This is a genomic window from Bacillus tuaregi, assembly GCF_900104575.1.
Taxonomy (GTDB): domain Bacteria; phylum Bacillota; class Bacilli; order Bacillales; family Cytobacillaceae; genus Bacillus_BD; species Bacillus_BD tuaregi.
Window position 1 is genome coordinate 187,548 of sequence record NZ_LT629731.1, and the last position, 115,343, is coordinate 302,890.

General features: G+C 44.2%; 112 protein-coding genes, 1 pseudogene and 1 riboswitch (2 of these 114 cut by a window edge). Of the genes and pseudogenes, 92 read left to right on the top strand and 21 right to left on the bottom strand.

Features of this window, described 5'->3' with window-relative positions; all coding sequences use genetic code 11:
• Positions 1-359, top strand: partial view of a PRK06851 family protein gene (locus BQ5321_RS03260; protein WP_071393196.1) — the 3' portion only. It extends 745 nt beyond the left edge of the window; 359 of the gene's 1,104 nt are visible here — the last part of the coding sequence; its start codon lies off the left edge, out of view; it ends in the stop codon at positions 357-359.
• Positions 360-825: 466 nt separating this feature from the next.
• Positions 826-1,491, top strand: coding sequence for a DNA alkylation repair protein (locus tag BQ5321_RS03265; protein WP_071393197.1), 666 nt, complete (start codon positions 826-828; stop codon positions 1,489-1,491).
• A 52-nt stretch (positions 1,492-1,543) separates the two neighbouring features.
• Here the strand turns inward: BQ5321_RS03265 and shc are convergent, their stop codons facing one another.
• On the bottom strand, positions 1,544-3,409 hold the full coding sequence (gene shc, locus BQ5321_RS03270) for a squalene--hopene cyclase (protein ID WP_390622179.1): 1,866 nt from the start codon (positions 3,407-3,409) through the stop codon (positions 1,544-1,546).
• Positions 3,410-3,573: 164 nt separating this feature from the next.
• On the opposite strand from shc, the gene BQ5321_RS03275 reads away from it, so the two are divergent.
• The 3 genes from BQ5321_RS03275 (at position 3,574) to BQ5321_RS03285 (ending at position 5,451) form a co-directional block, all read left to right on the top strand.
• Positions 3,574-4,692, top strand: a complete 1,119-nt coding sequence (locus tag BQ5321_RS03275; RefSeq protein WP_071393198.1) for a DUF2515 domain-containing protein — start codon at positions 3,574-3,576, stop codon at positions 4,690-4,692.
• Positions 4,625-5,068, top strand: coding sequence for a CBO0543 family protein (locus BQ5321_RS03280; RefSeq protein ID WP_071393199.1), 444 nt, complete (start codon positions 4,625-4,627; stop codon positions 5,066-5,068). Before BQ5321_RS03275 ends, BQ5321_RS03280 begins: the two co-directional genes overlap by 68 nt.
• A gap of 125 nt (positions 5,069-5,193) precedes the next feature.
• Positions 5,194-5,451 (top strand): hypothetical protein, encoded by a 258-nt coding sequence (locus tag BQ5321_RS03285; RefSeq protein WP_071393200.1) that lies wholly within the window; start codon positions 5,194-5,196, stop codon positions 5,449-5,451.
• A 79-nt stretch (positions 5,452-5,530) separates the two neighbouring features.
• Here the strand turns inward: BQ5321_RS03285 and bshB2 are convergent, their stop codons facing one another.
• The 4 genes from bshB2 to pdxK all read right to left on the bottom strand — a co-directional run bounded on the left by bshB2 (position 5,531) and on the right by pdxK (position 8,762).
• Positions 5,531-6,196, bottom strand: coding sequence for a bacillithiol biosynthesis deacetylase BshB2 (gene bshB2 / locus BQ5321_RS03290; protein WP_071396756.1), 666 nt, complete (start codon positions 6,194-6,196; stop codon positions 5,531-5,533).
• Between the two features lie 104 nt (positions 6,197-6,300).
• Complete coding sequence (locus BQ5321_RS03295) at positions 6,301-6,651, bottom strand: YojF family protein (RefSeq protein WP_071393201.1); 351 nt, start codon at positions 6,649-6,651, stop codon at positions 6,301-6,303.
• Positions 6,652-6,822: 171 nt separating this feature from the next.
• Positions 6,823-7,815, bottom strand: coding sequence for an NADPH:quinone oxidoreductase family protein (locus tag BQ5321_RS03300; RefSeq protein ID WP_071393202.1), 993 nt, complete (start codon positions 7,813-7,815; stop codon positions 6,823-6,825).
• A gap of 107 nt (positions 7,816-7,922) precedes the next feature.
• On the bottom strand, positions 7,923-8,762 hold the full coding sequence (gene pdxK, locus BQ5321_RS03305; RefSeq protein ID WP_071393203.1) for a pyridoxine/pyridoxal/pyridoxamine kinase: 840 nt from the start codon (positions 8,760-8,762) through the stop codon (positions 7,923-7,925).
• 494 nt (positions 8,763-9,256) lie between these two features.
• On the opposite strand from pdxK, the gene fdhD reads away from it, so the two are divergent.
• The 15 genes from fdhD to BQ5321_RS03385 all read left to right on the top strand — a co-directional run bounded on the left by fdhD (position 9,257) and on the right by BQ5321_RS03385 (position 26,290).
• On the top strand, positions 9,257-10,033 hold the full coding sequence (gene fdhD / locus BQ5321_RS03310) for a formate dehydrogenase accessory sulfurtransferase FdhD (RefSeq protein ID WP_071393204.1): 777 nt from the start codon (positions 9,257-9,259) through the stop codon (positions 10,031-10,033).
• An 88-nt stretch (positions 10,034-10,121) separates the two neighbouring features.
• Positions 10,122-13,097, top strand: a complete 2,976-nt coding sequence (fdnG, locus tag BQ5321_RS03320) for a formate dehydrogenase-N subunit alpha (RefSeq protein ID WP_139187753.1) — start codon at positions 10,122-10,124, stop codon at positions 13,095-13,097.
• Positions 13,097-13,921: a 4Fe-4S dicluster domain-containing protein gene (locus tag BQ5321_RS03325; RefSeq protein WP_071393207.1), complete on the top strand. Its 825-nt coding sequence runs from the start codon at positions 13,097-13,099 to the stop codon at positions 13,919-13,921. The genes fdnG and BQ5321_RS03325 overlap by 1 nt, the downstream gene beginning before the upstream one ends.
• Entirely contained in the window at positions 13,911-14,654 is a 744-nt protein-coding gene (locus tag BQ5321_RS03330) for a formate dehydrogenase subunit gamma (RefSeq protein ID WP_234978348.1), read from the top strand. The genes BQ5321_RS03325 and BQ5321_RS03330 overlap by 11 nt, the downstream gene beginning before the upstream one ends.
• Before the next feature lie 216 nt (positions 14,655-14,870).
• On the top strand, positions 14,871-15,668 hold the full coding sequence (locus BQ5321_RS03335; RefSeq protein WP_071393208.1) for a formate dehydrogenase accessory protein FdhE: 798 nt from the start codon (positions 14,871-14,873) through the stop codon (positions 15,666-15,668).
• A 13-nt stretch (positions 15,669-15,681) separates the two neighbouring features.
• Positions 15,682-16,302, top strand: coding sequence for a molybdenum cofactor guanylyltransferase (gene mobA / locus BQ5321_RS03340; protein ID WP_071393209.1), 621 nt, complete (start codon positions 15,682-15,684; stop codon positions 16,300-16,302).
• A gap of 163 nt (positions 16,303-16,465) precedes the next feature.
• Positions 16,466-17,695 carry a molybdopterin molybdotransferase MoeA gene (locus tag BQ5321_RS03345; protein ID WP_071393210.1) on the top strand — a complete coding sequence of 410 codons (1,230 nt, stop codon included), beginning with the start codon at positions 16,466-16,468 and terminating at the stop codon, positions 17,693-17,695.
• A 10-nt stretch (positions 17,696-17,705) separates the two neighbouring features.
• Positions 17,706-19,625 carry a molybdopterin biosynthesis protein gene (locus BQ5321_RS03350; RefSeq protein ID WP_071396758.1) on the top strand — a complete coding sequence of 640 codons (1,920 nt, stop codon included), beginning with the start codon at positions 17,706-17,708 and terminating at the stop codon, positions 19,623-19,625.
• Positions 19,626-19,782: 157 nt separating this feature from the next.
• Positions 19,783-20,247 carry a molybdenum cofactor biosynthesis protein MoaE gene (locus BQ5321_RS03355; RefSeq protein WP_071393211.1) on the top strand — a complete coding sequence of 155 codons (465 nt, stop codon included), beginning with the start codon at positions 19,783-19,785 and terminating at the stop codon, positions 20,245-20,247.
• Positions 20,240-20,473, top strand: coding sequence for a molybdopterin converting factor subunit 1 (gene moaD, locus BQ5321_RS03360; protein WP_071393212.1), 234 nt, complete (start codon positions 20,240-20,242; stop codon positions 20,471-20,473). Before BQ5321_RS03355 ends, moaD begins: the two co-directional genes overlap by 8 nt.
• A gap of 5 nt (positions 20,474-20,478) precedes the next feature.
• Positions 20,479-21,498, top strand: a complete 1,020-nt coding sequence (locus BQ5321_RS03365) for a thiazole biosynthesis adenylyltransferase ThiF (RefSeq protein ID WP_071393213.1) — start codon at positions 20,479-20,481, stop codon at positions 21,496-21,498.
• 199 nt (positions 21,499-21,697) lie between these two features.
• Entirely contained in the window at positions 21,698-21,919 is a 222-nt protein-coding gene (locus BQ5321_RS03370) for a heavy-metal-associated domain-containing protein (protein ID WP_071393214.1), read from the top strand.
• 180 nt (positions 21,920-22,099) lie between these two features.
• Complete coding sequence (locus tag BQ5321_RS03375) at positions 22,100-23,998, top strand: heavy metal translocating P-type ATPase (protein WP_071393215.1); 1,899 nt, start codon at positions 22,100-22,102, stop codon at positions 23,996-23,998.
• 33 nt (positions 23,999-24,031) lie between these two features.
• Entirely contained in the window at positions 24,032-24,727 is a 696-nt protein-coding gene (locus BQ5321_RS03380) for a Crp/Fnr family transcriptional regulator (RefSeq protein ID WP_071393216.1), read from the top strand.
• A 258-nt stretch (positions 24,728-24,985) separates the two neighbouring features.
• Positions 24,986-26,290: a TrkH family potassium uptake protein gene (locus BQ5321_RS03385; protein WP_071393217.1), complete on the top strand. Its 1,305-nt coding sequence runs from the start codon at positions 24,986-24,988 to the stop codon at positions 26,288-26,290.
• Between the two features lie 78 nt (positions 26,291-26,368).
• On the opposite strand, the gene tnpB is transcribed toward BQ5321_RS03385, so the two are convergent.
• Positions 26,369-27,541 carry an IS200/IS605 family element RNA-guided endonuclease TnpB gene (gene tnpB / locus BQ5321_RS03390; RefSeq protein ID WP_071393218.1) on the bottom strand — a complete coding sequence of 391 codons (1,173 nt, stop codon included), beginning with the start codon at positions 27,539-27,541 and terminating at the stop codon, positions 26,369-26,371.
• 66 nt (positions 27,542-27,607) lie between these two features.
• Here tnpB and BQ5321_RS24355 point away from each other — a divergent pair, with 66 nt between their 5' ends.
• From BQ5321_RS24355 to BQ5321_RS03405, 4 genes are all read left to right on the top strand, one after another.
• Positions 27,608-27,745 carry a hypothetical protein gene (locus BQ5321_RS24355; RefSeq protein ID WP_187143718.1) on the top strand — a complete coding sequence of 46 codons (138 nt, stop codon included), beginning with the start codon at positions 27,608-27,610 and terminating at the stop codon, positions 27,743-27,745.
• A 92-nt stretch (positions 27,746-27,837) separates the two neighbouring features.
• Positions 27,838-28,491, top strand: coding sequence for a potassium channel family protein (locus BQ5321_RS03395; RefSeq protein ID WP_071393219.1), 654 nt, complete (start codon positions 27,838-27,840; stop codon positions 28,489-28,491).
• A 271-nt stretch (positions 28,492-28,762) separates the two neighbouring features.
• A complete protein-coding gene (locus BQ5321_RS03400) occupies positions 28,763-29,440 on the top strand; it encodes a response regulator transcription factor (RefSeq protein ID WP_071393220.1) in 678 nt (225 codons plus the stop codon).
• Positions 29,433-30,629 (top strand): sensor histidine kinase, encoded by a 1,197-nt coding sequence (locus tag BQ5321_RS03405; RefSeq protein ID WP_071393221.1) that lies wholly within the window; start codon positions 29,433-29,435, stop codon positions 30,627-30,629. The genes BQ5321_RS03400 and BQ5321_RS03405 overlap by 8 nt, the downstream gene beginning before the upstream one ends.
• A 71-nt stretch (positions 30,630-30,700) precedes the next feature.
• On the opposite strand, the gene BQ5321_RS03410 is transcribed toward BQ5321_RS03405, so the two are convergent.
• The 4 genes from BQ5321_RS03410 to BQ5321_RS03425 are packed head-to-tail and all read right to left on the bottom strand — an operon-like array spanning position 30,701 to position 33,086.
• Positions 30,701-31,261: a ferric reductase-like transmembrane domain-containing protein gene (locus tag BQ5321_RS03410; RefSeq protein WP_071393222.1), complete on the bottom strand. Its 561-nt coding sequence runs from the start codon at positions 31,259-31,261 to the stop codon at positions 30,701-30,703.
• A 1-nt stretch (position 31,262) separates the two neighbouring features.
• Positions 31,263-32,195 (bottom strand): FAD:protein FMN transferase, encoded by a 933-nt coding sequence (locus tag BQ5321_RS03415; RefSeq protein ID WP_071393223.1) that lies wholly within the window; start codon positions 32,193-32,195, stop codon positions 31,263-31,265.
• Entirely contained in the window at positions 32,161-32,412 is a 252-nt protein-coding gene (locus BQ5321_RS24190; RefSeq protein ID WP_071393224.1) for a hypothetical protein, read from the bottom strand. Before BQ5321_RS24190 ends, BQ5321_RS03415 begins: the two co-directional genes overlap by 35 nt.
• An 11-nt stretch (positions 32,413-32,423) precedes the next feature.
• A complete protein-coding gene (locus BQ5321_RS03425) occupies positions 32,424-33,086 on the bottom strand; it encodes a copper amine oxidase N-terminal domain-containing protein (RefSeq protein WP_071393225.1) in 663 nt (220 codons plus the stop codon).
• A gap of 271 nt (positions 33,087-33,357) precedes the next feature.
• On the opposite strand from BQ5321_RS03425, the gene BQ5321_RS03430 reads away from it, so the two are divergent.
• The 5 genes from BQ5321_RS03430 (at position 33,358) to BQ5321_RS24790 (ending at position 37,294) form a co-directional block, all read left to right on the top strand.
• Positions 33,358-33,882: a CBO0543 family protein gene (locus tag BQ5321_RS03430; RefSeq protein WP_071393226.1), complete on the top strand. Its 525-nt coding sequence runs from the start codon at positions 33,358-33,360 to the stop codon at positions 33,880-33,882.
• Positions 33,883-34,070: 188 nt separating this feature from the next.
• A complete protein-coding gene (locus BQ5321_RS03435; RefSeq protein ID WP_071393227.1) occupies positions 34,071-34,412 on the top strand; it encodes a metal-sensitive transcriptional regulator in 342 nt (113 codons plus the stop codon).
• Between the two features lie 13 nt (positions 34,413-34,425).
• Positions 34,426-34,632 (top strand): copper chaperone CopZ, encoded by a 207-nt coding sequence (copZ, locus tag BQ5321_RS03440; RefSeq protein WP_071393228.1) that lies wholly within the window; start codon positions 34,426-34,428, stop codon positions 34,630-34,632.
• 98 nt (positions 34,633-34,730) lie between these two features.
• On the top strand, positions 34,731-37,145 hold the full coding sequence (locus tag BQ5321_RS03445) for a heavy metal translocating P-type ATPase (protein WP_071393229.1): 2,415 nt from the start codon (positions 34,731-34,733) through the stop codon (positions 37,143-37,145).
• Between the two features lie 17 nt (positions 37,146-37,162).
• Positions 37,163-37,294 (top strand): hypothetical protein, encoded by a 132-nt coding sequence (locus BQ5321_RS24790; protein WP_261798734.1) that lies wholly within the window; start codon positions 37,163-37,165, stop codon positions 37,292-37,294.
• A gap of 125 nt (positions 37,295-37,419) precedes the next feature.
• Here the strand turns inward: BQ5321_RS24790 and BQ5321_RS03450 are convergent, their stop codons facing one another.
• Positions 37,420-37,689, bottom strand: coding sequence for a hypothetical protein (locus BQ5321_RS03450; protein ID WP_071393230.1), 270 nt, complete (start codon positions 37,687-37,689; stop codon positions 37,420-37,422).
• Between the two features lie 353 nt (positions 37,690-38,042).
• Here BQ5321_RS03450 and BQ5321_RS03455 point away from each other — a divergent pair, with 353 nt between their 5' ends.
• On the top strand, positions 38,043-38,321 hold the full coding sequence (locus BQ5321_RS03455; protein WP_071393231.1) for a YwdI family protein: 279 nt from the start codon (positions 38,043-38,045) through the stop codon (positions 38,319-38,321).
• A 40-nt stretch (positions 38,322-38,361) separates the two neighbouring features.
• On the top strand, positions 38,362-38,733 hold the full coding sequence (locus BQ5321_RS03460; RefSeq protein WP_071393232.1) for a DUF423 domain-containing protein: 372 nt from the start codon (positions 38,362-38,364) through the stop codon (positions 38,731-38,733).
• 115 nt (positions 38,734-38,848) lie between these two features.
• On the opposite strand, the gene gerQ is transcribed toward BQ5321_RS03460, so the two are convergent.
• Both gerQ and hemQ read right to left on the bottom strand, forming a co-directional pair.
• Positions 38,849-39,388 carry a spore coat protein GerQ gene (gene gerQ / locus BQ5321_RS03465; protein WP_071393233.1) on the bottom strand — a complete coding sequence of 180 codons (540 nt, stop codon included), beginning with the start codon at positions 39,386-39,388 and terminating at the stop codon, positions 38,849-38,851.
• Positions 39,389-39,759: 371 nt separating this feature from the next.
• Positions 39,760-40,503: a hydrogen peroxide-dependent heme synthase gene (gene hemQ, locus BQ5321_RS03470; protein ID WP_071393234.1), complete on the bottom strand. Its 744-nt coding sequence runs from the start codon at positions 40,501-40,503 to the stop codon at positions 39,760-39,762.
• 277 nt (positions 40,504-40,780) lie between these two features.
• On the opposite strand from hemQ, the gene pta reads away from it, so the two are divergent.
• Together pta and BQ5321_RS03480 are read left to right on the top strand one after the other, a co-directional pair.
• Entirely contained in the window at positions 40,781-41,758 is a 978-nt protein-coding gene (gene pta / locus BQ5321_RS03475; RefSeq protein ID WP_071393235.1) for a phosphate acetyltransferase, read from the top strand.
• A gap of 188 nt (positions 41,759-41,946) precedes the next feature.
• Entirely contained in the window at positions 41,947-42,786 is an 840-nt protein-coding gene (locus BQ5321_RS03480; RefSeq protein WP_071393236.1) for an octanoyl-[GcvH]:protein N-octanoyltransferase, read from the top strand.
• 97 nt (positions 42,787-42,883) lie between these two features.
• On the opposite strand, the gene BQ5321_RS03485 is transcribed toward BQ5321_RS03480, so the two are convergent.
• Complete coding sequence (locus tag BQ5321_RS03485; protein WP_071393237.1) at positions 42,884-43,618, bottom strand: RsfA family transcriptional regulator; 735 nt, start codon at positions 43,616-43,618, stop codon at positions 42,884-42,886.
• Between the two features lie 431 nt (positions 43,619-44,049).
• On the opposite strand from BQ5321_RS03485, the gene BQ5321_RS03490 reads away from it, so the two are divergent.
• The 5 genes from BQ5321_RS03490 to BQ5321_RS03510 all read left to right on the top strand — a co-directional run bounded on the left by BQ5321_RS03490 (position 44,050) and on the right by BQ5321_RS03510 (position 49,315).
• Positions 44,050-44,274 (top strand): YuzB family protein, encoded by a 225-nt coding sequence (locus BQ5321_RS03490; RefSeq protein ID WP_071393238.1) that lies wholly within the window; start codon positions 44,050-44,052, stop codon positions 44,272-44,274.
• Between the two features lie 204 nt (positions 44,275-44,478).
• Positions 44,479-45,297, top strand: a complete 819-nt coding sequence (locus tag BQ5321_RS03495) for a nitroreductase family protein (RefSeq protein ID WP_071393239.1) — start codon at positions 44,479-44,481, stop codon at positions 45,295-45,297.
• Between the two features lie 504 nt (positions 45,298-45,801).
• A riboswitch (glycine riboswitch) is annotated at positions 45,802-45,878 on the top strand.
• A gap of 156 nt (positions 45,879-46,034) precedes the next feature.
• A complete protein-coding gene (locus tag BQ5321_RS03500; protein WP_071393240.1) occupies positions 46,035-47,213 on the top strand; it encodes a phosphoglycerate dehydrogenase in 1,179 nt (392 codons plus the stop codon).
• Between the two features lie 251 nt (positions 47,214-47,464).
• Positions 47,465-48,787 (top strand): HD domain-containing protein, encoded by a 1,323-nt coding sequence (locus tag BQ5321_RS03505; protein ID WP_071393241.1) that lies wholly within the window; start codon positions 47,465-47,467, stop codon positions 48,785-48,787.
• An 18-nt stretch (positions 48,788-48,805) separates the two neighbouring features.
• Entirely contained in the window at positions 48,806-49,315 is a 510-nt protein-coding gene (locus BQ5321_RS03510) for a YwgA family protein (RefSeq protein ID WP_071393242.1), read from the top strand.
• A 143-nt stretch (positions 49,316-49,458) separates the two neighbouring features.
• Here BQ5321_RS03510 and BQ5321_RS03515 read toward each other — a convergent pair whose 3' ends face one another.
• Positions 49,459-49,755, bottom strand: a complete 297-nt coding sequence (locus BQ5321_RS03515; RefSeq protein WP_071393243.1) for a hypothetical protein — start codon at positions 49,753-49,755, stop codon at positions 49,459-49,461.
• Between the two features lie 175 nt (positions 49,756-49,930).
• Positions 49,931-50,119: a 2-hydroxymuconate tautomerase gene (locus BQ5321_RS03520; protein ID WP_071393244.1), complete on the bottom strand. Its 189-nt coding sequence runs from the start codon at positions 50,117-50,119 to the stop codon at positions 49,931-49,933.
• A gap of 183 nt (positions 50,120-50,302) precedes the next feature.
• On the opposite strand from BQ5321_RS03520, the gene BQ5321_RS03525 reads away from it, so the two are divergent.
• Both BQ5321_RS03525 and BQ5321_RS03530 read left to right on the top strand, forming a co-directional pair.
• Positions 50,303-50,965 carry a site-2 protease family protein gene (locus BQ5321_RS03525; protein WP_071393245.1) on the top strand — a complete coding sequence of 221 codons (663 nt, stop codon included), beginning with the start codon at positions 50,303-50,305 and terminating at the stop codon, positions 50,963-50,965.
• A gap of 222 nt (positions 50,966-51,187) precedes the next feature.
• Complete coding sequence (locus BQ5321_RS03530) at positions 51,188-51,697, top strand: YwhD family protein (protein ID WP_071393246.1); 510 nt, start codon at positions 51,188-51,190, stop codon at positions 51,695-51,697.
• A gap of 184 nt (positions 51,698-51,881) precedes the next feature.
• Here the strand turns inward: BQ5321_RS03530 and BQ5321_RS03535 are convergent, their stop codons facing one another.
• Entirely contained in the window at positions 51,882-53,969 is a 2,088-nt protein-coding gene (locus tag BQ5321_RS03535; RefSeq protein ID WP_071393247.1) for a transglycosylase domain-containing protein, read from the bottom strand.
• Between the two features lie 288 nt (positions 53,970-54,257).
• On the opposite strand from BQ5321_RS03535, the gene speE reads away from it, so the two are divergent.
• The 4 genes from speE (at position 54,258) to argS (ending at position 58,407) form a co-directional block, all read left to right on the top strand.
• On the top strand, positions 54,258-55,085 hold the full coding sequence (gene speE, locus BQ5321_RS03540) for a spermidine synthase (protein ID WP_071393248.1): 828 nt from the start codon (positions 54,258-54,260) through the stop codon (positions 55,083-55,085).
• 82 nt (positions 55,086-55,167) lie between these two features.
• Positions 55,168-56,040 carry an agmatinase gene (gene speB / locus BQ5321_RS03545; protein WP_071393249.1) on the top strand — a complete coding sequence of 291 codons (873 nt, stop codon included), beginning with the start codon at positions 55,168-55,170 and terminating at the stop codon, positions 56,038-56,040.
• A gap of 251 nt (positions 56,041-56,291) precedes the next feature.
• Complete coding sequence (locus tag BQ5321_RS03550; RefSeq protein WP_071393250.1) at positions 56,292-56,765, top strand: YwiB family protein; 474 nt, start codon at positions 56,292-56,294, stop codon at positions 56,763-56,765.
• On the top strand, positions 56,737-58,407 hold the full coding sequence (gene argS, locus BQ5321_RS03555; protein ID WP_071393251.1) for an arginine--tRNA ligase: 1,671 nt from the start codon (positions 56,737-56,739) through the stop codon (positions 58,405-58,407). Before BQ5321_RS03550 ends, argS begins: the two co-directional genes overlap by 29 nt.
• A gap of 1,240 nt (positions 58,408-59,647) precedes the next feature.
• Here the strand turns inward: argS and uvsE are convergent.
• On the bottom strand, positions 59,648-60,604 hold the full coding sequence (gene uvsE / locus BQ5321_RS03560) for a UV DNA damage repair endonuclease UvsE (RefSeq protein WP_071393252.1): 957 nt from the start codon (positions 60,602-60,604) through the stop codon (positions 59,648-59,650).
• A gap of 164 nt (positions 60,605-60,768) precedes the next feature.
• On the bottom strand, positions 60,769-61,971 hold the full coding sequence (cls, locus tag BQ5321_RS03565) for a cardiolipin synthase (RefSeq protein WP_071393253.1): 1,203 nt from the start codon (positions 61,969-61,971) through the stop codon (positions 60,769-60,771).
• Between the two features lie 176 nt (positions 61,972-62,147).
• Here cls and BQ5321_RS03570 point away from each other — a divergent pair, with 176 nt between their 5' ends.
• The 10 genes from BQ5321_RS03570 (at position 62,148) to BQ5321_RS03615 (ending at position 77,291) form a co-directional block, all read left to right on the top strand.
• A complete protein-coding gene (locus tag BQ5321_RS03570) occupies positions 62,148-64,247 on the top strand; it encodes a (Fe-S)-binding protein (protein ID WP_071393254.1) in 2,100 nt (699 codons plus the stop codon).
• 420 nt (positions 64,248-64,667) lie between these two features.
• A complete protein-coding gene (locus BQ5321_RS03575) occupies positions 64,668-65,858 on the top strand; it encodes an acetyl-CoA C-acetyltransferase (protein ID WP_071393255.1) in 1,191 nt (396 codons plus the stop codon).
• Positions 65,859-65,989: 131 nt separating this feature from the next.
• The gene (locus BQ5321_RS03580) at positions 65,990-66,841 is read left to right on the top strand and encodes a 3-hydroxybutyryl-CoA dehydrogenase (RefSeq protein ID WP_071393256.1); all 852 of its coding nucleotides are present in this window, start codon (positions 65,990-65,992) and stop codon (positions 66,839-66,841) included.
• Positions 66,842-67,320: 479 nt separating this feature from the next.
• Positions 67,321-68,430, top strand: a complete 1,110-nt coding sequence (locus BQ5321_RS03585; protein ID WP_071393257.1) for an acyl-CoA dehydrogenase family protein — start codon at positions 67,321-67,323, stop codon at positions 68,428-68,430.
• 105 nt (positions 68,431-68,535) lie between these two features.
• A complete protein-coding gene (locus BQ5321_RS03590; RefSeq protein ID WP_071393258.1) occupies positions 68,536-69,669 on the top strand; it encodes an acyl-CoA dehydrogenase in 1,134 nt (377 codons plus the stop codon).
• A gap of 287 nt (positions 69,670-69,956) precedes the next feature.
• On the top strand, positions 69,957-70,637 hold the full coding sequence (locus BQ5321_RS03595; RefSeq protein WP_071393259.1) for a TetR/AcrR family transcriptional regulator: 681 nt from the start codon (positions 69,957-69,959) through the stop codon (positions 70,635-70,637).
• Positions 70,621-74,016, top strand: coding sequence for a methylmalonyl-CoA mutase family protein (locus BQ5321_RS24580; protein ID WP_071396759.1), 3,396 nt, complete (start codon positions 70,621-70,623; stop codon positions 74,014-74,016). Before BQ5321_RS03595 ends, BQ5321_RS24580 begins: the two co-directional genes overlap by 17 nt.
• Before the next feature lie 283 nt (positions 74,017-74,299).
• Positions 74,300-74,512, top strand: a complete 213-nt coding sequence (locus BQ5321_RS03605; protein ID WP_071393260.1) for a hypothetical protein — start codon at positions 74,300-74,302, stop codon at positions 74,510-74,512.
• Between the two features lie 232 nt (positions 74,513-74,744).
• Complete coding sequence (gene rpoE, locus BQ5321_RS03610; protein WP_071393261.1) at positions 74,745-75,335, top strand: DNA-directed RNA polymerase subunit delta; 591 nt, start codon at positions 74,745-74,747, stop codon at positions 75,333-75,335.
• A 348-nt stretch (positions 75,336-75,683) separates the two neighbouring features.
• Positions 75,684-77,291, top strand: coding sequence for a CTP synthase (locus BQ5321_RS03615; protein WP_071393262.1), 1,608 nt, complete (start codon positions 75,684-75,686; stop codon positions 77,289-77,291).
• A gap of 61 nt (positions 77,292-77,352) precedes the next feature.
• Here BQ5321_RS03615 and BQ5321_RS03620 read toward each other — a convergent pair whose 3' ends face one another.
• Positions 77,353-77,895, bottom strand: coding sequence for a DUF2529 domain-containing protein (locus BQ5321_RS03620; RefSeq protein ID WP_234978349.1), 543 nt, complete (start codon positions 77,893-77,895; stop codon positions 77,353-77,355).
• Positions 77,896-78,255: 360 nt separating this feature from the next.
• Between BQ5321_RS03620 and BQ5321_RS03625 the strand changes: the two genes are divergently transcribed.
• From BQ5321_RS03625 to BQ5321_RS03685, 12 genes are all read left to right on the top strand, one after another.
• Entirely contained in the window at positions 78,256-78,618 is a 363-nt protein-coding gene (locus BQ5321_RS03625; protein ID WP_071393264.1) for a response regulator, read from the top strand.
• Positions 78,619-78,895: 277 nt separating this feature from the next.
• Positions 78,896-79,753: a class II fructose-bisphosphate aldolase gene (locus BQ5321_RS03630; RefSeq protein WP_071393265.1), complete on the top strand. Its 858-nt coding sequence runs from the start codon at positions 78,896-78,898 to the stop codon at positions 79,751-79,753.
• 154 nt (positions 79,754-79,907) lie between these two features.
• Positions 79,908-80,549 (top strand): fructose-6-phosphate aldolase, encoded by a 642-nt coding sequence (fsa, locus tag BQ5321_RS03635; RefSeq protein ID WP_071393266.1) that lies wholly within the window; start codon positions 79,908-79,910, stop codon positions 80,547-80,549.
• A 378-nt stretch (positions 80,550-80,927) separates the two neighbouring features.
• The gene (locus BQ5321_RS03645; RefSeq protein WP_071393268.1) at positions 80,928-82,214 is read left to right on the top strand and encodes a UDP-N-acetylglucosamine 1-carboxyvinyltransferase; all 1,287 of its coding nucleotides are present in this window, start codon (positions 80,928-80,930) and stop codon (positions 82,212-82,214) included.
• Positions 82,215-82,378: 164 nt separating this feature from the next.
• Entirely contained in the window at positions 82,379-83,341 is a 963-nt protein-coding gene (gene glpX, locus BQ5321_RS03650) for a class II fructose-bisphosphatase (RefSeq protein WP_071393269.1), read from the top strand.
• A 445-nt stretch (positions 83,342-83,786) separates the two neighbouring features.
• Positions 83,787-85,052 (top strand): transcription termination factor Rho, encoded by a 1,266-nt coding sequence (gene rho, locus BQ5321_RS03655; RefSeq protein WP_071396760.1) that lies wholly within the window; start codon positions 83,787-83,789, stop codon positions 85,050-85,052.
• Positions 85,053-85,266: 214 nt separating this feature from the next.
• Positions 85,267-85,467: a 50S ribosomal protein L31 gene (gene rpmE, locus BQ5321_RS03660; RefSeq protein WP_071393270.1), complete on the top strand. Its 201-nt coding sequence runs from the start codon at positions 85,267-85,269 to the stop codon at positions 85,465-85,467.
• A gap of 302 nt (positions 85,468-85,769) precedes the next feature.
• Positions 85,770-86,840, top strand: a complete 1,071-nt coding sequence (gene prfA / locus BQ5321_RS03665; RefSeq protein ID WP_071393271.1) for a peptide chain release factor 1 — start codon at positions 85,770-85,772, stop codon at positions 86,838-86,840.
• A gap of 3 nt (positions 86,841-86,843) precedes the next feature.
• Positions 86,844-87,737 carry a peptide chain release factor N(5)-glutamine methyltransferase gene (gene prmC / locus BQ5321_RS03670; protein ID WP_071393272.1) on the top strand — a complete coding sequence of 298 codons (894 nt, stop codon included), beginning with the start codon at positions 86,844-86,846 and terminating at the stop codon, positions 87,735-87,737.
• 132 nt (positions 87,738-87,869) lie between these two features.
• A complete protein-coding gene (gene spoIIR, locus BQ5321_RS03675) occupies positions 87,870-88,763 on the top strand; it encodes a stage II sporulation protein R (protein ID WP_071393273.1) in 894 nt (297 codons plus the stop codon).
• 149 nt (positions 88,764-88,912) lie between these two features.
• Positions 88,913-89,356: a GNAT family N-acetyltransferase gene (locus BQ5321_RS03680; protein ID WP_071393274.1), complete on the top strand. Its 444-nt coding sequence runs from the start codon at positions 88,913-88,915 to the stop codon at positions 89,354-89,356.
• 143 nt (positions 89,357-89,499) lie between these two features.
• A complete protein-coding gene (locus BQ5321_RS03685) occupies positions 89,500-90,543 on the top strand; it encodes an L-threonylcarbamoyladenylate synthase (RefSeq protein ID WP_071393275.1) in 1,044 nt (347 codons plus the stop codon).
• Between the two features lie 72 nt (positions 90,544-90,615).
• On the opposite strand, the gene BQ5321_RS03690 is transcribed toward BQ5321_RS03685, so the two are convergent.
• The gene (locus BQ5321_RS03690; protein WP_071393276.1) at positions 90,616-91,320 is read right to left on the bottom strand and encodes a polysaccharide deacetylase family protein; all 705 of its coding nucleotides are present in this window, start codon (positions 91,318-91,320) and stop codon (positions 90,616-90,618) included.
• Positions 91,321-91,932: 612 nt separating this feature from the next.
• Here BQ5321_RS03690 and BQ5321_RS03695 point away from each other — a divergent pair.
• From BQ5321_RS03695 to nuoH, 26 genes and pseudogenes are all read left to right on the top strand, one after another.
• The gene (locus BQ5321_RS03695) at positions 91,933-92,487 is read left to right on the top strand and encodes a manganese efflux pump MntP (protein ID WP_071393277.1); all 555 of its coding nucleotides are present in this window, start codon (positions 91,933-91,935) and stop codon (positions 92,485-92,487) included.
• A 359-nt stretch (positions 92,488-92,846) separates the two neighbouring features.
• Positions 92,847-93,284 carry a low molecular weight protein arginine phosphatase gene (locus BQ5321_RS03700; RefSeq protein ID WP_084786623.1) on the top strand — a complete coding sequence of 146 codons (438 nt, stop codon included), beginning with the start codon at positions 92,847-92,849 and terminating at the stop codon, positions 93,282-93,284.
• Positions 93,285-93,505: 221 nt separating this feature from the next.
• Positions 93,506-93,700: pseudogene (locus tag BQ5321_RS25060) on the top strand (HAMP domain-containing protein); the annotation flags it as partial.
• A 60-nt stretch (positions 93,701-93,760) separates the two neighbouring features.
• Positions 93,761-94,639 carry a methyl-accepting chemotaxis protein gene (locus tag BQ5321_RS03705; RefSeq protein WP_390622180.1) on the top strand — a complete coding sequence of 293 codons (879 nt, stop codon included), beginning with the start codon at positions 93,761-93,763 and terminating at the stop codon, positions 94,637-94,639.
• Between the two features lie 120 nt (positions 94,640-94,759).
• Complete coding sequence (rpiB, locus tag BQ5321_RS03710) at positions 94,760-95,200, top strand: ribose 5-phosphate isomerase B (RefSeq protein WP_071393279.1); 441 nt, start codon at positions 94,760-94,762, stop codon at positions 95,198-95,200.
• A 377-nt stretch (positions 95,201-95,577) separates the two neighbouring features.
• A complete protein-coding gene (locus BQ5321_RS03715) occupies positions 95,578-96,153 on the top strand; it encodes a TIGR01440 family protein (protein WP_071393280.1) in 576 nt (191 codons plus the stop codon).
• Between the two features lie 294 nt (positions 96,154-96,447).
• Entirely contained in the window at positions 96,448-97,689 is a 1,242-nt protein-coding gene (locus tag BQ5321_RS03720; protein ID WP_071393281.1) for a serine hydroxymethyltransferase, read from the top strand.
• A 244-nt stretch (positions 97,690-97,933) separates the two neighbouring features.
• A complete protein-coding gene (gene upp / locus BQ5321_RS03725; protein ID WP_071393282.1) occupies positions 97,934-98,563 on the top strand; it encodes a uracil phosphoribosyltransferase in 630 nt (209 codons plus the stop codon).
• A gap of 207 nt (positions 98,564-98,770) precedes the next feature.
• Entirely contained in the window at positions 98,771-99,910 is a 1,140-nt protein-coding gene (gene wecB / locus BQ5321_RS03730) for a non-hydrolyzing UDP-N-acetylglucosamine 2-epimerase (protein WP_071393283.1), read from the top strand.
• 254 nt (positions 99,911-100,164) lie between these two features.
• Positions 100,165-102,435, top strand: coding sequence for a S8 family serine peptidase (locus tag BQ5321_RS03735; RefSeq protein ID WP_071393284.1), 2,271 nt, complete (start codon positions 100,165-100,167; stop codon positions 102,433-102,435).
• Between the two features lie 348 nt (positions 102,436-102,783).
• Entirely contained in the window at positions 102,784-103,005 is a 222-nt protein-coding gene (locus BQ5321_RS03740; RefSeq protein ID WP_071393285.1) for an AtpZ/AtpI family protein, read from the top strand.
• Entirely contained in the window at positions 103,005-103,379 is a 375-nt protein-coding gene (locus tag BQ5321_RS03745; protein WP_071393286.1) for an ATP synthase subunit I, read from the top strand. The genes BQ5321_RS03740 and BQ5321_RS03745 overlap by 1 nt, the downstream gene beginning before the upstream one ends.
• Before the next feature lie 24 nt (positions 103,380-103,403).
• On the top strand, positions 103,404-104,114 hold the full coding sequence (atpB, locus tag BQ5321_RS03750) for a F0F1 ATP synthase subunit A (RefSeq protein ID WP_071393287.1): 711 nt from the start codon (positions 103,404-103,406) through the stop codon (positions 104,112-104,114).
• Positions 104,115-104,185: 71 nt separating this feature from the next.
• Positions 104,186-104,398 carry a F0F1 ATP synthase subunit C gene (atpE, locus tag BQ5321_RS03755; protein WP_071393288.1) on the top strand — a complete coding sequence of 71 codons (213 nt, stop codon included), beginning with the start codon at positions 104,186-104,188 and terminating at the stop codon, positions 104,396-104,398.
• A 179-nt stretch (positions 104,399-104,577) separates the two neighbouring features.
• Positions 104,578-105,102 (top strand): F0F1 ATP synthase subunit B, encoded by a 525-nt coding sequence (locus tag BQ5321_RS03760; RefSeq protein WP_071393289.1) that lies wholly within the window; start codon positions 104,578-104,580, stop codon positions 105,100-105,102.
• Positions 105,099-105,635, top strand: coding sequence for a F0F1 ATP synthase subunit delta (locus BQ5321_RS03765; protein ID WP_071393290.1), 537 nt, complete (start codon positions 105,099-105,101; stop codon positions 105,633-105,635). The genes BQ5321_RS03760 and BQ5321_RS03765 overlap by 4 nt, the downstream gene beginning before the upstream one ends.
• A gap of 28 nt (positions 105,636-105,663) precedes the next feature.
• Positions 105,664-107,172 carry a F0F1 ATP synthase subunit alpha gene (gene atpA / locus BQ5321_RS03770; protein ID WP_071393291.1) on the top strand — a complete coding sequence of 503 codons (1,509 nt, stop codon included), beginning with the start codon at positions 105,664-105,666 and terminating at the stop codon, positions 107,170-107,172.
• 58 nt (positions 107,173-107,230) lie between these two features.
• Entirely contained in the window at positions 107,231-108,091 is an 861-nt protein-coding gene (locus tag BQ5321_RS03775) for a F0F1 ATP synthase subunit gamma (protein WP_071393292.1), read from the top strand.
• A 79-nt stretch (positions 108,092-108,170) separates the two neighbouring features.
• The gene (atpD, locus tag BQ5321_RS03780; protein ID WP_071393293.1) at positions 108,171-109,583 is read left to right on the top strand and encodes a F0F1 ATP synthase subunit beta; all 1,413 of its coding nucleotides are present in this window, start codon (positions 108,171-108,173) and stop codon (positions 109,581-109,583) included.
• Positions 109,584-109,605: 22 nt separating this feature from the next.
• Positions 109,606-110,013, top strand: coding sequence for a F0F1 ATP synthase subunit epsilon (locus BQ5321_RS03785; protein WP_071393294.1), 408 nt, complete (start codon positions 109,606-109,608; stop codon positions 110,011-110,013).
• 595 nt (positions 110,014-110,608) lie between these two features.
• Positions 110,609-111,601, top strand: a complete 993-nt coding sequence (locus BQ5321_RS03790; protein ID WP_159433398.1) for a nuclease-related domain-containing protein — start codon at positions 110,609-110,611, stop codon at positions 111,599-111,601.
• A gap of 187 nt (positions 111,602-111,788) precedes the next feature.
• The gene (locus BQ5321_RS03795) at positions 111,789-112,163 is read left to right on the top strand and encodes an NADH-quinone oxidoreductase subunit A (protein WP_071393295.1); all 375 of its coding nucleotides are present in this window, start codon (positions 111,789-111,791) and stop codon (positions 112,161-112,163) included.
• Positions 112,164-112,189: 26 nt separating this feature from the next.
• The gene (locus BQ5321_RS03800; RefSeq protein WP_390622181.1) at positions 112,190-112,666 is read left to right on the top strand and encodes a NuoB/complex I 20 kDa subunit family protein; all 477 of its coding nucleotides are present in this window, start codon (positions 112,190-112,192) and stop codon (positions 112,664-112,666) included.
• Between the two features lie 3 nt (positions 112,667-112,669).
• Positions 112,670-113,749 (top strand): NADH-quinone oxidoreductase subunit C, encoded by a 1,080-nt coding sequence (locus BQ5321_RS03805; protein WP_071393297.1) that lies wholly within the window; start codon positions 112,670-112,672, stop codon positions 113,747-113,749.
• Between the two features lie 3 nt (positions 113,750-113,752).
• Complete coding sequence (locus BQ5321_RS03810; RefSeq protein WP_071393298.1) at positions 113,753-114,853, top strand: NADH-quinone oxidoreductase subunit D; 1,101 nt, start codon at positions 113,753-113,755, stop codon at positions 114,851-114,853.
• Positions 114,853-115,343, top strand: the 5' end (the start) of a protein-coding gene (gene nuoH / locus BQ5321_RS03815; RefSeq protein ID WP_071393299.1) for an NADH-quinone oxidoreductase subunit NuoH. Its footprint extends 517 nt past the window's final position; 491 of the gene's 1,008 nt are visible here — the first part of the coding sequence; its start codon is at positions 114,853-114,855; the stop codon falls past the right edge of the window. The genes BQ5321_RS03810 and nuoH overlap by 1 nt, the downstream gene beginning before the upstream one ends.

Here is a 115,343-nt window from a genome sequence, read left to right on the forward strand (position 1 = left end):
GTGGGTTTGATCCAAACAGCCTTGATATGGTCGTGATTAGAGAACTGGGCATTGCCATTTTTGACAGTACGGCACCGCATGAGTATTTCCCTAGCCGGGATGGGGATGAAATCCTTGATATGTACGGAACGATTATTGCTCCAGGAACGGATGAACTTTTTGCAGAACAAATTCAGGATGTTCAGGGCAAATATAAAGCTAATATGAAAAAGGCAATTGGATTTCTAGCGGAGGCAAAGGCTCTCCGTGACGAGCTGGAGGCGATTTATATTCCGGCAATGGACTTTGATATTGTCAATAGACATAAAGAAAAGATTCAAAATGAGATTAGGATGATTGCTGAGCTACATCAAGCATGAGGCAGCCAGTTTAATTAGACAGGAGTAGGCATCGCGTTTATGCGGTGTTTTTTTTTAGGGAAGGACCGGGTTTAGGAGATAATAGAGGTTATAGGCGACCGAAGCGTGAGGAAAAGAGGAAATACGGTAGCATAAGCGGGTTATAAGCGACCGAAGCGCGAGGAAAAGAGGAAATACGGTAGCATAAGCGGGTTATAAGCGACCGAAGCGTGAGGAAAAGAGGAAATAGGGTAGCGTAAGCGGGTTATAGGCGACTGAAGCGTGAGGAAAAGAGGAAATAGGGTAGCGTAAGCAGGTTATAGGCGACCGAAAAGTGAGGAAAAGAGGAAATAGGGTAGCATAAGCGGGTTATAGGCGACCGAAAAGTGAGGAAAACAGGGATTCCAGTAGCATAAGCAGGTTATTGCTAAAAGTGATAAGATACGTCCATAATAGTCAGAGCATGAATGGAAGAGGTGTACAAGGTATGAATGAGATGATGGCAATGATTAAGTTTCATTTTGAACATAATCGAAATGAGCAAAATGCTGAGCCGATGAAGAAATATATGAAGGATTTATTCCCTTTTTTAGGCATCAAGACGCCGGAGCGGACGAAGCTGACGAAGCAATTTTACCAGCAAAGCGGAATCTTAAAGCAGGAGTTTCAGCATGATTTCGTGCTGTGGCTTTGGGAGCAGCCGGAAAGGGAATATCAATATGCCGCAATTGATTATATCAGCAGGTCCTTGAAGAAGCTTGTGAAGGAGGATCTTCCTTTTTTCGAAAAGCTGATTACAACAAAATCCTGGTGGGATACAGTGGATATGCTGGCCCAGAAGCCGGTGGGGACTATCGCGGCTCAATACCCCGAGGTCATTAAGGAAACAATCGATGCCTGGGCATTCGGAGATCAGCTATGGTTAAGAAGAACGGCCATCCTGTTTCAGCTTAAATATAAGGAAAAAACAGACGAAGAGCTGTTGTACCGTTATATAGAACAGAATAAAGACAGCAAGGAATTTTTTATTCAAAAAGCGATTGGCTGGGCTCTTCGCGAATATTCGAAAACAAATCGGGAATCGGTTAAAGCCTTTATTGAAGGCCATACATTGGCTCCGCTAAGTGTGCGGGAAGGAAGCAAATATTTATAGGATTAATCAGGACCTGCGGCGGCTTCAGGGCGTACCGCCGCAGTCATAAGCTTTAGCCGTACTTTTTTTTGTAATGTGACAGAGCTAGAAGCGGGAAAATATAGCGGTAGCTGTGATAGTGGATATAGAAGGCGCCGCCCATTCCCTGACCCTTTGGATAATCTGTTGTCCAATCATTCTTTTTCAGTGAGTCTACTAAATAAGAGATTCCCCTTTCGATTTCCTCTGTAGGTTTGTCGGAAAGGGCTATTAAAGCATCCAGTGCCCAAGCGGTATGTGTCAGTGTACTATGACATAGGGGAATATATTTGCGTTTGATATCGCTGTGGCATGATTCCCCCCAGCCGCCGTCAGGATTCTGAATCAGCTTTAACCAGGCGGCAGCTTTTTGCAGATGCGGGTCGGAGCTTGGAACACCGACAGCCTGTAAGCCCGTAATGGCTGCCCAGGTGCCATACGTATAGCATATTCCCCAGCGTCCATACCACGAGCCGTCCTTTCTTTGCTCCTTCCAAAGCCAACCAATCGCCTTTTTCATGTGCCGATGGTTTTTCGGTAGGCGGGTGTAGTTCCCTAGAAACTCAAGTGTCCTGCCGGTTAGGTCAGCGCTTGACGGGTCAAGCAGCAAAAATTCACCCTTTTCAAACGGGAGCATTTTCAACAACATGGAATCTGTATTCCTTTCAAAGGCCGGCCAGCCGCCATCGTCATTTTGCATCGATAATGTCCAACTGATGCCTCTATTCCAGGCTGCTTTTTCGGTACGGGCAATTTTGACAATCGAGCGAAGTGAAGCGGTAGTATCATCAACATCGGTATGGATGGTGTTAACATTAGAGAATCCCCAGCCTCCAGGCAGGCTGTTAGGATTCTGAATCGCCCAGTCCCCATATTTATGGTGCTGGCGGCTTAACAGAAAGCGGTTGGCCTTTTTGACCATCACATCATCCGGTTCAAGCCCCGCCGATTGCAGGGCATAGCCAATCAAGGCGGTATTCCAAACCGTGGCAGTTGTATACTGCATATGCGGATGCCCGTTTATATCACATTTCATCTTCTTTAATCCTTCAACGGCCTTCATAATAACGGGATCGTTTCTTTTGTAGCCAAGAGAAAGGAGAGCAAATATCATCAGAAAGGTACTGCTGAAATAACTGAGAAAGGTTCCGTCCTCCTCGATTCTGTCTAGCATATAATGTTTAGCTCGTTCAATCGCCAAATTCCGCAGCTGATCGGGAAGGCCGATTAACCTTTTTATCCCCTCCTCTATAAAATAAAGAAGCGACCGCCATTCTCTTGAAGCATTCCATTCCTCCTCGTCATCCCGAGCCTGCTTTAAATCACTTAAATCAGGAGCATACTCCGAGGTAATGGTAAACCTTTTGGCAGCAAGAACCATAATCGGTGTTAGATTCGCTCTCCCGAAGGATGAAAAGGAATAGAAATGAACCGGTAAAAAGCTTGGTAATAGTATGACTTCAATAGGCAAGGGAGAGCGGGACGACCATTTATATTGTCCGGTCAGAGACAGCATGATTTTCGTGAAAATGCTAACCTCCTTTAGACCGCCATGGGCGATAATAAATTCCTTAGCTCTACGTATATTAGGATCATCCTTATGGTAATAGCCAGAAAACAGCAGAGCGTAGTAGGCTTCGACTGTTGCGGAGATATTCCCGTCCCCTTCATCGTAAAAAAGCTTCCAGGCCCCGTTTTTTTCCTGCTTGCTTAAAATCCGTCTGCAAAGACCCTGAATCAATTCTTCATCATGTATCTTTAAAGTCCTTAATAAAATGATCATATAGGCATCTGTGGAAATTCCGGTTTCAAATGGATGATTCCATGAGCCATCGGCGGATTGGTCTTTTCGGAGGGCTTCAACTATCCATTCTATACTAGGTTTAGTGTCCAATAAGATGTTCACTCCTTTGCTAAAAGCAATGGATGATTTCTGCGTTACTGCCAATTGGGTTGTGCTCTGTTTTTTAGCATAGGCAGCTGGCAGACATACATCCTTTCGTAAAACTCCTAAGCTATACATATTCCGAATGGGCAGGAACCATTCATCAGGGAGGGGCTGCAATGTTTTTTTGGAGACATCGGGAGAAAACGCCGCTTGAAAGGATTCGGGAGGAGTTGAAGCAAAAAGGCAAAAATCCTCAAGCTGGTCTAGCGCCAATATCCTTGAAGGAGCAAGGCTTACTTGAGGAAATCAGGAAGGAAACTGCGAAGCATAATCTTAATAATGTCACGAGAACAAAGGCTTATCTTGACTACTATCTGCGTTATCCGGAAATTCAGTGGGCTTTTTTAGGTCATATGGTTTCAAGAAACGGCGGGTACAGTATGACTGATTTGCAGGGGGAGCTCTTGACAAGACTGCTTTCAAAGAAGGAGCGAACCTGGTTTTTCTCGTTTTTGGAGCGCGGCAATTGGCTGATTTTCCAGGATGTCTATCCGCAATTTCTCCTCTATCAGGAGAGCCTACGGAGAGGGAAAAAGCTGTTTTATCTTCTACCGCATTTACAGGTTTCAAGCTTTATGGAGACGATTTGGAACCATTTTTGGGTGGAACAGGACCGGTATATTCACTGCATCGCGCTTGTTATTAATGAACAAAGCTATTTGGAAAAAAGAGTCATCCAGAATCCTGTCTATCAAAAGGAGGTGCTGGGGAAGTTTGAATTTTTCCTTCAGGATGTGCTCTCCTTTAACCATATACTTTTCCCATATGATAACAAAGGTCTTAAAGGCTTGACGCTTCACCAATTTCAATCCCTTCATGAGCGAATTTTATTAGGGAAGCGACTGTATGCGGTTCTTTTTAAAAATAAGGATATTCATAGACAGATGTTAGCTTGGGCGAAGAGTCATCCACATACAGGCTCGAGAAAGGATTATTGGCCGCATCTTTTTAATAGTGTGAAAGAGGGAGTCCCGGGGATTTTCTACCCGCTTCGCCTAAAGTCCTGCAGGCTTCGCAAGGGGGCAAGCCGGTTTTACAGCCCAAAGCTTGAAAATGCGTGGAAGAATGTTAGTCAGCCTGAGGCTGAAGCAGGAGATTGGTTTCAGGATGACCTTGTAGCGGATTATTTAGAGGACGATATTGAGATGATAGATGGGGAGATAAAGGATGAATATTGTAAAACACTTGAAAGGCTTGAAATTGCCGCCCTTGCCAAAAAGACAATCCTTTTCTAAAAAGGAATACATCGTTACGGCAATATTAGCTTCATTAATAGGGACCTACCTGGACCTTTATTTTGTCGGGAAAGGAATATACGAATTTCCTCAGCGTCCGCTGCCAGAGTTTTTTACAATCCATATAGGCTTTACGTTATTTGGCTTGCCGGTATCTGTCATCCTATTATTATCTTTTCTCTCCCGTTTAAATAATGGGAGAAAAATAGTCTTCATTCTAATTGTAAGTCTCTTAATGGCTGTATTTGAAAGATTTTCCGAGCTACTCGGTTTTTTCCAGCATAGTGCGGAATGGAAGCATTACTACACTTTCTTTGGGTATGCGTTATTTTTAATCATCCTAACCGTGTTTTTTCATTGGGTGAAAAAACAGTAAAGGAAATGAATCGATATCAAGCCTTTTAATTAGATTATTATCATGTCTCCTTGTATAATGTAAATCAAAATATTTTATTTTCAAGATTACCATTAACGTTCTTGATTTGGGAAGGAGTAGGGTCCATGATGAAGAAGAATGACACAGAGGTTGGTAATTTATTAAATACAATAAGAGTAAAGCTTGAAACGATGCCTGTCCGTAATAGTAAAATTATGAAAAGCTTTGAAATCCTGGATCGACTCGAAGCATTGGTAGGAAAGCAGCAGGATAAACTAGCGATTGAAAGCTCTGTCAACTTTTTATCCTCCATCACACTGGCACCGATTAAGCCGGAAATCAATCAATTGAAGCAGCATTTACGTTTAGGATTTAAGAACTGATTGATTCAATATTTTAAAGAAGCATAAGTGCACTGTATATGAAAAAAATGGGGTTGTCTTTATGACAGCCCCATTTTGATTAGAATTTATAAGTCCAAAAACGCTCCGTATTCATTCTCGTTATGACTTCGATATCGCCTTGGTTATATCTTTCCTTCATATCTGCTACCATCAATTGTGCCTGTGAGGCATGTGATAGGATCGCATCCATTTTCGTCTGTGCTACCTTGCTCACATCATACACGATATCTGCTTGGCCGATTTCCTCTTCACAGCCGTGTGAAAAGGCAAGGCAGTGCAGCTTAGGTCGTTTGTTTTCTGGAATTCGTTCAAGTGTTTTGACAACGGCCGCGCCTGTCGCATCATGATCGGGATGGACAGCATAGCCTGGATAAAAGCTAATGACAAGCGTTGGGTTTACCTCTTCAATAATCGATGTGAAGTCGTGAATCAGCTTTTCAACATCTTCGAATTCAACCGTTTTATCACGATATCCCAGCATTCTTAAATCCTGAATCCCAAGTACGTTGGCAGCATTCTGCAGCTCTTGTTTACGAATCAGCGGCAATGACTCCCTTGTAGCAAATGGAGGGTCGCCAAGATTTCGTCCCATTTCACCAAGCGTTAAACATGCATAGGTGACAGGGGTTCCATTTGCAATATGAGCGGCAATGGTTCCGGACGCGCCAAAGGCTTCGTCGTCAGGGTGGGGAAGAACAACCAAAACATGCTGTTCTTTTTCCATTTTATCCATTCGATCCTTCTCCTTACTTTTATTATTTAGCTCCGCCGTAGGGGGTTATATTCGTTACGTTATGGCGACAAAATCGCCTTTATGCGAGCGGTTATTTAGGCAAAGGGAGTGGTGCTAATTTCAAGGCAAACGGCCAGTTTTCCTTGGTAGTCGTGACCTGCTAGTAGCAGTCTTCCCTCTGAGTCCACTTCAAAATGGGTAATACCTTCTGCATAAATCCAGCCAATCGCCAATTTGAGGCCGACCCGGTAGGATGGACCTGTTCCAGCAATTTTCCCTCTTTCATATTGAACGAGTGCATTGCGGATAAAAGCTCCAGAGGAGAAGACCTTTTCATCGAAATGCGAGGCATATGCACCAGCCGTTGTTTCAAGATGAAGATAGATATCCTGGTTTGCCAATCTGTCAATTTCCTCTTGGACTGCTTCTACGATTACCGGTTCCATAATGACAAGCCTCCTTTCCTTTTCCGAAAATGGTTCATAAAAAAACGATATTTTTATCTTACTAAAAATGTGACAGAAAAGCGAAATTTTAAGCTTGTATTCTAATGTTCGTAATTACGCAAAAAATAAAAAAAGCCCTTCATCACATAGATGAAGGACTGTCGCAAGTCATTACATTTTCACTAATATACGTCCGCGAGCCTGGGCCTTTAATAGAATCGGTAGATGCTCTGGAAGCTCTTCAAGCGTAATTTCCTTTTGTATGGATTGGAGCAAGTTCTCCGGCTTTAGGTCGGTCGCCATGCGGTCCCAAACTCTTTTCCGAATCTCCATTGGACAGTAGACCGAGTCAATCCCAAGGAGGTTAACCCCGCGCAGAATAAACGGAAAGACGGAGGTTGGAACATTGCCGCCGCCGGTTAAACCGCTGACAGCCACAGAGCCGCCGTAAGTGATCTTGCTTAGGATTGCAGCGAGTGTTTCCCCGCCGACAGGGTCCACGGCAGCCGCCCATAGCTGCTTATCAAGTGCTTTAATTTTGCCATTATGTACGTCTTCACGGGTAACCACCTCTGAAGCACCAAGCTTATGCAGGAATTCATGCTCAGATTCTTTGCCTGTGCTTGCGACCACTTTATAGCCCAATTTAGCAAGCATTGAAACAGCTAAGCTGCCAACTCCGCCGGTGGCTCCTGTTACAAGAACCTTGCCTTTCTCAGGAGTCACTCCGTTGTCCTCAAGTCTCTGTATCGAAAGGGCTGCAGTTAAACCGGCTGTGCCATAGACCATGGCCTCTTTCAAAGAAAGTCCCTCAGGAAGCGGAACAATCCAGTCGCCTGGAATTCGAGCATACTCGCTGTAGCCACCATAATGCGATACGCCAATTTCATAGCTTGTCGCAATGACTTCATCACCCTCCTGGAAACGGGGGTCTGAGGAAGCTACGACCGTACCTGTTAAATCAATACCAGGTACAAATGGGTAGGAGCGGACAATTTTTCCATCTGGTGTCGAGGCCAGTCCATCCTTATAGTTAATGCTGGAATAGGCTACCTTGATCAGGACGTCAGCCTCCGGTAAATCCTGTAGTGTAAGCTCATTAACCGATACGCGGAAATCTGCTTCATGTTTATCAACAATTAGTGCTTTGAATCTTTCTGCCATTACAATCGCTCCTTTATGACCAGCCTAATGTGAAAAGGGTTACAAATGGGTGTGCAAGAAAGGTGTCATCCGCCTCGTCTGTGGCATAAAGACACCTTGAAAAGAAACTATTTTGTCAAATGCGCTGCTTCCTGACGACCAGCACCGTATAGACGGTAGGCACCATGCATAGTTGGTCCCACATATTCATTCAGCTTCCAGCCATGACGGATGGCTTCTGTAATAAAGTCCTTTGCCACCTCAATCGCTTCCAGAACTGTTTTACCCTTTGCTAGCTCAGCTGTAATAGCCGCAGAGAAGGTACAGCCAGCACCATGAGTATAAGGGGTATTAATTTTTTCGCTTTCATAAATGGTGAAGTCTTTGCCGTCAAATAAGACATCAACCGCTTTTTCCGTATGTAATTTACTTCCGCCCTTAATCATGACATATTTAGCACCAAGCTCATGAATCTTTACCGCAGCGGCCTTCATGTCATCGACGTTTTGGATAGGGGCTGTTTGTGCCAGCTGGCTTGCCTCAAAAAGATTCGGTGTCACAACGGTGGCAAGTGGTGTCAGAACACTGCGGAGAGCACCAGCCACTTCAGGATTCAGGACCTCGTCTTCTCCTTTACATACCATAACAGGATCAATGACCACATTTTGAATTCCGGATTCTTTAATCCGTCTAGCAGCTGTTTCTACGGTTTCTACTGTAGCGAGCATCCCTGTTTTAACCGCATCGATGCCGACTGATAGGGCTGTGTCCAATTGCTTTTCCAACACTTCGATTTCAATCGGGAATACGCCGTGGCTCCAGTTATGATTTGGGTCCATTGTAGCAATAACCGTCAGAGCGGTCATTCCATATACGCCAAGCTCCTGGAACGTTTTTAAATCTGCTTGAATACCGGCACCGCCGCTTGTATCAGAGCCGGCTATCGTTAAAGCCTTTTTCAAAGTCATCATTATTCCTCCCATGCTGTAAAGTTTGCTTCGAGCAAGCTGTCTGACAAGGGACCAGTGTGTGCCAAACCTGCTAACTTTCGACAAAATGCCATAAATTTTTATCCTTTCCTTCAGCGAAGGATTTTACCTATTCATTATAACAATAAATTGCCCAGGGACAATCATTCCCATGCTATTTATTAACGTTTTAAATAAGTGAGAAAACTTATGAATAACAGTGAAATGTTCACAAGAAATTCATAAATGCCATTTTTATGGTGATAAAAGTTACTGTCCGGGCAGGAAAATGGGATTAGGATAGTGGTATGGGATTCCTTTAAAGCATCTATACACTATTACAAAATAATAAGGTATGGAATCTAATAGATAAATAGGAACCCTGGTAATTGACTATATCTTATAGGTTAAGTGAATGAAAGCGTTTTACTTTTTATAAGCGGCTAAAGGGGTAACCCATTTCATTTGAAAAATGAATGAAAGAGGTGAGGGGAATGCACAGAAAGAGTTGTCCTGAGGAATATCCGATTACGCTTATTGTAAATGGATATGAGGTGGCAGTATTTCAATTAACCAATCAGGATTTAGAGGACTGGGCTTATGGCTATATGTACTCTGAGGGCTTGATCGAACATAGGGATGATATTCAGTCGCTTCAAATCGATTCGGATTTTGGAGCGATTCGTGTTGTGTTAGACAATGCATTCGATGCTGAGAAAATGCTTACGAAGAAAAAGCATTATACGGCAGGCTGTGGAAGAGGAGTAACCTTCTTTTCCATGACAGATGTCAAAACCTTCTCGAAGGTTCAGAGTCAAAAAACATATAGGCTGAGTGTTTTACTAAAAAAACGGGCGGAATTTGCCAAAAATTCCCCCCTTTATATAGAAACAGGCGGCATGCATGGAGCTTGTATCGTCCATGAAGACGGAGAAATGGTGATTCGTGAGGATATCGGGCGCCATAATGCAGTCGACAAGGTCATTGGTCATGGTATTAGACAGGGATTAGATCCAAAGAATTTAGTCCTGTTGACGACCGGAAGAGTATCCTATGAAATGCTTTCGAAGGCTGCTAAATTTGGTTTTTCCATTATTGGCTCTAGGACGGCGGCAACAAAGCAGGCCATCCAGCTGGCTAAATATTTAAATATCGAGCTAGTCGGTTATCTACGAGGCAAAATGGCGATTGTCTATACATCAAAGGGCAGGGTTATTGATGATGTGACAGAGCAGGTGGGTACTCAACCTAATCTAAGGGTTCTACCATAAAAAGGGTTTTACCATAAATAGGTTTTACCATAAGAGGTTCTATTGTAACTACTACTATGAGGTACATCAAGTTAGGGGGAAAAGAAGCATGGAAGTAACCAGAAGGCAGTTTCTAAAGATATCTGGTGCCATGGCAGCAACGTTGGCAGTTGTTGAGCTTGGGTTTGATGATAAACAAGCAAAAGCGGCTTCAGGCTCATTTAAAATTGCTGAATTAACACCAACACCAACCATTTGTCCATATTGTTCAGTTGGTTGCGGCATACTTGTATATGCAAGCAAGGATGATGTGATTTACACAGAGGGTGACCCTGATCATCCTATCAATGAAGGGACCCTTTGCAGTAAAGGGACAACCATTCGTCAGTTATACACAACAGAGAAGCGGATTACAACACCATTGTACCGCGCACCAGGCAGTGACAAATGGGAAGAAGTAGATTGGGAGTTTGCTTACGAGAAGGTCGTAAAAAATATTAAAGAATCACGTGACAGAGGCATGATCCATCAAGAAAATGGTGTTGTGGTCAATCGTTTAGATAATATTGCATATCTTGGCGGAGCAGCACTAGATAATGAAGAATGTCATTTAAATCATAAATTATTCCGTGCTGGTTTAGGGTTATCCTTTATTGAGCACCAGGCCCGAATATGACATAGCTCAACGGTTGCCGGTCTGGCACCTACATTTGGTCGTGGCGCAATGACAAACCACTGGAATGATCTTCAATATGCAGATGTTTTATTAGTTTTAGGTTCGAATCCAGCTGAAAACCATCCGATTAGCTTCAGATGGATTTCAAAGGCACAGGAGAAGGGAGCCAAGCTGATTACGATTGACCCGCGTTACACAAGAACAGCGCAAATGTCTGATATTTATGGTCAGCTTCGTTCAGGCTCAGATATTCCGTTTGTGGGCGGGATGATTAACTATATTATTGAAAACAATCTTTATCATCAAGAATATGTTGCAAACTATACGAATGCAGCCTTGATTGTCGATGACAGCTTCTCCTTTGAGGATGGAATGTTCAGCGGCTATGATGAAAAAACAAGAAAATATGATAAGACAAAATGGGCCTATAAATTGGATGAGGAAGGCAATGTTCTAAAGGATCCAACGTTACAGGACCCACGCTGTGTATTCCAGCTAATGAAAAAGCATTATTCACGCTATGATGTGGACACGGTTATTGGCATTACAGGTACTGACAAAGAGACGTATTTAAAGGTATGTGAAATCTTTGCGGCATCAGGAGAAGTAGGTAAAGCAGGTACGATCCTTTATGCAATGGGTGGAACACAGCATACAGTTGGTTCGCAAAATATCCGTATCTATGCCATTCTGCAATTATTGTTAGGAAATATTGGAATCTCTGGCGGCGGTGTGAACGCACTTCGCGGTGAATCAAACGTTCAAGGCTCAACAGACTTTGGACTTCTTTATCATAACGTACCAGGCTATATGGACGTACCAACATCAAATGATACAACATACCAAGCGTTCCTAGATCGGATTACGCCGAAGTCAGGTTTTAAAACAAATAACCCTAAGTTTTTCACCAGTATGCTGAAATCATTCTACGGGGATAGTGCAACGGCTGAAAATGAATTCGGCTATCACTATATGCCAAAAATTGCAGCAGGTAGAAACTATTCTTATTTAAGATTATTTGATTCTATGTTTAATAAAGAGCTGGAAGGCTTAATCCTGTATGGTTCTAATCCAGTTGTGGGTGGACCAAACTCAGGTCAGTCACAAAAGTCATTAGCCAATCTTAAATGGATGGTTGCCATTGACTTGATGGAAACAGAAACCTCTGCATTCTGGCAAAAAGAAGCAGGTTCTGACCCAGCATCGATTCAAACAGAGGTTATTTTCCTACCAGCATGTTCTTCCTATGAAAAAGACGGCTCTGTAACAAACTCAGGCCGCTGGATGCAGTATCGCTGGCAGGCGCTTCCGCCAAAAGGCCATTCAAAGGCTGACTTAGAAATTACACATGAAATTGCTGTTCGTCTGAAAGAGGCCTATGCCAATAGTACAAAGCCTGCAGATACACCTATGAAGGCATTGACTTGGAATTATGGCCCAGGACATCACCCTGATATTGATTTAGTTTGTCGTGAAATTAATGGCTATGATGCAGTAACGAAACAGCAGATTAATGGCTTTGGAAACCTAAAGGAAGACGGCTCAACGGTTTGTGGTAACTGGATTTACTGCGGCTTCTACCCGGAATCTGGTAACCTATCAAAACGCCGTGATAACAAGAATGAAGGTATGAGTAACTTCTTAAATTGGTCCTATGCATGGCCAATGAACAGACGTATTCTTTATAACCGTGCAAGTGCTGACCTTAATGGTAAGGCTTGGAACTCTCATCGTGTGGGTATTGAGTGGGATGCCCTGCAAGGAAAATGGACCGGCTATGATGTACCAGACTTTGCTGCGACAAAAGGTCCGGATGATCCGACCTTTAATGATCCATTCATCATGCAGGAGACAGGAAAAGGAGATTTATTCTCAGCTAAAATGAATGAGGGTCCATTCCCTGAGCATTATGAGCCATGGGAATACCCATTAGATAATCAAATCTCTAAAACTCAATTTAATCCAGCCGTTCAATTTGGGGAAAAGAAACTAGAAGCAAAAGGTGAATTTGAGAAATTCCCGATTATTGCCACAACCTACCGTGTATCTGAGCACTGGCAGACAGGCTCGATGACACGAAATGTTCCATGGCTTGCAGAGCTTGTTCCACATATGTTCATTGAAATCAGTGAGGAATTAGCGAAGGAAAAGGGCATCTCGAATAAGGATAAAGTAATGGTTTCATCTGCTCGTGGTGAAATTGAGGCCTATGCAATGGTAACGAAACGCTTTAAGCCATTTAAGCTAAAAGGAAAAACCGTTCACCATATTGGTATGCCATGGCAGTTCGGCTATAAAGGAATTGCAACAGGTGCTTCTGCCAACAGGATAACTCCACATATTGGGGATGCTAACTCGTTTATCCCTGAATATAAAGCGTTCCTTTGTGATGTAAGGAGGGCGAAATAATGGCTGATTATGTAAAATTTGTTGACGTAACCAAATGTGATGGCTGTCGTGCCTGTATGGTTGCCTGTAAAAACTGGAATGACCTCCCAGCAGAGCCTGAGGAATTCCAAGGCAGTATCCAGTCACATGAGAAGCTAACAGCTAATACTTGGAATATTATTACCTATGATGAGCATGAAAGAAGTGACGGCAGCTTTGACTGGCTGTTCCGTCACGCTGCTTGCCTGCACTGTAATGTTGCGGGCTGTGAGAAGGCCTGTCCTGAGGATGCCATCAGCACGACGAAGTTCGGCTCAGTCGTCATTGACCATGACAAATGCGTGGGCTGCGGCTATTGTGTACAGGGCTGCTACTTTGATGTTATTCAGCTGGCTACCTACAAGGATAAGAAGGGGAAGGAATACCGCCTAGCCCAGAAATGTGACCTTTGTACAAGCCGTCTTGAAAATGGACTACAGCCTGCCTGTGTCACGGCTTGTCATACAGATTGTCTTGTATTTGATAAAAAGGAAGAAGTTCTTCGCGATGCGGAAGCCCGCTTAGCAAAGGTAAAAGAACGTTATCCAAACGCAAATATTTATAATCCGCAAGGAATTGACGGAACCAATACGATTTATCTTTTAGCAGAAAAGCCGTCAGTATACGGCCTTCCAGAGGATCCGCAGGCGAAGCTTTCGCAGGTAATTTGGAAGGATTGGGCACAGCCGTTAGGTAAGCTGGCAGTTGGTGCAACAACCTTTGGTGTGCTTAGTGCATTAGCTGTACAGGGTGCGCTGAAACTGAAGAATAGAGGAAAGGAAGGTGACGACCATCATGAAGGATAATATTATGCAGCTTGTCAGCATGATGAAGAACAAGGAAAAGCGAAAAATAAAAGATGGTAAGGTGAAACGATTCACCGTTCATTTCCAAATCTTTCACTGGGGATATGCGTTATCCTACTTTATCCTCTATTTAACAGGATTAGCGATGTACACGGAGTTCTTTGATTGGCTGTATATCTTATTCGGCGGACCAGCATACGCTCGTATCATCCATAGAATTGCAGCCGTAATCTTTGTGGTTATGCCAATCTATATGCTGATCTTTGATAGAAAGAGCATGTTCCATTGGTTAAAGAGTGCCTTTAAATGGGGCAAGCATGACATTAAGTATTTAATGAACTTCCCATTTGATATGTTCGGCATGAAGGTAAAAAATCCACCGCAGGATTTCATCAGTGGCGGTGAAAAGCTAAACTCCTTAATGCAAATTGCCACCTTCTTTATGTTCGTTGCTTCAGGTGTTGTGATGTGGTTCCCAGGCTACTTCCCAGGATGGATGATTGACTGGTCATATCCGATGCACAATATTGCTTTAGGTTTATCACTAATGGTGGTAGTTGGTCATATTTATCTATCAAGTGCTAATCCTTCATCAAAGCCATCATTAGAAGGTATGGCAACTGGTTGGGTTTCTGAGGAATATGTGAAGCACCATCACGAAAACTGGTATAACGAAATCGTTGAAGAAGATAAAAAGCTAGATGGTGAAAATAAACCACCAAAAGGTGCATAATAAACCTATATCTAGTTAGCTTAGAAAGAGAATAAAGAAATTATGATAAAGAAAGCGAGGCTGACTCAGAAGAAAGTATAGTCAGACCCCCACAATACAATATCTAGTAATCAGCCAGTCTCGGATGGTCTAGATATGTTCCTGTGTGGGGTCAGGCTAGCAAATGAGGCAGCCCGCTTTTTTTGGTTCCTACAACTATTATGGGGTGAAAGATAGATGAAAACAGAAATAATCAATCCAGAATACATGAAGCTTCAAGAGAAAATTACCGCCTTATATGAAGAGTGGATGAGAGCTCTATCACAGCAAACGATTGTGAAAAAAGGGAAAATGGAGGGAAAGCAGTATCCGCTTCTTCCACAGGTTGAAGTAGAGTTTACTGAAAAGGATTATCATTCATTTTTACTGGGGCTTTTTGAAGTGGTAAAAGAAAATAAAGCGGAATTAATGGACGATTTAACTAGAATTGAAGCCTTGTTAGATGATGAAACATTAGAAAAATGGTTTAATGAAGCCATGATGGTCAATACGTATTATTTTGCTGATTGGGCTGAGAAAAACAACGTACCTGAGTGGTTGCCATTATTCGCGGCAGAGCATGCCGTTCGTCCCTATCTGCAAAAGGCAGCTCTAGAGCTTTCAGAGGAGCTTCCAAAGCAAGGACATCATGGCAGCTGCCCGTGCTGCGGTGAACCGGCACGTCTCGCTCTTATCAATAAGGATGGAAAAAAAGAGCTGCTTTGCCCGCGCTGTCATACGTCATGGGAGCAGAAGAAAATCGCCTGTGCCCACTGCGGCTCAGATGCCCAGGGTGAGGTAGTGGTATTAAAGCTTGAAGAGGATGAGCGTGCGGAAATTTATGCATGCAAATCATGTAAAGGGTATACTAAAGTCATTGATAAACGTAAGCTGATGGAAGTGCCAGCACCGGAAATCCTGGATCTACAAACGATCCATTTAGATTATATTGCACAGGAAAACGGCTATGGATTGATGGAGAACAATAAGCATTAAGAGGTGAACAGAAGTGAAGACAACGGCAATCATCCTTGCAGGAGGAAAATCAAGCCGAATGGGGACGAACAAGGCCCTGCTTGAGCTAAATGGAAAAACCGTCATTGAAGGAATCGTAGAAAGTCTACATAGAGTAGCAGATGAGCTTCTCCTTGTGACGAATACACCTAGTGACTACCAATTCCTGCACCTGCCCATGACAGAGGACAAATGGAAGGGAATGGGACCTCTTGCCGGGATTGAGGCCGGTCTGTCTGCTTCAAAAACAGAGCATAACCTCATAGTTGCCTGTGATATGCCGTTTATTTCTGTTGAGCTAGGGCGGTATTTATTATCCTGCCTTGAGGAATACCAAGCAGCTGTTCCGGAGATATCCGGGCAGCTGCATCCGCTTTTTGCGGCGTATCGAAAGGATGTCTGCCCGGTGGTGAAAAAATCCCTCGAGGAAAACCAACTGCGTATCAGACACTTTTTACATAGTATTCATGTTAAAATAGTAAAGAATGATTTATTACAGTCACTAGGTCTTCAGGATGAGGAGCTTTACTTTTTTAATATGAATGACCGTGATGAATATGAAAGGGCTTTTACCTTCATTCAGCAGAAGTCCTCCACTTCTGCATTTGGGAGATGAATGCAAAGGGGTCATAGGTTCAGCGGGGGGAAACAACGGCTGAATGAAGGTAAGCCTCCGGCGGATATCTCGGACTTTTACCGGAGCGAGCTCGGGTAAAAGTCCGGACGCAAATTCGACGAGCGAATTTGACTATGTCTAAAAAGATGGGTAGTGAGATACGGTGAAATTTTTTCAAGTCAAAACAGTAGAGGAAACCTTTTCTCTGATTGAGGAAATGATTAAGCCTTTAACGGAAACCGAAACGAGGCCTCTGTATGAAGCGCTTCATTACATATTGGCCGAGGATATAACGGTCAAGGAAAATGTGCCGGCCTTCCGTCGTTCCTCTGTGGACGGCTATGCGGTGAAGGCAAAGGATACCTTCGGGTCATCGGAAAATATGCCGGGCTTTCTAACGGTTGCCGGTGAAGTGAAGATGGGCGAACAGCCGGAAAAACCACTAGCGGACGGTGAAGCCATTTATGTGCCAACAGGCGGGATGCTACCAGATGCAAGTGATGCCGTAATGATGATTGAGCACTGTGAGGATTTAAGCGGGCTCTTGAATCTGTATCGCCAGGTGGCACCAGGGGAAAATGTCATCTCGATTGGTGAGGACTTAAGGGAAGGTGAGCCGCTGTTATCAAAAGGCATGAAGCTGCGCTCGCAGGAGCTAGGTGCCTTGGCATCGCAGGGAATTACAGAGGTGCCGGTCTACCGAAAGCCTGTCATCGGTTATCTTTCCACCGGTGATGAAATTGTCCCAATTGAAACAAAGGAGCTGAAGATTGGGCAGGTTCGTGATATGAATGGGATCACGATTGGCTCGCTTGTTTCCGAGTGGGGCTGTGAGTTTATTTATGGCGGCATTATCGAGGACAGCCGTGAGGAGCTGGAAAGACAGGCGCAGGAAATGCTTGAGAAGGTTGACTGCTTGATCCTGTCAGGTGGAAGTTCGGTTGGTACGAAGGATTATTCTGTTGATGTGATAGATTCCCTTGGGGAGCCGGGTGTGTTTGTTCACGGTGTTTCGATTAAGCCAGGGAAACCAACCATCCTTGCTTCGGCAAATGGTAAACCAATTATTGGTCTGCCGGGACATCCAGCATCAGCGATTGTCATTTTCCACTTATTCGGCAAGGCGATTTTACATAAGCTGCAGGGCTGGGTGCGAGAAGAGAAAAATCTCGCCAGAGCGATTGTCACTAAGAATTTGCCTTCCACACCGGGACGCAGTGATTACATACGAGCACGCCTCATCTATCAGGATAATCAATGGTACGCTGAACCAATCATCGGAAAATCAAGCTTGATTTCGACGCTTGTTAAAAGTGAAGGCTTGATTGAAATCCCGTCACGGAGCGAAGGGGTTTTAAAAGGTGATCTTGTGACAGTCAGACTATTTGGGTGAGGTGACAGACATGACGAAGAAATATAAACGAAAAATCTATTTGCAGGATACACCGCGCCAGGAGGCTGTAGAGGTGCTGCTCCGCAGTTTTACCTCGGAGCGGGTAACGGAAACGATACCAAGCACGCAAGCGTTGGGACGTGTGACGGCCCATCCGGTCTTTGCAAAAATGTCCAACCCGCACTACCATGCATCTGCCATGGACGGAATTGCTGTTAAAGCGGAGGAGACCTTCTCAGCCCACGAGCAAAATCCAGTCAGGTTGAAGCTGGGGGAAGGCTTTGTGTATGTGAATACAGGCAATGAGATTCCATCGCCATATAATGCGGTTATCATGATTGAGCATGTGGACGAGCTGGATGAGGAGACGGTCGAAATTATTGAGCCTGCCTCTCCATGGCAGCATATCCGTCCAATTGGCGAGGATATCATTCAGGAGGAAATGCTGTTCCCACAGGGGCACAAAATCCGTCCAGTTGATATTGGTGTACTTCTTGCCTCGCAGCGAATTGAGCTTCCAGTTGTCAAAAGGCCGGTCGTTAGCATCATTCCGACAGGTGATGAGCTGGTCTTTCCAGACGGAGAAACGCCACCAGGGAAATTGGTTGAGTTTAACGGCTCTGTGATGGCTAATTATATCCGTGAATGGGGCGGTGAGCCGAAGCTCTCAGCGATTGTCAAAGACCGTCCGGAGGAAATTAAAGCGGCACTGCTTGAGGCGGTGGAGGCTTCAGATCTTGTCATCATAAATGCCGGATCTTCTGCTGGCTCTGAGGACTATACCGTTCATATTATCGAGGAGCTTGGCGAGGTCTTTACCCATGGGGTTGCGACAAGACCTGGTAAGCCAGTGATTCTAGGAAGAATTAAGGATAAGATTGTGATTGGTTTGCCGGGCTATCCGGTCTCGGCTTATTTAGATTTGGAATGGTTTGTTCAGCCGTTAATTTGTGACTACTTGCAGATTCCGGTGCCGAAGCGGGAGACGCTGACGGTCAAGCTGGGTCGCCGGATTGTCGGTACGATGGGGGCAGAGGATTTTATCCGTATGAGCATCGGCTATGTGAAGGGCGAGTATATTGCTAACCCATTACCGCGTGCGGCCGGTGTGACGATGTCCCTTGTGAAAGCAGATGGCATGCTGTTGATTCCGGCCCATTCCTTAGGCTATGAGCAGGGAGAAGCAGTTGAAATTGAGCTCTTGAAGCCAAGAGCGGAAATCAAGCAGGCGATTGTGTTCAACGGCAGTCATGATTTAACGATCGATCTATTGTCGTCGCATGTAAAAGAACAAGATTACTATTCAAAAATTATTTCGTCCCATGTCGGCAGCATGGCTGGGCTTATGGCAATTAAGAAGGGCGAGGCCCATATTGCCGGTACACACCTCTTGGACCCTGAGACCAATACGTATAATATTTCCTATATTGAGCGCTTTTTAGCAGGACAGAAAGTGGTTCTGTATCCATTTTTAAAAAGAAAACAGGGCTGGTTTGTGCCGAAGGGAAATCCGCTCGGAATTGAAACGGTGAAGGATATCGCTGACAAGGATGCCCATTTTGTTAACCGGCAAAAAGGAGCAGGGACGAGAATTCTATTTGATATGCTGTTAAAGGAAGAGGGCTTGTCGTCAGAGAATATCAATGGCTATCAGCGGGAAATGTTCTCCCATTTAAGCGTTGCAGCCGAAGTGAAGGTTGATGAAAAAGCCGTTGGGCTTGGCATCTATTCAGCTGCGAAAACGATGGAGCTTGATTTCGTACCGGTCTCAGACGAGAGCTATGATTTATTAATGACGAAGGAATTTTTCGAAAGTGAGCAGGGGAAAAAGCTGATTGAGGTCATTCAAAGCGACAGCTTCAAGCAGGACGTACAGGCCATCGGCGGCTATGTCGTGATGGACCATCCGGAGCCGATTTATTTTAGCTAAAGAGGTTAAGCTGAAAGTGCTGGTGAAAAACGATGCCGGATGGGTGCTGTGCCTCCGGCGTCCCTGCAGTTTGCAGGATTTGTTATAAGCTGGTACAGCTAGGCATCGCTTGTTGCCTGTTGTAAGCCCCCACTAACTTTATGCGGAGGTAGGATAGATGAATTTTGAAATAGCAAAAGAGCCGATTAACATCCAGGCTGTGATTGATAAGGTGGTCCAGCGTGAAGCTGGCGCAATTACCACGTTCATTGGAACAGTTCGAGAGCTGACACACGGAAAGAAGACTCTTTATCTTATATATGAAGCCTACGAATCGATGGCAGTCAAGAAGCTGGAGCAGATCGGACAGGAAATTGGAGAAAAATGGCCGGGGGCACAGGTTGCTATCACGCACAGAGTGGGAAAGCTTGATATTACCGATGTCGCGGTTGTGATTGCGGTTTCCATGCCGCATCGTGCGGACGCCTATGAAGCAAATCGCTATGCGATTGAAAGAATCAAGGAAATTGTTCCGATTTGGAAAAAAGAGCATTGGGAAGACGGTCAGGAATGGATTGGAAACCAGAAGGAAACAGTCCCTTATCCAACAGGTAAACCAGAGGAGGCTGATTTGCATGAATAAAGTGTTGTTTTTTGCTCATTTACGTGATGAGGCTGGACAGGAAAGTGTCGAAGTAGAGGCAGCAGGTAAGACGATTGCTGTATTGAAGCAGGAGCTGGCTTCGACCTATGGGATTCAGAAGCTGGATGCGGTAATGGCAGCCGTAAATGAGGAGTTCGCCGACGATGATGAGGTCATCAAGGAAGGTGACACGATTGCCTTTATTCCTCCTGTTAGTGGAGGTTGATCGGGATGAGTGAACGTTATTCCCGTCAAACATTATTTTCCCCCATTGGGAAAGAAGGACAGGAGAAGATTCGCCGGAAGCATGTGCTGGTGATTGGTGCCGGCGCGCTTGGCTCAGGAAGTGCAGAAATGCTGACAAGAGCCGGTGTTGGCGCGCTGACAATTGTGGACCGTGATTATGTCGAGGAAAGCAATTTGCAGCGCCAGCAGCTATACACGGAACAAGATGTGGCAGAGAAGCTGCCAAAGGCGGCTGCGGCCGAAAAACGTCTGCGTGAGATCAACTCAGATGTTGAGATTCATTCCTTTATTGGTGATGCAAATCCTGAGAAGCTTGCTGAGCTGGCGTCTGGAAAGGATTTAATCATCGATGCTACCGATAACTTTGAAACGAGACTGGCGATTAATGACATTTCGCAGAAGTATCAGATTCCGTGGATTTACGGTGCCTGTGTTGGCAGCTATGGGATGTGCTTTACGATTGTGCCGGGAAAGACGCCTTGTTTAAATTGTTTGCTGAAGAAGCTGCCGATTCAAGGGATGACCTGTGATACGGTTGGGATTATATCACCGACGGTTGGGATGGTGGTTTCCCATCAGGTAGCAGAAGCGATGAAAATTCTTGTAGAGGATTGGGAGGCAGTAAGACCGGCCTTTGTCAGCTTTGACTTGTGGCGGAATCAGTATTCCAGCATGAAGGTTGGAAAGGCAAAGGATGATTCCTGCTTGTCCTGCGGTGCGAGTCCGACGTTTCCATTTTTGGATGTAGAAAATCAAACGAAATCAACCGTTTTATGCGGTCGCGATACAGTCCAGGTTCGCCCGCCGAAGCCGCTTGACATCAGGCTCGCTGAGCTCGCGGCGCAGCTGAAGGCGCTAGGATACGAGGTAAAAGGCAATCCGTATCTATTGTCGCTGGAGACGAAGGGTGAACGGATGGTTATCTTCAAGGACGGGCGCGCGTTGGTGCACGGCACGAAGGATATGACAGCAGCAAAGAGCATGTATAATCGGATACTTGGATAAGAGGGAGAGGGGATGAACCTGTTTGGGGTTTATCCTCTTTTTTGCGTGTGATAGTGCCCGTTGGGGATGATTCAAAGCAAACGGACGTGTGTAAACCAACAAATACCTTGAAAATTCCTCCAAACTTGATATCTATCAAGTTATTTCTACCTAAACTCTTCTACAATAAACACATAACCAATCCGAGGAGGAATTCATAATGACAAAGGCAGTATTTCAGCTAGAGCCTCTTACATGCCCGTCCTGTATTAAAAAAATCGAATCCACACTGACTAAAACAGCAGGGGTCGAATCTGTTAAAGTACTATTTAACTCCAGTAAGGTGAAAACAGAATTTGATGAAGCCCAAATTGCAGCATCAAAGCTGGAGGAGACAATTGAAAAGCTCGGCTATGAGGTTTTATCGGCAAAGGTATCATAGGATAATAGAGGATTGAACTATAAAGTAGACCTGTATCCACAGCAAGGCTGGTGATAACGGGTCTTTTTCTTTTTCCGAAAAAAGGTAATCAATCTTGACGTCCGTCAATTCTTTTTCAGGAAAAGCAGTCTATTATTGGGGTATAAATCGAGTACGTTCAATAATTAGGAGGAAATCTTCATGATTGCAGCAATTAACAAACACAAACCTCATTTAACAGCTGTTTCTTTTATTCTTATTATCATAGGAATGGTATCAGGACTATCCGACAGCGCTACGATTAAAATACCTGCTCTAATTCTAGCAACCGTCATCGCCAGTGTGCCTATTTTTATCAAAGCCTATCAAGCCCTAAGGTTTAAAGCCTTTAGCATCGAATTACTGGTGGCGATTGCGGTAATAGGTGCCCTTGTGATTCAAGAGTATACAGAATCAGCTGTTGTCACCTTTCTATTCTTGTTTGGCGATTATTTAGAAAAACGGACACTGGAAAAAACCCGCTCGTCCCTTAAGGAGCTCGTTGATATGGCACCACAGGAAGCAATCGTCCTGCGAAACGGTCGGCAAACGAGTATCCCTGTTGAAGAGGTAGTGGTCGGCGACACGGTCATGATCCGCTCAGGAGCCAAGGTACCAGTGGACGGAATGGTGATTTCCGGTCATGCGTCCTTAAATGAAGCGGCGATTACCGGTGAATCCGTACCGCGGACTAAGCAAACAGACGATAAGGTGTTTAGCGGCACGATGGTCGATAATGGCTATCTTGAAATAAAGGCGGAAAAGGTCGGCGATGATACGACCTTTGCGAAAATTATCGAGCTGGTCGAGGAAGCACAGGAATCAAAGACAAAGACAGAGAAATTCCTCAACAAGTTTTCTAATATTTACACACCGTCCGTCGTTATTCTGTCACTGCTAGTCTATCTGATAACCCGTGACCTTCATACAGCGATCACCTTCCTTGTCGTTGCATGTCCGGGAGCCTTGGTAATTGGGGCCCCTGTGTCAACCGTAGCCGGTATTGGCAATGGCGCCAAAAACGGCGTGCTTGTCAAAGGCGGAGAAGTGATGGATACCTTCTCAAAGGTTGACACGCTTGTGTTTGATAAAACAGGTACATTGACAAAAGGAAAGCCAGAGGTCACAGACATCAAACTGTTTGAGCAAACGATTAAAGAAAATGACTTCCTGCAATTAACAGCGCAGGCAGAAACGATTTCGGAGCATCATTTAGGGCAGACGATTGTAAAAGAAGCGAAGGCCCGCAAGCTAACCATGAAAGATCAGCTAGAGAGCGGCAAGGTCATCAAGGGAAATGGGATTACGGCGATCGTAGCTGGCCGTGCTTTAACGGTTGGCAACCGCAAGTTAATGGACAGTGAGAACATTCCTATTTCAGAGGAAGTGGCAAGCTATGCCGAAAAGCGGGAAAAGGCAGGCAACACGGCGATTTTTACAGCGATAGATGGAAAGCTGGCTGGGATTATTTCGATTGCTGATCAAATTCGTGAGGATGCTGCTGATGCGCTAGCGCAAATGAGGAAAAACGGTATTAAGAAAATTGTCATGCTGACCGGCGACAATCGCCATACGGCGGCACTTGTGTCAGAAAAGCTTGGTATTGATGAATACCATGCCGAATTATTACCGGAAAATAAAGTAGAATATGTAAAGAGCTTACGAGAAGCAGGACATGTTGTGGCCATGGCGGGAGACGGAATTAATGATGCGCCGGCGATTGCAACGGCTGATATTGGCTTGGCGATGGGAGAAGGCGGGACAGATGTAGCAATGGAAACCGCTGATGTCGTTTTAATGGCGGACAAGCTTGAACAGCTGTCACATGCTTATTCCCTTTCAAAAGCAACGATTGCCAATATGAAGCAAAATACGTACTTTGCTGTTGCTACTGTGTTTGTGCTGTTGATGGGTGTGTTAGCTGGGACTGTTCATCTGGCTTCCGGTATGTTTATTCATGAGGCAAGTGTCCTGCTCGTTATATTAAATGCGATGAGATTAATCCGATATAATAAAAAGAGGAAAAGGTCTACTGCAGGCTTACACGAGGCAGTTGTCTGAGCCTGCAGGCAACAGAGTATTGGAGTGAACTGAATGGAGCATCATGATCATAGCCAGTGTCATACCCACAAAAATCACAAGCAGTGTATTTCACTGGTGCCGATTTTCAATCATTTAGAAGCGGAGCAGATGAATGAAATTATGGCGACTGCCCGCTCCTCCTCCTACAAAAGAGGAGAAATCGTCTATAAGGCCGGTGAGCAGTCTGATTCGCTCTACATTGTTAGTAAGGGGAAAATAAAAATTTATCGGCTGTCAGAATCAGGTAAAGAGCAGCTAGTAAGGATTTTGAACCCGGGTGAATTTACCGGTGAGCTGGCCTTATTTAATGAAGGACTTCATGAAGCCTATGCCGAAGCAATGCTCGAGACACAGGTTTGTCTGATTAGACGACAGGACCTGCAGGAGTTTCTATTAAAGTATCCTTCGATTTCGCTAAAGATTCTCGCGGAGTTTTCGAGTCGCCTAGAGCAGTCGGAGAAGCAGACAACCCGGTTTGCAACGGAAAAGGTGGAAACGAGGATTGCTCTTTTCCTTGCTGAATGCTTGGAGGAAGGATCCAATGAATTAATGCTGCCGATGAGTAAAAAAGATCTAGCCTCTTACTTAGGCACGACCCCAGAAACCATCAGCCGCAAGCTAGCTGAGCTTGAAGAGGGCGGATTCATTAAACAGAATGGACAGCGAAAAATGGAAATAATTGATTTAGATGGGCTGCTGCTTATCTAAAGTACCCCCCTTGGAAGCGGAAAGAAGGCTGACTCCAGGGGGGTTTTTATTTTCCAAGAGTGTTCCCGTATCTATCAATCAACAAAGTAATCTCCTTACTAATCATTTCCAAAATATGCTGATACATCTATAATGAGATGAGGCAAGAGCTAAACATTTGGATGATATCTTAGAGGTGTGCCCTTAACTTCCATTCGTCTCGATGCATTTACAAGGCATCACAGCTCTGATTTGAATTTTTTAGATAGGGGAGATTTTGTGCAAAACAAATCAACCACACGTTCCTTTCAATATATATTTCTGGTCTATGTATCGACCATTTTTTGCTTTGCGTTTCTATACATTATGCCGTTTTCCCATACGGGTCATTTATCTTATATCGATTCGTTATTTATTTCAACGAGTGGTCTAAGTGTGACTGGTCTGTCTACAATTGATATAGCGACGGAACTAACAAGAGCAGGGCAGGGATTATTAATGCTGGAAATGCAGCTTGGCGGTATGGGTATACTGGTGATCATGAGTTATTTATTTTTGCTGATGGGAAAAAGAATCACGGTATCCAGTATGCTTTTGCTATCAAGGGACCAAAATCAAAGTAATTTAAAAACGATTAAATCGTTAAGCTTTTCTGTTTTGATTATTGCCTTAGTGATTGAGGCGATTTGTTTTTTCCTAATCTACAGCGATATCGATAAGGTATCCAGCAATAGCCTGGAAGCCATCTTTGTTTCAGCGTTTCACTCTGTAGCAAGCTTTACGAATGCAGGATTTACTTTGATGGAAATCAACAGCTTTGAAACCAATAAGCTGTTTTTGCTTGCAACGGTATTTGCTGTTTTTTTTGGCAGTATCGGCTTTCCAACTATTATGGAGTGCCTCTTTAATTTTAAAAGGAAGAAAAGCTTGTTCACAAAAATCAATCTTAGAATGCATGTAGCTCTATTAATAATTGGCACTAGTTTATATCTTTTATTAGAGCATGATAAAGCGTTTAGCCATTTAGGATTCCTTGATAAGCTAATCAACTCGATCTTTTTATCGGCGTCAACAAGAAGTGGAGGGCTGGCTGCTTTAGAGGTTTCTTCGCTGACGGTGACAACCCTATTAATTATAATGTGTTTAATGTTTATCGGGGGAGCCTCCTCGAGTACAGGTGGGGGGATTCGCTTGACGACCTTTCGAGTGATTATTGCTAAATTGGTATCAGTTGTCAGGACCCATGAACAGGTTGTCATTGGAAACCGAGCAATCACTCAAGAGGCAGTTAATAAATCGTATTTGATTTTTATTAGCTTTGTGACCTTAACGGTTGGGTCCACGATTATTTTGACATTATTCCAGTCGCAGGATGTCATCCATCTTGCTTTTGAAGTATTATCAGCTTTAACGAATACTGGATTATCGCTGGGGGTAACAGATGAGCTGACGAATATTCCGAAATTAGTCTTGATGCTTTTAATGATTATCGGGAGAATTGGTATATTTACACTGATTTATTTAGTTTACAGAGTCGAAGGTTCAAAGCTTAAGTATTTAGAGGAAGACTTAGCAGTCGGTTGAACTACCCCCACTTAATTTTCTAGCGAAAATTTGAAGTGGGAGATTCCTAAGAACACCAGCCTATCAGCTAGTTATTGGTTAGGCGAGCCCCGTCGCACCGACGGTTAGAAGCCTTATCGCTTCATTTTTAAGATTTAAACTTGCGTTAATATCCCTTTGGTGATGAGCACCACAAATACATGTCCATTCACGTAAAGCAAGATTTTTAACGTCTTTGTTTTTGTAACCGCAGCATGAACAAAGTTGACTGGATGGAAAGTTTTTTGCAACCGTGACAATTTGCTTTCCGTACCATTTCGCTTTGTACTCAATCATAGTCTTGAATTCTGACCATGATGCTTCACTAATGGCTTTTGCGAGATTGTGGTTTTTCAACATGTTACTTACAGACAAATCTTCCATACTGATAATGTCGTGGTTTTTGACAATCTCGGTGGATATTTTTTGTAAGTAATCGGTTCTGGCATTCATTATCTTTTCGTGAATACGCGCAACTTTTATTTTTGCTTTATACCAGTTCGCACCACCTATGGTTCGTCTACTCATAATTCTTTGCGCTTTGGCTAACTTTTCTTCTAACGAACGGAAGAACTTTGGATTTTCATAGATGGTTCCATCTGAAAGAATAGCAAAATCTTTCAAACCTACATCGATTCCAACAGCAGAATTTGTTTTTGGAAATTCTGCAATTTCAACCTCCGCTCCAATAGAAACAAAATATTTACCCGATGGGCTCCGTCTAATCGTTGCATTTGAAATTTTTCCTTCGACTTCACGACTTTTTGCAAAGCGAATCAATCCAAGTTTAGGTAGTTTGATATCGTTATCGATGACAGCGATATTTCCATTTGTATGCTTGGTAGTGTAAGACTGAATAGGATTTTTCCTCGACTTGAATCGTGGGTACTTATTTTGCTTTTTATAATATCTATCGAAAGAATCTGCTAGATTCTCAACCGATTTCTGCAAAGCGATACTATCTACTTCTTTTAGAAAGGCATATTGCTTCTTTAAGTCAGGAAGTTCCTTTACCGTTTGGTACTTATTCAAGCACCCACCTTTCCAAGTATTAGTTAGAAGTTGACCGTTTTGAACCATTTCTTCAACAATATACCAGTAAGCGTCTTTTTCTTTTTGTTTACCTAAAAAGAAGTTGAATACAAATCTTGCACAACCAATCGTCTTATTAATGAGTTCAGTCTGTTTCTTGCTAGGGTAGATTCTGAATTTATATGCTTTATTTACTAACATTGATTATCACCTCCTTATCTGTTATTGTATACGTGAATACGTAATATAACAAGGAGAATGATACCAATGGCTAGAAAAAAGTTTACTACCTCTTTAGACGAAAATATTATTCAACAACTTAAAATGCAAGCTGTTAAAGAAGGTACAGATGCAAGCAAGATTCTTGAAAAACTAATTGAGGAATATCTCAAAAAGCAAGCTTAGGCTGACGCCTAACGACATTCATCTCCCACCTACTCACTGCGTTCCTTGAGGTGGGAGTCTTCTGTCGTAAATCAGATAAATGAGGTGGAATTTTGAAGCAATATTTAGTCATCGGAGCAGGGAGATTTGGGAGCGGCATCATTAAAGAATTACATAACAAAAAGCAGGATGTCGTTGTATGTGACGTTAATCGGAAAAAGCTGGATGCGATTGATCATTTAACGACCTATTGTATCATAGGGGATTTTCGCGATAATGATGTATTGGATCAAATCAGAATAGATGAGTTTGATGCGGTTTTCATTGCAATTGGAACAGATGCGTATTCTGCCATCCTCATAACCAAGAAAATGAAGGACCGGAATGCAAAGAAAATAATTGCCAAAGCGAATAATCAGGAAGTAGGAGAAATTCTTTATAGCTTAGGGGCTAATCAAGTGGTCTTTCCTGAAGAAGAGGCTGGTAAAAAAATTGCCAGACAGGAAATGATGACAGGTGTCATCGAATATCTGGCGATTACTGAAAATGTTTCGGTAATTGAAACGGAGGTTCCGGAGCAGCTTTGTGGAAAGACATTAATGGAGTTAGACTTTTCGCGGAAGTTCGGTCTGATGGTTTCTCTCATATTGAGAAATGGAGAGCCGTTAAAAACTCATTTAGCCGAAACACCCTTTCAAAAGGGCGATTATATGCTAATTGTCGGTGATAACAAAAAAATTGACCGCTTCAAGAGACGGTTTTCGTAATTCATTTACCTGCTTATATATTGGGCCTTAAAAAAAATTAATTTTGCCTCGGAATTTTCACCCAACTTTCAGATTTGTCTGCTATTCTAAATAAATGGTACTTCGATTCGGATTCAGTGGGGGTACAAAACCCAGCTGAATGAAGTTAAGACTCCGGCGAGTCTTGCGATTTATTAAAGGTAGTTTACCCGAGCGAGCTCAGGTAATCCGGACGCAAATTCGACGGGCGAATTTGATAAAAATGCAGACTTAATAAAGGAAGTGCATTCTAGTGGATATCTTATTTGCTGAAGATGATGAAGGGCTAGGAAAATTAATCTTTCATTTGCTGCAGAAGGAATTCAATCGGGTGGAGTGGGTAAAAGACGGGCGATCTGCATATGAATATGCCTTATTAACTGATTTTGATGTCGTGATTCTTGATTGGATGATGCCAGAGATGAACGGATTGGAAGTATGCAGCCGCTTAAGAAAAAAGGGTTATAAAGGCTGCATTATATTCTTAACGGCAAAGGATTCGATTGAGGATGTCGTATCAGGTCTTGATTCGGGTGCGGATGACTATCTTGTTAAGCCGTTTAAATTCGAGGAATTGGCGGCGAGGTTACGGGCGCTTTCAAGAAGAATTGAAAGGCCGTTTGAAGAGATTCTCTCCTGTAATGGACTGCAGTTAAATTTGAATACACATGTAGTTGAGCGAAAAGGACAGACCATCGAGCTTTCTAGGAAGGAGTATGCCTTATTAGAGCTGCTGCTGCGGAACAAGCACCAGACGATGACAAGGGAGGTTCTATTGGAAAGAATCTGGGGCTTTGATGTGGATGTCACGGAAAATGCTCTTGATGCGCTTGTGAAGCTTGTTCGGAAAAAGATTGATCTGCCCGGACAGCCGTCGATGATCAAAAACGTCAGAGGTGTTGGCTATACATTGAGGGATGGTCATGTTTAATAATGTTAAGGCAAGACTCACCATTCTCTATACAGGCTCGCTGCTGCTGATCTTAATTCTATTTATTCTCATCTTATATGGATTTATTTCAGGTGCCATTAAAAAAGAGGAAATAAACGAACTCGATTTGTTTTTTGAAAATGAAAGGCATGAGCTGTATGAGGAATATTATGAGCACGAGCATCGGCATCTCGAGTTCAAAGAAGAAAGAAAGATTTTCTATTATGTGGTAGACAAGAATCAGCAAGTAGTAACTGGAGAAGAAACGATAAGAGGCTTGTATCCCTATCTGCCTGCTATGGAGGAGCCAAATAGTACGAGAGAAATAGAATGGGAGAAATCCCATTTATTAGTCAAAAGCTATCCTTTAGATAGTATCGGCACGGCAATCATTGGAATGGACATCACAAATGAAAAACATTTGATTCAAAATATTATCTGGATTCTCGTAGTGTTCACCGTTCTGTTTAGCATTTTGTTTGCCTGGGTTGGACAATTTTTTGCCGGGCAGGCGATGAAGCCGATTCAGACAGCCTTTCTAGCACAGCGGAAATTTGTCTCAGATGCTTCCCATGAGTTAAGGACGCCATTAAGCATTTTTTACAGCACAATGGATGTTCTTTCAGAGGAGGAAAATCTAAGCCCGTTCGGAAAGGAAGTACTGGAGGATGGAAAAAATGAAGCAGAAATGATGAATAAGCTGCTAAACGACCTGTTATTTTTAGCAAGAAGCGACCAGGGAAATATGGAATTAGATATGGAAGAATATGATTTATCTAGTCAATTACATTCCTGGTTAACCGGATTCTCACGCACCATGCCTGCTCATTTGATGCTGAAATGGGAGATTGAGGATCATATTGCTATGCAGGGTGATAAAGTGCGGATGCAGCAGCTGTTGTATATATTGCTGGAAAATGCCGTCCGTTATACAAAGGAAGGCAGCATTATCTGCACGTTAAAAAAGAATCAAAAAATCATATTAAGTGTAGAAGATACAGGTATCGGGATTGCACCGGAGGAGCTCCCGCAAATTTTTGACCGCTTTTATCGAGGGGATGCAGTTAGAAAAAGAGATGGCTCGGGACTCGGATTATCGATTGCGAAAACCATTGTTGAAGCTCACGGCGGAACGATAGAGGTAAAAAGCAAGGTGGGAAAAGGTACTCAATTTATCGTAACGATGTAAAGCGATATCGTAAACACGTTAAAGAGTAAGAACCATAGCGGATTCTTACTCTTCTTTTCATTCAGTAGACTCTATTCATGATGAATTTTTTTGGCAGTAGTGTGAAGCATCGTCTCTGCATAACGTAAAGCCAGCAAGGCTAGGATGAGGATGAATCCACCGCCATATAAAAAGGCAGCCCATGGTTGGGTGGAATCTGTACCAATCAAAATGCCGTGCAACACCATTAATAACCACGCAGGAATGACGAGTAAATGGAGCCTTTTCCAGACAGAGCGGCCTAGTTTTTTTATGAAAAAATCTGATGCTGCCATCGTCATGAGAAATAAATAAAAGGAGAGTGTCCCTAATGCTGATAGGATTGGGGCATTCTGTGCTGAGAAAGGAAGTACTAGCTCCAAGAGTGAGTAGGGAACATACGCGTCCTTCCATAGTAAGATGCTATGAAAAATGATGGTCAAAAATCCTGCCCAGCCGCTTGTTTGATGCAGCGCTAGCATGAGGGGCTTGTCTTTCCGGAATACCATCATACGGGCCAGTAATCCGAATGCTAAAGAAAGGGTTAATAGAAAATAGGCAAGAAAGCCAGACAAGCGGATGAGGCTCCAGCTTGAAATAAACGCAAGACTCATTCTAGGAACTCCTTCCAGTAACAACCTGTTTATCTGTTGTCACAAATACATATTGATAGTTTTTGATTATTTTACTTAAAACCGTATGGGGTGATGGGTGGTCACTCATAAAACAAATCTTGGCGCCGATTTCAGCATCCAGACAATGCTCGGTTATAACAGTTGCTTGAATAAGTGAGGACTGAACAGGCATGGCGGTTCGTCCATCTAATAAATGGCTTTTTTGGACACCTTCCTGCAGCCAGCTTCGATAAATCGTATTAGAGGTAGCAATCCCTCCATTCAAGATGGTAAAGGTGCCAATTTCCTTGACCTCGTCTAAGGGATCCATTACGCCAATCCGCCATGTTTTTTCTCCGTTCGACCAGACGGCGATATCACCGCCGCCGTCAACCATGCCAAAGCGGGCACAGGCCTCTTGCTGCAGCCATTTCGCGATAGCTTCAACTGCATAGCCCTTGGCAATACCACCTAAATCAACTTTTTTCTCCGTTTTCTTTGTGATAGAACCATCGCCATGGAAAATAAATGGTTCTGGCTCCATCTTATAAAAGCTTAGAGTTTCTGTTGCTTTTTTAGCGGCTGGAAATGGAAACGACTGATAATAGCCGTGGTTTTCCAGCTGTGTGAGCATACAGACTGAAAAGCGACCCTCTGTTTGCATGCGATAGTCCTCTGCCTTTTTTAATAGATCATATAAAAGAGGGGAGACATTCACGGTAGAATTCAGGCTGGCTTCGTTGAATCTCCATAATTCATTGTGTGTTTTGAATCTAGAAAACTCACTATCAATATAGTGAAGAAATGCTGTAACAGTCTGCTTCCAATCTGGCACTTCACTATTTGATATCGCTATATAAAATGTGCAGTTCATAGCCTCAATCGATAGCGTGTCGAGGTTAGTCTCGTGCGGACCTTCTAGTATTTCGATCATTTTCGGAATTCCCTCCATCATTGCTAATTTGGGGAGTGAAATCACTCCAGTCGAGCTGAACAAGCTCCTTTTCCCGCTCGCTCATGTTGTCATTGATTTCTGCTGAAAGAGTACCTTGCTTAGCAGGAGCGGGCTCATCTAACGTACTGAGAATAAACGCGGAGAAGGCAGCACCTGTAATGCCCACAATCCATTTTGCTTTTGTGTTTACTTTCATGTTCTTTCACCTCATATTTCCTGTAGGATAATCGTTGATTTTCCCTCATCCCAATTCACACGGAAACCTAATCCATTGGCAATTACGGAGATGGGGAGATAGACAGATTTTTCATAGTAAAAGCTTTTGGTAGGCATCGGAGCTTTGACCATGTTTTCATAGGCGGCATTCGTTCCAGCCCGAACAATGAGCTCTTCCTTGCCCATTGAAAGCTCGAGTATTTTGCTTTGCTGGTAATAGCTGGACTTTGCACCTATAAATTTAGCCACCTTTTCACCGGGAACAAGCAGCTGTCCGGATTGCGGAATCACGTAAAAAAGCTCGCTTTTGTTGTTTAATTCAATGCCTACTTCCTTTGCTTCTTGAAAGGGTAGCTCTGTGTTTGAAGTACTGCTGCTTATTTCTCGTGTCCATAGATTCCAATGAGTTTGTATTGGATTACTTTCATAACGTATGTCGTTTTCGTAATAATCGCTATTATCATCACCCTCCGCTTCGCCCTCCCAATATTTTTTGTCATCATCGTCCTCGTCGTCTTTTTCATACTCATGCTTCTCATATCTCTCATACTCCTCGTGATTATCATCCCCATCTGCAAGAGCAATTGAGCCTGATTGAAAGATGCAGAGTAGCATGATTAAAGATAAAGTCGATTTTGTCCCTTTCCATTTCATTTTCTGATACCTCCTTTATAGAGAACACTTTAACCTTGGTTTCTGAAAAAGGACTGAAAGGGAGAGGGGGAATTTTTTGTAGAAAGAAAAAAGTTAAAAAGAAGGAATTTGCTTCTTTATGAATGTTTCACGTGAAACATGTCGTAAGGTGGTAAAAGGAGGGGCTTATAATAGGAGGATACCTATTAATAGATATGCATAGAATATTTGTTTTAAATTTCACTATTTGAAACAAAATAAGCAGAGCAAATAAAAAAAGGAAAGAATGGATATGCATCTTACTCTTGCGTTAATTAGTATTTTTGCTGTATGGCTTAGAAAGGATTACCGAGAATGGAAGGAATATTATTCAACGCTGCAGTATATTGCCTTAGGGAATCTTACCTATAATTTCCTTTGTGCCGAGCATTGGTTATGGCAGCTGTCACCGGATTGGGAATGGTTTAATCATTCATTGCTGGAGGTTGGCCATACCTTTATTACGTTTCCATTAAGCATTTTGATGTTTTTGGTGCGTTACCCGGAAGGTAAGGGGAGCTGGAGAATTCTGTGTCACTATTTATTTTGGATTGGGATTTATGTTGCATTTGAATACATCTTAATGATAAGAGGGAATATCATCTATAAATACGGCTGGGGACTGCAATGGTCAGCCTTATTTGACTGTATCATGTTTCCGTTCATGCGGCTCCATTATAAAAAGCCGTTATTTACCTTGATTATTAGTGTCCCTGTCACAATCTTTTTAGTGTGGCTGTTTGACGTACCTGTATCAGTACCGATTTCGGAAAGATGATGGTAAATCGGGGACTGTTTCTTAATGCGTTCACAGCTGTGAATGCGTAAAAATGCAGTCCTTATCTTTATAAGCTTCTACAGATAGGCACAATCAACAACCATGTATAGTAGGAAATTTTTTTTAAAAAAGGAACTTTACATAGGGTACCCCCGTATACTATAATCAGAATCAAGGAGGGATCGTCAATGTCATCCGAATTTGAGAAAGACCCTATGCTAGAAGGCGATGATTGCTGTCATTCAGGTGAACGGAAGAGTCATCACTCCGACAAAATGAAGAAGAATCTTGAATCCAGATTGAATCGGATTGAGGGTCAGGTTCGGGGCATTAAGCGGCTAATTGAGAGAGATACTTATTGTGATGATGTCATTACACAGATTGCTGCTACCCAAGCCGCCTTAAACAGCGTGGCGAAAATCCTTTTGGAAGCCCATATGAAGGAGTGCGTGGTTGATCGTATTCAAAGCGGGGATTTAGAGGTTGTTGATGAAGTACTGGTAACAGTCCAAAAATTAATGAAAAAGTAAGGAGTCGATCATAATGGAGAAAATTACCCTTAATGTTGAAGGTATGTCTTGCGGTCATTGCGTAAAAGCCGTTGAAGGCAGCGTAGGTAAATTAAATGGTGTGGCAAGTGTGAAGGTAAGTCTTGAAAATAAAACAGTTGATGTGGAATATAATGCAGCTGAAGTTACAGTGGATGCGATTAAGGAAACGATTGACGATCAAGGCTATGATGTAAAATAGGTGAGTGGGTCAGGAGGAGCGGACATGTTTTTTTATAAAACAGACGCTCTCTCTTTTTTAAAGAAAATATACCCTATGTAGGTATGAGGTGACTGGAAATGAGTGAAAAAACAACGGAAAGTCAGTTTCAAATCACTGGTATGACGTGTGCGGCGTGCTCAACTCGGGTTGAAAAGGGTCTGAACAAAATGGAGGGCGTACAGGCTGCGAATGTCAACCTGGCTCTTGAAACCGCTACGGTGAAATATGATGCGGCTGTCATGAGTCCGCTAGAGATTCAGAAAAAGGTCCAGGATCTGGGCTATGATGTGGTGACAGAGAAAAAGGAATTAGAGATAACCGGTATGACGTGTGTGGCATGCTCAGCCAGAATTGAAAAGGGTTTGAATAAGATGGCTGGAGTCCTGCAGGCCAATGTCAATCTAGCGTTAGAAAAAGCAACCGTGGAATTCAACCCATCGGCCATTTCCGTGATGGACATGATCCAAAAGGTTGAAAGCCTTGGTTATGGGGCGATTGTTAAAAGCGAGGAAAATGAGCAGGATGCCGTTGATCACCGACAAAGAGAAATGACCAGGCAGCAAGGAAAATTTATCTTCTCGGCGATTCTTTCCTTCCCGCTTCTCTGGGCGATGGTAGGACACTTTAGCTTTACCTCCTCCCTCTATGTTCCAGAGGCGTTTATGAACCCGTGGGTCCAGCTGCTGTTAGCGACACCTGTTCAATTTTTCATCGGAAAGCAGTTTTATGTCGGAGCCTATAAAGCACTGAAAAATAAAAGTGCGAATATGGATGTCCTGGTTGCTCTTGGAACGTCTGCGGCTTATTTCTACAGCTTGTATTTATCGCTTCAAACGATTGGCCGTGACGCTCATTCTGTTGGACTTTACTTTGAAACAAGTGCGGTCTTAATCACGTTAATCATTCTTGGGAAATTGTTTGAAGCACGGGCAAAGGGCCGTTCCTCGGAAGCGATAAAGAAGCTGATGGGTCTGCAGGCAAAAACAGCCACGGTAGTCTGGAACGGTGAGGAAATGACGGTTCCGCTTGAGGACGTTATCAGCGGGGATGTTTTATTAGTCAAACCTGGCGAGAAAATCCCGGTTGATGGTGAGATTCTAGAAGGAACGTCGGCCTTGGATGAGTCGATGATTACCGGTGAAAGTGTCCCGGTGGATAAAACGGTCGGGGATACGGTCATCGGCGCAACGATAAATCGAAACGGCTTTTTGAAAATAAAAGCAACAAAGGTCGGCAAGGAAACCGCGCTGGCGCAAATCATCAAGGTGGTTGAGGAAGCGCAGGGCTCAAAGGCACCAATCCAGCGCTTGGCTGATTCCATTTCAGGTATTTTTGTTCCGATTGTGGTTGGAATTGCCGTAATCACGTTTTTGATTTGGTATGTATGGGTCGATCCGGGCAACTTTGCTGAGGCGCTGGAAAAGCTAATTGCGGTCCTTGTCATTGCCTGTCCTTGTGCCTTAGGTCTAGCGACGCCGACCTCGATTATGGCTGGCTCTGGCCGGGCTGCCGAATATGGCATTCTTTTTAAAGGCGGGGAGCACCTGGAAATGACGCACCGTATTGATACGGTTATTTTAGACAAAACAGGTACGATTACAAATGGGAAGCCTGTTCTCACAGATGTTGTGACGGATATGGAGGAAGCGGAGTTCTTGCGCCTTGTCGGCTCGGCGGAAAGGCAATCCGAGCACCCGCTGGCACAGGCGATGGTCACAGGGATTAAAGAGAAGAAGATTGGGCTTGCTGATGTGAGCGAGTTTGAAAATATACCCGGCTATGGTATTAGAGCGGTAGTGAATGGAAAAGTGATTCTCGTCGGTACGCGCCGATTAATGAAGCGGTATGACGTGGAGATTGAACAGGTGCTATCTGTGATGGAAGGCCTTGAAAAGCAAGGGAAAACGGCGATGCTCACGGCAGTGGACGGTGTTTATGCCGGACTTGTGGCGGTCGCGGATACGATAAAGGATACGTCAACAGAGGCAATTAAGCGCATGAGGGATATGGGTCTTGAGGTCATCATGATCACTGGTGATAACCAGCAAACCGCCCATGCGATTGCGAAGCAGGCTGGTGTTGACTCGGTGATTGCAGAGGTTCTTCCAGAGGGCAAAGCGGAGGAAGTGAAAAAGCTGCAGGAGCAGGGTAAAAGGGTCGCGATGGTTGGCGATGGTATTAATGATGCCCCGGCACTGGCAGTAGCTGACATCGGAATGGCGATTGGCACGGGTACAGACGTAGCGATGGAAGCGGCGGACATTACACTGATTCGCGGCGATTTAAACAGCATTGCGGATTCGATTAGGATGAGCCATAAAACCATCCGCAATATTAAGCAAAATCTTTTCTGGGCTCTTGCCTATAACAGCATTGGCATTCCCGTTGCAGCGGTCGGATTCTTGGCGCCGTGGCTTGCTGGGGCAGCCATGGCCTTCAGCTCAGTATCGGTCGTATTGAATGCCCTTCGTCTGCAGAAAGTAAAGCTATAGGGAAGGTGAGATGACAGTTGAAAAAATGGGTCATTTCCGCAGTTGTCTATTTGTTGGTTGTCGTCGGCGGGTATTATGCTGTTACGGGCTTTTCTGAAGCTCCGAGTGATGGTTCTGAGCATAATAATACAGAGCTGCATGGAGAATAGGTCTATTAAAAGTGATCTCTAGTTTGCGCTAGAGGTCATTTTTTTGTCTACATGGTAACAAATGAATGTATGAATTCTACCAGGCGTGAAAAAAAGGATTGGTTTCTCCAATCCTTTTGCTTATTCTAAAAGCGATTCATCATCGTATTTTCTGTACCATAAGGCATTCTATTTGCTGGATCAACGTTCTGCATCATGCCGCCTTTACCGTGGCAATTATCATACATCTGCTGTAATTGCTCTTCAGACAGCTCTGGATGCATTTTTTCCATATAGGGCTTCATTTCTCCAAAGCCTCCTAGAAAACCATTGCTTCCCTCTGCGAAGGCGAATGTACCAGCCCCGCCTAAAATAATAGCACCTGCTACGATTCCAATGATTAATTTCTTTTTCATAGCCTAACAGCTCCTTCCCATATAACTATCATAGCCTTAAACTTTCGAGAATGTATTCAGAAACTATGGAGAAATTGTTAAGATTAATAGAAAAAAATCTGGTTGCTTACCTTTAATGGTGAGAAATGGCAGTTGCCGTTGGAAAAGAAATGTTTCACGTGAAACATGTATAATCATTGTGTAACTTTATGTTGCTTAAGGTGGCTGAAGGGAGATTACGGAAAGGAATGCTTAAAGGCTGTAATTTGTTGTAAATTCATGTAGAATAAAAGAGAATTTGACAGCAGCGGTTGCTGCTATATATGGTAGGATAATAACACCAATGATAATAACAGAATGTTCTGGAGGTAACGATGGATATTTCAGTAAACAAGCTTCTAGATAAAATCGGAAGGGAGCTGCAGGCAGCGAAGCAGGCAGATTCCGAAGCGAAAATACGTGAGCATGCCTATGCTATGAAGGCTCTTTGTGAGCTTGTTCTAGAGGAACCGTTACAACATCGACAAGAGATGAGCAGACCGGTTCCACCAATGACAGCAGCACCATTTCAACAACAGCCTATGACCATGCAGCCGCAGAAAAAATTACAGGTAGAGGATGGCGCAAACGGCGATTCGATTTTTGACTTTTGAGGACAAAATAGAAGCAAATAGAAAAGGGAGAGGGAAGAGGATGAAATTATTTGTTGTTTTAGGGGCGATACTGGCAGGCTTATCTGTTGCTCTAGGGGCATTTGGAGCACATATTTTGGATGGAAAGCTTGAGCCAAAATATATGGATACATGGGGGAAGGCTGTAACGTACCAAATGCTGCACTCGGTTGGCTTATTAATTGTAGGCATTTTGCTTGGTAAAGTACATTCCAGCTCATTGCTAAACTGGTCAGGCTGGCTGATGTTCATTGGGGTTGTTCTATTCTCTGGCAGCCTTTATGTATTGAGTCTAACGAAAATCAGTGTCCTCGGTGCGATTACTCCATTAGGCGGAGTATCCTTTATTATTGCCTGGGCGTTAATAGTGATTGCTGCTGTAAAATTTTTATAAGACGAAAGAAAGGAGTCTGACATGAGGTCAGGCTCCTTTTCATATGAATTAGTGGTCAGCTTTGGAATTAAAGCGGCAGGGGAAATCCGATTACAAACAAAGAAAATGCTTTTCCCTATCTAGGCGGATAAGTAGAAAGTGCAGCAGGCCCCGCAAATGGATACTCGTATTCTAGTTCTTCTTCAAAGGTGACATAGTCGAGATAAACCATTGGCAGTAAAATCCGCTGTCCTGTCTCTGGATCACTTAGAATTAAATGGTCTCTACCTGCTGCTTCAATGATTCCGACGAAGGTTTTCGCATTCCATTGTGAGTTATTCTCAAAGGTTGCATAAACAGTTGCTAGTTTCCCTTTGTTCAGGCGCAGGATGTTTTCAATGTAGGATTGCTCTACCGGTAGCATTCCAGGGACCTGTGGACCTCCTGCCGACGGTACGGCTCCGGTTGGTGGCAGCATGGATCCGGCACCTCCTCCTGCAGGCGGAATCATCGCACCCGGCATCGCACCCGGCATCGCTCCTGGCATGGCACCCGGCTGCGGGAAAACGGCTGGCTGCATTGGGCCCATTTGAGCTCCGCCGTAAGAGGGCGTTTTATTTCCGTAAGATGGGTAAGACCTGAAATACCCAAACTGATTATAGTTTTGTTGGCTCATTTAATTCCCTCCTAGTACTCTAATCGCAGGCGGTGAAACCTGCGTATCATAATAAAGAAATGCTTATAGAATGCAGACCATGTAAGGAACTGGTTCCTCTGAATGACCTGCAAGCGTATTAAGTAATGTCATGCTGTGTATAAATGAAACTCACTAACTGATAGATATGGGAGGAGAGGGATAAATATGACAAAATTGTAAGACTACCTAAAAATAGTTAGTCCCTTTGACCAGAGGATGGATAGAGGCTAATGAAAAGCTTGGAAATAGGACCGACAGTCGCTGAGTGGAGGTGGAAGCTGGAAAAATACAAAAAAGCCTCCGAGCGTAATCGGAGACTTCTAGTATGTAAGCATATCTGCTTGATTTTTTTATACCTGTAAAAAGGTTTCGATTTTTTCGTCTGCCAGATGGTTACCAACAAAGAAGGAGCCAAATTCACCATAACGTGCACTTACTTCATCGAAGCGCATTTCATAGACAAGCTTCTTAAATTGTAGAACATCATCTGAGAATAATGTAACGCCCCACTCGTAATCGTCAAAGCCGACAGAGCCGGTAATAATTTGCTTTACTAGACCTGCATATTGGCGTCCAATCATGCCATGGCTTCTCATCAGGTTCATACGATCCTCCATCGGAAGCATGTACCAGTTATCATTGCCTTGACGGCGCTTATCCATTGGATAGAAGCAAATATGCTTTGATTTAGGTAGAATTGGATACAAACGCGCACGAATCTGCGGATTTTGATAGGGGTCTTCTTCAGAAGACAGATAATTACTTAATTCAACAACAGATACATAGGAATGAGCAGGAATTGTAAATTCAGCTAGCTTTGTTTTATTGAATTCGTTTTCAATTTCATTAAGCTCTTCCATTGTTGGACGCAAAATCATCATCATGAAATCAGCCTTTTGTCCAACGATAGAGTAAATCACATGACTGCCTTGTTCTTCTTTTTCAGTACGGTTCCACTTGTCTACAAGACCTTGAAACTCCTGAATGGCTGCGTCCCTTTCTTCGCTAGGAACCATTTTCCAGGTTGTCCAATCCATTGTACGGAAATCATGTAAACAATACCATCCATCGAGTGTTTTTGCTGCTTGGCTCATCGATTACCACTCCTTGTTCATACTAACACTTTTCATACACTACTATATCATAGTTTCTCCATATCCTCATGGATGAAACACGAAAAAATCAGAATCATCATTTTTTGGGATAATAATTGATTATATGTAAATAGTAGTAAAGGGACAATTTTACCAATACGAGCAATTATTTAGAAATATTCCAAAAATAGAACATTTATTAGGAAAGTAGCGATTCCTTGAATTTTTGGCTTGGAAGAGTATGCTAATATAGGGAAATATTAAAGGAGGGTAACTCATGAGTGATTTATTCGAAGGTTTAAAACAAAAACTAACAGGTCAAAACCTGAAGATTGTTTTTCCAGAGGGATCAGATGAAAGAATTCTAGCAGCTGCCGGACGTTTGGCAGAGGATAAGGTATTAACACCGATTCTTGTTGGAAATATCGAGCAGATTGAAGCAAAGGCAAAGGAATTAAATGTTTCTTTAGAATCAGTGGAAATCTATGACCCAGGCAGCTATGCTGCATTTGATGAGCTTGTAGCATCCTTTGTCGAGCGCCGTAAAGGAAAGGCGACAGAGGAAGATGCTCGTAAGATTCTTTTAGATGAAAACTACTTTGGCACGATGCTTGTACATACTAATAAAGCAGACGGACTTGTGAGCGGTGCTGCGCATTCAACGGCTGACACGGTTCGCCCAGCGCTTCAGATTATTAAAACTAAGGAAGGCGTCAGCAAGACCTCTGGTGTGTTCATCATGGTTCGTGACGATGAAAGATATGTCTTTGCGGATTGTGCGATTAATATTGCGCCTGACAGCAATGATTTAGCGGAAATTGCGATTGAAAGTGCGAAGACAGCGGAAATGTTTGATATCGAGCCGCGTGTGGCAATGCTAAGCTTCTCGACAAAGGGCTCTGCAAAGTCTCCGGAAACGGAAAAGGTTTCAAATGCTGTGGAAGAGGCGAAGAAGCGTGCTCCAGAATTAGTCCTTGACGGTGAGTTCCAATTTGACGCGGCGTTTGTACCGTCTGTGGCAAAAAGCAAGGCACCAGGCTCTGTTCTTCAAGGGGATGCGAATGTGTTTGTTTTCCCAAGTCTTGAAGCAGGCAACATCGGCTACAAAATTGCTCAGCGCTTAGGTAACTTTGAAGCAGTAGGTCCGATTCTACAAGGACTTAACCGCCCGGTAAACGATCTTTCCCGCGGATGTAACGAAGAGGACGTTTATAAGCTAGCGTTAATTACAGCTGCGCAGGCGTTGAAAAAATAAGGCTGTGTGTTAAAGTGCATCACCTGTGGGTGGTGTGCTTTTTTATTATTAAAGGAAAAGTAGACGGTTGATAGTGCCCATTGGGAGGAAGAAGGAGGTCTGACGGGCACAAAGAACCACCTGCTTTTTTTCTTCATCCTTTTACATGCTATAATGAAGAAATGAAAGCTACAGCAAGGAGATTGAACATGAAAGATACAAAGGATTTATTAGTTCAGGAGCGGTGGAGAGTGATTGACCAGTCTGTCTCCGGTCTTTATATAAGTGCCCTGCAGTCCTTCGGAATGGATGATACACTTTGTACCTCTGTTGGTGCGGGGACAGCTCCGGCATCGGCGCGGGCATGGGTCCACCAACGGACGGTTGTACTAGGAATACAGGATACCAAGCTTCCTTTTTTAAAGGAGGGCATCGATTTTTTACAAGAGCAAGACTATGAAGTCATTGTCCGCAATTCCGGCGGTTTGGCGGTTGTGCTCGATGAAGGAGTCCTCAATCTGACGCTAGTTTTTCCGGAAAAAGAAAAGGGAATTGATATTAATCGCGGCTATGAGGCGATGTGGCAGCTGGTGAAGGATATGTTTGCCGATTTTAACCAAGAGATTGAAGCCAGAGAAATTATAGGCTCCTATTGTCCTGGCAGCTATGATCTTAGCATGGGCGGACAGAAATTCGCTGGAATTTCACAGCGCAGAATCAGAAAAGGCGTAGCTGTGCAAATCTATCTTTGCGTCAATGGCAGCGGCAGTGAACGGGCTGAGCTGGTAAAACATTTTTATGAGCTTAGTAAAAAAGAAGAGGAAACGAAGCAGGTGTATCCGGAAATTATTCCTGAGGTCATGGCGTCGTTGTCAGAGCTGCTTCAGGTTAATTTAACCGTTCAGGACGTGATGCTGCGCTTTTTACAGGTGCTGCAGGCTAAGTCAGAGCAGCTTTTTACTGCATCACTGTCACCGGAAGAGGTACCGCTGTTCGAAGGCTATAATGAAAGGGTCATAGAGCGAAATCAAAGGGTGCTGGGCGAGTAAGGAAGAGGCGTCCGCTAACCGAGTGACTTGGTTGCTAAACTACTAAAAAAGGTCAACAAAAAAAGCCGTTACCATAACGGCTTTTCACACAACTACATTATTCTGCTACCTTTTCAAGGTTTCCGTTCCGGTCCATCTTAAAGGTGGTTGCCGGACGTTCCTCTTCATCAAACAAGGCCAGCTTACGAGCTCTATTCATAATTTTCATTAACGTCTCGTAATCTTCCTGAATCGTTTCAGTATTTTCTTCCATTTCATTAATCTTGGACTCGAGCTCTTTATTGGTTCTTCTTAGCTCGGCGATTTCACGTTTTAATCTTTCATTCTCACTTTTTAATATCTCAACCTGAAAGCCTGAGTTTTTCATATTTTGCAGGTAAGCGACAATTGTATCAAGATTAATGCTGCCCGCAGGCATGTCCAGTGAAGCTTGAATAGAGTCTGGTTGAATGCTAGCTGTCATTTCTTCACTCATTTCCATTGTCATATTTTCATTAAATACTTCAGGCTCGGCTTGTGAGGTCAAGGTCTGCATCTCTTCTATACTTGGCTGTGGCGGTGAGTATAATAGTTTTTTCTTGCCACCTTGATCTTTCCCCAGAATCCGTTGTCGTTGCTTGCGCTGCTTTTTCGCCAGCTGTAAGGCCTTTTCATAGTTATGGCGAACAACCGCATTCCAGCGGAAGCCGCAGGCAGCAGAGGTTCTATTAAGCTTATCGCCTACCTCTTCAAACGCATTTAATTGTGTACTTCCTTCTCTTACATGTCTTAAGACAGTCTCAGCAAGCAGCAAGTCATTTTCTTCTGTCCATGCATCTTGACGAACTTTCATTTCTTCAGCTCCCTATCATATTTTTGTATTTTTATAAAGCGTTATTTTCATCATGTCCAATCTTTTCAAACTTTATACAAGATGATTAAAAGGATAGTAGACTTATGAAAAAACGAATGCATTTTTGCTGTGAATCACATACTAATGAAGACAGATGTGGTTTTATGAAAGGGGCTGGCAAGGAGATAGCGAGGTAGAGTTATGTTTTCCTTCTATCTTTAAAGATATTATTTATATACTTGTTTTAGTAGTTTTCCCTTAAGCGGGGCAACGCCTATAGGATTGGCTTGCAATACAGAAAAAGAAGCGTTAAAATACCTCATAGTGTAAACGTACTAGTATAGCTTAGAAGGAATGAAAATGTGAGAAACAGGCTGTTTTCATATTTCTTATAGATGTTAGTCGAATTGTTAGAAGGGGATGTATTCATTATGGCAAATGAATTCCGTGTCTGTGATGATTGCCAGGCAGTGAATTTAAAAACGTTACTACCAATGCTGAAAAAAATTGACCCGGATGCAGAAGTGCAAATCGGCTGCCAGTCCTATTGCGGACCAGGCCGAAAGAAAACCTTTGCCTTCGTTAATAACCGGCCATTAGCCGCTTTATCGGAAGAAGAGTTAGAAGAAAAAATTAGAAAGAAGCTAAAGCTATAGAATCTTCTCGGGAATTGTCCCCGAGGGGGTTTTTTTGTTTTTGCTTCTGGGTTTTGGAGAACTCTAGCGATAAATGTCTATATAATGGACTAGTTTGTGATAAATCTAACAAATGTTATGAAAGTTTAACAATCAATCCATGGTATTGAATTATGAAAATTCTATAATTAAACTGTACACAAAATAGGAAAGGGAGGTAATTACATGAAAGGCATTTCAAAAAGTCTTCTTCTTATTCCTTTAGCGGGACTGTTATTATTGTCCGGATGTTCCAATGACTCCGCTACTTCGACAAAGGAGACAGATGAGAGTAATGAATCAGTACAAACCTCTTCCGAACTTGATTTAAACAAATGGTTTACCGAAAATGAAAATCTTTGGAGAACTGTTAATAACGGCTCGTGGTCGAACGATCCAAAGGATGCTCCAAGTGATGAGGACCTGGAGAAAATTTTTGATATTGCTATGAAGGGGCAAACAGCTGTCAACTGGAATGAATATTTCTATATTGCTGTTCGTGACCCAAAAGAACAGGCAACCATTATCGGTGATTATTGGGGTGAAGGCTGTACAACCGACGGAACCGTTACGGTCTTAATTCTAGCGGACCAAATTGCAGACCAAGCCGACCATAAAGATCAATATAAAGATTATTACATGCAAACGTCGTTTGCCCTCTTTGATACCGGGTATTCAAACGGATTGTTAAGCATGGGGGCATGGAGCTTAGGCTATCAAACGCATTACTTTGGTACATTGGATGGATCAGCAGTCGCTCCAAAGGGTGAAAGTACGTATGCATATGGCGTCCCTAAATACGATGTAAGCAAATTCCTTGAAGGTAAGAACTATAAGCGCGGCTGGGGATTCCCTGAAGAGAAAACTGAATTTGATGTAGAAGGAAATGCGGTTCTTGTTGGAGCTGTAGTTATCGGTAAAGCAGACCCATCTATTGATGTAGAGACATCTGCCACCCAGCATGGCCGACCAGACAACTGGGCAATCTGGGATCCACAGGAATAACCAATTTATAAATCAATTTTATAGTTTTTTAAAAAGGAACTTACAACTAGTGAGTTCCTTTTTAATTATAGAAAACTTAATTGGGTTCTGGAGGAAGCAATAGAACCGTCCCTCTGATTCCGAACATAAATATTTTTTATAATTATAATGTTCGTGTTAGTTGTTGGTGGATGTTATGGCGTTGTAAGCGTTATCCATAAGAAAATTAGGTTAAAGTCTTAGTTTTAAACACTTGATATGTTTTTTGAAATGAATTATAATTCAAACATTATATTAGTAAATTTTCTGACTTTTATTAAAAGACGAATAAAGCTGCATGTTTGGAAAGCATATTCATTTTTCTAGACATTCTAGAAGTTTAAAGCTTGAATTAATCCAATAATATTGTTAAAATTTAAAATTATTACACAATGGTTCGACAAAATTTTAAAAGTTTTTCAACAAATATCAACATATGAGAGAGAATATTTGCTGGCGAAGAGGGTTATGGTTCACTCTATAACCGGAGCCGCTTCTGGAGAGATTGCATGGTGCAGCGCCGAAGGGTTCACGATCTCAGGCAAAAGGACAGAAGAGTAACAAGTCCTTATTTGTTATTCTTACTTTTTGCGAGGAGATTGGAGAAGTCCAATCTTCTTTTTTCATAGTCATCTTGTCACGATTCAAAAGTAAGATTCATAGTTAACTAACCTTTTTTATAAAACAACCAAAAAGACCAAAGGGGAGAAAAGAAACAAATGTTCACAATTAAAACATTAAATGCAATTGCTGAAGTCGGATTAGAAACCTTCAAAAACAATGAAAACTACAAGATCGATAACGATGCGGCGAATCCGGATGCCATCGTTCTACGAAGCTTTAACATGCACAATATGGAGCTGGATGCTAACGTAAAGGCTGTTGCGCGTGCCGGAGCCGGCGTTAATAATATTCCAGTGAATGAATATACGGAAAAAGGAATTGTTGTATTCAACACACCTGGTGCGAATGCAAATGCCGTAAAAGAATTAGTCTTAACAACATTAATGGCGTCTTCTCGAAATTTATTTGCCGGTATCCAATGGACAAAAGGCCTAGAAGGTAAAGGCGAAGAGGTTCCTAAGCTTGTCGAAGCAGGAAAGAAGCAGTTTGTCGGTAAAGAAATTAAAGGAAAAACACTTGGTATTATCGGTCTTGGTGCGATCGGTGCCCGTGTAGCAAACGATGCGCTTCGTCTTGATATGGATGTCATTGGCTTTGACCCATTCATCTCTGTTGATATCGCTTGGAACCTTTCTCGTAATGTAAAACGGGCGATGAAAATTGAGGAGCTTTATGCGAAAGCTGATTACATTACGGTTCACGTACCATTTACGAAAGATACTGGTGGCATGTTCAATAAAGATTCCTTCGCGCAAATGAAGGATGGCGTTCATATCCTGAACTTCTCTCGCGGTGAGCTAGTGAACGAGGATGATATGGCAGAAGCACTTGTCAGCGGTAAGGTTGGTAAGTACATTACAGACTTCCCGAATGATAAAGTATTAAAAATGACGAACTGTGTCTGCATTCCACACCTTGGTGCCTCAACAACTGAGTCTGAGGAAAACTGTGCCATCATGGCTTCTCATCAAGTAAAGGAATATTTAGAAACAGGAAATATCGTCAACTCTGTTAACTTCCCGAATGCGTCTATTCCTTTTACAGGCAAGCGTCGTGTAACAGCGTTCCATCATAACGTGAAGGGAATGGTTGGACAGCTGACAGCTGTTTTATCAAACTATGACTTAAACATTGCGGACATGGTGAACCGAAGCCGTGGCGATTACGCTTATACCATTATTGATATTGATAATAAATTTAACGGCGACCTTACACCTGCCTTAGAAGAAAATATCGGCAAAATCCCAGGAATCGTAAACGTCCGCATTATCTAATCGAATCGAACGAATAAAGCATTTGCCCTTGGCAGGTGCTTTATTTTTTATGAAAAAAAAGAGTGAAATCCCTCGATTTTAAAAAAGGTTGGATTTTGTTGAATTTTGTAGAGATGTAACGGGGGATTTGAGTATAATAGGAACATGTGAGTGTCCGAAAGAAGACAAAATAGACGAATGAAAAAGTCGGTTCATATATGGTAGCATTTTTACCTTTTACATAATAAATAGACAAGAAAAGAGGGGAGAAAATGGCCTATTCAGAGGAAAAGCTATTGGAGGAAAAGGTGTTCAAGGACCCTGTGCACCGCTATGTGCATGTGCGCGACAGGGTGATATGGGATCTGATTGGGACGAAGGAATTTCAGCGGCTGCGGAGAATTAAACAACTAGGGACAACCTTTTTAACATTCCACGGAGCAGAGCATAGCCGTTTCAACCATTCACTGGGAGTATATGAGATTATCCGCCGGATTGTCGATGACATCTTTGAGGGGCGCTCAGGCTGGAGCCATGACGAGCGGCTGCTTTCCCTTTGTGCTGCGCTGCTGCATGATTTAGGACATGGGCCGTTTTCTCACTCCTTTGAAAAAGTGTTCGAGCTTGACCATGAGTATTTTACCCAGGCCATTATTCTAGGTAATACAGAGGTGAACGCAGTTCTGAAGCGAGTCGGAGAGGATTTTCCGAAAAAGGTTGCTGAGGTGATTGCAAAAACCTATCAAAATAAGCTCGTCATCAGTCTAATTTCCAGCCAAATTGATGCCGATCGGATGGATTATCTGCAGCGGGATGCTTATTTTACAGGGGTCAGCTACGGTCATTTTGATATGGAGCGAATCTTGCGCGTGATGCGTCCCCGTGAAGACCAGGTTGTGATTAAAAAAAGCGGCATGCATGCGGTAGAGGATTATATTATGAGCCGCTATCAAATGTATTGGCAGGTGTATTTCCACCCGGTAACCCGCAGTGCGGAGGTGATCCTGACAAAAATACTCCACAGGGCAAAAGCATTGCATGGGCAGTATTATTCCTTTAAATCGCTGCCTGTCCATTTCTATTCGATTTTTGAAGATGAGGTTACATTGGAGGATTATTTGAAGCTAGATGAGTCGGTCATTCTCTATTATTTTCAAATGTGGCAGGACGAGGATGATCCAATTCTAAGCGATTTATGCCGCAGGTTTATGAATCGGAATCTATTTAAATATGCTGAGTTTGATCCGGCTAAGGAATACAAAAAGCTGGCCGAGCTGTCGATATTGTTTGAGAAGGCGGGAATTGATCCGGAATATTATCTTGTCGTGGATTCGTCCTCCGATTTACCGTACGATTTTTACCGGCCGGGTGAGGAAGAGGAGCGTTTGCCGATTCAATTATTAATGCGAAACGGCGAGATTCGCGAGCTGTCACGAGAGTCGGAAATCGTCGATGCGATTTCGGGTAAAAGAAGAACCGACCATAAGCTCTATTATCCGTTAGATTTCCTTACGGATGATACGACGAATAAGGATATTAAGAGTAAAATTCGCAAGCTGCTGGATATAGAAGACAGTAAATATCCATTGATATAGATTTAGGAGTTGAAAATTGTGCTAAAAGATCATGCTAAGGTCATGCAGGCGATCGCAGCCTCTGGAGAAGTGATTGGGAGGAAGAAGCTGCAAAAGATGATTTATATTTCTAAAAAACTATCCTTTCCGTTCGGAGAAAAATTTCAATTTCACTTTTATGGACCCTACTCAGAGGAGTTAACGGTGCAGGTGGAAGAGCTGTGTAACATGAGATTTCTAGATGAAGTCAAGGAAAAAAAGGGCGGCTATTATCAATATCGCTATACGGTAACTGACAACGGCAGGGAGTTTCTGTCTGAAAACCATGTTGACCTCCCGTATCTGCAGGAATGTCTCACCGATATGAATCATCAAAATGCAAGATTTCTTGAGCTCGTATCTACCGTCTTATACTTTGATAATCTAGCAAAGGAAGAAGTGCAGGAAAAGATTTTTACCTTAAAAAGTAAACAGCGCTATACAACAGAAGAAATTGATAGTGCCTATGAATATATTGCGAAGCTAAAGCAAAAGATAGAGCTTCACTAGACATAAAGTACAGTGCGATTGGGCACTGTATTTTTTTGTTATGTATAAGACCAGAATAAATTGGCCTAGATTTAGGGTGTTTTTGACATGTTATCGTTAGTGATAGTCTGTCATGAATGTAGTGGAGTAAGGTTCAATGGGAGCTACAGGGTCAATTCCCTGTTCATGTAGTCAGCAATCGGCCTTTCAAATTGATTCAAGAGCTGAAGAATATCTGTCCGGTTGCTGTCGTCCATGCCGCGGAGTGATTGCTGGAGTGCATTTACCCAGTAGCGCAGGATATTATCACGGAGCCAGAGCTTTAACAGCAGGATTTCATCCTCTGTCATGGCAGGGTGATCATGAATGTTTTCTTCGTACGCGGTAATGAGCTTTTCAATCGATTCAATATTCTGGTCCATTACATTTTGGATTTGAGCGATTCTAGTCCCGACTTCCATTTCCTTTTCCCCCTTTTGTTATGATAGCTCTTACGTTTATTCTATCAAAAAAATAGGGGCTGTCCTAAACAAAGCTGTCAGGCACATCCTACATAATCTAGTATTCATATGAACTAGGTTAGAGAATAGTACCTGACAACTAACTGGACAGCCCTATTGCTTCAGGGGAAAGCGATTATTCTTGGTCGCTCATGCGCTTTCCTGCAACGGCATAGTGGTTTTTCGTCATTTCTTCGATAAAGACAACAATGGCTTCCTTTGGTGCACCTGTTGTTTCGCTTACAGCATCGGTTACTTTTTCAGCGAGTGCCTTTTTTTGTTCCTCGGTTCTGCCTGCAAGCATTTTAACGGTAACATATGGCATGTCCTTCAGCCTCCTCAAATGGGTGTATATGTATAGAATGGTGAAACTCACCATTCATAGTGTACCACAAGATTTTTGATTTATTTTTTGTTTTGCTTGTGGGATGGCTGGCATCATTTTTCACTTTGTCACTGTAATCATGTATACTTTTATTCAAAGAGCTGATAAAAGGAGTTTTGCCTGTTGGACCTCTCGCAATTTTTGGCATACCCATTAGAAAAAATACCATATGTCGCCCTAACACTGATTATTGCTTTTTCCGTCCATGAATTTGCGCATGCGTTCACGGCCTGGAGATTTGGTGATGATACGGCGAAAAATCAAGGGCGATTGACGTTGAACCCAATGTCGCATTTAGACCCGTTCGGGACGATTCTCATTTTCCTTGCCGGCTTCGGTTGGGCGCGGCCTGTGCCGGTGAATCGCTTTTTCTTTAAAAAGCCGCGTGTAGCCGGGATTACCGTTTCCTTTGCCGGACCGCTGAGCAATCTGATCATGGTTTGTCTGGCGTTTGTGATTTGGTATGGCTTAGTCGCCTCAGGGCTGGCAGCAAGTCTGCCGATGTTTGTTCCGGAATTTCTGGATATTTTTATTCAACTGAATGCGGTCCTGTTTATTTTTAATTTGCTGCCTTTGCCGCCGCTTGACGGCTACCGCATCCTCGAGGATTTGGCACCGGTGGACGTACGCGCGAAGATGACCCAGTTTGAACAATACGGCATGCTGATTTTTCTTATCCTAGTCATCACGCCGCTTGACCGCTACACCATCCAGCCAATCTTTGGCACCGTCCTGCCATGGCTGATAAATGGATTAAATGAATTTTTTTATGGATGGTTTTTTTAAAAGAAGGCTGTGTTAAAAAGCAGTTTTCATTTGGATTAGCAGGTTGATTGAAGTGGAAGGCACGAAGACTCCCGCGGGAGAAGCGAGGCAGTCGAGACCCCGCTAGAACAAAGTGTCGAGGAGGCTAGGCGGTCGCCCGCAGGAAAGCGAAGTGCCTAGAACGGAAATCAACAACCATGTTAATACAGACTTTTTTTAAAGAATGAAAGGGGATTTTTATTGATGGAAGAAAAAAAGAAAAAGAAGCTTGAGTTTAATATTATTAAAAATGAACCTCTCGATGGACATAAGGGGTTCGGGAAAGGCGCATTAAGTCTTGATAACGTGTCACCGGTTATCATTGATGTTGAAGAAGGCGATGCGGTCATCGATATTGGCGCCATGCATGCCAGAAGCGTGGTCGAAAAAGGAATTAAATTTTTACCGAATAAGGATGAGGTGCCAAATGGCAAGCCTTACTGGCTCGTCTGGGTGACGGTGGACCGCGATGAGAGAGGACCGCATTATGCAGGGGTAACAGCGTGTGAAATGACGGTCGACCGTGAGATTCGTAGAGGCTATAAATCGTTGCCAGAGCATGTGAACCGCATGGATAAATCGATTAAGCGCCATATTATTGTCGATCATATGGATGAGAAATCAAAGGCTGTCTTACGGGAATTTCTACAAAACCATAATGCCGATATGTGGGACAGATCCTTGCAGCAGCTGAAGGATGACTTAGGAGCATAAGCTCAGGGAGGGACCCTGGGCTTTTTTTGTTGGAGCGTGGAGGAGGAAAACGGAAGTGGATGTCAGAGCAGAGGCATAGTTCGGACAGAGTTACCAGGAAACCGGAAGAAGAAGTCTGAGATAATCAATCTCCCTTGCCTTACAAAAAAGCTGCACGCCATTTTCTGCATGCAGCTTTCTTCCTTTAAGACCATGGCAGCACCCTTTTATACCATGGGGCTCGGTCGTCATTCTCGTGTTCTTCACGATGCTTTTTCTTTTTCCCTTTTGCTTCTTTTTCTTCTTCTAATAAATGCTCTGTGCAATACTCAGTTGGCTCAGTTCCGGCGGCGAAGTAGGTGTAGCGTTTGACTGGACAGTCCTCGGTAGCCAGCTTTCCGTTAACCGGATCCAAATACATGCCAACCGTCCCTTTAGGGGCTTTAAAGGATTTTTCCGGCGTGCCTTCAAGAGCCTGCTCCATAAACTGAACCCAGACATTTTTGGCATACATTTGATCCAGTCTGCCTTCAATTGGCTGACCGTCATCAAAGCCGGTCCAGACGGCTGTGACAAGCTGCGGTGAAAAGCCAATCATCCAGCTGTCTGTATTGGTGGAGCCGGATTTGCCGGCATAGGTCCGCGTCATGTCGTTGATAATCGTAGTGCCGGTGACACTGGCGTAGCCGTTTAACTTTTTATCAAACATACCTGTCATCATATGTGTCATCACAAAGGCTAACTCCGGCTGCAGTACCGCCTCGGGCTCTGACGAATGCTCATAAATCACTTCACCCTTATGGTTTTCCACCTTTTTAATCATCACCGGCGTGACCTTTTTTCCACCGTTGGCAAACAGACTGTAGGCATTAGCCATTTCAATCACGCGCACACCGGACGTGCCAAGGGCAAGGGAAGGCACCTTCGCCATATCGGAAGTAATGCCAAAGCGCTTAGCCGTTTCTACTAGAGTCTCCTCGCCGAGAAATAGGTGGGTTTTTACGGCATAGACATTGTCGGACAAGGCCAGTGCCTGGACCATTGTCAGATCGTCCTCGGCATATTGATTGTTAAAATTATGCGGCGTATACTCAGCGCGTTCATCATCAAACTTGAAGGTGGTCAGCTCACTGCGCATCGTTGAAGCGGGCGTGAAGCCTTGCTCAAGTGCGGCATAATATAGGAGCGGCTTGATGGTCGAACCCGGCTGACGCTCAGCCTGGGTGACGCGGTTATAAGGGCTTTCCGTATAATCCCGACCGCCAATAAGCGCCTTGACATAGCCGTTTTTCGGATTCATCGCGACAAAGCCGACTTGGATATCAGAATCCTCGGATATTTGCTTTTCAATCGTTTCCTCAGCCATTTTCTGCTGCTCCAAATCAAGCGTGGTAAAAACCTTCAACCCGCCTAGCTCAATCGTTCGATCGTCGAGCTTCAGCACCTGTGATAGCTGCTGTCTGACAGCATCCTGGAAATAGGGCGCTGTGACGAGCTTTGTATGCGGATGCTTGCCGACAATCGTCAGCGACTCCTGCTTCGCTTTGTCTGCTTTACTTTTATCAATTAAATGATTCTCCTGCATCGCCGTCAAGATGATGCCCTGGCGCAGCTTTGCTTTTTCAAGAGAGGCAAGCGGAGAGTATATGCTCGGCCCCTTCGGAATGCCCGCCAGCATCGAGGCCTCGGCCAGTGACAGCTCGGAGGCATTTTTACCAAAGTAAAACTGACTGGCTGCTTGGGCACCGTAGGCCCCGTGGCCGTAATAAATCGTATTCAAGTAGCCCTCGAGAATTTGTTCCTTCGAATAATTCATTTCAAGGCGAATCGTATAAAAGGCTTCGTTCAGCTTCCGCTGCCATGTTTTATCATGCTCAAGATAAAGGTTCCGCGCATACTGCTGGCTGATGGTGCTGGCACCCTGCACCTTTGCCATTGCCTTAAGGTCAGCCAGAGCGGCACCGGCAATTCGCTTGTAGTCAAAGCCGTGATGCTCGTAAAAATTGCGGTCCTCAATCGCCAGTGTGGCATCAATCAGATGCGGGCTAATTTCGTTAAAATTAACCCAGTACCGCTTCTGCCCGTTGTTGCTTTCCCCAATCACCGCGCCGTTGTCGTCATAAATCAGTGTGGACTGCGGAACAGAAAGCGGCGGCGGACCGAGCACCTTCGCATACACCATAATCCCAATGATAAAAAGAACCATCAAGCAGGCAAGAATAAGACAAAGAAAGAATAAGGCCCGTAAATATTTAATCGTTTTGCGAAAACGATGGTCTGTCATGATTTCCATAGTGCTTCACCTCCTAAATCTGAAATGATGGATCGCTTAGCGCTTGCTCAGGAGTCTAGCTCAGTGTCTCATTTTATCTAGTATCAGTATTGAAAATTAAGTGGAATTTTAAACATTTCTTGGGTAACTATGTAAATTTTTCTTTTTATTTAGGTTAGGATGCACTATAATTTTTTTGTTTGCAATTTATCTGTATGGGTAACATAAGGAAGATAGATTAATGTAGAGTTAATTGGTTTCTACAGGTGCCAGGCACTTGTTTTCAATCCAGATGAAGGGATGAATACAATGGGAATTTGGTTTACTGAGAAGCAGACAGAGAACTTTGGTATTACAATGAAAATCAAGCGTACCTTACATACAGAGCAAACGGAGTTTCAAAAGCTGGATATGGTGGAAACGGAAGAATGGGGAAACATGCTCCTGCTCGATGACATGGTGATGACCTCTGTCCGAGATGAATTTGTCTACCATGAGATGGTGGCACATATTCCGCTTTTCACTCATCCAAACCCTGAGAATGTGTTGGTCGTGGGTGGTGGTGACGGCGGAGTGATTCGTGAGGTGTTAAAGCATCCTAGTGTGAAAAAGGCGACGCTCGTGGATATTGACGGCAAGGTGATTGAGTATTCGAAGAAATATTTGCCTGAAATTGCCGGTATGCTTGAGGATGAACGTGTCGAGGTCAAGGTAGGCGACGGCTTCATGCATATTGCCGAAAGCGACCATGACTATGATGTGATTATGGTCGATTCGACGGAGCCGGTCGGACCAGCGGTGAATCTTTTTACAAAAGGCTTTTATGCCGGAATTGCTAAGGCGCTGAAAGAGGACGGCATTTTTGTTGCACAGTCAGACAACCCTTGGTTTAAGAGTGATTTAATCCGCAGCGTGCAAAAGGATGTAAAAGAAATTTTTCCAATTACAAGGCTTTACACGGCGAATATCCCAACATATCCAAGCGGAATGTGGGCCTTTACACTCGGCTCAAAGAAATACGATCCGCTCGAGGTGAGCGACGATCGGTTTCATGAAATGGAGACGAAGTATTATACAAAGGAATTACATAAAGCAGCGTTTGTGCTGCCTAAGTTTGTGCAAGATTTGGTAGAGTAATTTTATAGGAATAAGTAATGTCATTTTATAGGAAAAAACACTGCTAGGTCAAAGCGGTGCATAGAATAGAGGGGGAATTACGATGCGTTTTGATGAAGCCTATTCAGGTAATGTGTTTATTAAAAGTCATCCAAGCTATGAGGAAAGTCAGGTCGTGATTTATGGGATGCCGATGGACTGGACGGTTAGCTATCGTCCGGGGTCCCGCTTCGGCCCGGCGCGTATTCGTGAGGTGTCGATTGGGATTGAGGAATACAGCCCGTATTTGGACAAGGATTTAGCAGATTTGAAATATTTTGATGCCGGCGATATGCCGCTGCCGTTCGGGAATGCGCAAAAGAGCCTCGATTTGATTGAGGAGTATGTCGACAGTCTGCTTGCAGATGATAAATTTCCGCTTGGAATGGGCGGCGAGCATTTAGTATCATGGCCGGTGATTAAAGCGATGTATAAGAAGTATCCGGACCTTGCGATTATCCATATGGATGCCCATACCGATTTGCGTGAGAATTATGAGGGTGAACCGTTATCCCATTCGACCCCGATTCGAAAGGCCTGCAACCTCATTGGTCCGACAAATGTTTACTCCTTTGGCATTCGTTCCGGTATGAAGGAAGAATTTGAGTGGGCGAAGGAAGTTGGGATGCATATTTCGAAGTTTGATGTGCACAAGCCGCTTCAGGAGGTTCTGCCGAAGCTTGCTGGGCGCCCTGTCTATGTCACGATTGACATTGATGTCTTGGATCCGGCGCATGCACCGGGTACTGGTACGGTGGATGCGGGCGGTATTACGTCAAGAGAGCTGCTGGCTTCGATTCATGAGATCGCCCATTCTGACGTGAAAGTTGTGGGCGCGGACCTAGTCGAGGTTGCTCCGATATATGATCACTCTGAGCAAACCGTGAATACGGCAAGCAAGCTATTACGTGAAATGCTGCTAGGGTTTGTGAAATAAGTGGATGTAGACCAGAGACCGAGCTGTCTCTGGTTTTTTATACGATTGGCGGTGGCTGACACCGCAAATGGACACGTGGCTTTGTAGTTCTTTTAAGACAGACAACTATTAGGAATCTGAAAATTGGGAACAATAAGGATGTAGCAGGGCTTTTTTTCATGAACTTGAAACAAATTTTAAAAAAATTTATAATTAGTAGGTTATGCAAATAGTGTTATACAGGTAATGCAAGGAAAAGAGGTGCACGCTCGGTGTCCAGCTATCCAACGGAGCAGATGGCTGTTAAAATAACAGTGAATACGACGATAACGAACGGCTCGGAAAAGGAAACGTATGAGCTTATTACATTTGGACAATACATTCAAAAGACGAGCTCTGTCTTTCTGCGCTACGATGAATTGATGGAAGAGGGTTCCGCGAAAACGGTTGTCAAGGTAACCGGTCAGGAGGAAGGTTCGATACTCAGGAACGGTGCTGTTGACATGCGTCTTCCCTTTCAAGCGAATCAAACCCTTGTTGGCAGCTACAAAACGCCGTACGGGGTCCTTGACATGGAAACCTCCAAAACCAGGATTAGCCATGAATATGATGATGTGTTAAAAAAAGGCCTTATTAATATAATGTATGATTTAAAGATGCAGGGAAACGATGCAGGTACATATCACGTAAGTATTACGTTTGAGGAGGATGAAAAAGATGAACATAGTGGAGCAGGTAAAAAGTAAACTAAGGCAGGAAGTTGCTGCCGCTGTTGTGAAGGCAGGCTTGGCTAGTGAAGAGCAGCTGCCAGGTGTGATTTTAGAAATCCCGAAGGATAAAATAAACGGTGATTATTCAACCAATATGGCGATGCAGCTGGCAAGAGTAGCAAAAAAGGCGCCGAAAATGATTGCCGAAGAGCTGGTGGCTCATTTTGACAAATCAAAGGCATCGATTGAAAAAATTGAAATCGCCGGCCCTGGCTTTATTAATTTTTACATGAATAACAGCTATTTAACCGATTTAATTCCAGCCATTATCGATGCGGGTGAAAAGTATGGTGAAACCACTGTTGGAGGTAATGAGAAAGTTCAGGTAGAGTTTGTGTCCGCGAACCCGACAGGTGATTTGCATTTAGGACATGCCCGCGGTGCTGCGGTAGGAGATTCGCTTTGCAATATTTTAGCTAAAGCAGGCTATGACGTATCACGTGAATATTATATCAATGATGCGGGAAATCAGATTAATAATCTGGCATTGTCAGTGGATGCCCGCTATCACCAAGCACTTGGCATGGACAAACCAATGCCTGAGGACGGCTACCATGGCGAGGATATTATCGGTATTGGGAAAAAGCTGGCTGAGGAATTCGGCGATAAGTTTGTCGCGATGCCTGAAGAGGAGCGCTTCCAGCAATTCCGTGAATATGGTTTAAAATATGAAATGGCGAAGCTGAAGCAGGATTTAGAGGATTTCCGTGTTGGATTTGATGTGTGGTACTCAGAAACCTCCCTTTATCAAAACGGCAAAATTGATGATGCCCTGCAAAAGCTGAGAGATAATGGCTATATTTTCGAACAGGACGGTGCGACTTGGCTGCGTTCGACTGACTTTGGCGACGATAAGGACCGTGTATTAATCAAGCAGGACGGCTCTTACACCTATCTGCTGCCGGATATTGCCTACCATAGAGACAAGCTTGAGCGCGGCTATGAAAAGCTGATCAATATTTGGGGTGCCGACCACCACGGCTATATCCCTCGTATGAAAGCGGCGATTCAGGCGTTAGGCTATGGTGCGGATACGCTTGAAGTGGAAATTATTCAGCTTGTTCATTTATATAAAAATGGCGAGAAAATGAAGATGAGTAAGCGAACAGGGAAGGCAGTTACGATGAGGGATCTTGTCGAAGAGGTTGGCCTTGATGCTACTCGTTACTTCTTTGCGATGAGAAGTGCGGATACCCATATGGACTTTGACCTGGATTTGGCGGTTTCCCAGTCCAATGAAAACCCGGTTTATTATGCCCAATACGCGCATGCTCGGATTAGTAGCATCCTGCGCTCTGCGGAGGAAATGAATCTTGCCTATGGTACGAATGCTGATTTCTCTTATATTTCTTCGGAAAAAGAAATCGATCTGTTGAAAAAGCTAGGAGAATTCCCTGAAGCAGTTGGGGAAGCGGCAATAAAGCGCACGCCGCATCGCATCACAAACTATATCTTTGAGCTGGCGTCTACCTTCCACAGCTTCTACAATGCGGAAAAAGTATTGGATACCGAGGAAGTGGAGAAGACGAAAGCACGCTTATCGTTAATTAAATCGGTACAGATTACGCTGAAAAATGCGTTACAGTTGATTGGGGTTTCCGCTCCAGAAAAGATGTAATAGGAAAAAATGGCTTCCCGAGGGTGGGGAGCCTTTTTTGTTGGAGTCAAAAGGCCAAAAACGTGAGTGAGGAGAGGAGAAGTGTCCAATAGGCGCGGTCAAAAGGTCAAAAATGAGAGCTTGGAGTCGGGATGTGTCCGATAGAAGGGTTCAAAAGACCAAAGGGGCAAGGTAACCAGTCTGAAGTGTCCGATAGAAGGGTTCAAAAGACCAAAGGGGCAAGGTAACCAGTCTGAAGTGTCCGATAGAAGGGCTCAAAAGACCAAAGGGGAAAGGTATCAAGCCTGAAGTGTCCGATAGAAGGGCTCAAAAGACCAAAGGGGAAAGGTATCAAGCCCTGAAGTGTCCGATAGAAGGGTTCAAAAGACCAAAGGAGGAAGGTATCAAGCCCTGAAGTGTCCGATAGAAGGGCTCAAAAGACCAAAGGGGCAAGGTAACCAGTCTGAAGTGTCCGATAGAAGGGCTCAAAAGACCAAAGGGGCAAGGTATCAAGCCAGAAGTGTCCGATAGAAGGGCTCAAAAGACCAAAGGAGGAAGGAACCAAGCCAAAAGTGTCCGATAGAAGGGTTCAAAAGACCAAAGGGGCAAGGTAACCAGTCTGAAGTGTCCGATAGAAGCGCTCAAAAGACCAAAGGGGAAAGGTATCAAGCCAAAAGTGTCTGATAGAAGGGCTCAAAAGACCAAAGGAGGAAGGAACCAAGCCTGAAGTGTCCGATAGAAGGGTTCAAAAGACCAAAGGAGGAAGGTATCAAGCCAAAAGTGTCCGATAGAAGGGCTCAAAAGACCAAAGGGGAAAGGTAACCAGTCTGAAGTGTCCGATAGAAGGGTTCAAAAGACCAAAGGGGCAAGGTACCAAGCCTGAAGTGTCCGATAGAAGGGTTCAAAAGACCAAAGGAGGAAGGTATCAAGCCAAAAGTGTCCGATAGAAGGGCTCAAAAGACCAAAGGGGAAAGGTAACCAGTCTGAAGTGTCCGATAGAAGGGCTCAAAAGACCAAAGGGGCAAGGTACCAAGCCAAAAGTGTCCGATAGAAGGGCTCAAAAGACCAAAGGGGCAAGGTACCAAGCCAAAAGTGTCCGATAGAAGGGTTCAAAAGACCAAAGGGGAAAGGTATCAAGCCTGAAGTGTCCGATAGAAGGGCTCAAAAGACCAAAGGGGCAAGGTAACCAAGCCTGAAGTGTCCGATAGAAGCAACCAAAAGACCAAAAAAGGTATTTAAAGAGGGTCTTCAAATACCTTTTCTATTTCCATTCCACCGCACCGCCGCTGATCCGTTTGACACCGCGGATTTTACTGATATCCTCAACAAGCTTGAGCATGGCTAAATCCTTTTGTTTCGCTTCAATCATAAAATCGACATCCTGCTTCATGGAATGGAGAATCTCCAGTAAAGGCTGGAGAAATTCAATATCGACATAATCGGCATGGGAACGAAAGGCAGATGCTGATTTGGGCGAGGAGATGTGGAGCTTCGGAATCAGGCCACGCTTTTCCCAGGTCGCAAAAACCTTTGGCAGCAGTTGCTCAAGCGGGGCATCACCGAGGTTTGCCATATGGTGATGATAATCAAAAATATTTGCCACTCCTTCGAGCTCGCACATCCGCAGTGTTTCATCAGTTGTATAGGTTTTATCGTCATTTTCCAGTGTCATAATCTCTTTAATATGTGGTGGGAGACTTTTTAAATTAACCTGGAACCGTTCAAGGGATTCCTCTTTATTGCCATAGGCCCCGCCAATATGAATGTTAATCAGACTTTCTTTTTCCACTCCCATCGCCTCCAGCATCCGATAATGGTATTCCATATCGGTGACGGCATTCCTTGTTACGTCCTTTCGGGGGGAGGTAAAGAGCGTAAATTGGTTAGGGTGGAAGCTGACCCGCAGGTGGTGCCGCTTCACGAGCTCGCCAATCCGACGCCACTCCTCGCGAAACGGAGTGACAAAGTCCCAGCGCACCTCCGGATGGGTGGCAAGCGGAACAATCGAGCTCGAGAAACGGTACAGCTCAATTTCGTGGCCAATATTATAATGAAGCATCCTTTCCGTGTTGACCAGATTTGTGGCGGTAACGGTTAACAGCTTTTCCATCCGTTCACTGGCGGGCAGCTGCGAAAAGCGAGTATAGGTGACGGTTTTGGAGGGCGATGCATCCCAAAGGCTCATCGATTGGGATACATAGCCAAAGCGAATCTTCATAGCGTTTGACTCCTTTTAACAGGTAATATGGTAGAGAGTCTTTTCTACGGTTTCATCCAATCGGCAAGGCTGAACAGGGGAAACGGGGCAGTTTCTGTCCCAGTCTATTCGGACAAGGGACCTGTCCCTTTGTCCCGGGCTATGGGCCCCATCCCCCTGTCCCGCTACAAAAACAGTGAGATTGAGCGGGCGAGCATTTCTTTGCAGAATGTCCAGGGGTTGAGCATGGATATATCCTTTTTGGAAATCAGCTTGGCTTCAGCCTGGTCCTGCTTCAACACACCGCGGATGCTTTCAACATAGCTTGGGTCGTACGTATAGCAATTCATTTCATGGTTTAAAAAAAAGCTCCGCTTATCGAAGTTAGCGGTTCCGACGTCACAGACCCGGTCGTCAATGATGAGTATTTTAGAATGATAAAAGCCATTTTGATATTGGTAGATGGACGCTCCCAAATCCAATAATGGACGAAAATAACGGTAGGAGGCTTCTTTTACAAGCAGATGGTCCGGCGTGGAAGGGACCAGGATTTCAAGTTTGACGCCTCTTTTTAAGGCAGCCTGCAAATCTTGAAGAAGTCTCTTGCCTGGAATAAAATAGGGCGTCCCAATCATAATGCAGTCCTTTGCACTGTTAATCAGCTCGGAAAAGGTATGCTCCAGATAAAAGCCCTCAGAAGGAATAATCCGGTGGCGGTATTTCCCTTTTTCTAAATCGGGAAAATACAGCTTATTCTGAGTTAAGCGCACCATGGCGGCCTCCTCCCAGTCCCTTAAAAACATGACCTGTAAATCCTGTACCCCCTCGCCGACAATTTTAAGATGGTAGTCACGCCATGGGCTGAGCTTCGAGTCAAGATTAATATATTCCTTACCAATATTAAAGCCACCCAGATAGCCGATTTTACCATCAATGACGGTAATTTTCCGATGATTACGTATCTGGGAAGAATAAAAGAAAAAGGGAGGCCGCGGTGCCTTACAGAAAATGAGCTGTACCCTCGAGCCCTGCAGCTCTTTTGTTATGCTTCGCTTTGCTTTAAAGCTGCCAACCCAGTCCAGCATAAGGCGGACCTCAACGCCCTCATCTGCCTTTTTTTTAAATAACGACAGAAAATCGGTGGAGATGTGGTCCTTTTTTACAATATAAAATAGAACGTGGATATGCTTTTGGGCTTCCTTCAGCTCCGAAAACAGGTCGGCAAACAGCTCCGGACCTGAGGTGAACAGCCTGATATCACTGTGCCGATCAGGAAAGTGCTGCAGCTTGAGCTTCTCTAAATGTATTTTTCTGCCCAGGGAAAAATCAATGAAGAAATAGAGGACGATTAGATAAAAAATCCCGACAATCATGAAAAATGTATTCATGGTTCATTTCCCCCTTGAGCCTTATGACTATTGTCCTGTTAGTATGCACGGGAATCCATTTTCCTATGTTCACTAGAAAAAGAAATAAAAAAACGTGACTGATTGTTTGTTTGCGACCATATAAATTAAGTACGTGATAATCGGAAAATCATCTTGGTGAAGGGAGCGGTCAAGGAATGAGCGGATGGCTATGGGTCAATCTAATAGCGTTTCTTGCGGTTACGGCATACGCTGTCAGTCTTTTCGTCTACTTAATCAAAACGCGGATGGCTTATATCAAGCTAGGCAGGAGGGTGGAATTCGACCATAACATAAAAGAAAGACTGAAGAAAATCGGCATCCATGTGTTCGGACAGAAGAAGCTGCTAAAGGACAAGAAGAGCGGCATTATGCATGTCCTGTTTTTCTACGGCTTTATCCTCGTTCAATTTGGCGCGATTGATTTTATCATAAAAGGCATTCTGCCTGGTGCACATCTGCCATTTGGTCCACTGTATCCCGTTTTTACTTTTTTTCAGGAGCTCGTCACACTTCTCATTCTCGTCGCGGTGTTGATTGCCTTTTACCGACGATATATTGAAAAGCTCGTTCGTTTAAAACGAAGCTTTAAAGCAGGGCTTGTGTTGCTTTTTATCGGCGGATTAATGCTGTCCGTTCTGCTCGGAAATGGCATGGAATTAGTCTGGCATCAAGAGGAGCCAGGCTGGTCAGAGCCTGTTGCCTCCCTGATTGCCGTCGTTTTCTCGGGCCTAAGTGAGACGGCTGCAGGTGCTATTTTTTACACGGCCTGGTGGGTTCATCTCCTCATTCTACTGACCTTCCTTGTCTATGTCCCGCAGTCGAAGCACGCCCATTTAATCGCCGGACCGGCCAATGTGTATGTGAATCGCCTAGAGAGGCCTGGAAAGCTGAAGCCGATCGACTTTGAGGATGAGAATCAGGAATCCTTCGGGGTTGGAAAAATGGAGGAGTTTACCCAGCATCAGCTGATCGATTTGTATGCCTGTGTAGAATGCGGGCGCTGTACTAATATGTGTCCGGCGACAGGGACGGGGAAGCTCTTGTCACCAATGGATTTGATTGTAAAAATGCGCGATCACCTCACGAATCACGGTGCGGCTGTGACCAGGCTGAAGCCGTGGGTGCCGGCGTTTGCCTTTAACCATACAGTTGGCAACCAATTGGCACAGGTCCCTAGCGGAAAGGGAGAGAGTGTGGATGCTGACATTCAGGCTCCTGCCTATCATCCGAGTTTGATTGGCGAGGTGATTACGGAGGAGGAAATCTGGTCCTGTACAACATGCCGAAACTGTGAGGACCAATGTCCGGTGATGAATGAGCATGTGGAGAAAATCATTGATTTGCGCCGTTATTTAATTTTGACAGAAGGCAGGTTGGATGCCGGTGCTCAGCGTGCGATGACCAATATTGAGCGCCAGGGAAATCCATGGGGGCTGAATCGGAGGGAAAAGGAAGGCTGGCGCAACACAAGGGAGGATGTCCACATTCCAACGGTAAAGGAGCTCGCAAAATTAGGAGATGAGTTCGAGTATCTTTTCTGGGTCGGGTCGATGGGATCGTTCGATAACCGCAGCCAAAGGATTGCATTAGCGTTTGCGAGGCTGTTAAACGAAGCTGGTGTTCAATTTGCCATTCTTGGTAATCAGGAAAAAAATTCTGGCGATACCCCGCGCCGTCTTGGGAATGAGTTTTTATTCCAGGAGCTTGCTGCCCATAATATCGCTGAGTTTGAAAAAGCAGGCGTTGAGAAAATCGTCACGATCGACCCGCATGCCTATCATTCTTTTAAAAATGAATATAAGGATTTCGGCTTGAAGGCAGAGGTTGTTCATCATACCGAGCTACTGGCCCAGCTGGTGAAGGAAGGCCGCTTAACACCGCAGCATGCCGTGAATGAACACATCACCTTTCATGATTCCTGTTATTTAGGCCGCTATAATGAGGTGTTCGATCCGCCGCGTGAAATTTTAAAAGCAATTCCAGGTGTAAGGCTGGTGGAAATGGAGCGAAACCGTGAAACCGGAATGTGCTGTGGGGCCGGCGGCGGGCTGATGTGGATGGAGGAGGAAACCGGCCATCGTATGAACGTTGCTCGTACGGAGCAGGCCTTGGAGGTTAGACCATCCGTGATCAGCTCCGGCTGTCCATACTGCCTAACGATGCTGACCGATGGTACAAAGGCACTGGAGGTAGAGGACAGCGTCAAGACGTATGATGTAGCAGAGCTTTTGGAAAAAGCCGTTTTTGGGGAATAGGTGGAAGTCGCGGTTTATTTAAGGTCAATTATCCATGGGCACATGGGTAATATCCTGATTCACATTTGACGGGGAGGTTTGCTGCCGGGAAGCGACCGGCTGGAAGAAAGGTCGGTTGCAACCATTTGTTATATTTAAGAATATTTAGCAAATTCTTTTTATTCTGTTAATTTTATTGTAAAATAAAAAGGAAACGCTTACATTAATTGAATTTGGTGAAATATTTTTATAAAAGGAAAGAAGTCACTGCGGTATCCAAAAATTGATGTTTCCACTTGCTCCATGACAGGGCTGCTTAGGAATGGTGACATTTGCTTAAGGGCCTAAGGACTTTTTGCTAAAAAGGGATTCTTGGCAACGGTGAGACTAGAGCATAAAGCTGTTGTTTTCCTAGATTGGAAAAAGGGAGTGAGGTTGACGGTGAGTAAAACAGTTATCTTAAGCGGGGTTCGAACGCCAATTGGCAAATTAGGAGGGAGCCTGAGCAGCCTGTCGGCATCCGAGCTTGGTTCAGTGGCGGTAAAGGAAGCGTTAAAAAGAGCAAATGTCGATCCTGCTGTGGTGGATGAAGTGATTCTCGGCCAAGTACTGCAGGGCGGGCAGGGACAGATTCCCTCGCGGCAGGCAGCAAGAAAGGCCGGCTTGCCTTGGGATGTGAAAACCGAAACCATCAATAAGGTGTGTGCCTCCGGAATGCGCTGTGTGACATTGGCTGACCAAATCATTCGTGCCGGTGATGCAAGTGTAATAGTCGCTGGCGGTATGGAGTCAATGAGCCAGGCGCCTTATTTTCTCCAGAATGCCCGGTTTGGGCTGCGGATGGGGGATTCCACCGTGACGGATTTGCTGACACATGATGGTTTAACCTGCAGTTTTACCGGCGTTCCGATGGGAATGTACGGGGACCAAAGTGCAGAGGCCTGGAGTATCAGTCGCAGGGAGCAGGATGAGTGGGCGTTAAGGAGTCACCAGCGCGCATGGGCAGCGATGGAGTCCGGAATCATGGCAGAGGAAATCATTCCCGTGCCAATCCCGCAGCGAAAAGGGGAACCGCTTGTTGTGGCAAAGGATGAAGCGCCAAGACGGGATACCTCCTTGGAAAGGCTGGCAGCGCTGCGACCGGTATTCGATAAAGCTGGGAGTATTACCGCTGGAAATGCCCCAGGAGTGAATGACGGTGGTGCGGCCCTTGTCCTGATGAGCGCTGAGCGGGCGGTAAAGGAGAATCGTCAGCCTGAAGCGGTCATTCTCGGTCATGCGGCTCTAGCGGTCGAGGCGAAGGATTTTCCGGAAACACCGGGACTGGTCATTCAGGAATTGCTCAAGAAAACAGGCAAATCAGCAGCAGAGATTGACTTATTTGAAATCAATGAAGCCTTTGCGGCTGTGTCCTTAATTACGATTAAAATGGCCGGGCTTGATCCGAAACGGGTCAATGTCAACGGCGGTGCCGTGGCTCTCGGTCATCCAATCGGGGCAAGCGGAGCACGGATTATCGTGACGCTCCTGCATGAATTAAAACGTCGTGGCGGCGGAGTTGGAATTGCCGCTATTTGCAGCGGCGGTGGGCAGGGAGACGCCATCATGATTGAGGTGCCAAAGCAAGCCTAAATGTGAAAGGAAGTCTATCTTAGCTAATCAATGTCATTTGCCTAGCCTATAATCTAGCCGGTATGTCACCAAGTGGTGCTATACCGGCTGAAACAGTTTTTTTATAAGGATTTTTTAGCTGGAGGTGTCTGATGAAGCTTGAAAAAATAATGGTCATTGGTGCCGGTCAGATGGGCTCTGGAATTGCTCAGGTGTGTGCCGAGGCAGGCTATGATGTGATTCTCAATGACTTGAACAGCCAATTGACAGAACATGGAAAGAACAGAATCCGTAGCAATCTATTGCGGCAGGTGAGTAAAGGCCGCATGAAGACAGAGGAAATGGAAGCGATTCTTTCCCTCATCAGCCTATCCAACAAGCTCGAGGATGCGGGGGATGTGGACCTTGTGATTGAGGCGGCGGTTGAGAATATTGATACGAAATCGGACATTTTCCGCAGGCTGGATGAGGTTACACCGGAGCATACGATTTTGGCCAGCAATACCTCCTCACTTCCCATCACTGAGCTGGCGGCAGCCACTAATCGTCCGGAAAAGGTCATTGGGATGCATTTTATGAATCCTGTTCCAGTGATGAAGCTGGTTGAAATTATCCGCGGTCTTGCGACGGCTGATGAGGTGTACAGGACGATTGAGAGCCTGACGAAGGCATTGGAAAAGGTCCCGGTCGAGGTGAATGATTTTCCCGGCTTTGTGTCAAACCGGATTCTAATGCCAATGATCAATGAAGCGATTTTTACTTTGCAGGAAGGCGTAGCGACAAAGGAGGCGATTGACGAGGTCATGAGGCTTGGCATGAACCATCCAATGGGACCGCTGACGTTAGCTGATTTTATCGGTCTCGATACTTGCCTTTATATTATGGAAACACTTCATGAAGGCCTTGGCGAGGATAAATATCGTCCATGTCCTCTGCTGCGAAAATATGTAAAAGCCGGCTGGCTTGGCCGGAAAACCGGTCGAGGCTTCTATGAATATAAATAGAAAGTAGGGGTGTGGTGGATTTTTTCCTGGATAGGGAGGTTTTTTATAAAAAAGCGCGTTGGGATTCGATATTCTGACCGAAGTAAGGCGTCGGAGGCTGGTTGTATGCGAGGAGGATGGGGTGAAATCGGACTGATTCGGTAGTTGAAGGTGAAAATTCCCTATTTTTAGCTCATCAATCATCTGGGATGCTTATTTTTCATCAGAAAAACAAGGGAAGAGCATCTATTCTATTGCTTTACCGCTATAAATCATAGTGAACCAGTTGAATGAAACTATACATTTACGACTAGTAAAAATATATCCGCGAATTTGGGACACATATCCGCGGTTTTTGAACACATATCCGCGCGTTTTCGGTGGATATCCGCGCTTTTTAGCCTATTATCCGCGAATTAACAAATACTGCCATTTTTCCAAAGGTAACACCCTTCACTAGAGCGATAATAAGTCAACAAGCACCAGAAAGTGGGGAGCATATGGACCTGGATTTTACAAATCACCAAAAGCAGATGAGGAAACAGGTCATTGATTTTGCTGAAAGGGAGATAAAGCCCTTTATCCCCCGTATGGAGCAGGGCGAGTTCCCGCGGGAGATTCTCCGTAAAATGGGGAGCTTCGGCCTGATGGGGATTCCGGTGCCGCAAAAATACGGCGGTATGGAAAGGGACTTTATTTCTTATATTGTCACGATTCATGAGCTTTCAAAGGTGAGCGCCACGGTTGGGGTCATCCTCTCTGTTCATACCTCGGTCGGGACGAATCCGATTCTCTTGTTTGGCAGTGAGGAGCAGAAGCAGCGCTACGTACCGAAGCTAGCCAGCGGTCAGTACTTAGGCGCCTTTTGCCTGACTGAGGCCAGTGCAGGGTCGGACGCTGCAAACCTTAAAACAAAAGCCATCAGAATGGGCGATGAATATGTCATCAATGGCAGTAAGCTATTTATTACCAATGGCGGGGAGGCTGATATTTATATCGTCTTTGCTGTCACGGACCCTGCAATTGGTAAGAAAGGCATTACCGCTTTTATCGTAGAAAAAAATACTCCTGGATTGATTTTTGGCAAGGATGAACAGAAAATGGGACTTCATGGCTCGAGGACGAGGCAGCTGCACTTTGAAAATATGAAAATACCTGTGGCAAACCGTCTTGGCAACGAAGGTGACGGCTTCCGAATGGCGTTGGCTAATCTCGAATTTGGCCGCATCGGTATTGCAGCCCAGGCCCTTGGCATTGCAGAAGCCGCTTATGAAGCAGCGGTCGCTTTTTCAAAAAGCAAACAACCGTCGCAGGGGATGGCGTTCAGGCTTGCAGATATGGCCGTCAACCTTGACGCAGCCAAGCTGCTGGTTTACCGGGCGGCGGACCGGAAGCAACGGGGGCTCTCCTGTGGAAAAGAGTCCTCAATTGCAAAATTATTTGCTTCCAAAACGGCTGTTTATATGACATCCGAGGCGATTCAGGTCTTAGGCGAAGCTGGCTTCACTGACGAGTATCCGCTTGAACGCTATTTCCGCGATGCGAAAATCACTGAAATTTATGAAGGGACTAGTGAAATCCAGCGAATTGTGATTAGTAAGCACCTGTAATGTAGTGCCTGGAGCGGAAATCAACCACTATGTAGATAACTTGATAACGACAGAGCCGTTGCAAAAAAAGGGCTCTATAGTATATACGAATAAAGGGGTATAAATATGAATTTTTCATTATCAGAGGAGCATGACATGATTCGCAGGATGGTTCGCGATTTTGCGCAGAACGAGGTCGCTCCAAAGGCTGCCGAGCGGGATGAAGAGGAGCGCTTTGACCGCGATATTATTGTCAAGATGGCGGAGCTTGGTTTAATGGGAATTCCGTGGCCGGAGGAATACGGCGGCATTGGCGGTGATTATTTGGCCTATTGCATTGCCGTCGAGGAGCTGGCCAAGGTTTGTGCCTCAACCGCTGTGACCCTATCCGCACATACGTCGCTTGCCTCTTGGCCGTTGTATAGATTTGGCACCGAGGAGCAGAAGCAAAAGTACCTCAAGCCACTGGCCTTAGGGGAAAAGCTCGGTGCTTATGGACTGACTGAGCCTGGAAGTGGCTCTGATGCCGGCGCCATGAAGACGACCGCAAAGCTTGAAGGAGATCATTATGTCCTAAACGGGGCGAAGATTTTTATCACCAACGGCGGGGAAGCCGATATTTATGTGGTGTTTGTTCTAACCGATCCGGCTCTCAAGCAAAAAGGAACCACAGCCTTTATTGTGGAAAAAGGTATGCCGGGGTTTTCGATTGGGAAAAAGGAAAAAAAGCTTGGTATTCGCTCCTCGCCGACAACGGAAATTATTTTTCAGGATTGTCAAATTCCAAAGGAAAATGTACTTGGCAAGGTGGGGGAAGGCTTTACAATCGCCATGAAGACGTTGGATGGCGGGCGGAACGGAATTGCGGCGCAGGCCGTTGGGATTGCCCAGGGGGCCTTGGAGGCGGCGGTTGAATATGCAAAGCAGCGCCATCAATTCGGTAAGCCGATTATGGCTCAGCAGGGAATTGCCTTTAAGCTAGCTGATATGGCGACAAATGTGGAGGCAGCCAGGCTTTTAACCTATCAGGCGGCATGGCGGGAGTCCAAGGGCTTGAGCTATGGAAAGGAGTCGGCGATGTCAAAGCTGTTTGCCGGCGATACAGCCATGAAGGTGACAACGGAGGCCGTGCAGGTTTTTGGCGGCTATGGCTATACAAAGGATTATCCCGTTGAGCGTTTTATGCGCGATGCGAAAATCACGCAGATTTATGAAGGTACGCAGGAAATCCAGCGGTTGGTTATTTCCCGGATGCTATAAAAAAGGAGGTGGGATAAGAGTATTTCGTCAAGGAATTTTGACAGCGTAGTTTAATTGGAAAATTTATAATATTCTGACCAATTTTGTAGTATAATAGAGTAACATAATAAAATGAGATAAATAGAGAGAGAAAAAAGCGCAGTTTTTTTACATGGAAGGAAGAAGGAAGTGAACCAAAAAACTAAAAATAGCTATGTACCAGCTTTCATCCTTGGAGGCATGGCTCATAAATTTTGCTAATTTTTAGACTATTAATTTCTACTAAAGAGACAGGCGGGTAGGTAGCGATGAAAAAACGAGAGGTGCATGCATCGGTAAAAGATGAGCGTCTTATCCAAAAGCGGAGAGACCAAATGATTAATGGAGCGGTTAGGCTTTTTATCGAAAAAGGCTTTCACCGTACTACGACAAGGGAAATTGCTCGGGCAGCAGGCTTCAGTATTGGAACCTTGTATGAATATATCCGGACGAAGGAGGATGTTCTCTATCTGGTCTGCGATCGAATTTATGACCAGGTACGCGAGCGGCTGGAGCAGATACTGAATACAAAGCCACAGACAACGCTAGAGGACCTCAAGCAGGCGATCGCTAACTTTTTCCGAGTGATCGATGAGATGCAGGATGAGGTGCTTGTCATGTATCAGGAGGTGAAGTCGCTGCCGAAGGATGCCCTTCCGTACGTACTGCATAAGGAATTGGAAATGGTGGATGTGTTTAAGCAAATGCTTGAGCGCTGCGTGGATAGTGGCGAAATCAGCATGTCAGAAAGACAAATTAAGCTGCATTCCCATAATATTTATGTGCAGGGACAAATGTGGGCCTTCAGGCGCTGGGAGCTGCGAAAGCTTTATACACTTGAAGAGTATATTGAGCTGCAGATGGAATTTTTAATTGAGAGTGCCAAGGGGGTTAAGGAGCCGGCAAAGGAGTGTATCTACTGTGAAACGAGAAATGTATCGGCCAACTAACGCGATCCGGTTTGTGACGGCGTCAAGTCTGTATGACGGTCATGATGCGTCCATCAATATTATGAGGAGAATCCTCCAGGCAAGCGGGGCTGAGGTCATTCATCTCGGTCATAACCGGTCGGTCGAGGAAATTGTGAATGCAGCGATCCAGGAGGATGTCCAAGGGATCGCTGTTTCTTCCTATCAGGGCGGACATGTGGAGTATTTCAAGTATATGGTCGATCTCCTAAAGGAGCGAAAGGCCTCCCATATTCGAGTTTATGGCGGCGGCGGCGGTGTCATCCTTCCACGGGAGATGAATGAGCTGCATGCCTACGGGGTGGCGCGGATTTTTTCCCCGGAGGATGGTCGGCGTTATGGCCTGCAGGGCATGATTGATCATATGCTGAAGGAATGTGATTTTCCGTTAGAGACGGTAGGAGCTGAGGCGTCTGTCGAGAGGCTTGTGACTGGTGATGTCAACGCGATAGCTAGGCTGATTACGCTGGCGGAAAGCCGTGTCGAGGAAGAGCGACCTGAAGAAAAGGCGTTTTTTGAAAAAATAGCTAGGCTGGCGAAGCAGGCTCCTGTCATTGGGATGACGGGGACTGGCGGAGCGGGAAAAAGTACATTGACCGACGAGCTGATTCGCCGTTTTCTACATGATTTTCTGGAAAAAAAGGTGGCTGTGATTTCGGTTGATCCGACGAAGCAAAAAACAGGTGGTGCGCTTCTTGGTGATAGAATCCGAATGAATGCCATTTTCTCTCCGCATGTGTATATGCGAAGCCTTGCTACACGGAGGTCGGGAAGCGAGCTGTCGGCAGCGGTGGAGGATAGTATTCAGGTGGTGAAGGCGGCCGGCTATGATCTTGTGATTGTCGAGACTAGTGGAATTGGGCAGGGAGATGCGGCGATCAAGGATATTTGCGATGTCGCGCTTTATGTGATGACAAGTGAGTTCGGTGCTCCTTCCCAGCTTGAAAAAATCGATATGATTGATTATGCCGATTTTATTGTGATGAATAAATTTGAGCGTAAGGGCTCTGAGGATGCAAGAACGCAGGTGCAGAAGCAGTATCAGCGCAGTCATATGCTGTTTGAGCAGAGTCTTGAGGAGATGCCGGTGTACGGGACGATTGCGAGCCAGTTTAACGACGCTGGGACAAATGCACTGTGGGCGGCGCTGATTTCCCATCTGAATGAAAAATTGGGTTTGGATTGGCGTACTTCGTTTTCAAAAATAGGAAGGGTTGAGAAGCAGCATGTGATAATCCCCAATGAGCAGCGCTCCTATTTGCGTGAGGTGAAGGCGGCGGTGCGCGGCTACAAGCAGAAGGCGGCGGAGCAGGCTGAGCTGGCACGGAGGCTGTTCCAGCTGGAGGGTGCGATTGCGGCGGTTAAGGAGCTTGGCGGGCAGGAGGGATCGGTTCAGAAGGTTGAGGATTATGGCGGACAGAAAAATTCGGTTCAGAAGGTTGATGAGCTTGGCGGGCAAGAGGGATCGGTTAAGAAGGTTGAAGAATTTAGAGACCAGGAAGGGTCCCAAGGTGTTCAGACATTTAGCCAGCAAGCAGGTGCTGTGGCTGAGCTTGAGCAGATTAAGGAGAGGGTGCTCGAGCGGTTGACGCCGGAATCACGGCGAATTCTCGAAGCTTGGGAGTCTACGAAGGAGCGCTACAGCGGGGAGCAGTTTACGACAAGAATCCGTGATAAGGAAATTGTGACGGTCTTGAAGTCGAGGAGTCTGTCGGGGCTGTTGATCCCAAAAGTGGCGCTCCCGAAATATCGCGATTATGGGGAAATCCTTTCGTGGGTGTATCGTGAGAACGTGCCTGGGAGGTTTCCGTATACGGCAGGGGTGTTTCCGTTTAAACGCGAGGGTGAGGACCCGAAGCGCCAGTTTGCCGGTGAGGGAACACCGGAGCGGACGAATCGGCGCTTTCATTATTTGTCAAAGGATGACTCAGCGAAGCGCTTGAGCACGGCGTTTGATTCGGTGACCCTGTACGGGGAGGACCCTGATGAGCGTCCTGATATTTTTGGCAAAATTGGTGAGAGCGGTGTTAGCGTCTGCACGCTTGATGATATGAAGAAGCTGTATGAAGGCTTTGATTTATGTGACCCGTCGACATCGGTTTCGATGACGATAAACGGACCGGCGCCGATTTTGCTAGCGATGTTTTTGAATACGGCGATTGCCCAGCAGGTGGAAAGGAAGGAAGCGGAGCTGGGGCGGGCTTTGCGTGAGCAGGAAATTTCTTCGGTGAAGGCTGCGGCGCTGCAGACGGTGCGTGGCACGGTGCAGGCCGATATTTTAAAAGAGGACCAGGGGCAGAATACCTGTATTTTCTCGACAGAGTTTGCGCTACGGATGATGGGCGATATTCAGCAATATTTTATTGATCATAAGGTTCGTAATTATTATTCGGTCTCGATTTCCGGCTACCATATTGCTGAGGCAGGAGCGAACCCGATTTCCCAGCTGGCCTTTACCTTGGCGAACGGCTTTACGTATGTCGAGTATTATTTAAGCAGGGGGATGAAGATTGATGACTTTGCGCCGAACTTATCGTTCTTTTTTTCGAACGGTCTGGACCCGGAATATAGTGTGATTGGCCGTGTGGCACGGCGAATTTGGGCGATTGTGATGCGCGATAAATATGGGGCCAACGAACGAAGCCAAAAGCTGAAATATCATATTCAAACATCAGGACGCTCTCTGCATGCTCAGGAAATGGACTTTAATGATATTCGAACGACACTGCAGGCGTTGATGGCTTTGGAGGATAATTGTAATTCGCTCCATACGAATGCCTATGATGAGGCGGTGACGACACCGACGGAGGCATCGGTGCGAAGGGCGATGGCGATACAGATGATTATCACGAAAGAGCTAGGCTTATCGAAAAATGAAAATTCGCTCCAGGGTTCATTTGTGATTGAGGAGCTGACTGAGCTTGTGGAGGAAGCCGTATTGCGTGAGTTTGAACGCTTGGATGACAGAGGCGGGGTGCTTGGTGCCATGGAAACGCAGTATCAGCGCGGACAGATTCAGGAGCAGTCGATGTACTATGAAACATTGAAGTCAACCGGGGCGCTGCCGATTATTGGTGTGAACACGTACTTGAATCCGAAGGCAGAGGCGGAGGAAGAGCTGGACAATATGCAGTTGGCACGGTCGACGCGGGAGGAAAAGGAAACGCAGATTAGAAATTTACGCTTGTTTCAAGAGCGGCATCAGGACGTGGTTGCTGAGGCGCTTGAGCGGCTGAAGGAAACCGCGATAGGCGGGGGAAATATCTTCTGTGAGCTCATGGAAACCGTCAAGGTCGCCAGCCTCGGTCAAATCACCCGTGCCCTCTACGAAGTAGGAGGCCAATACCGGAGAAACATGTAAACAAAAACACCGGGGACAGTCCCCCGGTGGATTACCACGTTAAAGCATTGGGGGACAGACCCCCAATGAGGTAATGCGTTAAAGCGCCGGGGGACTGTCCCCCGGCGCTTTAATGTGACAGCTTATTAACATTTTATGAATTCTTTTGGATTTATAGAGATAATTATGGGGGTTTTTACAACAAATTTACAAAGAAGTGATAGTATGGTCTTATGAGAAATACAATAAATGGGAAGGCTGTTAAAGTCTTCACCATTATTTTCTAGTTCAGGATGTGAAAGGCTTGAAGCGGTTTATTATCATCATTATTAGTTGGGCTGGAGCGTTGACCGTTTCGTATTATCTTTACAAACAACAGCTCGGGGCCATTCCATTCTTTTTGTTTTCTATCTACTTCTTTCTGCTTGGCCGAAGAGAGCTTCGTCAGCGGCCAAATAAAGAAACTGCTGCCAAGAAAAAGCTGCTAAAGGATAAATTACAGATGTCAAAGAAATAGTTGTGAAAAATCTGCTAGAATCATCAGCTAAACCTAGCATAAACACCAATATTTTGTTTATAATGAAGAATATGTATTTTAGCGTAATACAAATGGATTCATTGTTTAAAGGTAGCTTACATAAATGTTCACTAAAAACCAAGAACAGCAGCCGCCCGGTAATTTGTTATCATTGGACGGGCTTTACGTATGGCAGCAGTGAAAGGGATTAGATAGAAAGGAAGTGCGGATCTTGAGTTTAGCTCAGTATTCACAAGAAGAAATTAAGGAAATGTCTTTAATAGAGATTGCGTACGAAATCATGGAAGAAAGAAAAGCAGCTATTTCTTTTAAAGAATTAACGGAAGAAATTGCTAAGGTTGCTGGAATTACTGAAGAGGAACTGAAAAAGCGAATTGCTCAGTTCTATACCGATTTAAATATAGACGGACGCTTCCTAGCGATTGGTGACAATCAATGGGGTCTTCGTGTCTGGTACCCAGTTGACCAGGTAGTAGAAGAAATCGTCAACCCTGTGAAGGCTAAGAAGAAGAAGAAAGCGAAGAAGGTTGTCGAAGACGATTTAGAACTAGATGATTTTGAAGAAGATGTCTTCGATGAGCTTGATGATGATTTATTAGATGATGACGACGATGAGGATTTAGATGATGACTTGGACATCGATGAAGATGATGATGATCTAGATGATGACGACGACCTTGACATAGAGGACGATGATGAGGATTTAGATCTGGATGAAGAAATAGATGAAGACTTCGAATTGGATGAGGAAGAAGAAGAACTAGAAGAAGATGAACTGGAGTTAGATGAAGACCACGATTAATTTTCATATTGACTTTTTGTACTGACACTTGTAGAATACTTTTTGGGCTCCTCAATGAGGAACGGATATTTATTTGTGTGTAGCGCTCCCTTACTTTGCTAAAAAGGTAAGCGGAGCGTTTTTGTTTTTTTCGTGATTTCCCCTATTAATTTCATGTGCCTTCCCTTGTGAAGGTCTACCTGTCCGCGTCAGTAGGGCAGCGTTTTTCCATGCATCCTATGCTGCTTTTCGTAGGTATGTTTTTTTATGTTTAACCAGTGTAACTGGAAATTCATCATATTTCACTTATTTACTGTCTTTAAATAAAAGAGAATTTGTACAAACTGTTATGGAGGGGGAATTTTAATCATGACAAAATATATTTTTGTGACAGGTGGCGTTGTTTCGTCACTGGGAAAGGGAATTACAGCTGCCTCATTAGGCCGATTATTGAAAAACCGTGGAGTTAATGTAACGATTCAAAAATTTGATCCATACATTAACGTGGACCCAGGAACGATGAGTCCATACCAGCATGGTGAAGTGTTTGTAACAGATGATGGTGCCGAAACGGATTTGGACTTAGGGCACTATGAACGTTTTATTGATATTAACCTAAACAAATACAGCAACGTCACGACAGGTAAAGTCTATTCAGCTGTATTGAAAAAAGAGCGCCGCGGTGATTACTTAGGCGGTACGGTTCAGGTTATTCCACATATTACGAACGAAATCAAAGAGCGCTTATTCCGCTCAGGCCGTGAAACAAACGCGGATGTTGTCATTACTGAAATCGGTGGTACGGTTGGAGACATCGAATCACTGCCATTCCTAGAAGCGATCCGTCAGGTGAAAAGTGATGTTGGTGCAGATAACGTCATGTACATTCACTGTACATTAGTGCCCTACATTAAGGCAGCCGGTGAAATGAAAACAAAGCCGACACAGCACAGTGTTAAGGAGCTGCGCAGCCTTGGAATTCAGCCGAATATCATTGTCGTTCGTACCGAAATGCCAATGACACAGGATATGAAGGATAAGATTGCCCTTTTCTGTGATATTGATAAAAAAGCGGTTATCGAATGTGAGGATGCTGATCATCTATTATCGATTCCATTAGCGCTTCAGGAGCAAAATATGGATTCGATTGTCTGCAATCATTTAAAGCTGGAATGCCGTGATGCAGAAATGACAGAATGGACAGCCCTGCTTAACAAGGTACGTAATCTTTCTAAAAAGACAACCATTGGTCTAGTTGGAAAATATGTTGAGCTTCAGGATGCTTATCTATCTGTTGTCGAGGCATTAAAGCACGCTGGTTATGCATTTGATTCCGATATTGAAATCAAATGGATTAATTCCGAAAATATTAATGATGAAAATGCTGCTGAGCTATTAGACGATGTGGATGGAGTTCTTGTACCAGGAGGCTTCGGTGACCGTGGAATTGAAGGAAAAATTTCTGCGATTCGCTATGCTCGTGAACAAAAGCGTCCATTCCTAGGAATTTGCTTAGGCATGCAGCTGGCATCCATCGAGTACGCGCGCAATGTCCTTCGCTTAGAAGGAGCGCATTCATCCGAGATTTATCCGGAAACACCGCATGCGATTATTGACCTGCTTCCAGAGCAAAAGGATATCGAGGATCTTGGTGGTACACTTCGCCTTGGTTTATATCCTTGTAAGCTGGCTGAAGGGACAAAAGCATACGAAGCGTACCAGGATGAGGTGGTATATGAGCGTCACCGCCACCGTTATGAGTTCAACAATCAATACCGTCCACAAATGGAAAAGGCAGGCTTTGTGTTCTCAGGAACAAGCCCTGATGGTCGTCTAGTGGAAATCGTCGAGCTTCAGGACCACCCATGGTTCGTAGCGTCTCAATTCCATCCGGAGTTTATCTCAAGACCAAACCGTCCACAGCCGTTATTCCGTGACTTTATCGGAGCGTCTTTAAAATATAATGAAGAGAAGTAAGCAAAAAGCCTTGTACAAACAAGGCTTTTTCTTTTTCCTGCTAAACTTTACTAACTTCTGATTAATAATCCGCCAAAATCTCATCAATGGTAAATTTCAACCCATAATAGGCATACAAGGCAGACATCGAGAAGGGGTATCCGCTCCGTCCACCGTCATCGTTTGGTACTAGGCCCTTATGTAGCGACAAATCGATTGAGACATCCGCCATATCGGTAAACGATGGATCATCTGATTCCTGATGTGTGGACAAGGCTACGAACGGGGTACCTTGGTCGGACAGCCTTTTCGCCACTTCGAGGGCTTCCCTGTCTGTGGAATAGCGCGTCACGAGTAGGACTCTATCGACAGAGCTTATTTGATCGATATCATCTAACGTCATCACGGCACCATGGGTAAGCGGCTCGGCGCCGCTAGTAGCCTCACTCGTGATAGCAGACATTTCCGCACTGCCATAGACATAAATCTTTCCGTCAGCAATAACGGCCTGGGCAAGCAACCGTGCGCCGTCCTCTATATTCTCGATTTGCTCCTCGCGAATCTTAGTAAATAATCCGTTTAACTGGGTAGCAAAAATTTTTAACAATCCAAATCTCCTCCACATTACTTTTGTAAAAAAGAACAGCTAAGATCTTTTAGTAATACACAAACCATGTATATACTAACACACATAAATGATAAACCAAAAGGAAGCTCTATACTAGTACACGTCATTGATAAACAGGAATGCGTGTAAGTGCTAATACAGCAGTTATATTTCAGAAAATTACAAACCTAAATGTATATTTATGGAAACGACCCTATAGACGGTAAATTGTGTTATAGAATAGTTCTTTCCAAGGAAGGATTTTCAAATGCTGAAATAGAATGTAATATGAATATAAGAGTAAATATGTTCAAAATAGTGAAATCCGTAAAATGAATCAATATAGTAGAATTACAATGCAGAGGAAGAGGTGTCACAATGGAAAAGAAAATACTAATTGTAGATGATCAGTTCGGGATTCGTATATTGCTAAATGAAGTACTGCAAAAGGAGGGCTATGATACATACCAGGCTGCGAATGGTTTGCAGGCAATCGAAATTGTGAAAGAAAATGTCCCGGACTTGGTTCTTTTGGATATGAAAATTCCTGGCATGGATGGAATTGAGATTCTGAAGAGAATGAAGGAAATGATTCCTGATATTAAGGTGGTCCTCATGACTGCCTACGGAGAGCTCGATATGATCCAGGAAGCAATGGATTTGGGTGCGATTACCCATTTTGCCAAGCCGTTCGATATTGAAGATATCCGTGTTGCCGTGGCAAAATATTTAGCTGAGTAAAACAGTATAAAAGTCGAAAAATAGACACTTTTAGCCTATTGTATTCCTTATCCACTTGGAAGCGGTTACCCTTTTTGTAGCTTAAAATTCATTTGTAAAACTTATCTGGAACATTAGCATTTCTATCATTATTTTGATATGATACAAATTGGAATTTGCAATGAATGTTTATTCCTTCGTTCTGTATAAAGTCATTTACATACTTTCAGCTTTAAAAGGAAAACTGTAAACATAAGTATTATATGGAATGAACATTTAAGAAAAGGGAGGAACACATATGCCTTTAGTATCTATGACTGAAATGCTAAATAAAGCAAAATCAGAGGGCTATGCCGTAGGCCAATTTAACATTAATAACCTTGAGTACACTCAAGCAATTCTTCAAGCTGCAGAAGAGGAAAAATCACCAGTTATTCTTGGTGTTTCTGAAGGTGCTGCTCGTTACATGAGTGGATTCAAAACGATTGTAAAAATGGTTGAAGGGTTATTAGAGGATCTAAAAATCACTGTTCCAGTTGCGATTCATTTAGATCATGGATCCAGCTTTGATAAATGTAAAGAGGCAATTGATGCCGGCTTTACTTCTGTTATGATAGATGCATCACACCACCCATTTGAAGAAAACATTGAAACCACAACAAAAGTGGTTGAATATGCTCATTCAAAAGGAGTTTCAGTTGAAGCTGAGCTTGGTACAGTGGGTGGACAGGAAGATGACGTAGTAGCTGAAGGCGTAATCTATGCTGATCCAAAAGAGTGTGAGGAGCTTGTAAAGCGTACAGGTATTGACTGCCTGGCACCAGCGCTTGGTTCTGTACACGGACCTTACAAAGGTGAACCAAACCTAGGCTTTAAAGAAATGGAAGAGGTTCGCGATGCTACAGGTGTACCGCTTGTTCTTCACGGCGGAACTGGAATCCCAACAAAGGATATCCAACAGGCCATTTCATTAGGTACAGCAAAAATCAACGTAAATACAGAAAACCAAATTGCGTCCACAAAGCGTGTTCGTGAAGTATTAGAAAATGACAAAGAAGTGTATGATCCACGTAAATACTTAGGACCTGCACGTGAAGTTATCAAAGAAACAGTTATCGGCAAGATCCGTGAATTCGGTTCTTCAGGCAAAGCCTAAGCTGAGACCTTTGACAAGAGAAAACCGCCTTCTTAAAGGCGGTTTTCAATGCATTATTACATAAAAAGGAAACCCTTGCTTTTTCGGCAAAAGAATGTGAATAATAAAAATTAGCTATACTTAGCGATTTTTTTAATATGAAAGGGGTATACCAATGAAGTTTTTTATCGATACTGCAAATATGGACGAAATCAAAGAGGCGCATGAACTAGGGATCATCTCTGGTGTAACAACGAATCCTTCCCTTGTGGCAAAAGAGAAAAATATTTCTTTTCATGACCGCCTGCGTGAAATTGCAACACTTGTTCCAGGTTCAGTAAGTGGAGAAGTAATCGCGCTTGATGCTGAAGGTATGATTAGAGAAGGAAAAGAATTGGCTGCCATCGCACCAAATATTACAGTGAAAATTCCTATGACTCCAGATGGAATGAAGGCTGTTTCAGCACTGTCAAAGGAAGGCATCAAAACAAATGTAACGCTTATTTTCAGTGCCAACCAAGCATTGATGGCTGCTAGAGCAGGTGCTACATATGTTTCACCATTCGTTGGCAGACTGGATGATATCGGTTATAACGGGCAGGATTTAATTTCAACTATCGCTGAAATCTTTGCGATTCACGGTCTTGAAACTGAAATTATCGCTGCTTCCATCAGACATCCTCAGCACGTAACGGATGCTGCCTTAAGAGGTGCCCATATCGCAACCATTCCATTCAAGGTCATTAAGCAATTATTTAATCATCCTTTAACAGACAAAGGAATTGAAGCTTTCTTGGCTGATTGGAAAACACGTTAACTTCATTCTTAATAATGTAAAGCGGAAGCGCCTCGCAAAAGAGCGCTTCCCTATAAATAGCACTTCAACCTTCGTCTTCACGGCGCTAACCTCCTAATCTTTTCAGCCAAAACGAAATAATGACCGAAATGTAGTCAGCCTTTCCCCCTGTAAAACCTTGCGAATTACTTTTCCGATATAGCTTTTTCAGAAAAATTTTATTAAAATAGGGAAAAATTTTTCCAATTTGATAGAAGTCGCTTCTTTTTTGTGTAAAATAAAGGATGAATGTAAAAAACAAGTAATGACCAATCTAGCCTTCGAAAGAGACAAGCATGATTCTCTGAAATGAGGAAGAATAAATATAAGTTCACAACATGACTTTGAAGGGAGTTAAAAATGGAAAAATTAATGATTGCAGGCGGCTATCCGTTAAAAGGGACAGTTCGGATTAGCGGGGCCAAAAATAGTGCGGTCGCGTTAATACCGGCTACTATTCTTGCTGATTCACCTGTAACGATTGAAGGGCTGCCAGATATTTCTGATGTCCAGATTCTTAAAGGTTTGCTAGAGGAAATTGGCGGAAAAGTGGATTTTACCGACAATGATATGACGGTTGACCCTTCAAAAATGATTTCCATGCCCCTGCCGAACGGAAAAGTCAAAATGCTGCGCGCATCCTATTATTTGATGGGGGCGATGCTTGGTCGCTTCAAGAAAGCCGTGATTGGTTTGCCTGGCGGCTGTCATCTTGGACCGCGTCCCATTGACCAGCATATTAAAGGCTTTGAAGCGCTTGGTGCCTCTGTCAGCAATGAACAGGGTGCGATTTATCTGCGTGCAGATGAACTAAGGGGTGCCCGGATTTACTTAGACGTCGTCAGTGTTGGCGCGACAATCAACATCATGCTGGCGGCTGTTCGTGCCAAAGGCAGAACAATTATTGAAAATGCAGCCAAGGAGCCGGAAATCATCGATGTAGCGACCCTGCTCACAAACATGGGAGCGAAGATTAAAGGGGCGGGTACGGATGTGATTCGAATTGAAGGGGTAGACAATCTGCATGGCTGCCGTCACACGATTATTCCGGACCGGATTGAAGCAGGTACATATATTATTCTCGGTGCAGCTGCTGGTGAAGGGGTGCTGGTTGACAATGTGATTCCGCACCATTTGGAGTCCTTGCTTGCGAAGCTGCGGGAAATGGATGTTCATATTGAAGTCGGGGACGACCAGGTATTTGTTCGTTCCGTTCCAAATATGAAGGCAGTCGACATTAAAACGCTTGTGTACCCAGGCTTTCCAACCGACCTGCAGCAGCCGCTTACCGCTCTTTTAACAAGAGCAGAGGGGACAAGCATTGTCACCGATACGATTTACGGTGCGCGCTTTAAGCATATTGATGAGCTAAGAAGAATGAATGCAACGATTAAAGTAGAAGGACGCTCGGCCGTTATTAATGGACCGATTCAGCTTGAGGGGGCAAAGGTAAAAGCGAGTGACCTGCGCGCAGGTGCGGCGCTAGTGATTGCCGGCCTGATGGCTGAAGGCGTGACAGAAGTAACAGGGCTTGAGCATATTGATCGTGGATATAGTCATATGGTTGAAAAATTGAACGGTCTTGGCGCCACAGTTTGGCGTGAGAACTTGTCCAAGGATGAAATCGAGCAGACGAAAAATGCTTAGGAGCTGGTGGACGGAATACGCATCGTTTACTCGCGACGCCAGTACTTGATAGTATTAGTATGACGGAGCAGGAGAACCTAAATGCGGAAATCGCATTTTTGGGCTTTCAAGTAAAAAGACAGCTAGGATTTGCATACCAGAGGGAAAACTAGGGGGGAACGAAAGTGGAAAGAAGTTTAACAATGGAGTTGGTTCGTGTAACAGAAGGAGCTGCACAGTCATCTGCACGTTGGATGGGCCGCGGTAAAAAGGATGAAGCAGATGGAGCAGCCACAACCGCAATGCGCGACATTTTTAATACCGTCGATATGAAGGGTACAGTCGTGATCGGTGAAGGGGAAATGGATGAAGCACCAATGCTTTATATCGGGGAAAAGCTTGGCACTGGAGTTGGACCTGAGGTGGATGTAGCCGTTGACCCAGTTGAAGGGACAGAAATCCTGGCAAACGGAGGCTGGAATGCACTAGCTGTTCTGGCTATTGCGGATAAAGGCAACCTACTTCATGCCCCTGATATGTATATGGACAAAATTGCTGTTGGTCCTGAATGCGTTGGCTGTATTGATATCAATGCACCGGTTATTGATAACCTTAAAGCAGTGGCAAAAGCGAAAAACAAAAATATTGAAGATGTTGTAGCAACCATTTTAAATCGTGACCGTCATGCCCATATCATTCAGCAAATCAGAGAAGCAGGCGCACGGATTAAGCTAATTGATAATGGTGATGTTGCAGGAGCGATTAACACCGCGTTTGATTTTACCGGCGTAGACATTTTATTTGGTGCCGGTGGCGCTCCTGAGGGTGTCCTAGCGGCGGTTGCGCTAAAATGTCTCGGCGGCGAGCTGCAGGGAAAATTACTGCCAGAGGATGATGCACAATTACAACGCTGCCTAAGCATGGGGGTTGACCCAAGCAAGGTCCTTCTTATGGATGACTTAGTCAAGGGTGACGACGCTATTTTCGCGGCAACAGGTATTACAGATGGAGAATTACTGCGTGGAGTTCAGTTCAAGGGCTCACATGCCACTACCCATTCTGTTGTTATGCGTGCCAAATCAGGTACAGTTCGTTTCATTGAGGGAACACACAGCCTGAAGAAAAAGCCTAACCTAGTCATTAGATAATGATGGAGAAGGATGAAGCGGAAAGCGAAGTGTCTGAAACTTAAAAGCAGCAAAGCTAGCGCAGAATCAAATCATAGTAACGCCCTCCCTCCCACAGGTGAGGGCAAACAGCCTTCCATGTATAGAAAATAATCTATACTTTCCTTTCAGTTAGGGAAAGCAGCAGCTATTAATCAGCTTCTTTTGTAGCTGCTGCACTTTCATATAGATAAAAAAACCTTTCATTCCCAAAATTTTTTTAAAATAATATTGTTAAGTTTCACAGGAGAAGGTAAAATTAACATTATTTTTGTCTTCAAATATTCAAAACTCACGTACAAGACATTCTTCAAAAAGCAAGAACCTCAAGTGTTATTAAAATCTTTCCATTTGCCTTTCATACAATACTGCCTGAATGTTCTGCTCGTGGAGGGAATGATTGAAAATTCAAAAGAGTGGTGGAATCATGGGATTAAATATATCAAGTTTAGAGAATATGAAGTTAAAGGAGCTTTATGAATTAGCTCGCGAATATAAGGTGTCCTACTACAGCAAACTGACTAAAAAGGAATTAATTTTCGCCATATTGAAAGCACGTGCTGAGCAGGAAGGGTACTTTTTCATGGAAGGTGTCCTTGAAATCATCCAATCAGAGGGCTTTGGGTTTTTAAGACCGATCAATTACTCTCCAAGCTCAGAGGATATTTACATTTCGGCCTCACAAATTCGTCGATTTGATTTAAGAAACGGGGATAAGGTTTCAGGTAAGGTACGTCCACCGAAGGAAAATGAACGTTATTTCGGCTTACTGCAGGTTGAAGCCGTTAATGGCGATGATCCGGAAACCTCGAAGGAACGGGTACATTTCCCTGGGTTGACCCCGTTATATCCAGATAGACAAATGAAGCTTGAAACGACAAATAAAAATATTTCAACGCGCATCATGGATGTTGTGGCACCGGTTGGCTTTGGTCAGCGTGGTTTAATCGTGGCTCCGCCAAAGGCCGGAAAAACGATGCTGATTAAGGAAATCGCTAACAGTGTGACAACCAATCATCCGGAGGCAGAGCTGATTGTGCTCTTGATCGATGAGCGTCCGGAAGAGGTAACAGACATTGAACGCTCAGTTGTCGGTGATGTTGTCAGCTCAACCTTTGACGAGGTACCGGAAAACCATATTAAAGTCGCGGAGCTCGTGCTAGAGCGTGCGATGCGCTTGGTTGAGCACAAGCGCGATGTTGTCATTTTAATGGATAGTATTACGAGATTGGCTCGTGCCTATAACCTTGTGATTCCGCCAAGCGGCCGTACACTTTCAGGTGGGATTGACCCGGCAGCGTTCCACCGTCCAAAGCGCTTCTTCGGAGCGGCTCGAAACATTGAAGAAGGCGGAAGCTTAACGATTCTAGCAACGGCGTTGGTTGATACAGGCTCCCGTATGGACGATGTGATTTATGAGGAATTTAAAGGAACCGGTAATATGGAGCTTCACCTTGACCGCTCATTGGCAGAAAGAAGAATCTTCCCGGCCATCGACATTCGTCGCTCAGGTACACGGAAGGAAGAGCTTCTCATTCCAAAAGACCGTCTCGACCTACTATGGGCTATCCGCAAATCGATGTCAGACTCACCAGACTTTGCCGAGAAATTCCTCCGCAAGCTAAAGCAAACAAGATCAAACGAAGACTTCTTTGCCGCGTTGAGTGATGAGATGAAGGCGAAGAGATCGTAAAAGGGATAGGATTATTCCATTTTGCGGAAAGCGTAGTGCCTGGAACGGAAATCAACAACGTTGTTAAAAAATAGGAATAAAACAGAAGTTGCATTTCAAAATAGTCCTTGCTATAATATGAAGAGTGTTTTTCAGTAAAAACTAGCGTACTATCGTCACGCTGTAACATATAACTCTGTTTCGAAAGATTCAGGGCGGAAGGAGCTGAAAAGGAATGAAAGCAGGAATTCATCCTAACTACAAAAAAGCAACAGTGAAATGTGCTTGTGGTAACGAATTTGAAACTGGCTCAGTAAAGGAATCAATCCGTGTTGAGACATGTTCAGAATGTCATCCATTCTACACAGGACGTCAAAAATTCGCTGAAGCCGGCGGTCGTGTTGATCGTTTCAACAAAAAATACGGTCTTAAGTAATATTGAACGAAAAAACAGGCAAGTTTCAGTCTTGCCTGTTTTTTGATGTTCAAAGACAATTGGAAGCAGAAGAAGCGTCCCCGTGCAGCAGGTAGCAGAGGAACGGTTCTCCTGCTTCCAAATTTAATGGGTTTTGACGAAGAGTATTGCCTATACTATAATTAGAATGTTATGGGTTTAAAAGAGCATTGTAGGGAGTAAGTTTTGCAGAATGAAATGATTCTGTTCACTATAAGTCTTGCTTCTGAATTGAATATAAATTTACATTATCATTTTTATTTTACTAATTGAGGTGAATGACCGTGTTTGATCGTCTTCAAGCCGTAGAGGATCGCTATGAAAGGCTAAATGAGCTGTTAAGCGACCCGGCGATTGTCAGTGATACAAATAAGCTGCGTGACTACTCAAAAGAGCAGTCCGATATCCAGGAAACTGTCATGGCTTATCGTGAATATAAGGAAGTAAAAGAGCAAATCAGTGATGCAAAGGAAATGCTTGAGGAAAAGCTTGACTCAGATATGCGGGAAATGGTGAAGGAAGAGCTTTCTGAGCTAGAGGACCGCATGGAAGAGCTGGAAGCAAGACTAAGAATTCTCTTGATTCCTAAGGACCCTAATGATGATAAAAACGTTATTATGGAAATCCGCGGCGCTGCCGGTGGTGACGAAGCAGCCCTTTTTGCTGGTGACCTATACCGTATGTACAGCAAGTTTGCGGAAGCGCAAGGCTGGAAAACAGATGTTATCGAAGCCAGCACAACAGGTGTCGGCGGCTATAAAGAGATTATCTTTATGATTAATGGTAAAGGCGCGTATTCCAAGTTGAAATATGAAAATGGTGCCCATCGTGTGCAGCGTGTCCCTGAAACAGAATCAGGCGGTCGTATCCATACATCCACGTCAACCGTCGCGGTTCTTCCGGAAACAGAGGAAGTCGAAGTGGAGCTACATGATAAGGATATCCGCGTCGACACATTTGCATCGAGTGGACCTGGTGGACAAAGTGTTAACACGACGATGTCAGCCGTTCGTTTAACCCATATTCCAACAAATACAGTTGTATCCTGTCAGGATGAAAAATCACAAATTAAGAACAAAGAAAAGGCGATGAAGGTTCTTCGTGCCCGTGTATATGATAAGTTCCAGCGTGAAGCGCAGGCGGAATATGACCAGCAGCGTAAATCGGCTGTCGGGACAGGTGACCGTTCCGAGCGGATTCGCACATATAACTTCCCGCAAAACCGCGTGACAGACCACCGTATCGGTCTCACAATCCAAAAGCTTGATCAAATCCTACAGGGAAAACTAGATGACATCATCGATGCTCTGATTATGGAAGAACAATCAAGCAAGCTGGAAAGCGCAGAGGATTAAGATATGACGAAAGTGTATGAAGCTCTTAAATGGGCTTCTCTTTTTTTAAAAGAAAAGAATCGGGACGAAAATGCTGGTGAACTATTGCTGCGTTATTTCTTAGATACGAATCGAACAACGCTTTTGGCCAATTTGCGTGAGGAGCTTGATGCGGAAGTGGAAAAACGATTCCGCGGCGCGGTAGAGCTTCATGGTGAGGGGACGCCGGTTCAGTATATCATCGGTCATGAGGAGTTTTATGGACGCAGCTTTCGGGTGAATGAGTGTGTATTGATCCCAAGACCTGAGACTGAGGAGCTTGTGCTTGGGGCCTTGGAGCGGATTTCCCGCTTGTTTGGCGACGGGCAGCCTGTGGAGACTGTTGATATTGGAACAGGCAGCGGGGCAATTGCGGTTTCGCTCAAATTAGAAAAGCCGGAGCTCACGGTTACAGCGAGTGATATTTCTGACACTGCATTGGCTGTGGCCCGTGGAAATGCAGAGAGATTAGGAGCAGAGGTTGAGTTTGTACAAGGTGACTTGCTGCAGCCGTTTATTGTGAGTGGCCGCAGGTTTGATGTGGTCATCTCTAATCCTCCCTATATTCCAGTCGGCGATAGTGTAGACATGTCAGAGGTTGTAACAGAGCACGAGCCCTATAGTGCGCTGTTTGCCGGTGAGGATGGACTGGACTTGTACCGGAGATTTGCCGAGGAGCTGCCGTCTGTGCTAAAAGAAAAAGCACTCGTCGGCTTTGAAGTCGGCGCCGGTCAAAGCGGGGCTGTCATGGAATTGCTACGTCAAGCATTTCCTACCGCACATATCGAAACCGTCTATGACATAAATGGAAAAGACAGAATGGTCTTCATGGAAACCGATGCGGTGCCAGGCACCGTAAAAAGGCAAAATCATGAATAGTGTCCATGTGCGGTGCCTGACACCAATAGGACATCATTAGTCAGCTAATCTATTAAAAAATATTTACCTTTTTGCTAGTTTAAAATTCCGGCATCGTGTCCACAATGGGTTAGTGAAGGGACGGTGCCAAACATGAAACGAAAAAATCTAGCAATCATTTATCTATTTATCCTATCAATTGGTACAATTTTAAGCCTATATATACCGAAAAATGAAGTAACGGCAAACGATGCTTTAGTCATACCTAATGATGCGATTCGTCTACGCATTTTGGCTAACAGCGACAGCAGTAAGGATCAGGAAATCAAGCGAATGGTCCGCGATGAGGTCAATGAGGAAATTACCAAATGGGTCGCAGAGCTTACCTCCAAGGAGGCGGCAAGAGAAGTGATTAAGGCTGGGATTCCGGAAATTCAGCAAATGGCTGAAGCGGTAATGGCTAAAGAAAAGGTAAACCAAACCGTTAAGGTTGAATTCGGGGTCGTCGAATTCCCAACGAAGCTTTATGGACAATTTTTATATCCAGCCGGTCAATATGAGGCGATTTTGATTACCCTTGGGGAGGGAACAGGCGCCAACTGGTGGTGCGTATTATTCCCGCCGCTATGCTTTTTAGATTTTTCAAACGGCGTCGCTGTAAGCGAAGGATTTGATGAGGAAGAGGAAAAAATAGCCGATAACGAGGATAATACGCAGGATGAAAAGAATACTAAAAATCAAGACAAGAAAAAGACAGCAGTAGAAGCTGAGGAACAAAAGGACAGCGTGGAGCAGACAGAAGCAGTCGAAGCAGTAGTTGAAGTGATGGAAGAAGTCGTTACGGATTCAAAAGAAGTTGCTCCAGCCGAAGACAGTCAAAAGGAAGCAGCCGCTGAAGTAGAAGAAGAAGAAGTCAATCCGGAACAGCCAGCTGTGGATAAAGAAAACAAGCAATCACAATCAGCTCCTGTATTCACAGGTGAGGATGAGCAGCCTGTTGAAGTGAAATTTTTTGTCAAAGAAATCTGGGACAAGCTATTTGGTTAAGCAAGGGAAGAAGAGATTCTTTCCCTTTTTCAATGGATAAGTAAACGGATTTCTATGCTAATCATACCAGCTTATTTCAAAATACTGGTTCTACTTTCTCTATTGTTTCATATTAATAGTTTATCGAGATGAAACGAGGAGGGAGTTCTATGAGCGCTGTGATTCGGTGTGCACTTACGAATGATGTGGATAACCTGGTGACTTTTCTAGAGAAGGCCGGACTGAGTGCGGAGGGAGTGTCAGGGACGATTGATTCCTTCCTAATCATGGAGGATGAAGTGGGGGACATCCAGGCGACTATTGGAATTGAGCAGTTTGGCGAGGTCGGTTTATTGCGTTCGCTCGTAATGACGTCGCAAACGATGAAAAATGATGTCTATATTCTATTTGAACAGATTTTTCTGCTGGCGACGGAAAAGGGAATGACAGAAATATTTATGGCCACTAATAAAATCGGTGCCGTTAAGCTGGTGGAGCTACTCGGTTTTCAACAGATTAAGAAATCAGAGCTGCCACCTGCGTTATCCCAAGCAGGTCATGTTCAGCATATTCTTACTGTGGATAACTCGGTTTTTCTGAAAATTGCCCTGTAAAACCTGCTAATATCCACAAAATTATCCACAAAATGAATGTTTTTATCCACAAATTGTGGATAAGACTTGTGTTGTTCCCCAGCTTCTACTATACTTTCAGAGGAAATTAGCGTAAATTTTGGTAATTTTGAAGGTGGAAAATGATGAAGACAAATTATTGGTCAGTGGATAAGTTTGTGGATAATCTGGAAAATTATCCACAGATTCAACAGGCCGCTCATCTTTTAGCAAAAAATGAAGTCGTCGCATTTCCGACTGAAACGGTATACGGACTGGGTGGGAATGCACGTGAGGACCAGGCGGTTGAGAAAATTTTTACAGCAAAGGGCCGCCCGAGTGATAATCCATTAATCGTCCATATCGCTGAGCAAAGCCAGCTTGCTGCCTTTGTTGAAAGCATTTCAGCCAATGCTCAGCTGCTGATGGACCGCTTTTGGCCAGGCCCGTTAACCATTATTTTTCCGTTGAAAAAGGGATTTATTTCCAATAGAGCAACGGCAGGACTTGATACGGTTGCCGTGAGAATGCCGGACCATCCAGTTGCACTTGCGGTACTAAAGGCAGCGGGGCTACCGATTGCAGCGCCAAGTGCCAACCGTTCCGGAAAGCCAAGTCCGACAACGGCCTCCCATGTAAAAGAGGATTTGGACGGTAGAATTGCCGGCATCGTCGACGGTGGTCCGACAGGGGTTGGTGTGGAATCGACGGTGATTGATTGTACAACGGAAATTCCGATTATTCTAAGGCCGGGCGGTGTCACAAGAGAGCAGCTCGAGCAGGTAGTCGGCGAGGTTCAGGTTGATCCAGCCTTGAGTGATGAAAAGGAAGCGCCGAAATCACCGGGCATGAAATACCGCCATTATGCACCGGATGCACCGCTCTATCTTGTTGAGGGCACAAAAGAGGCCATCCAACGGCACATCAATGAGCAGCGTCGTGAAGGCAGGCGGGTGGGCGTTCTGACAACAAAGGAGAACGAAACCTATTATGATGCGGATTATATTTTTGCCTGCGGTGAGCGTGCACATCTTGAAAGTGTTGCGAGCTCCATTTATGAAGCCCTGCGCAGCTTTAATAAACAGGATATTGATGTCATCTATAGTGAGATGTTTCCAACTGAAGGTGTTGGAAATGCGATTATGAATCGGCTTTTAAAGGCAGCTGGACAGCGAGTAATAAGTGGATGAAAAAAAGCATCTGGAATGAGCAGCGTGGAGCTCAATACCAGATGCTTTTTTCGTGTGGTGTGAGTGAAGTAACTAGGATTCAATGCTTTGCAATTCATCGACGGTGACGAAGGTATAGCCCTTTTGCTGGAGTGATTGAATAACTCCCTCGATTGTTTCGAGAACCTCGTCCGCATCGGCATACATCGGGTGCAGCAGAATAATCGAGCCTGGCTCAATATTTTCCTCGATATAATTGATTTTGTCGGCGGCGGTGCTGTAGAAGCTGTCAGGCTCCAGATTCCAGGTGATCGTTTCCTTGTTTAATCGATTTAAATAATACGGCAATCCGATAAGCTTTTTGCCGTATGGCGGTCGAAAGTCAATCACGTCCTTATACCCGGCCTCCCGAATCAGCTGATCGGTATTTTCAAGCTCTTCTTTGATATAAGAAGGCGATTTGAACACCATGCGTTTATGGGAATAGGTGTGATTGCCAATTTGGTGTCCGGCTGCTACCATTTGCTTGGCTTCGTCAGGATGCTGCTCGATATCCTGACCGATGAGAAAAAACGTCGCCTTCACCTTGTACTGGTCCAATAGCGGCAGGATTTCCTTGACGTTTTCACTCGGTCCATCATCAAAGGTCAAGGCCACGACCTTTTCCTTCGTCTCCACCTGATCCGTTAAGCCGCCAAACAGCTGAAACGTCCTTGAGGAGGCTAATTCATAGGTACCATAAAATAAAAGAAGAAAGAGCAAAAGCCCTGCACCGATATATATATATTTTTTCTTCATCATCAATCTCCAACTTTCTATAAGAATCATTGCCAGCCTATTATAGCATCAATGAAGTGGATGTTGTAGAAGCTGAATTGAACGGTCATTTACAACACTTCGGGATTGTTTTCAACAGCTTACCCACAGATTTTGGGGAAAGGGCTATTTTATTACTGTAAAAAGGTCTTATGTAACAGGCTATCCACATTTCCTTTCTAACAGCGACTCTGTTTATGTGGAAAAGGGGCGATTTTTACATAAATCATCCACAATATGAATCTTGATGTGAAGTAAGAGGGGTGGAATTATAAACAAATAGGCTGCTTTTCCCCAATAACTATCCACAAATTCAATCATTCCCCCCTCTTTTAAGACGTTTTTTCGGAAAAAGAAATGTGGATAACCTCCAGTTAGGGGATATCCGCGGATTTTGGGGATATATCCACGTTTATCGGCTAGTTATCCGCGCTTTTTAGCATCATATCCGCGGTTTTGACCACTATATCCGTATTTTTACATTAATTGTAAAAATGAAGGTGCCAACAGCTCATGCTTTCGTAAAAAAACTCCTGCTTCTAAATGGACTTGGACTTGCATATGTTGAAATAGCACGTCCGAGGGGGAATTGGGATGCCGCCAATTATGGGGGAAATCATTACGATTATGATTATGGGTATTGCGCTGGGGATGGATGCCTTTTCGATTAGCTTGGGGATGGGCATGTACAAGCTAAGGCTCCGGCAGGTTTTTAAAATTGGAATCACGATTGGAATTTTTCATATTTTTATGCCTCTGTTAGGAATGGTCGCCGGCCGCTTTTTATCGGAGCAGTTCGGGGAGATTGCGGTCTATATTGGCGGAGCGCTCCTGCTCATTTTAGGAGTGCAGATGATTTGGTCGAGTTTGGCAAAGGAGGAAGGAAGCCTGATTACACCGGTCGGCTTTGGTTTAATTCTATTTGCGCTGAGTGTCAGTCTGGATAGCTTCTCGGTAGGACTGTCATTAGGAATTTACGGTGCACAAACCCTGCTGGTGCTGGCTTGCTTCGGTGCGGGTGCGACGATTTTGTCTTGGACGGGTTTACTCATCGGCCGCCGCGTTCAGGATTGGCTTGGAAAATATAGTGAAGTGCTTGGTGGCGCCATCCTCCTTTTCTTCGGAATCAAGCTGTTGTTTCCACTTTAACTTCATTTATTAAAATCCAGACACAAATTCGATGCGCGAATAGGACCCTTTTTCGACATCCTTATAGGGGTGTCTTTTTTCTTACGTGAGAGTGACAAGAATCAAAGACTAATTAGTAAGAACGAGAAAAAAATTCTTGATATGACTATGGAAGCGGATAGATTTATTCTATAATCTATAATATGCAGACAATAGTAAAGAAGGATTTTTCATCCTTGTTCATTGATTAAAATAAATGTTTTTTCAGGCTAAAAGACCTAGAAGAGTGGAAAAGGGAAGCGAGTCTGCAGGTGGTACGTACATAAAAAGCTAGTGGGGTCTCAAAAGGCTGATAAGGGTGAAGTAAAGGAGCTGTTGAGATGATGAAAGTGTTATTTGTTTGTACAGGAAATACATGCAGAAGTCCGATGGCGGAATCGATTCTTCGAAAGATGGAGATTCCCGGGTTGGAAGTGCGGTCGGCTGGAATCTATGCGCAATCGGGAAGTGCGGCTTCTGTGAATGCGATAAAGGTCTTGGATGAACAGAAGATTCCCCATCAACATCAGGCCTCCACGCTTGATGAGGATCAGGTGGAATGGGCGGACTATATTTTTACGATGACAACTGGACACAAGGAAACCATTTTAGCTCGATATTCGCAGGCTCGTTCGAAAACGTTTACCTTAAAGGAATATGCGAAGATGGAAGGCTATCCTGATATTGCCGACCCATTCGGCGGATCTGTTGATATCTATCGAGAAGCCTTTCATGAAATTAAGGAAGCGATTGAAAAGGCTATGGAAAAATTACAGTAAAAGGATACAGGCGAAATGAGAATAAAAGCAGATTTTGAGCAGGGAGAGGGAGGCGGCTAGAGGTGCAGAAACGGCAGCATAAATCGGGACTACGAAAGCAGCTTGTTGTGTTTACAACGACACTTGCTATGATTACCTATACAACCAGTGCATTTTTTATCTATTTTGTATACCCGTTTGTCAAGGACTATATCAGTATTGGAGAAATCCCGTTCACCATTATGACCCTATTACTTGGCGTGATTTGGTCGGGGATCTTAGCCTTTTTTGCCGCAGGCTTTATCATCAATCCGCTGAAGAGGCTTGAACAGGGTGCCCTGAAGGCGGCAGGCGGAGAAATTAGTGAGGATATTGAGCTTTCCAAGGCGGACAATGAAATTCGCTCACTTGGGATTGCCTTCAACGAGATGCTAGCCAATCTCCGTGCCATGGTTCAGAATATCGACGCCAATTTTAACGAAACGAATCAAAAGGTTATGGCGATTTCGGCAGAGTCAGCGGCAGCCTCTGAACAGGCACAAGCGATTGCCTCGACGATAACAGAAATAGCCTCTGGTGCTGACAATTCAGCGGTTTCGATACAGGAAACAGCGGAAGCGGTTGATCAGGTCATTCATATTGCTGCCAAGGTGGAGAAAAAGGCGGTGACGTCTGAAAAATTGTCCGTCGAAATGGTTGATGATTTACATCATGCCAAAGAGGTCATTCAATCGCTGATATCTGGCATTGAAACACTGGCAAATGATAACCAGCATTCGCTGCAAACCGTGAAGATGCTGGAGGAAAATGCGTCACAGGTGGAGCGGGTGATTGGGCTTGTTGGAGAAATTGCGGCCCAAACGAATCTGTTGGCATTGAATGCCTCCATTGAAGCGGCACGGGCCGGCGAGCATGGCAGGGGCTTTGCGGTTGTTGCCGAGGAAGTGCGTGGGTTGGCGGATGAAAGCGCAAGGGCAGTGAAGGAAATCACCGGTCAAGTCAAAACGATTCAGCATGGCGTGCAAAACGTTGTTCAGCAAATCACAAAACAGGTCGACCATGCTTCGCATGAGGTGAAAAAGGGCACAGAAACGACAGCTGCTTTGGAGGAGGTGACGAACAGCATCAATCAGATGGCTGTCTCAACCTCTGAAATCAAGGAGCTTGTTAACCAACAGATGACAGGGATTAAAGCGTTATCGAACCAGTCTGAGGCCGTTGCGGGAATAGCTGAGGAAACCTCCGCAAGCACACAGGAGGTTACGGCTTCGATTCTCCAGCAGACCGCTGTTATCTCAAGTGTGGAGCAGCTGACAATTGAGTTAAAAGAACAAGCGGAAGTATTGAAAAGTACGATTATCAGGTTTAAAGTATAAATGGGAAAATAATGGTATCGAAATGGATGGCTGAGCAAAGGACTAGAACTATTAATTTTTCAGTTATATGACAAACTAAGCAGAGAGAAAATTCAAGTAAGGACTAGGAGGAGAACGAAAATGAAAGTAGCTATCGCATCAGATCACGGTGGAGTGAATATTCGAGAAGAGATTAAAAGCTTAATGGACGAAATGGGTATTGAATACCAGGATTTCGGTTGTGAGTGCGGTACATCAGTGGATTATCCAGACTATGCCCTTCCGGTTGCGGAAAAAGTGGCAAGTGGTGAATTTGACAGAGGGATTCTTATCTGCGGGACAGGCATCGGCATGAGCATTGCTGCGAATAAGGTAAAGGGAATCCGCTGTGCTCTTGTACATGACCTATTTACGGCAAAGGTAACTCGCGAGCATAATGATAGTAACATTTTAGCAATGGGTGAGCGCGTAATCGGACCTGGTCTTGCTCGTGAAATCGCAAAAACGTGGTTAGGCGGCGAGTTCGAAGGTGGACGCCACGCTAATCGAGTAGGTAAAATAACAGCATACGAAAATAAGTAATTGTAGAGGTTGGCTGGCTACTGGAATTTCTCTAGGAAAGGGATTTTGGTAGCCAATTAGGTTTATAAGCACCTGGAAAAAGGCAAGCTGAGCTAATTGGGTAGCATAGAAAGTGTATAGGTGACCGAAAAAGGCGATGTAGAGCCAAAAGGGTAGCGTAGAGGTCTTATAGGCTCCCGAAAAAGGCGATGTAGAGCCAAAAGGGTAGCGTAGAGGTCTTATAGGCGACCGAAACAAGCCAGTCAAAGGGAATTCGGTATCCAATAAGGCAGGGTAACGAACTAACCGAGCGAAAAAAGCCACATTCGGTACCCAATCGAGCAAAGCAACGAGAAAATGCATCCAAGCAATCATGAAAATGACAGGAAAGGAAAGGGATGAGCTTTCAAATTATGACGATTCAAGAGCAAACGCAAACCATCCTAACCGATATTCAGAACCTGGTTGAGCTGCGCAAAGGGCAAATTTTTGTGATTGGCTGCAGCACGAGCGAAGTGCAGGGAGCGACAATCGGGACATCGGGAACAATAGATACGGCGGAGATTCTTTTCACGGAATTTAAAAGGTTTCAGGAAAGCACAGGCGTTGAACTTGCGTTTCAGTGCTGCGAGCATTTAAACCGGGCGTTGGTTGTGGAAAGGGAAGTCGCTGAAAAGCATGGCTTCGAACTCGTTTCGGTAGTGCCGGCGAGAAATGCGGGCGGGTCGATGGCGACTTACGCTTATCAGCATATGACCGATCCGGTGGTGGTCGAATTCATTCGTGCCGATGCCGGCATCGATATTGGCGATACCTTCATCGGCATGCATCTAAAGCATGTTGCTGTACCGATTCGCGCATCGATTGACACAATCGGCAACGCCCATGTGACGCTTGCCAGGACAAGACCAAAGCTCATCGGGGGCGAACGCGCTGTCTATGAGAAATCCAAATCCAATAAGTCTTGCAGGTAATACCCATTTTTTACAAAGAAATAACCGGCAGGAAAACAGGAATGTTCGGATTTAGCATTTATTAACATGTGCAAGCTATGCCCGTTAAGGACATAGGCTTAATCAAAGCCCGCTACAAAGCCCTTGTTTTTCAAGCAAGGGCTTATAAATCGATTGAAAAGTCGAAAAACGTAGAAAATCCTTATATTTTGGAAAAATGATATTCAATTATTCGGAAAAACATGTTAAGATATAAAAAGTTAATTTTCAAACAAACAAGATAATTTTTCAGGATATAGGATGAGGAGGATATATATGAAACACGTAGCACAGCAGGATGAAAAAGTCTTTAAAGCGATACAGCTTGAGCTTGGCCGTCAACGCTCAAAAATTGAATTAATTGCCTCAGAAAACTTTGTCAGTGAAGCAGTCATGGAAGCACAAGGATCTGTTTTAACCAATAAATATGCAGAAGGCTATCCAGCAAAACGCTATTATGGCGGTTGTGAATATGTGGATATTGTGGAAGATATCGCTCGAGATCGTGCGAAGGAAATTTTCGGTGCTGAGCACGTGAACGTACAGCCGCACTCTGGTGCACAAGCAAACATGGCGGTATACTTCACAATTCTTGAGCCAGGCGATACAGTGCTTGGGATGAACCTTGCTCACGGCGGTCACTTAACACACGGAAGCCCGGTTAACTTCAGTGGTGTGCAATATAACTTTGTCGAGTACGGTGTTGACAAGGAAACACAATATATTGACTACGACGATGTAGCAGAAAAAGCACGTCAGCATAAGCCAAAGCTTATTGTTGCCGGTGCCAGTGCGTATCCAAGACAAATTGATTTCAAGAAGTTCCGTGAAATTGCCGATGAAGTAGGCGCTTATTTAATGGTGGATATGGCGCATATTGCGGGTCTTGTTGCAGCAGGCAAGCATCCAAGCCCTGTGCCACATGCACACTTTGTGACAACAACGACGCATAAAACATTACGCGGACCACGTGGCGGAATGATCCTTTGTAAAGAAGAGTTTGCGAAGGCAATCGATAAATCCATCTTCCCTGGCATCCAAGGCGGTCCATTAATGCACGTAATCGCTGCTAAAGCAGTGGCTCTTGGTGAAGTACAACAGGAAAGCTTCAAAGACTATGCGCAAAATGTGATTAACAATGCACAGCGCCTAGCTGAAGGCTTACTAAAGGAAGGTTTAGGTCTTGTTTCAAACGGAACGGACAACCACCTATTACTTGTAGACCTACGTACACTTGGTCTTACTGGTAAAGTGGCAGAGCACGTTCTTGATGAAGTTGGAATTACGGTTAACAAAAATGCGATCCCGTATGATCCAGAAAAGCCATTCGTGACAAGCGGTATCCGTATCGGTACAGCAGCAGTTACTTCACGCGGCTTCGGTCTTGAAGATATGGACGAAATTGCCTCCATCATTGGTTTAGTATTGAAAAACCATGAGAATGAAGCAAAGCTTCAGGAAGCAAGAGAGCGCATTGAAGCTTTAACAAGCAAGTTTGTACTATATCCTGAATATTAATTAGTATAGCCGGCCTTACAATAGAGGCCGGTTTTTTTCGGTTTTATTGGCTGCTAACAGGAGAATGGGGCTGGCCGCAGTACCTCTTTTTTGCCCAATGCGGACTCCCTTCACCATAAAATTGTCTGTTTATTTACACTTTTCACTTCGTATTGCTCTTAGAGATTTTTTTCTGTAAAATAGTACGAAGTGAAAATAGACACAGATTTTACAAAATTAGACAGTTACTAAAGGAGCGATTCTAGTGGCAAAAGTATATGTTTTTGATCATCCACTTATCCAGCATAAACTTACATATATTCGACAAAAGGATACGGGAACAAAGGAGTTCAGAGAGCTTGTTGATGAAGTGGCAACGCTTATGGCCTTTGAAATTACACGTGACATGCCTTTAGAAGAAATTGAAATTGATACTCCTGTGCAAAAAACGAAATCAAGAGTGTTAACTGGTAAAAAGATTGGGATTGTACCGATCCTTCGTGCCGGTATCGGAATGGTTGACGGCGTATTGAAGCTCATCCCGGCAGCAAAGGTTGGTCATATCGGTCTATACCGTGACCCGGAAACATTAATGCCGGTTGAATATTATGTGAAGCTTCCAAGTGATGTGGAGGAAAGAGATTTCATCGTAGTAGACCCGATGCTGGCAACAGGCGGCTCTGCGATTGAAGCGATTAACTCACTGAAAAAGCGCGGCGGCAAGCATATCAAATTCATGTGCTTGATTGCAGCTCCAGAGGGATTAGAGGCCTTAAAGGAAGCACATCCTGATGTGGATATCTATATTGCGGCATTGGATGAAAAATTAAATGACCACGGCTATATCGTTCCTGGATTAGGGGATGCCGGAGATCGTTTATTTGGAACAAAATAAAGTATAATGAAGAGAAGGTTAATCTGACCTTCTCTTTTATTAAGGTTTTTTAAAAGGTTGGTTAGTTGGTTAGCGGTTAGTTGGATAGGAAAACCAACCAACCAACCAACCAACCAACTAACCAACTGTCCAACTGTCCAACCAACCAACTAACCAACTGTCCAACCAACCAACCAACCAACTATAAATAGAGAAAGGGTGAAAGGCATGAGCCCGATTAAGGTGATGACAATTTTCGGGACAAGACCGGAGGCGATTAAAATGGCTCCGCTTGTACTGGAGCTGAAAAAGCAGCCGGAGCATTTTGAATCGATTGTGACGGTGACGGCCCAGCACCGGCAAATGCTTGATCAGGTGCTGAAGATCTTTGAGATTGTCCCTGATTATGATTTGAATATGATGAAGGACCGCCAAACGCTTGTGGATGTAACGACCCGGGGGCTTGAGGGGCTTGATGCAGTGATGAAAGAGGTCGAGCCAGATATCGTATTAGTGCACGGCGATACGACCACCACCTTTGTCGCCAGCCTTGCTGCTTACTATAATAGGATAACGGTTGGCCATGTTGAGGCAGGCTTAAGGACATGGAATAAGTATTCGCCTTATCCTGAGGAGATGAACCGTCAGCTGACAGGTGTGATGGCGGATTTGCATTTTGCCCCGACGGCGAAATCCGCTCAAAACCTAGTGCAGGAAAATAAACGTGAGGACTGGATTTTTATTACCGGCAATACGGCCATCGATGCCTTGAAAACAACGGTGAAGGAGGATTATCAGCATGAGATTCTAGAGCGGCTTGGTGACGAACGCTTAATCCTCTTGACAGCCCATCGCCGTGAAAACTTAGGCGAGCCGATGCGGAATATGTTTCGCGCGATTAAACGGCTTGTTGAGGAGCATAAGGATGTTAAGGTCGTTTATCCCGTCCATATGAATCCAGCCGTCCGTGAAGTGGCTGCTGAAATTCTTGGCAATGATGAGCGAATTCAATTAATTGAGCCACTTGATGTGATTGATTTTCATAACTTTGCCTCCCGTGCCCATCTGATTCTGACCGATTCAGGCGGTGTTCAGGAGGAGGCGCCGTCCCTTGGTGTACCTGTTCTTGTCCTGCGTGATACAACCGAGCGCCCGGAAGGAATTGAAGCAGGCACCCTGAAGCTGGCTGGGACGGAGGAGGAGACAATCTACTCTCTGGCAAACGAGCTTCTCACAGACGAGTCTGAGTATGTAAAAATGGCCAAGGCCGCCAATCCATACGGCGATGGACATGCCTCCCGTCGTATTTGTGAAGCAATTAGATATTATTTCAAAAAAATAGATTCAAGACCTGAACAGTATAAATAATCATGAATAGCTGACTCTCTTTGATGAGGGTCAGTTTTTTTGTGAAATCATTGTGAGGGAGGAGTTCTTTTTTTTCCAGAAAAAGGGTAAGTGGTGATATAAGGGGAAAAAGCGCGGATATATCGTCCAAAACCGCGGATACCCACTACCCCCTCCGAAAAAAGGTCGATTTAATCGTCAGAGAAAGAAACAAAACCATCCTTTTGCATACATTCCTCATGCTTGGAAAATCTAAGGGAAAAGGAGGGGTTTGTATGAGAGGGTGGATGATGTTTTTAGTCATATGGTTCCTTTTTTCAACGATACCAGCTGGACAGGTGTCCTCTGCTGCTACAGAAAAAAGAACACTCCAGCTGCCGCCGCTTCCGAAAATAGATGAGCAGGCTGAGCAAATTGCGATTTTCCTCACTAAAGATGGCTTAGCATCGGAAGAACTCCAGCAGCTCCTCCAGAAATACTCACATACAACCCTTCGAAATACCTTCAACTATGCGCTGAAGGGCTTTTCGGCGAAGGGACCTGCGGAGGAATTGAAAAGGCTGGCACGTGAATCAGTCATCGCTGATTATTCATTGGTCAATCACTATAAGGCGGCAGACATCAACGCCTTGCCAAATCAGGGTGATAATCTTGAGATGATTGGTGCTGACGTGGTTAGGGGGATGTTTGATGGGAATCACAGACGATTGACCGGAAAAGGAGTAAAAGTAGGGGTAATTGATACAGGCATCGATTACCGTCATGAGGACCTGAGGAAAAATTATGGCGGCGGGCAGGATGTCGTTGATGGCGATGGTGACCCGATGGAAACAACGGGAATTGGCGGTGCATCGACCCTTCATGGAACACATGTGGCCGGGATTATTGCCGCAAACGGACGGATTACAGGCGTTGCACCGGACGCGACGATACTTGCCTACCGCGCGCTTGGACCAGGCGGCATGGGCACGACGGAGCAGGTGATTGCCGCGATCGAGCAGGCAATCAAGGACAAGGTGGATATTATTAATTTATCGCTAGGCAACAATGTGAATGGGCCTGATCTGCCCTTAAGTGTGGCACTAAACAATGCGGTCGATCATGGCATCACCGCCGTGACATCATCAGGGAATTCTGGACCTAATGTATGGACGGTTGGTTCCCCTGGGACGGCAGCGAAGGCCATTTCCGTAGGCGCCTCAACGCCGACGATGAAAATCCCTTATATCGAGGTTGAAGGGGTGAAAATCAGGCTCGAGCCGCTGCTCGGGTCGGTAACCTGGGATTTGGACCGCACCTATGAGCTGGCAGACGGCGGGATTGGGTTGCCGAAGCAGTTGAGGAATATGGCAGGCAAGATTGCTCTTATCGAGCGTGGAGAAATTACTTTTTCCGAAAAAGTAGATTATGCGGAAAAGGCAGGGGCCACGGCGGTTATTATCTATAATAATACGAAGGGACCCTTTCTTGGTAACCTTGACCGAAGCAGCAAAATTCCAGTCATGAGCATATCCAAAAAGGATGGAAGAGAATTAAAGAAAAAAGCAGCTCAAGGTCAGGCATATGTAAAAACCTATATAATAGAAGAAAAAGATACGCTAGCAGACTTTAGTTCACGTGGTCCGGTTACGACTACATGGGATATTAAACCGGATATAGTCGCACCGGGGGTGGCGATTCTCAGCACGATTCCGGGGGGATATCTCAGCCTGCAGGGAACGAGCATGGCGGCCCCGCATGTTGCTGGAGCCTGTGCGCTTCTAAAGCAAGCGCATCCAAAATGGGGACCTGTGCAAATCAAGGCGGCACTGATGAACTATGCAAAGCCGCTGCAGGATAGAAACCATGATGATTATAAGACCTACGAGCAGGGGGCAGGCCGGATTCAGCTTGAAGAGTCGATTGCGGCAGCGGTCCTGGTCTATCCGGCGTCGCTCCAGTTCGGCAAGTTCCAGCTAGCTGACAGACCACATGAGCATCAAGCGATTATCACGATTGAGAATACCTCCAATGCTCCGCAGAAGATAACCTTTGAGGTTCCGAACAAGGAGCCTGGAATGACCTGGCATATGCCGATGCCTGTCTATCTGGAGGCTGGTGAGAAAAAGGAGGTAAAGCTGGAGCTCGAGGTTGACCCGCAAATTTTTAAGAAAAAGATTCACGATGGCAGCCTTACCCTACATGCGGATGGAAGGGATATCGGGATTCCCTATCTGTTTGTCCTGGAGGAGCCGAATTACCCCCGTGTCATGGGGTTTGACTTTGGTGCTGGTGATCGTGAAGGGATTTACCGCTATGAGGTCTACCTGCCGGGTGGAGCAGAGGAGTTTGGGATTGCTTTATTTGATCCGGACACGTACCAATTTGTGCAATACTTAGATTGGAAGCGGAATACGGGCAAAGGCATGCTTCAAGAGGATATTCCTGTCGAAAAGCTGCCGCCAGAGGGCTTGTACTTGTCGAAAGTCTTCGCAAGAAAGGCCGGTCAGGAGGATTGGATCGAAACGTACATTCAAATATCAAAAATTATAGATATACAACATTGATAATAACTTTTCAATAGTGAAAATAATGCAAATGTGAATAAAATGTGAACACGATTTTTGCTAATGTGACATTTTCAGACTTTTCACTACAAATCAATTGACAAGGGAAATGTGGCTATTGTATGCTAACAAAGGATATAATGAGAGGGTTTTCAGATAAAAAATGTGTCTAATTTTCGACAACTACAGTGATAACGCATACAATTCACAAAAACTTCACTTTTATTATTTTAAAATCTTTATTGGAATTTTCCTGGAGTGCGATTATAATGAAAAAGTATGGTTTTGTGAATCTTTTTTGAAATCGATTTTGTCGAAATTTCGAACGGCCTGAAGGAGACAGTAGCTATGAGTCAAAGTCGCCCTTTCAAAGCCATTGCGCTCATGTCAGCAATATTATCGCAGCTGGTTGGCACCATTTTGGTTGGAATTTTTCTAGGAAGATGGTTGGATGGTCTTATCGGGACTGCACCGCTTTTTTTAATCCTTGGTTTACTCATAGGATTGACTGCGGGAATCTTCGCAATTTTCCACACAATACAACATTTTAACCAGGAGAACGATAAATAATGCTGCAGTTTAAAACGATGTTCACAAGAGAGCGCAAATACATATTTTATTTGTTAGCGGTATATGTACTAGGATGGGGCTTTACATCCTACCAATCCATATTTCTAGGTCTCATACTTGGCACGTCCCTGAGCCTGTTTAATTTATGGCTTTTGGTGAAAAAGATTGATCAATTTGGTAATGTGATGGAAAAGGGCGGCAAGATGCGCTCTCTCGGAATGATGTCGCGCATGGCAGCAGCCATTTTTGCTGTAATGCTGGCGATGGAATATCCTGAGTATATCCATCCTATTTCTGTGGTTATCGGCTTAATGACAGCTTACATTGTCATTATGATAGATAGTATTCTACAGCTTTTTCATTCGCAAAAATAGTAGGGGAAGAGAGGTGAATAACAGATGAATCATGAAGCACCTATGAGAGAGTTTCTAGGTTTAAATTTCAATTTAGCCAACGTATTGATGATTACAGTTGCAAGTTTGATTGTATTCCTCATTGCCGTAATTTCTACCAGACGACTTGCCATGAAGCCGACTGGCATGCAAAACTTCATGGAGTGGGTCATGGATTTTGTCAAGGGTATTATTAATAGTAATATGGATTGGAAAACTGGAGGAAGATTCCATGTATTGGGAATCACCATTATCATGTATATCTTTGTCTCCAACATGCTAGGGCTTCCGTTTTCGATTACATATGACGGAGTACTGTGGTGGAAGTCACCAACAGCTGACCCTACTGTAACACTAACTTTAGCTGCCATGATTATTGGTTTATCACATTATTATGGGGTTAAGTTAAGGGGATTCGGAGCATACGGTAAGGAGTTCTTCAAGCCGTTTTGGTTCATGTTCCCAATTAAGATTATCGAGGAATTCGCTAACACCTTAACGTTAGGTCTTCGTCTTTACGGTAACATCTATGCAGGGGAAATCCTGCTCGGACTTCTAGCCGGAGGTCTGGCAACAGGGGTAGGCGGCACGATTGCAGCCATCATCCCAACACTTGCATGGCAAGGCTTCTCAGTCTTTGTCGGCGCAATCCAATCGTTTATCTTCACGATGTTAACAATGGTTTATCTATCACATAAAGTGAGCTCAGACCATTAATAATATATAACCTGTTCATACTATGGACAAAAAAGAATACAATTTTCATAATCTTAAGGAGGAACTTTATAATGGGTCTTTTAGCAGCAGCAATAGCAATTGGTTTAGCAGCACTTGGTGCCGGTATCGGTAACGGTCTTATCGTATCTCGTACAGTTGAAGGTATGGCACGTCAGCCAGAAGCAAAAGGTATGTTACAAACTACAATGTTCATCGGGGTTGCGTTAGTTGAGGCGATTCCTATCATCGCGGTTGTTATTGCGTTCATGGTTATCGGTGGCTAATACAGTCAGATCGATGGTTAAAATGGCGAAGATATCTTAAGGAACCTTCGCCTTTCCTTTATCTTTTTTTTGCAATAATGTATGAAAAATGGAAATGATGACTCTTAATTTTGGAAATGAATTCAATTTCTATAGATGAATCAATGAAGTGCTAAACTCTTGAAGGGAGTGAATCGAGGGTGTTAACAAACGGTCTAGTATTAGGTTCTGCAGCACACGCAGGCTTTAACAGCGGGGATATTGTATTCCAGCTAGTTATGTTCATTATATTAATGGCGTTATTGAAAAAATTCGCTTGGGGTCCGTTAATGGGAATCATGAAACAACGTGAAGACCATATCGCGGGTGAAATCAGTGCGGCTGAGCAAAGTCGTGTTGAATCCAAGAAGCTTTTAGAAGAACAACGTGATCTATTAAAGCAAGCGCGTTCTGAAGCGCAGGAGTTAGTAGAAAATGCGAAAAAGCAAGGCGATGTACAGCGTGAAGAAATTATCACGGCTGCACGTGATGAAGCCAACCGCTTGAAAGAAAATGCGAAGCTTGAGATCAACCAGCAGAAGGAGCAGGCAGTTGCGGCAATCCGCGAGCAAGTGGCTTCTTTATCTGTATTAATTGCTTCTAAGGTTATTGAAAAGCAATTAAATGAAAAAGATCAAGAGAAATTAATTAATCAATACATTCAACAGATAGGAGAAGAGCGATGAGTAATTCAGCAGTAGCAAACCGCTATGCGTATGCTCTTTTCCAACTTGCAAAAGAAAAAAAACTTCTTGAACCAATGGAAGAAGAACTTCGTGTAGTGAGAGAAGTAGTAAGTGGGAATACGGAATTAAATACGGTCTTGAAATCACCTAAGGTTTCAAAACAGGCAAAAGAGCAGCTGATCAAGAAGGCATTCACAGCTGTAAATCCGTATGTGCTAAATACTCTATTAATTCTCATTGACCGCCATCGTGAAGATGAAATGGCACAAGTGGCTGATCAATTTATTACATTGGCAAATGAAGAAAAAGGAATTGCAGATGCAACGGTTGTATCGACTCGACTTTTAACAGAAGAGGAAAGCAAGGCCCTTTCTTCCACATTTGCCGCTAAAGTAGGTAAGAAATCTCTTCGTATTGAAAATAAAGTTGATTCCAATTTGCTCGGTGGTATTAAAGTCCGCATCGGAAACCGCATTTTCGACGGTAGCCTAAAAGGCAAGCTAGAGCGTTTGGAACGTCAATTGTTACGTTAAGTTCGTAGATTAGATAGGGGTGAAACTCATGAGCATCAAAGCTGAAGAAATAAGCGCGCTGATAAAAAAGCAAATTGAAAATTATCAGTCTGAAATTCAAGTGAGTGATGTAGGTACGGTTATCCAAGTCGGAGACGGTATCGCCCGTGCTCATGGCCTCGACAATGTCATGGCTGGAGAGCTGCTTGAATTTTCAAACGGCGTTATGGGTTTGGCGCAAAACCTTGAGGAAAATAACGTCGGTATCGTTATCTTAGGACCATACCAGGATATCCGCGAAGGCGATGAAGTTCGCCGTACAGGACGCATCATGGAGGTTCCGGTTGGAGAAGAACTAATTGGTCGTGTTGTAAACCCAATCGGACAACCAGTTGATGGATTAGGTCCAATTAATACAACTAAAACTCGTCCAATCGAATATTTAGCACCAGGCGTAATGGATCGTAAATCCGTTCATGAGCCATTACAAACAGGTATTAAAGCGATTGACGCTCTTGTACCAATCGGCCGTGGTCAACGTGAGTTAATCATCGGTGACCGTCAAACAGGTAAAACATCTGTTGCGATTGATACCATCTTAAACCAAGCGGACCAAAACATGATTTGTATCTATGTTGCCATTGGTCAAAAAGAATCAACAGTCCGTGGGGTTGTTGAAACATTACGTAAAAACGGAGCATTAGATTATACAATCGTTGTTACGGCATCTGCGTCACAACCTGCTCCATTACTATATCTTGCACCATATGCCGGCGTTGCCATGGGTGAAGAATTCATGTTAAACGGTAAGCACGTTCTTATCGTATATGATGACTTAACAAAGCAAGCCTCTGCATATCGTGAGCTTTCATTATTACTTCGTCGTCCTCCAGGTCGTGAAGCGTATCCAGGGGATGTATTCTATCTGCACTCCAGACTACTTGAGCGTGCAGCGAAATTAAGTGATGCAAAGGGCGCTGGTTCAATCACAGCACTTCCATTCATCGAAACACAAGCAGGGGACGTTTCTGCTTATATTCCAACAAACGTTATCTCCATCACAGATGGACAAATCTTCTTGCAATCTGACTTATTCTTCTCAGGTGTACGTCCAGCGATTAACGCCGGTCTATCCGTATCCCGTGTTGGAGGATCTGCACAGATTAAGGCGATGAAGAAGGTTGCCGGTACATTACGTCTTGACCTTGCTTCATACCGTGAGCTTGAAGCGTTCGCGCAGTTCGGTTCAGACCTTGATGCTTCAACAAAAGCAAAGCTAGAGCGTGGTGCTCGTACGGTTGAAGTCTTAAAGCAAGACTTGAACAAGCCAATTAAAGTAGAAAAGCAGGTTGCCATTCTTTATGCGCTAACTCGTGGTTTCTTAGATGACATTCCAGTAGCAGATATCCGTCGCTTCGAGGGTGACTTCTATGCATGGTTAGATCAAAACCGTAAAGAATTACTAGATCATATTGCAACAACTAAAGAACTACCTTCTGACGATGATATGGCATCTGCGATTAATGGATTTAAAAAGACATTCGCAGTTTCTGAGTAATAGATCGTACTGATTAGAAATGCCAACCGTAGTGGTTGATCAAGGGTGGTGAGAACCTATGGCATCTTTACGCGACATACAGTCACGTATCACATCGACTAAAAAGATGAGTCAAATTACAAAAGCGATGCAGATGGTATCTGCTGCAAAAATGAACCGTGCAGAAATCAATGCTAGAGCTTTTGTTCCTTATATGGAAAAGATTCAGGAGGTCACAACCTCTGTGGCATCTGGAGCAAAGGACTCGAATCATCCGATGCTGAAGTCACGTCCAGTTAAGAAGACAGGCTATATTGTCATCACAGCTGACCGTGGTTTAGCCGGATCATATAACAGTAATATTTTGCGCCAGGTCCACCAAACAATTAAAAGCCGTCACAAGTCCAATGATGAATATGCAATCATTGCACTTGGCCGTGTAGGACGCGACTTTTTCAAAAAGAGAGGCATGACTGTTATCCTCGATATCGTTGGTCTTCATGACCAGCCTGCTTTTGCAGATATTAAGGACTTTACAAATAAAACCGTCAACATGTTTGCAGATGGTACCTTTGATGAGCTGTACTTATACTACAGTCACTATGTCAATGCCATCAAATATGATGTAACGGAGAAAAAGCTCCTTCCATTCTCAGACATGGGTGCCGAATCTGGGAAGCTAACTTCCTATGAATTTGAGCCGTCTGCAGAGGAAATTCTGGAGGTATTGCTGCCGCAGTACGCGGAAAGCTTGATTTACGGTGCTGTACTTGATAGTAAAGCAAGTGAGCACGCAGCCCGTATGACAGCGATGAAGAGTGCAACGGATAACGCAAATGATATTATTCATAGCTTAAGCTTGAGCTACAACCGTGCACGTCAGGCTGCCATTACACAAGAAATTACAGAAATCGTAGGCGGAGCCGCCGCCCTCGAATAAAGGATAGAATGGGAGTAGAGATGGTCGGAAAATCTCTATTCCCCTAAAGTTTTTTCATAGAACGGTAGGAGGGAAAATGATGAACAAAGGACGCGTTGTTCAAGTTATGGGTCCGGTTGTTGACGTGAAGTTCCAAAGCGGTCAGCTTCCAGAGCTCAATAACGCTTTGACAATCGCAACACGTAACGATAATGTTGAAATCAAGCTAACGCTTGAAGTTGCCCTTCACTTAGGTGACGATACAGTTCGTACGATTGCGATGTCTTCAACAGATGGACTAACACGTGGTGTTGAAGCTGTTGATACAGGTGCACCGATTTCTGTTCCTGTAGGTAACGTAACACTTGGTCGTGTATTTAATGTATTAGGAGAGGCAATCGACTTAGGAGATGCACTTCCTGCAGATGCCCGCCGCGACTCTATTCATAGAGAAGCGCCTAAATTCGAAGAGTTATCAACTGAAGTAGAAATTCTTGAAACTGGAATTAAAGTTGTAGACCTTCTTGCTCCATATATTAAAGGAGGAAAAATCGGTCTATTCGGTGGTGCCGGTGTAGGTAAAACGGTATTAATCCAGGAATTAATCAATAACATCGCGCAAGAGCACAGCGGTATCTCTGTATTCGCTGGTGTTGGTGAGCGTACTCGTGAAGGAAATGACCTTTTCTGGGAAATGACTGATTCAGGCGTTATCAAGCAAACGGCGATGGTATTCGGACAAATGAACGAGCCTCCTGGTGCACGTATGCGTGTTGCCTTGACTGGTTTGACAATGGCTGAATATTTCCGTGATGAGCAAGGACAAGACGTGTTATTGTTCATCGATAACATCTTCCGTTTCACACAAGCAGGTTCTGAAGTATCAGCGCTACTTGGCCGTATGCCATCTGCCGTTGGTTACCAGCCGACACTTGCTACGGAAATGGGACGTTTACAAGAGCGTATCACTTCAACTAACAAAGGTTCTGTTACATCTATCCAAGCGATCTATGTACCTGCCGATGACTATACTGACCCGGCTCCAGCTACAACGTTCGCTCACTTAGATGCAACAACAAACCTTGAGCGTAAGCTTTCTGAGATGGGTATCTACCCTGCGGTGGATCCACTTGCTTCAACTTCTCGTGCCTTGTCACCTGAAATTGTTGGCGAAGAGCACTATGATGTGGCTCGTAGAGTACAGTCTACTCTACAAAAATATCGTGAATTACAGGATATCATCGCGATGTTAGGTATGGATGAGCTTTCTGACGAAGATAAGCTTGTCGTAGCACGTGCGCGTCGTATCCAAAACTTCTTATCCCAAAACTTCCACGTTGCTGAGCAATTTACAGGACAACCAGGTTCATATGTTCCTGTAAAAGAAACAGTAAGTGGCTTCAAGGAAATCCTTGATGGTAAATACGATCACCTTCCAGAGGATGCATTCCGTCTAGTTGGTCGTATTGAAGAAGTAGTGGAAAGAGCAAAACAAATGGGTGTAGAGGTATAAATTCGGACCAGGAGGGTAAAAAATGAAGACGATCAAAGTCAGTGTTGTTACTCCCGACGGCCCGGTGTATGAGTCAGATGTAGAGATGATTAGTACAAAAGCTCAAAGTGGAGAGCTGGGAATTTTACCTGGCCATATCCCAATGGTAGCCCCATTACAAATCGGCTCCGTTCGTATGAAAAATGGGAGCAATACAGAATTCGTAGCCGTAACTGGCGGATTGCTAGAGGTTCGTCCAGATCAAGTAACGATTCTGGCCCAAGCTGCCGAAGCATCAGAACAAATCGATTTAGACCGCGCATTGAAAGCGAAGGAACGTGCGGAAAAGCGTCTAAACGAAGTTAAACAATCCAACGTCGACTTCAAGCGTGCCGAACTCGCGCTTAAGCGTGCGATTAACCGGATTAACGTATCAAAGAAAGATCTATAAGATTGAATTGATTGGAACACCTTATTTCGTCCTGCGGAATGAGGTGTTTTTTTATTTTAGAAGAGAGGTAGGTTGAGGAGATGTGCTAGGGAAGCGTGGAGACGGCAATTATCCTTATAATATGGAAGGAAAAGGTAATGTGGTGATAAGTAGCTAAAAAGCGCGGATAAGTAGGCGAAAAACGCGGATATAGGGCTGAAATCCGCGGATAACCTCTCCAAATGCGCGGATATCGTTCCGGAACAGCAAAATTGAGGTTTATACTTAAGGTTTTCGTCAATGAATTACTTTGGAGTAGATATATAGGGTCTATAAGTATACCTGTTTTTGGAGCTGGTTTCCCTCGTTTTCATATCTCCCCGCTGCTTTTCTAAAATAATCTCACCAATTTTCTTCAGTTTTAGAGTGTTATTAAGGAGGATGGATCCTTTAAGTGTTGAAGCTATGTTAACTGATTGAAACAAATCTCTAGATATTAAGAAATCTATAAATTACTTAGAAAAAAGTTAAAATTTATATTTTACGATAATAAAATAGCAGGGGATTTGGTCTCCGTAAGCGAATGAAATAGTACAAAACAAAAGGAGTGATAGGTTTGGATGAGCACCAAGAAAGAAAGATTCCTTTACGTCTGAGGCAAGCGGAGGCCCTTTTGAACAGACTGCCGAAAAGCCACCCAAAGGTTCCTGAACTGGAAAAGGAAATCGCCAGACGCAAAAAGGGATACCGTGGTGAAAAGCATGTAGATTATCATCTTACTTTTTTACCAAAGGAAAAGTTTTATACCATTTTGAAGGATAAGCGTCTGACTATAGGACAAACCTCTTTTCAAATTGATACACTTCTAATCTCTCCACAATTTCTCCTCATTATCGATGCCAAAAATTACTCAGGTTCACTTTATATCGACCGTTATTCAGAACAGCTTAGATGTACAATTGGTGAAGTAGAACAGGGGTATCCCAATCCCATCTCACAGCTGGAGCGTCAATGTCAGCTCCTGAAGGAATGGCTTCAGAAGCATTTTGAAGCGATGCCTGTTGAATATATGGCTGCGTTTCATGAAGGTAGTGGAATTTTTAAAACGGAGCTCATGGATAAGCGCGTATTCGATCGGGTAGTGTTTGCTGATAACCTCATCAGGAAAATCCAGAGCTACGAAAGGCTCCACAATAATAAGCCATCATTAGATGAAAAGAAAATCCGTAAATTGAAGAAATTGATCGTTAGACATCATCAGCCTGTATTAACGAGAATACTTGAGCAATATGGTATTTCTACCGAGGAGCTAGTGAAGGGTGTCCAATGTCCGAACTGCGCGCGATTCGGCATGGAGTGGATTTCGGGAAGCTGGAGATGTTCAAGCTGTATGATAACCTCAAAAAACGCTCATACGAAAGCCATCGAAGAGTTTCTTCTATTGAATAAATCTATGACTAATTCACAATGTAAAGAATTTCTAAACATTTTATCCTCGCATGCATCGTACAGGTTCATCAAGCCTCTTAAATTACCTTACAATGGAAATAACAAGGGTCGAAAATACTATTTCAATTTAAACAAGAATAGTAGCTTGTTTATTGAATAAGTTAGGTTTAGAAAGGCTTTTGTATGGAAACTAGAGCGAAAGTCTTGACAGGATATTCCAATATTTACAAGAAAAATATACAAGAATATCCATTAAAACTGTTATGTCGACACAAAATTGTAACAGTGTTATAATGTTATCGGTTACAATTTTAACTTTTCAGATAACAAAAAGGGGGAGTTGAGGCATGGATTTACTGAATATTTACCAGAATAATTATTTAATAGTTCTTATTTTTCTCATTCTAGGAATAATCTTGCCGATAGTAGCGTTATTTTTTGGAAAGTTACTACGACCACATAAACCTGAGACGGAGAAATATACCACTTATGAAAGCGGACTTGAGCCTTATGGAGATTCACGGGTCCAGTTTAATATCGCGTATTATGTTTTTGCTCTCATGTTTGTCATTTTTGATGTTGAAACCGTGTTTTTGTACCCATGGGCAGTTGCCTATGAGAAACTCGGCATTTTTGCGTTAATTGAAATGCTGATTTTTGTTGTTATGCTAGTCATCGGGCTTGTATATGCTTGGAAAAAGAAGGTGTTAAAGTGGAATTAAAATATGAAGGCTTCACCTTAGAGGAAATGGAAGAAATCAAGAGAAACGTCTTTCTATCAACGCTTGACCAAGTAAAGGGCTGGGCAAGAAGCAGCTCGATGTGGCCATTAACGTTTGGTTTGGCCTGCTGTGCGATCGAAATGATGGGAACGGGCGGAGCGCACTATGACTTTGACCGTTTTGGCGTTATTTTCCGGGCATCACCACGCCATTCGGATGTCATGATTGTGGCTGGGACCGTAACGAAAAAAATGGCACCAATTTTGAGAAGACTGTACGATCAAATGCCGGAGCCGAAATGGGTAATCGCAATGGGGTCCTGTGCGATTGCAGGCGGACCATATGTGAAATCATATTCCGTTGTCAAAGGGGTCGACCAAATTGTCCCTGTTGATGTATACATACCAGGTTGCCCACCGAACCCGGCTGCACTCATTTACGGAGTTAATAAATTGAAGGAGAAAATCCGTTACGAGGCAAAAACCGGGAAGAAGGTGATGTAACAAATGAGTGGAGAAAAGGATATCGAGCAACTGAAAAAGGAAGCAGCCGCGAAAGCGAAGGCCGCTGCGGCGGCAAAGGCCAAGGCTGCTGCTGAGGCGAAGCTGAAGGCTAAGGAGCAGGCTGAAGCGCCTAAGCCGTCTGATGAAGCGGCCCCAGCTGATGATTTAGCGAAGCAAAAAGCTGCCGCTGCAGCAAAGGCAAAGGCAGCCGCTCTAGCGAAGGCCAAGGCAAAGGAACAGACAGAGGCGAAAGCAGGGGGAGACGAAGCTGCGGGTGATGATTTAGCAAAGGCGAAAGCCGCCGCGGCCGCAAAAGCAAAAGCCGCTGCCCTGGCAAAAGCGAAAGCAAAGCAGCAGGCAGGGGACGCTAGCTCTGATGATGACGCTGCAAAAGCCAAGGCGAAAGCCGCTGCTGTTGCGAAGGCTAAGGCTGCTGCTGCCGCAAAAGCAAAAGCCAAAGCTGCTGGTGGAGATGCGGGTGATGAAAAAGCAAAGGCGATTGCTGCTGCAAAAGCCAAGGCCGCTGCTGTAGCTGCTGCGAAGGCCAAGGCTGCCGGAGCTGGAAAAGCTGCTGCAAGCGAGGCTGTTGAAGAGGAAAAGCCATCAGCAAATCAGCCTTATCTGGACAAATATGTCAAGGTGATTGAAGAGCATATTGGCAAAGACGCAATGGAAGATAGCTATATTAATAGATTATCAAAGGATATTCCGACTTTGGTCATTCGCAGACAGGACTATTTTAAAGTGGCGGAATATCTAAAATATAATGAACAGTTAAGCTTTGATTATGTATCAGAGCTACATGGCACGGATTTTCAAACCCATATGGAAGTATACGTAAGCTTATATTCTTATAAAAACTCGCAGCCGATTGCCATTAAGGTAAAGCTGGACCGAGATCAGCCTGAGATTGAGTCACTTGTACCTCTGTGGGCTGGTGCGAACTGGCCTGAATGTGAAGCATATGATTTATTGGGGATACACTTTAAGGGACACCCTGATCTCCATCGCATTATGCTGGGAGAGGATTGGGTAGGTCACCCTCTCCGTAAAGATTATGAGCCATATGATGTGGAGGTATAAGCAATGTTAAGAACGGAAGAAATGTTGTTAAATGTCGGACCTCAACACCCTAGTACACACGGCGTTTTCCGAATCGTTTTAAAAATAGATGGTGAGATCATTAAAGAAGCAAAGCCGGTCATCGGGTATTTGCATCGCGGAACGGAAAAGCTGGCAGAGAATCTGCAGTATACACAGATTATCCCTTATACAGACCGAATGGACTATGTCGCAGCCATGACGAATAACTATGTTCTCTGTCATGCGGTTGAAACCATGATGGACCTCGAGATTCCAGAGCGGGCTGAATACTTAAGGGTTATTGCGATGGAGCTGAATCGAGTCGCCAGCCACCTGGTTTGGTGGGGAACCTATTTGCTTGATATCGGGGCCACCAGCCCATTCATCTATGCCTTCCGAGACCGTGAAATGATCCTGAATTTATTAAATGAGCTTTCAGGCGGTCGGATGACGTTTAACTATATGCGTGTCGGCGGTGTTAAGTGGGATGCTCCGGACGGCTGGATTGACAAGGTGAGGGAATTTGTCCCTTATATGCGTGAACAATTGAAGGGCTATCACCAGCTTGTAACCGGAAATGAAATTTTCCTTAACCGGGTCAAGGGGATTGGCATTATTACGCCTGAGGAGGCACTGCAATATTCCTTAAGCGGTACCAATCTTCGCAGTACAGGGATTAAATGGGATTTGCGTAAGGATGAACCGTATTCGATTTATGACCGGTTTGATTTTGATGTCCCTGTCCAAACGGGCGGCGATTGCTGGGCACGCTATCAGGTGCGCTTGGCAGAAATAGAAGAAACCCTAAAGATTATTGAACAGGCGGTTGAGCAGTTTCCAAAGGACGGTCCGTTTATGGCGAAGGTGCCGAAAATCATTAAGGCGCCGCCTGGAGAAACCTATGTCCGAATTGAGTCTCCAAGGGGCGAAATCGGCTGCTATATTTCCAGTGATGGGAAAAAGGAACCATATCGCTTGAAGTTTAGACGTCCATCCTTCTATAACCTTCAAATTCTCCCTAAGCTATTGGTAGGGGAAAATATATCAAACTTAATCGTCATTCTTGGGGCGATTGATATTATCCTAGGGGAGGTTGATGGATAATGATGGCCGAGCTCTTAAACTCAAGTCCGAGTCTTGCCAGCTTTGGGATTTTCTTTTTACTGGCTACCTTATTTTTATTTGTTGTCCTTGGGTATGTAACCTATGTCATCCTAGCAGAGCGTAAAGTGTTGGGATTTATGCAGCTCCGGATTGGTCCTAACCAGCTTGGAGGAAAATGGGGACTATTGCAGACGGCAGCAGATGTTTTGAAGCTTCTTTTAAAAGAAGATATTATTCCAAAGCTTGCGGATAAGCCGTTATATATATTGGCGCCGGTCATTGCCTTTGCGCCATCGTTTATGGTTATTGCGGTGATTCCATTTACGGATAACTTTTATTTTGCCGACATTGGCGTTGGGCTCCTTTATTACATTGCCATCTCAGGAATTACCGTGCTTGGTATGGTGACGGCCGGCTGGGCATCGAATAATAAATATGCTCTGCTTGGTGCGATGCGTGGGGCGGCACAGATGATTTCGTATGAAATCCC

Excerpts from the sequence above, each read along its gene's own strand:
- BQ5321_RS03595 (WP_071393259.1), top strand. The coding sequence starts at position 69,957 with ATGAAAAAACGAGAGGTGCATGCATCGGTAAAAGATGAGCGTCTTATC.
- BQ5321_RS03775 (WP_071393292.1), top strand. The coding sequence starts at position 107,231 with ATGGCATCTTTACGCGACATACAGTCACGTATCACATCGACTAAAAAG.
- moaD (WP_071393212.1), top strand. The coding sequence starts at position 20,240 with ATGAATAAAGTGTTGTTTTTTGCTCATTTACGTGATGAGGCTGGACAG.
- BQ5321_RS03720 (WP_071393281.1), top strand. The coding sequence starts at position 96,448 with ATGAAACACGTAGCACAGCAGGATGAAAAAGTCTTTAAAGCGATACAG.
- BQ5321_RS03805 (WP_071393297.1), top strand. The coding sequence starts at position 112,670 with ATGAGTGGAGAAAAGGATATCGAGCAACTGAAAAAGGAAGCAGCCGCG.
- fdhD (WP_071393204.1), top strand. The coding sequence starts at position 9,257 with ATGCACAGAAAGAGTTGTCCTGAGGAATATCCGATTACGCTTATTGTA.
- BQ5321_RS03295 (WP_071393201.1), bottom strand. The coding sequence starts at position 6,651 with ATGGAACCGGTAATCGTAGAAGCAGTCCAAGAGGAAATTGACAGATTG.
- BQ5321_RS03585 (WP_071393257.1), top strand. The coding sequence starts at position 67,321 with ATGGACCTGGATTTTACAAATCACCAAAAGCAGATGAGGAAACAGGTC.
- BQ5321_RS03745 (WP_071393286.1), top strand. The coding sequence starts at position 103,005 with ATGCTGCAGTTTAAAACGATGTTCACAAGAGAGCGCAAATACATATTT.
- uvsE (WP_071393252.1), bottom strand. The coding sequence starts at position 60,604 with ATGAAGATTCGCTTTGGCTATGTATCCCAATCGATGAGCCTTTGGGAT.
- BQ5321_RS03740 (WP_071393285.1), top strand. The coding sequence starts at position 102,784 with ATGAGTCAAAGTCGCCCTTTCAAAGCCATTGCGCTCATGTCAGCAATA.
- tnpB (WP_071393218.1), bottom strand. The coding sequence starts at position 27,541 with ATGTTAGTAAATAAAGCATATAAATTCAGAATCTACCCTAGCAAGAAA.
- BQ5321_RS03735 (WP_071393284.1), top strand. The coding sequence starts at position 100,165 with ATGAGAGGGTGGATGATGTTTTTAGTCATATGGTTCCTTTTTTCAACG.
- BQ5321_RS03680 (WP_071393274.1), top strand. The coding sequence starts at position 88,913 with ATGAGCGCTGTGATTCGGTGTGCACTTACGAATGATGTGGATAACCTG.
- atpA (WP_071393291.1), top strand. The coding sequence starts at position 105,664 with ATGAGCATCAAAGCTGAAGAAATAAGCGCGCTGATAAAAAAGCAAATT.
- pta (WP_071393235.1), top strand. The coding sequence starts at position 40,781 with ATGAGTGATTTATTCGAAGGTTTAAAACAAAAACTAACAGGTCAAAAC.
- BQ5321_RS03350 (WP_071396758.1), top strand. The coding sequence starts at position 17,706 with ATGACGAAGAAATATAAACGAAAAATCTATTTGCAGGATACACCGCGC.
- BQ5321_RS03485 (WP_071393237.1), bottom strand. The coding sequence starts at position 43,618 with ATGAAAGTTCGTCAAGATGCATGGACAGAAGAAAATGACTTGCTGCTT.
- spoIIR (WP_071393273.1), top strand. The coding sequence starts at position 87,870 with ATGAAACGAAAAAATCTAGCAATCATTTATCTATTTATCCTATCAATT.
- fsa (WP_071393266.1), top strand. The coding sequence starts at position 79,908 with ATGAAGTTTTTTATCGATACTGCAAATATGGACGAAATCAAAGAGGCG.
- BQ5321_RS03690 (WP_071393276.1), bottom strand. The coding sequence starts at position 91,320 with ATGAAGAAAAAATATATATATATCGGTGCAGGGCTTTTGCTCTTTCTT.
- BQ5321_RS03530 (WP_071393246.1), top strand. The coding sequence starts at position 51,188 with ATGGAAGAAAAAAAGAAAAAGAAGCTTGAGTTTAATATTATTAAAAAT.
- hemQ (WP_071393234.1), bottom strand. The coding sequence starts at position 40,503 with ATGAGCCAAGCAGCAAAAACACTCGATGGATGGTATTGTTTACATGAT.
- BQ5321_RS03450 (WP_071393230.1), bottom strand. The coding sequence starts at position 37,689 with ATGAAAAAGAAATTAATCATTGGAATCGTAGCAGGTGCTATTATTTTA.
- BQ5321_RS03365 (WP_071393213.1), top strand. The coding sequence starts at position 20,479 with ATGAGTGAACGTTATTCCCGTCAAACATTATTTTCCCCCATTGGGAAA.
- BQ5321_RS03300 (WP_071393202.1), bottom strand. The coding sequence starts at position 7,815 with ATGGCAGAAAGATTCAAAGCACTAATTGTTGATAAACATGAAGCAGAT.
- pdxK (WP_071393203.1), bottom strand. The coding sequence starts at position 8,762 with ATGACTTTGAAAAAGGCTTTAACGATAGCCGGCTCTGATACAAGCGGC.
- BQ5321_RS03425 (WP_071393225.1), bottom strand. The coding sequence starts at position 33,086 with ATGAAATGGAAAGGGACAAAATCGACTTTATCTTTAATCATGCTACTC.
- BQ5321_RS03800 (WP_390622181.1), top strand. The coding sequence starts at position 112,190 with ATGGAAGAAATCAAGAGAAACGTCTTTCTATCAACGCTTGACCAAGTA.
- BQ5321_RS03405 (WP_071393221.1), top strand. The coding sequence starts at position 29,433 with ATGTTTAATAATGTTAAGGCAAGACTCACCATTCTCTATACAGGCTCG.
- speB (WP_071393249.1), top strand. The coding sequence starts at position 55,168 with ATGCGTTTTGATGAAGCCTATTCAGGTAATGTGTTTATTAAAAGTCAT.
- argS (WP_071393251.1), top strand. The coding sequence starts at position 56,737 with ATGAACATAGTGGAGCAGGTAAAAAGTAAACTAAGGCAGGAAGTTGCT.
- rho (WP_071396760.1), top strand. The coding sequence starts at position 83,787 with ATGGGATTAAATATATCAAGTTTAGAGAATATGAAGTTAAAGGAGCTT.
- BQ5321_RS03715 (WP_071393280.1), top strand. The coding sequence starts at position 95,578 with ATGAGCTTTCAAATTATGACGATTCAAGAGCAAACGCAAACCATCCTA.
- BQ5321_RS03265 (WP_071393197.1), top strand. The coding sequence starts at position 826 with ATGAATGAGATGATGGCAATGATTAAGTTTCATTTTGAACATAATCGA.
- BQ5321_RS03645 (WP_071393268.1), top strand. The coding sequence starts at position 80,928 with ATGGAAAAATTAATGATTGCAGGCGGCTATCCGTTAAAAGGGACAGTT.
- BQ5321_RS03615 (WP_071393262.1), top strand. The coding sequence starts at position 75,684 with ATGACAAAATATATTTTTGTGACAGGTGGCGTTGTTTCGTCACTGGGA.
- BQ5321_RS03630 (WP_071393265.1), top strand. The coding sequence starts at position 78,896 with ATGCCTTTAGTATCTATGACTGAAATGCTAAATAAAGCAAAATCAGAG.
- BQ5321_RS03785 (WP_071393294.1), top strand. The coding sequence starts at position 109,606 with ATGAAGACGATCAAAGTCAGTGTTGTTACTCCCGACGGCCCGGTGTAT.
- BQ5321_RS03695 (WP_071393277.1), top strand. The coding sequence starts at position 91,933 with ATGCCGCCAATTATGGGGGAAATCATTACGATTATGATTATGGGTATT.
- BQ5321_RS03460 (WP_071393232.1), top strand. The coding sequence starts at position 38,362 with ATGAAATTATTTGTTGTTTTAGGGGCGATACTGGCAGGCTTATCTGTT.
- BQ5321_RS03275 (WP_071393198.1), top strand. The coding sequence starts at position 3,574 with ATGTTTTTTTGGAGACATCGGGAGAAAACGCCGCTTGAAAGGATTCGG.
- BQ5321_RS03500 (WP_071393240.1), top strand. The coding sequence starts at position 46,035 with ATGTTCACAATTAAAACATTAAATGCAATTGCTGAAGTCGGATTAGAA.
- BQ5321_RS03625 (WP_071393264.1), top strand. The coding sequence starts at position 78,256 with ATGGAAAAGAAAATACTAATTGTAGATGATCAGTTCGGGATTCGTATA.
- BQ5321_RS03490 (WP_071393238.1), top strand. The coding sequence starts at position 44,050 with ATGGCAAATGAATTCCGTGTCTGTGATGATTGCCAGGCAGTGAATTTA.
- BQ5321_RS24190 (WP_071393224.1), bottom strand. The coding sequence starts at position 32,412 with ATGAAAGTAAACACAAAAGCAAAATGGATTGTGGGCATTACAGGTGCT.
- BQ5321_RS03515 (WP_071393243.1), bottom strand. The coding sequence starts at position 49,755 with ATGGAAGTCGGGACTAGAATCGCTCAAATCCAAAATGTAATGGACCAG.
- BQ5321_RS03620 (WP_234978349.1), bottom strand. The coding sequence starts at position 77,895 with ATGTGGAGGAGATTTGGATTGTTAAAAATTTTTGCTACCCAGTTAAAC.
- BQ5321_RS03505 (WP_071393241.1), top strand. The coding sequence starts at position 47,465 with ATGGCCTATTCAGAGGAAAAGCTATTGGAGGAAAAGGTGTTCAAGGAC.
- BQ5321_RS03455 (WP_071393231.1), top strand. The coding sequence starts at position 38,043 with ATGGATATTTCAGTAAACAAGCTTCTAGATAAAATCGGAAGGGAGCTG.
- BQ5321_RS03795 (WP_071393295.1), top strand. The coding sequence starts at position 111,789 with ATGGATTTACTGAATATTTACCAGAATAATTATTTAATAGTTCTTATT.
- BQ5321_RS24580 (WP_071396759.1), top strand. The coding sequence starts at position 70,621 with ATGTATCGGCCAACTAACGCGATCCGGTTTGTGACGGCGTCAAGTCTG.
- BQ5321_RS03445 (WP_071393229.1), top strand. The coding sequence starts at position 34,731 with ATGAGTGAAAAAACAACGGAAAGTCAGTTTCAAATCACTGGTATGACG.
- copZ (WP_071393228.1), top strand. The coding sequence starts at position 34,426 with ATGGAGAAAATTACCCTTAATGTTGAAGGTATGTCTTGCGGTCATTGC.
- BQ5321_RS03370 (WP_071393214.1), top strand. The coding sequence starts at position 21,698 with ATGACAAAGGCAGTATTTCAGCTAGAGCCTCTTACATGCCCGTCCTGT.
- BQ5321_RS03570 (WP_071393254.1), top strand. The coding sequence starts at position 62,148 with ATGAGCGGATGGCTATGGGTCAATCTAATAGCGTTTCTTGCGGTTACG.
- atpD (WP_071393293.1), top strand. The coding sequence starts at position 108,171 with ATGAACAAAGGACGCGTTGTTCAAGTTATGGGTCCGGTTGTTGACGTG.
- wecB (WP_071393283.1), top strand. The coding sequence starts at position 98,771 with ATGAGCCCGATTAAGGTGATGACAATTTTCGGGACAAGACCGGAGGCG.
- BQ5321_RS03380 (WP_071393216.1), top strand. The coding sequence starts at position 24,032 with ATGGAGCATCATGATCATAGCCAGTGTCATACCCACAAAAATCACAAG.
- gerQ (WP_071393233.1), bottom strand. The coding sequence starts at position 39,388 with ATGAGCCAACAAAACTATAATCAGTTTGGGTATTTCAGGTCTTACCCA.
- BQ5321_RS03590 (WP_071393258.1), top strand. The coding sequence starts at position 68,536 with ATGAATTTTTCATTATCAGAGGAGCATGACATGATTCGCAGGATGGTT.
- BQ5321_RS03495 (WP_071393239.1), top strand. The coding sequence starts at position 44,479 with ATGAAAGGCATTTCAAAAAGTCTTCTTCTTATTCCTTTAGCGGGACTG.
- BQ5321_RS03685 (WP_071393275.1), top strand. The coding sequence starts at position 89,500 with ATGAAGACAAATTATTGGTCAGTGGATAAGTTTGTGGATAATCTGGAA.
- rpmE (WP_071393270.1), top strand. The coding sequence starts at position 85,267 with ATGAAAGCAGGAATTCATCCTAACTACAAAAAAGCAACAGTGAAATGT.
- BQ5321_RS03535 (WP_071393247.1), bottom strand. The coding sequence starts at position 53,969 with ATGGAAATCATGACAGACCATCGTTTTCGCAAAACGATTAAATATTTA.
- BQ5321_RS03375 (WP_071393215.1), top strand. The coding sequence starts at position 22,100 with ATGATTGCAGCAATTAACAAACACAAACCTCATTTAACAGCTGTTTCT.
- cls (WP_071393253.1), bottom strand. The coding sequence starts at position 61,971 with ATGAATACATTTTTCATGATTGTCGGGATTTTTTATCTAATCGTCCTC.
- BQ5321_RS03330 (WP_234978348.1), top strand. The coding sequence starts at position 13,911 with ATGAAGGATAATATTATGCAGCTTGTCAGCATGATGAAGAACAAGGAA.
- BQ5321_RS03335 (WP_071393208.1), top strand. The coding sequence starts at position 14,871 with ATGAAAACAGAAATAATCAATCCAGAATACATGAAGCTTCAAGAGAAA.
- BQ5321_RS03700 (WP_084786623.1), top strand. The coding sequence starts at position 92,847 with ATGATGAAAGTGTTATTTGTTTGTACAGGAAATACATGCAGAAGTCCG.
- BQ5321_RS03285 (WP_071393200.1), top strand. The coding sequence starts at position 5,194 with ATGATGAAGAAGAATGACACAGAGGTTGGTAATTTATTAAATACAATA.
- BQ5321_RS03520 (WP_071393244.1), bottom strand. The coding sequence starts at position 50,119 with ATGCCATATGTTACCGTTAAAATGCTTGCAGGCAGAACCGAGGAACAA.
- BQ5321_RS03765 (WP_071393290.1), top strand. The coding sequence starts at position 105,099 with ATGAGTAATTCAGCAGTAGCAAACCGCTATGCGTATGCTCTTTTCCAA.
- BQ5321_RS03580 (WP_071393256.1), top strand. The coding sequence starts at position 65,990 with ATGAAGCTTGAAAAAATAATGGTCATTGGTGCCGGTCAGATGGGCTCT.
- BQ5321_RS03810 (WP_071393298.1), top strand. The coding sequence starts at position 113,753 with ATGTTAAGAACGGAAGAAATGTTGTTAAATGTCGGACCTCAACACCCT.
- atpE (WP_071393288.1), top strand. The coding sequence starts at position 104,186 with ATGGGTCTTTTAGCAGCAGCAATAGCAATTGGTTTAGCAGCACTTGGT.
- BQ5321_RS24355 (WP_187143718.1), top strand. The coding sequence starts at position 27,608 with ATGGCTAGAAAAAAGTTTACTACCTCTTTAGACGAAAATATTATTCAA.
- BQ5321_RS03480 (WP_071393236.1), top strand. The coding sequence starts at position 41,947 with ATGAAAGATACAAAGGATTTATTAGTTCAGGAGCGGTGGAGAGTGATT.
- BQ5321_RS03410 (WP_071393222.1), bottom strand. The coding sequence starts at position 31,261 with ATGAGTCTTGCGTTTATTTCAAGCTGGAGCCTCATCCGCTTGTCTGGC.
- BQ5321_RS03435 (WP_071393227.1), top strand. The coding sequence starts at position 34,071 with ATGTCATCCGAATTTGAGAAAGACCCTATGCTAGAAGGCGATGATTGC.
- BQ5321_RS03705 (WP_390622180.1), top strand. The coding sequence starts at position 93,761 with ATGGCGATTTCGGCAGAGTCAGCGGCAGCCTCTGAACAGGCACAAGCG.
- BQ5321_RS03280 (WP_071393199.1), top strand. The coding sequence starts at position 4,625 with ATGAATATTGTAAAACACTTGAAAGGCTTGAAATTGCCGCCCTTGCCA.
- bshB2 (WP_071396756.1), bottom strand. The coding sequence starts at position 6,196 with ATGGAAAAAGAACAGCATGTTTTGGTTGTTCTTCCCCACCCTGACGAC.
- prmC (WP_071393272.1), top strand. The coding sequence starts at position 86,844 with ATGACGAAAGTGTATGAAGCTCTTAAATGGGCTTCTCTTTTTTTAAAA.
- BQ5321_RS03415 (WP_071393223.1), bottom strand. The coding sequence starts at position 32,195 with ATGATCGAAATACTAGAAGGTCCGCACGAGACTAACCTCGACACGCTA.
- rpiB (WP_071393279.1), top strand. The coding sequence starts at position 94,760 with ATGAAAGTAGCTATCGCATCAGATCACGGTGGAGTGAATATTCGAGAA.
- atpB (WP_071393287.1), top strand. The coding sequence starts at position 103,404 with ATGAATCATGAAGCACCTATGAGAGAGTTTCTAGGTTTAAATTTCAAT.
- BQ5321_RS03355 (WP_071393211.1), top strand. The coding sequence starts at position 19,783 with ATGAATTTTGAAATAGCAAAAGAGCCGATTAACATCCAGGCTGTGATT.
- BQ5321_RS03325 (WP_071393207.1), top strand. The coding sequence starts at position 13,097 with ATGGCTGATTATGTAAAATTTGTTGACGTAACCAAATGTGATGGCTGT.
- BQ5321_RS03430 (WP_071393226.1), top strand. The coding sequence starts at position 33,358 with ATGCATCTTACTCTTGCGTTAATTAGTATTTTTGCTGTATGGCTTAGA.
- speE (WP_071393248.1), top strand. The coding sequence starts at position 54,258 with ATGGGAATTTGGTTTACTGAGAAGCAGACAGAGAACTTTGGTATTACA.